We start from the raw sequence: 111823 nt of genomic DNA on the forward strand, positions 1-111823 counted from the left end.
CGACCACCGGCTGCGGCGCTTTGGTGTATGGGCGAGCCGCCAAATCAGCGGCGGAGGCAGGAGCGGCGAGTGTGATGAGGGCAACGGTGCCCACCAACATTTTCTTCATTTTTTCAAATCCAGTAACGCCCCAGCATGCAACCTATCATTGTTCGCCGAAGTGTCTGTCACCCGAGCGCCACATCGCCCGAGAAAATAGAAAGTTCTTCAACCGGACGTTGGCCGCCGCCGTCGCGGATAGTCATCAAGGATTGCCACGGGCCACGAGAAAATCTTCCGGTCGCCGAAGAGCGGCGACTTAATGACTGCGACCGGGCGGTTCTCACGTCCATGCGAGCCGCCAACCCTTACGGCGTGGAACGGTCAGTGTTGGCTCCCGTTACACCGGTCCAACCACAATGAGGGACTTCCACATGTTGAAGATCGCTCTTGCCTTGGCGGCATCCGCAGCCGCGCTGACAACTACTCCGCTTGCCGTTCCGGCCAACGCCCAAGGCTTCAAGATGGCCCCAGGCGTTGATGTTCAGATCGGACGGGACCGCGAGGACCGCTACTACAGGGACCGTGATTACAGGGACCGTGACCGGTACGACCGCGACACCACAGTTGGCGTCGGTCCAGGAGGCGTTACCGTCGGCCCAAGACAGCGCTGCCGCACAGAGACTGTCACGGTCGAACGTGATGGCCGCATGGTTACGCGCAGGGAGCGCCGCTGCGACTAATTCCGTCGTCCGAGTGAAAAGGGCGGAGTTATACCGGGCTGGCCTAGGGGCCACATCATGGTGCACGCCGCAAAAAGGCGGGCGAGCTTGCCGTTCGACCCCAGCCGTTGGCCGCGCCATGTGGCCAGGGGGGCGCAAAACTCCGTCTCGTTCTTAGCATTCAGCGGGACCGCTTTGGCAATTTCGAGAGTTTAGCCGGGTTGAATTGTGGTCTCGGCTTGATCGCTTCTGGCGCGGGCGTCTGTTGTTCGCTCAGAATGAGCGTTCCCTCAAGCACCACTCCCGGCACCTGATCCGTTGTGCCGACGTAGCGAGCTATCTTGCCGGGGCACGTTCCCTCAAGACGAAGCGTAAGGTCATCTGCGCCGAAGACCGTGGCATGTCCTTCGGTGTGTCTTTTGATCGTAACAATCGCGGTGAACCGGTCACCGTCTGTCTGGCAAGAGCCGCTGTACGTCATGATGCTATCACAACCCCAGATTTGCCCGTCCGCGACATGAGCGATACCGGTTCCATTGCCCAGCGGGGTTCTAAACCACGCACTGTATGTGCCGTCCTTCAACATGGGAGCAATCCTCCCCTTGCATTCGCAATGTGAATGATCGGACCATCAGCACTAATATTTGGTAAAATCCTGCGTTCGGACGATCCCGGTGCAGACGATGGTTAGGCCGGGTCCTTGGGGGTGAGTGGAGGCGTGCCGCCGTTTAGGAGTTGGGAAACGGCGGTGACCAGTTGGGCGGAGGCAAATGGCTTCTGTAAAAGAACGCTGTTTGGCACGCCTTGCGAGGACCACTCGTGACCGGCACCGGCGGTGATGTAGATGACGGGGAATGTCGGATCGATCTCTCGTGCCCGGCGGGCGGTGACCCAACCGTGCGTTCTGCCCCGCAGGCCGATATCCGTAACGAGTGCGCGGTAGTTTTCCGCGCGGCCCGTGAGCAGGGCGATCGCTTCCTCATCCGACGCCGCTATCGCCGGTTCAAAGCCGCCGTCACTCAGCGCATCCTCGATGATGTGCTGTATATCGGCATCGTCCTCGACAACCAAGATTACCGGCTTCTCTGCCAAGGCGCTCCCCCGCTCAGGCAAAACCGGTGAATACGCGCAGCGGTAGACAAGTTCCCGAAAAATCACCAAAGGGGCCGGGCTTCATTCACCCGGCGGAGCCAAGCGTCTTGGCGGCGCTCCGATCTCGCTACCGTAGACGCCCGGATCGAATTGCCAGCACAATTCGCGCTAGAACGCAGTTCGCACCGGGGCTGGCAATCTCAGCACGGAAACATAATTCATTCCGGTGGGCCGCAGAGCAATCTGCGGCCATTTTGCATTCTCACCCTTCGCAGCGGACGGAATTCCGCATTGGGCCGATGCGAACCCGCCCAGCGGTGCGCTGGCCGGGCTTTAAATTCCCAAATTGCGGGACTGGCGCTTGGTCAGGCGACGAGCCGCAGTCCGGTGTCCGGTTGCCGCAATGGTGCAGGCTCGGCGATAATCCGCCGCAGTTCGGCGGCCCACGCCTGCAGGACTTCCCGCTTCTCTTTCACCTCGCGATCCTCGGCGCGGACGTAGTGCTTGCCGGTGACGGGCGGGAGCTTGATGCCGTCCTCCGTCGTCACGCGATGATCCAAGCAAAGCGCAATCTTCGCCATCGGCTGACCGATCCGACGCGCCCAACTCGCCGCTGTCCGCCGCAGATCGTGTGGCGTGAACGGCCGCAGGCCGAGCAGTGCGCAGATGCCGGGCGTCCTGACCTTGCCCTTGCGCTTGTCGCCACGCAGCGCGTCAGCCATCGCTTTGCGGTGCATCGGCTTGTTGTCGAGGGGGCTGGCGAATACGAAATCCTTGTTGTTGCCCTTCAATGCCTCCCGGATGATCTCCATCGCGAGGCTCGGCAGCGGCTGTTGGATCATTCGCCGTTTCTTCACCCGCTTGAGTGGCACGTCGAGGCGCGGCTGCTCGCCGTCGAGGTCAATCAGTTCGTTGCGGTGCGCGCCGAGCAGTTCGGCCGAGCGCAGCATGGTGGCCAACTCGAACTTGAGTGCGAGCCGGGTCCTGCGGTCCCATGACGTCATCAGGTCGTCGCGGTCGAGGCCGTGCCAGAAAATCCTGATCTCGTCCTCGGTCAGCACGCGGGTGCGCGGATGCTCCGGGTCGAGCGGCTCAAGATCACTGCAAGGGTTGGCGGTGATGTACTCGCGCCGCAATGCCCACCGGAACATGCCCGACGCCGCCTTGCGCATGTGACGCGCGTTGCTGACCGACGCCTTGCCGCCGTGCCGACCCGCCACGATGTCGTCCGACAACGCCTGAATGTCGCCCCGGGTGACGTCGGCTGCGATCTTCCGGCCGAGCTTCGAGCCGATGAAGCGGCGCAAATGGCTCGCGGTGTTCTCCCAACTTTCCAGCCGGGGCCGCATCTCGCCGTCCGCCTTCCGGACTGGCGTCTTCATCCAGTCGATCCGCTCCTCGATGATCTCGTCGACGGACTTGCCCCGCTTCGCCTGCCGCTCTTTCCGGTCGCGGAAGGTTTCAGCGATCGCCGCAGCACCTGTGCCCCGCAGGCCATAGACCTTGCTCCGGGCATCATCGACGGTGAAGGTCTCGGGGTTATACACGCCGAGCCAGCCGGTGCGCTGCTTGCCGGTCTGCGGATCGGTGAACTTAATCGAGAAGGTCGCCACGCCCGCCGTGGTGATGCTGACATACAGGCCGGGGCATTTGCGATCGTAGAACTTGACCCGTTTGGGCACCCGCCTTTCGCAAAGGCGGTTGGTTAGGATGACGCTGCCGTTGCGGGCGCGCTTGCCAGCGGGGGCGGCGGTGATGGTAGTATCCATTTCGGTTTCGGCTCCTAAGGCTTGGGACCAAAGGGCTCGGCTTTGGGACTTTCAGTTTGTCGTGCGGACGCTGAAAGGCTTAGGGCCGGGCCCTAGATTTGACGAAACCCGCCGAAGCGCCCCGAAACAGGCTAGTCGAAAAAGGCTTGTTTCAAAGGGTTTTTGTAGTTTCGGCGTGTTTCACCGAATGCCAAAATATAGACGTGTGGTCCTGGCCGTCGTTGCTACGGTCAAGCCCTGGCGGATGCGGCATTGGCGTCAACCGGCGCGGTGTCGGCGACTTTCGCTGGGGTGAGGGAGGCCAGAAGGAACTCGGCTCCCGGGAGAGCACGGCATAAGCCGTCAAACCACTGCGCAGGGAAGGCCGTGTGTTGGGCTTCACCTGTATGCTGCTGTGCGGTCTTCTCTGCGTGTGCTTTTCGCGCAGCGGACCGCGGGTGCCGCCGGCACCCGGCCTTCCCTGCGCCCTCTTGGATTTCGAGGGGGGAGAGATCAAGCAAAGCTCGGGCGAAACGCGCCGCGAGGATGCGAAGGCGTGTCTGCAACGCAGATGCGAATTGGAGAGCGACGCCATTGCCCCTTGCTCCGTCATTGCGAGGAGCCCTTGCGACGAAGCAATCCAGAATCTTGCCGCGGAGGGATGCTGGATTGCTTCGCTTGCGCTCGCAATGACGAGCCTGTGGCACGCGCACGCACACACTCGCTGTCATCGCCCGGTCAAGTGTTCAGCCCTGGGACATGACCGACGGGTGTTCGGGGACATAGCCGACACATCATAGTGCAGGGATTTGGCGGTAAAGGAGGCCAAGTCGATGCCCTGGCGAGAGGTGTCGGTGATGGATCAGCGGCGGGAGTTCGTGCGGCTTGCGATGCAGGAGGGAGCGAACCGGCGGGAGCTCTGCCGGCGGTTCAATATCCATCCCGACACGGGCTACAAGTGGCTTGCACGATGGCAAGCGGATCAGAATGTCAACGACCGCTCGCGCCGACCGCATGCGAGCCCGGGACAGACCGATTGCGAGCTCGAGGCACGTATTCTCGCGGTGCGCGATGCCCATCCGGCATGGGGAGCTCGCAAGATAGCTCACTGCCTGGAGCGCAATGGTTTGCGTTCGCCAGCAGTCTCAACAGTTCATCAGATCTTGCGTCGGTCTGGCCGCATCAAGCCTCCGATCGGCGGCCCGATGGCAAGCCAGCGTTTCGAGATGCCGGCCCCCAATCTGTTGTGGCAGATGGACTTCAAAGGCTGGGTTCGGCTCGGCAATGATACCCAGTGCCATCCTCTGACGGTGGTGGATGACCACTCCCGCTATGATCTGTGTCTGCAGGCCTGTGCCGATCAACGCACAGATGCCGTGCGCAGCCGCCTGGAGAAGACCTTTCGCCACTACGGGCTCCCGGAGGCCTTCTTCGTCGACAATGGTTCGCCCTGGGGTGATCCTTCCGGCGAGCGATGGACACGGTTCTCGGTGTGGCTGCTCAAGCTTGGCGTCGCCGTCATCCGCAGCCGCCCATATCACCCGCAAAGCCGCGGCAAGAATGAACGATTCCACCGCACCCTCGCGGCTGAGGTGTTCGCACTGCGACAGTTCCGCGATCTCGCAGAGACGCAGCGTGCCTTCGACGCCTGGCGGGAAGTCTACAACTTCGAACGGCCACACGAGGCGCTCGGACAACAGGTCCCGGCCAGTCGATATCGGCCCAGCCAGCGACCAATGCCCGATCGATTGCCACAGGTCGAATACGACAGCCATGAGATCGTGCGCCGCGTCTCCACGACCAAGGCCTATGTCAGCTTCAAGGGACGTCTGTGGAAAGTGCCACAGGCCTTCCGTGGCGAGCGCCTCGCCATCCGCCCCTCGGCAAACGATGCGCAATACGGGATCTTCTTTGCCGCCCACCAAATCGCTATCATCGACTTGGCGAGCGGAGAAAGTGTCGGCTATGTCCCCGAACACCCGTCGGTCATGTCCCCGGGCTGAACACTTGACCGGGCGATCCAGTACTCCGAGACGGAAGTGATTGAACCGAGAGGCCGCGGCGTACTGGATTCCCCGCCTTCGCGGGGAATGACAGTGGCAGTTGGAGGACGACGGCAGTGCCCCTTGCTCCGTCATTGCGAGGAGCCCTTGCGACGAAGCAATCCAGAGTCTTGCCGCGGACTGATTCTGGATTGCTTCGCTGCGCTCGCAATGCCGATGTGGAGGCGGCGTGCGCCACACTGCGCTCTCGTGCCCCCGACGCAGCGCTGCGTCACCCTGGCGATGCGAAGCATCGTCCAGCGACGATGCGCTGCAGAGCCGGGGCCCATGTCGCTGCGTCGTACCGTGTGGCCCTGGATCCCGGCTCTGCGCCGCAACCGCTGCGCGTCCGGGACATGAGAGGGGCTCGGTGGTGCAGCAGGGTGGCGCCGACTCAGCCGAGCTGCCTCATCGTCAAACGGGGGCGCGCTGCCCGTGCTGTGAAATCGGAAGTTGTGGATCATCATCCCTGCGAGGGTATCTTGGTAGGACAATCCGTGTCTTCCACGCCACGATTGTTGTGTTCAAGCAACAGTGATTGGTGTTTTAACCCTCATCACCGGCCGTTCGCATCAGCGCCGCTTTTTGGCCACACCCGAACATGAATAAAATCACTCTAATGATTTAAGGGCAGCGGCAGTCTTCGACGGCGACGGGAAATCCCAAGGTCGATTCAAATCTTGGCTCTGATTTTTCGGGTCTGAAAGGGTTGACCGGGGAAACTGGTTTGCGATGAGCGCGAAGATTGACAAGCAGAGGCTGCCGAGCCGTCACGTGACGGAAGGCCCTGCGCGCGCGCCGCATCGGTCCTACTTCTACGCCATGGGTCTGACCACCGAGCAGATCCACCAGCCCTTCGTCGGCGTCGCCTCGTGCTGGAATGAGGCCGCCCCCTGCAACATCGCCCTGATGCGCCAGGCGCAGGCGGTGAAGAAGGGTGTGGCGTCGGCCGGCGGGACCCCCCGCGAATTCTGCACCATCACCGTCACCGACGGCATCGCCATGGGCCATGACGGCATGCGCTCCTCGCTGCCGTCGCGCGAATGCATCGCCGACTCGGTCGAGCTGACGGTCCGCGGTCACGCCTACGACGCCCTGGTCGGCCTGGCCGGCTGCGACAAGTCGCTGCCGGGCATGATGATGGCGATGGTCCGTCTCAACGTGCCGTCGATTTTCATTTACGGCGGCTCGATCCTGCCCGGCAATTTCCGCGGGCAACAGGTCACCGTGCAGGACATGTTCGAGGCAGTCGGCAAGCATTCGGTCGGCGCCATGTCGGACGAGGATCTCGACGAGATCGAGCGCGTGGCCTGCCCCTCGGCGGGCGCCTGCGGCGCGCAGTTCACCGCCAACACCATGGCGACCGTCTCCGAGGCGATCGGCCTTGCGCTGCCTTACTCGGCCGGTGCCCCCGCACCTTATGAAATCCGCGACGCCTTCTGCATGACCGCGGGCGAGAAGGTGATGGACCTGATCGCCTCCAACATCCGGCCGCGCGACATCGTCACCCGCAAGGCGTTGGAGAATGCCGCTGCCGTGGTCGCCGCATCCGGCGGCTCGACCAATGCTGCGCTGCACCTGCCGGCGATCGCGCACGAGGCGGGCATTAAGTTTGACTTATTCGACGTCGCCGAAATCTTCAAAAAGACACCATATATCGCTGATTTGAAGCCGGGCGGCCGTTATGTCGCCAAAGACATGTTTGAAGTAGGTGGCATACCGCTTCTGATGAAGACGCTGCTCGACAACGGCTTCCTGCACGGTGATTGCATTACCGTCACGGGCCGCACGATCGCCGAAAACCTCAAGAGCGTGAAGTGGAATCCGCACCAAGACGTGGTGCACCCGGCAGACAAACCCATCACCGTCACGGGCGGTGTGGTCGGTCTGAAGGGCAATTTGGCGCCAGAAGGTGCGATCGTGAAAGTCGCGGGAATGTCCAACCTCAGGTTTACCGGTCCGGCCAGGTGCTTTGACCGTGAGGAGGACGCTTTCGAGGCGGTTCAGAAGCGCACCTACCGCGAAGGCGAAGTCATCGTGATCCGCTACGAGGGGCCGAAGGGCGGCCCGGGCATGCGGGAGATGCTCCAGACCACCGCGGCGTTGACCGGCCAGGGCATGGGCGGCAAGATCGCGCTCATCACCGACGGCCGCTTCTCCGGCGCCACCCGCGGCTTCTGCATCGGCCATGTCGGGCCCGAGGCCGCAATTGGCGGCCCGATCGGGCTGCTCGAGGACGGCGACATCATCGAGATCGACGCCGTCGCCGGTACCCTTAACGTAAAATTGAGCGACCAGGAGCTCGCCCAGCGCAAGACCAAATGGGCGGCTCGCGCGACTAACCACACGTCGGGTGCGCTCTGGAAGTATGCTCAGCAGGTTGGACCAGCGCTCGGGGGGGCGGTGACCCATCCGGGCGGCGCGCACGAGAAACAGTGCTATGCGGACATCTAGGCGTGCGATAGTTGCGTTTATGTTGGGGGCTGCTGTGCTGGCCGCGCCGGCGCTCGCCTTCGACGGCGCGCCGGTCAACAAGGATGCGACCATCCCGGTCGTGACCACCTTGCCAGGGGCTGCGAATACGGTTCGCACCAGAGTTCCGCCGGCGGTCGCATCCCAGGAAACCTCGCTCAGCGCCCTGCAATATGCCGCCGAGGGCGGTCACCCCATCGCGCAGTGGAAGCTCGGCCGCATGTACGCCAATGGCGACGGCGTCGCCCAGGACGATCTGCGCGCCTTCGAATATTTCAGCCGCATCGCCAACGCGCATGCCGAGGACAGCCCCTCGGCGCCGCAAGCGCAGATCGTGGCCAACGCCTTCGTCGCGCTCGGCCGCTACTATCTCAGCGGCATCCCGAACTCGAAGATCAAGTCGGATCCGGAGCGGGCGCGGGAGATGTTCTCCTATGCCGCGTCCTATTTCGGCAACGCGGATGCGCAGTACGATCTGGCCCGCCTGTACCTGAAGACGCCGGACGCCTCGCGCGAGGATTTCCGTTATGGCGCGCGCTGGCTCGGCCTCGCCGCGCAGAAGGGCCAGCATCAGGCCCAGGCGCTACTCGGCCAGATGCTGTTCAACGGCGACCGCCTGCCGCGACAGGCCGCGCGCGGCCTGATGTGGCTGACGCTGGCCCGGGACAGCGCCGGGGCCGAGGAGACCTGGATCAAGGAAAGCTACAACCGCGCCTTCGCCAAGGCCTCCGACGACGACCGCGCCATGTGCCTGCAAATGCTGGAGCAGTGGGTGCAGGGCCGCCGTGAATAGCTCGGTCCCGTAGGGTGGGCAAAGCACAGCGTGCCCACCACCTGATCGGCGCTTACGCCGCTTCGAGATCGAGATCCGCCCACACCGGTACATGGTCCGACGGCTTCTCCCAGCCGCGCACATAGCTGTCGATACCGACATTGGCGAGCCGGTCACTGGCCTGCGGCGACAGCAGCAAATGGTCGATGCGCAGGCCTTGGTTCTTCTGCCAGGCCCCGGCCTGATAGTCCCAGAAGGTGTAGAGCCCTCCCTCATCCGTGACCGCCCGCAAGGCGTCGGTCAGGCCGATCCCGAGCAGGGACTGAAAGCTCTCCCGTGTCTCGGCCTTGAACAGGGCGTCCTCGGTCCAGGCGGCGGGATTGTACACGTCGCGCCCATGCGGGATGACGTTGAAATCGCCGGCGAGGATCAGCGGGACCTCCTCCTTGAGGCGCTCCTTCGAATACTCAAGAAGCCGCGACATCCATTTGAGCTTGTAGGGATATTTGTCGGTGCCGACCGGATTGCCGTTGGGCAGATAGAGGCAGGCAATGCGCAACACCCCCTGCTTGAGCGTCACCACGCCTTCGAGGAAGCGGGCATGCGCATCCTCGTCGTCGCCGGCGAGGCCCGACTTGGTCTCGTCGAACCGGAGCTTGGAGAGCAGGGCGACGCCGTTGAACGTCTTCTGCCCGTGCGTGACCACGTTGTAGCCGAGCGCCTCGATCTCCAGCCGCGGGAAGGCTTCGTCGACGCACTTGATCTCCTGAAGGCAGACGATGTCCGGCTGGCACTCCTTCAGCCAGGTCAGCAGCAGGTCGATGCGCTGCCTGACCGAGTTCACGTTCCAGGTGGCTACTCTGATGGGCATTGGAGGGCTCCAGGCGGGAGCCACCGTTAGAACAAAATGCAAACGCGCCCGTCAAGGCGGCCGCAGAATCTCCCACAAAATTAACCCGGCTTAAGCGCGCGTCGGGTCATTGATGCCCAAAAGGTTCCTCGGATGGGATGGCCGGACAAATCCATGAAGCGAACTGAGCCGCGCGATAGCGTGATGGGCGCGTTCCTGTACTGGCTCGGCGGCTTCGAGATCGAGGACGGCCTGACCGCCGATCTCAGCGAGCGGGCGCTGCGGCGCATCCGCGCCAAGCAGATCGACGCGGTGACGCGGCTGATCCCGGTGACGATGGCCGTGACCATGCTCAACGTCGCCATCGTGCTGATCCTGTTCTGGGGCAGGGGCTGGAACGATTTCCTCGCGATCTGGGGCATGGCGTTCGCCGCTACCGCCTTGTTTGCGGTGCGTTCGTGGCGGCGGTCGCATCGAAATCCACTGCAGGAGGCCTCAAGCCGCGCCGCGCGGCAGGTGCTGCGACAGGCGTTCTTCCTCGCCGCGATCTGGGGCATGCTGCCGCTGGCGCTGTTCAGCCGCATCGGACCAACCAGCCAGCTCATCCTGGCCTGCCTGATGGTCGGCATGATGTCGGGCGGAGCGTTCACGCTGTCGACCTTCCCTCGTGCCGGCCTCGTCTATCTCGCCACCATGACGATTGCCTGCGTCGGCGCGCTGCTCTTGTGCGGCACGGGGCCGTATCTGGTGACAGCGGTATTCCTGCTGCTGTTCGCATTCTTCATGGCGCGCAACATCGTCTCCCAGGGCAACCTCTTCCTCGGCAATCTCAAGGCCCAGCTCGAGCTCGAGCGTCAGACTGAAATCATCTCGCTGCTGCTGAAGGACTTTCAGGAGAACGCCAGCGACTGGCTGTGGCAGACCGACGCCGAGGGGCATCTGGTCGACGTGCCCCAGCGCTTCGCCGACGTCGCGCAGCTGCCGCTTCCGCTGCTGAAGGGATCGCACTTCGCCGACGTGCTCGACATGCTGTGCCCCGAGGACAAGAGCGCGGCCTACAACATTGTCGGCCTGATGGAGCAGGCCGAGCCGCTGCACGAGATGAATATCAAGGTCGTCGCCGGCGGGGAGGCGCGGCTGTGGTCGCTGACGGGTAAGCCGGCCTATGATCGCGACGGCCAGTTCCTCGGCTATCGCGGCTTCGGCCGCGACGTGACCGAGCGCTGGCGCGCGGAAAAGGCCGAGGCCGAGAGCCGCGCCAAGTCCGACTTCCTCGCGGTGATGAGCCACGAGATCCGCACGCCGATGAACGGCGTGCTCGGGCTCGCCAGCATGCTGCTGGAGACAAAACTCGATCCGGAGCAGCGCGAGGCCGTGACCACGATCCGCGAGTCCGGCGACAATCTCCAGCGCATCCTCAATGACATCCTCGATCTGTCCAAGCTCGAGGCCGGCCGCTTCGCGTTCGAGGCGATCGACTTTGCGCCGCAGGCGCTGGTCGAGACCGCCGCGACCGTGGGGCGCGCGAGTGCCAAGAGCAAGGGACTTGCGGTCAAGGTCGAACTCGATCCGAACCTGCCGCCGACGCTGCGCGGCGACGTCGCCCGCATCCGCCAGGTGCTGCTCAACCTCGTATCCAATGCGGTGAAGTTCACCGACGAAGGCGAGGTGACGATATCAGTCATCTGCCAGGCGCGGCGCGATCTGCTGGCGACCGTGGAATGGACCGTGACCGACAGCGGCATCGGCATCGCCCCGGAAAAGCTCGGGCTGCTGTTCAGCGACTTTGCCCAGGCCGATGCCTCGATCAGCCGCCGCTTCGGCGGCACTGGCCTCGGGCTTGCGATCTGCAGGCGCATCATCGAGCAGATGGGCGGCACCATCGGCGTCACCTCGACGCCGGGCGAGGGCTCGACCTTCCGCTTCACGCTGGTGCTGCCCTGGAGCCAGGCCCAAGTCTCCGATGCGACGGCTGAGCGCGATGAGGCAGAGGAGCTGAAAGCCCGCATCGCCGGCCTCGACCGGCCGCTGAAGGTGCTGGTCGCGGAGGACGATGCCGTCAACCGCATGGTCGTGAGCAAGATGCTGGGGGCCTTCGAGATCGAGCTGCGCGTCGTCACCGACGGCGGCGAAGCGGTCACAGCGGCCTCCGAAGTCGACTACGACGTCGTGCTGATGGACGTGCGCATGCCCGATATGGACGGCCTTGCCGCAACCCGCGCGATCCGCGCGCAAGGCGGCCGCTTCGAGGCCTTGCCGATCGTCGCGCTCACCGCCAACGCGTTCCCCGAAGATGTCAAGATCTGCCGCGAGGCGGGCATGTCGGATTTCCTCGCCAAGCCGCTGCGCAAGCCCGCGCTGGTCGCGGCCTTGCTACGAGCACTGGACGGCCAGGTCATGTCGGAGGACGCGCCGCTTCAGCCAGAGCTGATGCCGGTCGAGGTGGAGTGGACGGACGAGGAAAGGCAGATCACCGGCGCGTAAGCGCTCAGACCGAGAAGCTGGTCCCGCAGCCGCAGGACGCCGTCGCATTGGGATTGTTGACGCGGAACGAGGCGCCGATCAGATCGTCGACGAAATCGACCTGCGAGCCCTCCAGGAAGGGCTGCGAGGCAGAATCGACCAGCACCACCGCATTGTCCTGCTCGATCACGAGGTCGTCGTCGCTGCGGGCACGGTCAATGTCGAACTTGTACTGGAAACCGGAGCAGCCGCCGCCCTCGACCGAGATGCGCAGCATCGCGCCAGAACCTTCGCCCTTGAGGATCTCTCCAATCCGGCGCGCGGCCCGGTCGCTGATGGTCACGGCAGTCGTCATCACTCGTCTCCGATAGTCCCGCAGTCATACCCAATTCATTTGGTATCCTGCGCCTGACATAGTTAAGTGCCACCATACGCAGAATCAAATGGATAGGGACTAAATTCGCCGTGTCCGTCGGAATGGCAGCCCCTCGCGCGCCCTATGCCTGCGACCCCGATCGTAGCCGTGGCCGGCTAGTCGCCGAGCCGCCGAGCCGGACCCGCAGCCCGTTCCGGCGGGATTGCGACCGGGTGATCCATTCGACCGCGTTCCGCCGCCTGAAGTACAAGACCCAGGTGTTCGTGTTCCACGAGGGCGACCATTACCGCACCCGCCTGACCCATTCGCTGGAGGTGGCGCAGATCGCCCGGGCGCTGGCCCGGCAGCTCGGGCTGGACGAAGACCTCACCGAGACCCTGGCACTCGCCCACGATCTCGGGCATCCACCGTTCGGGCATGCCGGCGAGCGGGCCTTGGACGCCTGCCTGAAGGAATTCGGCGGCTTCGACCACAATGCCCAGACGCTCCGCGTCGTGACTTCGCTCGAGCACCGCTATCCCGAGTTCGACGGACTCAACCTGACCTGGGAATCGCTGGAGGGCATCGTCAAGCATAACGGCCCGCTGACCGACCGCGGCGGCGCCCCGATCGGGCGCTACCGCGAGCACGGCGTTCCCGTGGGGATTGCCGACTACGTCAAGACCTACGACCTCGAATTGTGGAGCTTTGCCTCGCTGGAAGCGCAGGTTGCCGCGATCGCCGACGACATCGCCTATGACGCTCACGACATCGATGATGGCCTGCGCGCCGGCCTGTTCCACCTCGACGATCTCAAGGTGATACCGCTGACCGCGGAGATCATCGCCGAGACCTCGGCGCAATATCCTGATCTCGAAGATGTCAGGCGCGGCGCAGAGCTGGTGCGCGAGCTGATCTCGCACCTGATCGGTGCGGTGTTCGCGGAGGCGCAGAAGAACCTTGCGGCGGTCAAGCCGCAATCGGCTCAGGACGTGCGCCAGCAGAGCCGGGCGCTGATCGCGTTCCCTGCCGAGGTCGCCGAGGAAGAGGCCGCCATCAAGCGCTTCCTGTATCAGCACATGTACCGCCACAAGCGGGTGATGCGGGTGATGGGGGAGGCGGAGCAGATCCTGTTCGAGCTGTTCGCAAAGTACCTGAAGGAGCCATCTGAACTGCCGCCGGAATGGCTGTTGGGGGCGGAGGCGGACAATGAGGGTGACCGGGCCCGCCGGATCGGCAATTTCATTGCCGGAATGACCGATCGTTTCGCCCTGACCGAGCACCAGCGGCTCTTTGACTCGACCCCGGATTTGCGTTAGGCGGCGGCCATGCCCGAAACATCCTCATCCCTGCACCTGTTCGCCGACGTGCTCGCGCGTGTGCACGCCGCCTGCCGTACGCTGGCCGTGGACGCCAACTGGCCTGAGGGCATCGATTTCTCGCGTGTGGTGGTTGAGCCGCCGCGCGATGCCTCCCATGGCGACATGGCGACCAACGCCGCCATGGTGCTTGCGAAAGAGGCAAAGGCAAAGCCCCGCGATCTCGCCGAGCAGATCGCCGAGCGGCTGCGCACGGATGCGCTGATCGCCAGGGTCGATGTCGCCGGCCCCGGCTTCATCAACCTGACGCTGAAGCCGGCTGCCTGGGCGGAGGCGCTGCGCACGGTGCTGCGCGAGGGCGCCGATTACGGTCGCGTCCGCGGCGGTTCCAAGGTCAATGTCGAATACGTCTCGGCCAATCCGACCGGGCCGATGCATGTCGGTCACTGTCGCGGCGCCGTGTTCGGCGACGCGTTGGCAAGCCTACTTCAGTTCGCGGGCCACGACGTCACGCGCGAATACTACATCAACGATGCCGGCGCCCAGGTCGACGTGCTCGCGCGCTCCGCCTTCCTCAGGTATCGCGAGGCGCTCGGCGAGGACATCGGCGCGATTCCGGAAGGACTCTATCCCGGTGACTACCTCAAGCCCGTCGGCGCGGCGCTGGCCAAGGAGCATGGCGACAAGCTCCACGGGGTGAGCGAGGCCGAGTGGCTGCCGACGGTGCGCGCCAAAGCGATCGCGATGATGATGGACGAGATCAAGGACGATCTCGCCGCCCTCAACATTCGCCACGACGTGTTCTTCTCCGAGCGCTCGCTGATCGAGAACGGCAACAACAAGGTTGCCGAGACCATCGATTTCCTACAGGCCAAAGGCGACATCTACGAGGGTCGCCTGCCGCCGCCAAAGGGCGCGCCGGTCGAGGATTGGGAAGACCGCGAGCAGCTGCTGTTCAAGGCGACCGCTTATGGCGACGACGTTGATCGACCGCTGATCAAGTCGGACAATTCTTACACCTACTTCGCCTCCGACATCGCCTACCACAAGAACAAGTACGACCGTGGTTTTGCGGAGATGATCGACGTCTGGGGCGCCGACCATGGCGGCTACATCAAGCGCATGCAGGCGGCGGTGAAGGCGACGACATCAGGCAAGGGCGCTCTCGACGTCAAGATCGTCCAGCTCGTGAAGTTGCTGCGCAATGGCGAGCCGGTGAAAATGTCGAAGCGGAGCGGGGACTTCATCACCTTGCGTGAGGTGGTGGATGAGGTCGGCCAGGACGCCGTCCGCTTCATGATGCTCTATCGCAAGAACGATGCGGTGCTCGATTTCGACCTCGCCAAGGTCATGGAGCAGTCGCGCGACAACCCGGTGTTCTACGTCCAGTATGGTCACGCCCGCGGTCACTCGATCTTCCGCAACGCGCGGGCCGAGGTATTCTCGGAACTGCCCCGGGATACCGCCGAGCGGATCGCCTGGCTGAGTGAGTCGGCCATGGAACGGCTGTCAGACCCGGTCGAACTCGATCTTCTCAAGCGCCTCGCAATTTATCCGCGGGTGATGGAAGCTGCCGCCGCGGCGCACGAGCCGCACCGAATTGCCTTTTATCTCTATGATTTAGCCAGCGAATTTCATGCGCTTTGGACGAAAGGGCGCGATTTGCCCTATTTACGCTTCATTATCAATAATGATGCAGATCTTACAAAAGCGCGACTGGCCATGGTCCAGGGCGTCGTCTCTGTCCTGGCATCGGGCCTCGCCATCCTCGGCGTCCATGCCCCGGACGAGATGCGGTAGTTTGGGGCGAACTACCTAATGGGAATTCGGGGGTAACCGGCAGAAGCCGGATCGCTTAGACTTGGTTGAAAGCCTTGTGGGTCGAAAGCCGTGCCTTGGTCGAGGGGCGCGCGGCTTTCCCGAAGGGACGCATCATCACGATGGCCGAACGATATCAGGACAGACCGTTTCCCTCCGATGACTATGGTCGCGGTAGCGATCAGCATGGGAAGGCGGAAAATGATCCCTTGGCCGAGCTCGCCCGTCTGATCGGACAGACCGATCCGTTCGCAGCGCAGTCGCGGCCGACTGTGCGCCCGAAAGCGGCGCCTGCCCAGAGCTATCGGGAAGATGACTATCGCCAGGACGATGATCAGCAGGACTATGCCGAGCAACCTGCGCCGCCGCCCGGGCCGCCCTCATGGATGCGGCGCGCCAACGTGCAGCCGCAGCCGGCACCCGCGCCGGAGCCTGACTATCCCGTCTCCGTAAACCCGGTTCATCCGTTGCATCGCTATTCGGCCCAGCCGACTGCGCCTGCCCCAGAGCCGGATTTTCATCAGCCGCAGACCCATCAGGATCACGCTTATCAAGCTCAAGCGTATCAGGATCAGGCCTATCAGCAGCACGGACAGGCTTATCAGGAGCAGGCCTATCAGGAGCCGTACGCGCAACCCGATCCGTCGCGCTACGATGATGCGCTCTATGGCCGGCTCGAGGCAGGCGAGCAGGACTATCAGCGCGATCCGGCCTATCCCGACGATCCCTACGCGTACCAGAACGACTATCCCGAGACCGAACTTGACGAGCCGAAGAAGCGGCGCGGCGGCATGATGACGGTCGCGGCGATCCTGGCGCTTGCCGTGGTCGGGACTGGCGCTGCCTTTGCCTACAAGACCTATGTGGGCTCGCCCCGCAGCGGCGAACCGCCGATCATCAAGGCCGATAACTCGCCGACCAAGATCGTGCCGGCGCCGACGGACTCCACGGCCAAGGTCCCGGATCGCATGGTTAGCGGTGACGGCACCGAGAAGATCGTGCCGCGCGAGGAGGCGCCTGTCGACGTCAACGCCAGGGCGGGTGGGCCCCGTTTGGTGTTCCCACCGCTGAACCAGAATGCGAACCCGCCGTCGGTGGCGAGTGTGTCGCCATCGATGGTGCCGCCGCCGAGCGCAGGGCCGACTCCGAGCAACGGCACACTGCCGAACAATTCGCCGCGTTCGATCAGGACGGTGGCCGTGAAAGGCGATCAGACCGATAGCGCCACACCGCAATCCGCCGCTGCGAAGCCGGCAGCTGCGCCAAAGCCTGTTGTCGCGCCGCCTGCACCAATCGCGTCGCGCAATCCGCCGACCTCGGCCAATGCCAGCGCCAACCAGCCGATGTCGCTCGCGCCGCAATCGGGACCGACGGCCGAGCCTCCGCAGCGGATGGCTGCGACCAATCCGACGCAACTCGCCCCCACCAGCAGCGGCGGCTACATCGTGCAGGTCTCCTCGCAGCAGAGCGAGGACAGCGCCGCCGCATCCTATCGGGTGCTTCAGAGCAAGTATGGCAGCGTGCTCGGATCGCGCTCGCCAGTGATCAAGCGCGTCGACCTCACCGACAAGGGCAAGGGCATCGTCTACCGCGCCTTCGCCGGTCCCTATGGTTCGGCAGAGGAGGCGACGCAGGCATGCAACAGCCTCAAGTCCGCAGGCCTGTCTGCCTGCTTCGTCCAGAGGAATTAACGGCCGTTTTCTTGACCCCCTCGCAGGGCAGGGTTAATCGGCCGTTATGAGCACGCGGGCCTTCATTACCGGCGTATCCGGAACGGAACTGACCGCCGCCGAGCGGGAGTTTATCCGTGCCGAACGCCCATGGGGCTTCATCCTGTTCAAGCGCAATGTCGCGACACCGGCGCAAGTTGCTGCATTGGTTGCGGAATTGCGGACGGTTGCGAATGCTGCCGAGGCACCGGTCCTGATTGATCAAGAGGGTGGGCGGGTGCAGCGGCTGGGGCCGCCGCACTGGCCGGTCTATCCGCCGGGGGCCGTATTCGCGACTTTGTACGACACTGATTCGGTGCTCGGGCTCACTGCGGCGCGCCTGAGCGCCCGCCTGATCGCGGCCGATCTCGCCGATCTCGGCATTACCGTGGATTGCCTGCCGCTCGCTGACGTGCCGGTGCCGGGTGCCGATGCCGTCATCGGCAACCGGGCCTACGGCACGGAGCCGGGCAAGGTCGCGGCGATTGCCTGTGCGATCACCGAAGGCCTGGAGCAGGGCGGCGTGTTGCCGGTCCTCAAGCACATCCCTGGTCATGGCCGGGCCACCGCCGACACCCATTTCAAGCTGCCGACGGTCGATACGCCCCGGGACGAGCTGGAGCGGACCGATTTCGCCGCGTTCAAGCCGCTTTCGGACCTGCCGATGGCCATGACTGCACATGTTGTGTTTAGCGCGGTCGACCCCGCCCATCCGGCGACGACATCTGCGACAATGATTGCTGACGTGATTCGCGGCGCAATCGGGTTCCAGGGTTTGTTAATGAGTGATGACGTGTCGATGAACGCGCTGTCGGGGAATATCGCCGAGCGGACCCGCGCTATCTTTGCGGCCGGTTGCGACGTGGCCCTGCATTGCAACGGCAACATCGAGGAGATGCGCGACGTCGCCGCTCAGACGCCCGAACTGTCTGGCAGGGCACTGGAGCGGGCGAAAGCCGCGCTCGCCGCACGCAAGCCGCCGCAGCCGTTCGACCGGGCGGCCACACGCGCGGAACTGGACGCATTGATCGCACGGGCAAACACGGCATCGGCATGACCGCAGAAATCCTATCGTTCGAAACCGGGCGGCCCGCAGAGCTCGCCGAGGGCGAGCCGGCGTTGGTCGTGGACGTCGAGGGCTATGAGGGCCCGCTCGACCTGTTGCTCGCGCTGGCACGGCAGCAGAAGGTCGACCTTGCCAAGATTTCGATCCTGGCGCTGGCGGACCAGTATCTCCACTTCATCGAAGCTGCGCGGAAGATCCGGCTGGAGCTCGCTGCTGATTATCTCGTGATGGCGGCCTGGCTCGCCTTCCTGAAGTCGCGCCTGCTGCTGCCGGAGCCGCCGAGTGCGGAAGGCCCAAGCGCCGAGCAGATGGCGACTGCGCTCGCCAACCGGCTGCGCCGGCTGGAGGCCATTCGTGAAGCCGCCAATCGGCTGATGAACAGGCCGCAATTGCAGCGCGACATCTTCCCGCGCGGCGAGCCCGAGCAGATCGCCGAGATCAAGCATCCGAAATACACGGCGACGCTGTACGACCTGCTCACCGCCTATGCTGCTCAGCGCCAGTCGCGCGTGCTGGCGAGCGTGCATCTGGCCAAGCGCACGGTGTGGTCGCTCGCCGAGGCGCGCGCCACGCTGGAGCGGCTTGTCGGCAGCATCAGTGAACAGGACGACTGGGGCGTTCTCGACGACTTCCTGATCCGGCACGTCGCCGATCCGACGCAGCGCGCGACGGTGTTCGCCTCTAGCTTTGCCGCCGCGCTCGAACTGGTGCGCGAAGGCCAGCTCGAGCTGAACCAGAAAGAGGCGTTTGCGCCCATCTATTTCCGGAAGGGGCGTCCTAAACCGGTTCCGGACGCAGCTCCTGCGCCCGATGCGCCGGTCGGTTAAGTGCAAGAAGGAGAATCTGCCATGGCAAGCCTGGCTGAAGTGCGGGTAGAAGAGGCCGAGCCGATGGACAATGAATCCCAGGCACGTCCCGAGGAATTGCGGCTGCTGGAAGCGCTGCTGTTCGCTTCGAGTGAACCGCTGGATACCGCGACGCTGGCCAAGCGGATGCCGGATGGCGTCGACGTCAAGGCGGCGCTCGAGCAGCTCCAGGCCGATTATGCCTCGCGCGGCGTGAACCTCGTGCGCGTCGCCAACAAATGGACCTTCCGCACCGCCGGCGATCTCGCCTGGCTGATGACGCGGGAGAGTACCGAGACCCGCCGCCTGTCGCGTGCCGCGATCGAGGTGCTGGCGATCATCGCCTATCACCAGCCGGTGACGCGCGCCGAGATCGAGGAGATCCGCGGCGTCGTCACCTCGAAGGGCACACTGGACGTGCTGCTGGAGACCGGCTGGATCAAGCCGCGCGGACGCCGCAAGACGCCCGGGCGCCCATTGACCTTCGGAACCACCGAGGACTTCCTGTCGCAGTTCACCCTGGAACAGCTCGGCGACCTGCCGGGCCTCGAAGAGCTGAAGGGCACGGGCCTGTTGGATTCGCGCCTGCCGACCGGATTCACCGTGCCGACGCCATCGGATGACCCGGCGCTGCGTGAAGACGAGGATCCGTTGGAACCGGGCGAAGACCTCGATCTGGCGCTGGCGCCCGCGGTCGAGCCCGAGGCGCCGGAAGGCGGCAATGAGGGTGGCAGCGAAGGCGGCACTGAAGAGTGACGCCGGTCCGTTCACGGGCCCCTGCGACCAGTTAACACTAGCAAGATTGCGTAGTGCCAACAGCGAATTGGCGCTGCCTTGGTCCTTGTTTTTGAGACCCGCCAAGCCTAGGTTTCGGTAAAGATCGGCCGGGTCCCCGGCCATGCGCGTTTGGAGGGTTGCAGGATGGGTTCACTCAGCATTTGGCACTGGATCTTGGTGATCGCAGTGGTCCTGCTGCTGTTCGGCCGCGGCAAGATTTCGGATCTGATGGGCGACGTGGCGCAGGGCATCAAGGCGTTCAAGAAGGGCATGCAGGACGACGACAAGCCCGCTGAAAAGCCCGAGCCGAACAAGTCCATCGAGCACAACAACGCCGCGCCGACCGCGGCACGGTCCGACGTCGGCAGCAAGGCCGTCTGAGCCAGAGAGCATGCGAGACGCGGGTAGCCCCGATCCTGCGCGCGAGGGATTGGGCCGGTTGCGGCTGGCGTGAACGGAAGACCTCATGTTCGACATCGGCTGGAGTGAACTGGTCCTCATCGGGGTCGTGGCCCTCATCGCCATCGGCCCGAAGGAGCTGCCGGGCGTGCTGCGCATGGTCGGACAGTGGATGGGCAAGGCCCGCAAGATGGCCGCCGAATTCCAGGGCCAGTTCCAGGAAGCGATGCGCGAGGCTGAGATGGCCGACCTCAAGAAGAGCTTTGACGAGGTCAAGGAAGCCGCGACCGGCTTCAATCCGCTGACCTCGCTTCAGAAGGACGTCAGCGACGCGCTCCGCGTCGATGCGCTCGACAAGCCGGCCGAGACGCCAGCCGCCAGCGCCGCCGAACCGTCGGCGACTTCAAGCGAAGCACCGGCGACTTCGAGCGAAGCGCTGGCGACTTCAAGTGAAGCGCCGGTAACGCCAACGACGCCGGAAGCGCCGACCCCCGCGACCTTCATGGAAGCCGAGGCGCATGCGGCAGCGAACGAGCCGCTCGCGATCACCCGTGAGGTCGAGCAGGCCCACGTCACGCAAGACACCGCGCCATCCGAAGCGATCAAGGACGTCAAAGCGTCATGACCGACGCCGATATCGAGGCCAGCAAAGCCCCCTTGATGGACCATTTGATCGAGCTGCGGTCGCGGCTGATCAAGGCACTGCTCGGCTTTGGCGTCGCCTTCATCTTCTGCTTCTTCTTCGCCAAGCAGATCTACAACGTGCTGGTCTGGCCGTTCGTGTGGGTCGCGGGTCCTGAGAATTCCAAGTTCATCTACACGGCGCTGCTGGAATATTTCATCACCCAGCTCAAGCTCGCGCTGTTCGGCGCCGGCTTCATCTCGTTCCCGATCGTCGCGACGCAAATCTACAAGTTCGTGGCGCCCGGTCTCTACAAGCACGAGAAGCAGGCCTTCCTGCCGTACCTGGTCGCGACCCCGTTCTTCTTCGTGCTGGGCGCGGCGCTGGTTTATTTCGTCGTGCTGCCGATGCTGGTCCGCTTCTCGCTCGGCATGCAGCAGGCCGGCAGCGACGAGACCGCGCAGATCCAGCTCTTGCCCAAGGTCGGCGAATATCTGTCGCTGATGATGTCGCTGATCTTCGCCTTCGGCATCGCCTTCCAGCTTCCGGTGATCCTGACGCTGCTCGGGCGGATCGGCATCATCACATCGAAGATGCTGCGCGAGAAGCGCCGCTATTTCATCGTCATCGCCTTCGTCATCGCGGCCGTGCTGACGCCGCCTGACGTGCTCAGCCAGTGCTCCCTGGCGATTCCCTTGCTGGCGCTCTACGAGGGTTCGATCATCGCGGTGGCGATGGTGGAGAAGAAGGCGGCGGCCTCGCAGGCCACCGGTACCGACGTGTCGACGCCGGCCAAGCCTGCGGAGTAGAGGGCGGGCCAAATCCTCAGTGTCATTCCCCGCGAAGGCGGGGAATGAAGTACGCCGGGGCCTATCGGGGAATCACGGACGTCTCTGGAATACTGGATCATCCGCCTTCGCGGATGATGACAGCCGTGCTAGGAGACGCGCTAATGTAAACGGGCAACGTTCGATGTTGCATGTTTACGCGCTGCCCCAGGACCACAGCCATGCACGACATCAAATCGATCCGCGACAATCCGCAAGCCTTCGACGCCGGCCTCGCGCGGCGCGGCCTGAAGCCGATGTCGGCCTCGCTGCTCGCGATCGACGAGAAGCGGCGTGCGGCGATTCTGGCCTCCGAGCAGGCGCAGGCGCGGCGCAATGCGGCATCGAAAGAAATCGGCGATGCCAAGAAGGCCAAGGACGAGGCACGCGCCGCCAAGCTGATGGCCGAGGTCGCCGAACTCAAGACCACGATGCCGCAGCTCGAAGCTGCCGCGAAGGCCGCCGACGAGGAGTTGACGAAAGAGCTGTCCGCGATCCCGAACATTCCGTTCGACGAAGTGCCCAACGGCGTCGACGAGCACGGTAATGTGCAGCACCACGTGTTCGGCAACAAGCGCAACTACAGCTTTGCGCCGAAGTTGCATGACGATCTCGGCACCGCGCTCGGCTACATGGATTTCGAGGCGGCGGCAAAGCTCTCCGGTGCTCGCTTTGTCGTGCTGAAGAAGGGGCTGGCGCGGCTCGAGCGCGCCATCGGTCAGTTCATGCTCGACCTGCACACCACCGAGCACGGCTACACCGAAATCAATCCGCCGCTGCTCGTACGCAACGAGGTGATGTTCGGTACGGGGCAACTGCCGAAATTCGAGGACGACCAGTTCTGGGCGATCAAGGGCGAACTGCTGGCTGCGCCCGACCATGAGCGGCTGAAGACCGAGCGCCTCGGTCTGATCCCGACCGCAGAAGTGTCGCTCACCAACCTCGCACGCGAATCCATTCTCGACGAGAAGCAATTGCCGATGCGCCTTACCGCGCTGACGCCGTGTTTCCGCGCCGAGGCCGGCGCCGCGGGCCGCGACACCCGCGGCATGATCCGTCAGCACCAGTTCACCAAGGTCGAGCTGGTCTCGATCACGACGCCAGAAGCGAGCAAGGACGAGCTGGAGCGGATGCTGTCCTGCGCCGAGCAGGTGCTTCAGAAGCTCGACCTGCACTACCGCGTGATGACGCTCTGCGCAGGGGATATGGGTTTCTCGTCGCAAAAAACCTACGACATCGAGGTCTGGATGCCCGGGCAGGGTGACGGCGGCATGTTCCGGGAGATCTCGAGCTGCTCGATCTGCGGCGACTTTCAGGCGCGGCGCATGGATGCGCGCTCGCGCGGGCCGGACGGCAAGCCGCGCTTCGTGCACACGCTGAACGGCTCCGGCACCGCGGTCGGCCGCGCGCTGATCGCGGTGATGGAGACCTACCAGCAGGAGGACGGCTCGATCGCGGTCCCCAGCGTGCTCCAGCCCTATATGGGCGGGCTGAAGGTGATCGCGCGCGAGTAGGGTTGCGAAGATCAGGCGGCAGGCTATCCTGCCGGCCCCTCAACGCGAACCCACCATTCATGGCCTTGCACCGCGACATCTTCTGGGTCGGCCGACAATGGGCGGTGACGGGTGCCGGCATCCAGGCCGTCGATCAGCGCCTGCGCGGCGTGCTCGACATCGAGATCGCGCGGCTCTGGGACGACGATCTCGTGCGGAGTAGGCGGGCGAAGCCCGGAGTCAATGCAGCGGATTTCGACAAGGCGCTGACGGTCGCGCGCGAACGCTTCCCGCAGGCGCCTGTGTCCGACCCGTTCGTCGCGCAGCTGGAGGCACTCGGCGTGATCGAAAATCCTGTCGAGAGCCCGGTCGTGCCGGCGATGCAGCTGCATGCCGAGGGTCGGCTGGCGCGCTTCCTGCCGCAATGGCGCATCCGCCGGTAGTAGGATCCAGGCCGGGAACCTGGCCGCCGCGACCGAATCGGCCGGTTTGCCTGATTGGGCAGAGCCGGATAAGACGGCTCAGACCCGCTTTCTGGAATCGACCTTTCGCATGCGTATTCTCTGCACCAATGACGACGGCATCCACGCCCCCGGCCTCAAGGTCGTGGAGGAGATCGCGCGCGCCTTGTCCGACGACGTCTGGGTGGTGGCGCCGGAGCTCGACCAGTCCGGCGTGTCGCATTCGCTGTCGCTGAACGATCCGTTGCGCCTGCGCGAGGTCGGCCCGCGGCACTTCGCCGTGCGCGGCACGCCGACCGACTGCGTCATCATGGGCGCGCGCCACATCCTCGGGCCCAAGCTGCCTGATGTCGTGCTGTCCGGCGTCAACAAGGGGCGCAACGTCGCCGAGGACGTGGTTTATTCCGGCACCATCGCTGGCGCGCTGGAAGGCACCATCCTGGGGCTGCCGTCGTTCGCGCTGTCGCAGGAGTTCAGCGTCGAGACCCGCGAGCGGCCGCCGTGGGACACCGCGCGCAAGTTTGGGCCTGACATCCTGCGCAAGGTGATCGCCGCCGGCGTCCCGAAAGACACGGTGATCAACATCAACTTCCCGTCGTGTGCGCCGGAGGATGTGCTCGGCATCCGCGTCACGCGCCAAGGCAAGCGCAATCTCGGCTTCCTCAGGATCGACGAGCGCAGGGACGGCCGCGGCAATCCCTATTTCTGGATCGGGTTCGAGCGCACGGCGATGATGGACACGCCCACCGACGGCACCGATCTCGCGGCGCTTCGCGAGCGCTATGTCTCGGTGACGCCGCTCAGGCTCGACCGCACCAATGAAGCGTTTTCAGAAGAATTGAGCGCGACGCTGAAGTAGCGCCTAGAGCATTATCGGTTCTGATTGAATCAGAGCCGAAGCTTTGTTTTGACGCGTTTTCTTCACGCGAACCGGTATCCACTTCGCTCGGAAACGCTCTAGCCGCTGCGAAGCGCGGCTTCGATGGTCTTGCCGAGTGCGTCGAGCTGGAACGGCTTCTGGAGCGCCGGCCGATCGCGGTACTGTTCGGGCAGGCCGGAGGAGCCGTAGCCGGTGGCGAAGATGAAGGGGCAGCCTTTCGCCCTGATAACATCGGCCACCGGCGAGATGACCTTGCCGTTGACGTTGACGTCGAGAATGGCGATGTCGAACTCGGTCGCCTGGGCGAGCCGCATGGCCTCGGTGATGTCGCCGGCCTCGGCAGCGACCTTGTAGCCGAGCTCTTCGAGCATGTCCGCAACCATCATTCTGATCATCACCTCGTCTTCGACGAGGAATACAGAGCGGCCGGAAAGCCCCGTCGCGGTCATGGTCGAGTCCTTGCCCATTCCCAAAAACGTTCGCAGATAACATGAATCGACGCAATGCGCGTTTTGACGAACGGCTGCCTGAAAATGGCGATCACGACTGGCCTGTTGCACGCCAATCTGTGCTCAAATATCCAGCCGAATGGTATCATGGGTTCCCGACCAAGGAACAAGATTCTCGCGCCCGGGTTGGCGACTTAACGGGCCTGACAACACAGCATTGGCAGCAATGACCTCGCATCAACCCCCGCCCGAAAAGATGATGTTTCAGCTCACGCTGAGGCGCCGGGGCATTAGCGATCAGGCCGTGCTGCGGACGATGGAGGAGGTGCCGCGCGAGCTGTTCGTCGACGACGCCAACCGCGACGGCGCCTATCGCGACAGTGCGCTGCCGATCGCCTGCGGGCAGACCATCAGCCAGCCCTTCGTCGTCGCCTACATGACCGAGCAGCTCCAGCTCCAGAAGCGGCACCGCGTGCTCGAGATCGGCACCGGCTCCGGTTATCAGGCCGCCGTGCTGTCGCGGCTCGCAGGGCAGGTGCTCACGGTCGAGCGCTACCGCATGCTCGCGGACACCGCACGCGCCAGGCTCGAAGAGCTCGGCTGCCACAATGTCGAGGTGATGCTGGGCGATGGCCTCAATCTGCCAGCCAATATCGGCCCGTTCGACCGCATCATCGTCACCGCCGCGATGGAGCAGATTCCAGAGAACCTGATCGAACGGCTCGAGATCGGGGGCATCCTGATCGCACCGGTCGGCCCGCATCAGGGCGTGCAGACGCTGACCCGCCTCAACCGCACCGAGGCGGGGATCGAGCGCAAGGAACTCGTCGATGTCCGCTTCGTGCCGGCGCTGCCTGGCGTGGCGCGGGAGCTGTAGAATTCCGGATTGGCTGTGCCGCCAACATCTTATTGGGAGGGTTAAGCCGTTATTTACTCGGCGCGTGTTTACTTAAAACACTAGTTCTGTTGCGTACGAGTGAGTAACCATGTCCGCTGTCGCCGAGTTGCTTTACTCGCGCCGCGTGCCGCAAGTCGCGGTGCTGGCGCTGATCTCCTTCAGTTTTGCGGGGTGCAGCGCCGACATGTCGTCGCGACTGTCCCAGTCGAATTTCTCCAATCCCTTCGCCTCGGAATCCACCGGTTCGGTGCAGCAGGCGCCACCGCCGCAGCGTGAGCTGCCGCAATATGCGCGGCCGCAGACGCAGCCTGGTTCCTATCAGTCCCAGCCCCTGCCTCCGCCCGCGGTGTCCACCCCGCAATCCTATCCCGTTGCCTCTGGCGGCGGAGTGTCCGGTGGTGGGCGCGGCGTCGGCTCCTACGCGCCCCCGGCGCAGCCGCACCTCGAGACCACGGCGACCGTACCGCCGCGCTCGGTTGCTGCAGCCCAGCCAGCCGGCGGCACCAAGATCATCGTCGGCACCAGCGACACGCTCGACGTGCTCGCCAAGCGCTATCATGTCACGCCGCAGGCGATCCTAGCCGCCAACGGCTACAAGGGCCCGCGCACGCTCTCGCCCGGCCAGCAGCTCATCATCCCGCATCCTGCCACGGCCGCTGCGCCCGTGCCGGCGATGGCTCCCGTCGCGGCTGTGCCTGCGGCGAAGCCGGTTGCAGCCGTCGCTGCGCCGCCGAGCACGCACTTCGTCAACCGTGGCGACACGCTCGCCAGCATCGCGCGCAAGAACCACATCTCGGCGGCCGAGCTGGCCCGTGCCAATGGCCTCGCCCCCTCAGCCAAGCTCAAGCTCGGCACTAAGCTGACCGTGCCCGGTGCCAAGACCGCCGCCGTCGCGGTGCCGGTTGCTCCGGCTCCGGTCGCGGCTGCTCCGGTTGTGGGAACGCTCCAGCCCGTGGCGGCCGCTCCGGCGCCTGCTACCAAGATGGCCGCTGCTGCCGCGCCGGTGCAGAGCGCGCGTCTGGCCCAAGCCACGGCCAATGTCGAAGAGAAGCCCGCCGAGACGCCGGCGAAGGCCGCGGAGGCCACTGGCGCGCTGCCGACCTTCCGCTGGCCGGTGCGCGGCAAGGTGGTCACGAGCTACGGCGCCAAGACCAACGGCAAGTCCAATGACGGCATCAATCTCGCGGTGCCCGAGGGGACGCCGGTCAAGGCGGCTGAAGACGGCGTCGTCGCCTATTCCGGCAACGAGCTGAAAGGTTACGGCAATCTGGTCCTGGTTCGGCACTCCAACGGCTACGTCACCGCATATGCCCATGCGAGTGAGCTGTTGGTGAAGCGCGGCGATACTATCAAGCGCGGTCAGGTCATTGCCAAGTCGGGTCAATCCGGGGAAGTGGCGTCGCCGCAGCTCCACTTCGAGATCCGTAAGGGATCGAGCCCGGTTGACCCGCTTCAATTCCTGAACGGAGCGTGAGGCGGACGCTTCAGCCGGGTTCACACCGCGCGCTCACTGTCATCGTCCGCGAAGGCGGACGATCCAGTATTCCAGAGACAGCAATTGTTCAGCCGATAGGCCGCGGCGTACTGGATTCCCCGCCTGCGCGGGGAATGACAGGTGTAGGTGAGGCGAAAGTGTCCGCTACATCATCGTCAGCTTCACACCCAGCCGTCCCGCCAGCTCCTGCACGAACTGCCAGGCGACGCGGCCTGAGCGGGAGCCGCGCGTGGTCGACCATTCCAGCGCCTCGCGCTCCAGCGCCTCGTCGTCGATCTTGATGCCGAAATGGCTGCAATAGCCGCGCACCATGGCGAGATACTCGTCCTGGCTGCAGCGGTGGAAGCCGAGCCAGAGGCCGAAGCGATCCGACAGTGAGACCTTCTCCTCGACCGCTTCGCCGGGATTGATCGCGGTCGAACGCTCGTTCTCGATCATCTCGCGCGCGAGCAGATGGCGGCGGTTGGAGGTGGCGTAGAGGATGACGTTCTCGGGCCGGCCTTCGATGCCGCCTTCGAGCACGGCCTTGAGCGACTTGTAGGACGCATCATTGCCGTCGAAGGAGAGATCGTCGCAGAACACGATGAAGCGGAAGGAGGAGGCGCGCAAGCACTCCATCAGCGCGGGCAGGCTTTCGATGTCCTCGCGATGGATCTCGATCAGCTTCAGCTTGTCGGTCGGGTTGCGCTCCGCGTTGAGGCTGGCATGCGCCGCCTTCACCAGCGATGACTTGCCCATGCCACGCGCGCCCCAGAGCAGGGCGTTGTTGGCGGGCAGGCCATTGGCGAAGCGCTCGGTGTTCTCCATTAGGATGTCGCGCATCCGGTCGACGCCCTTCAGTAGGAATAGCTCGACGCGGCTGACCCGCGGCACTGCCGCAAGGCGGCCGTCCGGGTGCCAGACGAACGCGTCGGCCCGTTCGAACGACTCGGATTCGAGGGTCGGGTTGCTCTGGGCCGAGAGGTGCGCTGCAATGGTCTCCAGCGCGCGGACGATGCGCTCCTGGGAGGGATCGACCGGGTCTGCCTTAACGGCGCCCTTGGGACGTTTTGCCGCGACGCCGGCGGGCTTCTTGGCAGGGGTATTGGGGCCTTTGCCGGCCGGGCTTTTGCTGGGTTTTTTGGGCATGTCCGAAGTTCCTGAGAACGCAGCCTTATCGGGCCTGAGGACGCGCCGCAAGGTGGGCCAAAAGGGCGGTCTGGCAGCGTTGCAATTGGGGCAATGGCCGCTATAGTCCGCGCGAATTTGACCGAACCGGTCGCCTTTGAGGGCCTGACCGGCTTTCCCCCGTTGTCACGAGGATCGTCCGAATGCTGATTACCCCTGCGTATGCCCAGGCCGCGGGCGCCGGCGACACCAACAGCATGTTGATGTCGCTGCTGCCGTTCGCCCTGATCTTTGTGATCATGTACTTCCTGATTCTGCGTCCGCAGCAGAAGAAGGTCCGCGATCATGCCGACCTCGTGAAGAACATCCGCCGCGGCGACACGGTGGTGACTTCGGGCGGCCTCGTCGGCAAGGTCACCAAGGTCGTCGACGACGACCAGATCGAGTTCGAGATATCCGACGGTGTGCGCGTGCGGCAGATGCGCCAGATGATCTCAGGCGTGCGCGCCAAGGGCGAACCGGCCAAAGAATCCAAGGAAAGCGCCAAGGACGACACCGCGGCGAAGTGAGTGCTCCCCCGCGAGTCACTATAAGTCTCCTGCAAGTCTCCTGATCTGACAGGTCTAGTCGATGTTGTATTTCACGCGGTGGAGGGCGCTCGGGATTATCCTGACGGCGCTGATCGTGTGCCTCTGCGCGGTCCCCAACTTCTTCCCCGAGGCGCAGGTCAAGACCTGGCCGGCCTGGGCGCAGCGCCGGCTCGTGCTCGGCCTCGACCTGCAGGGCGGATCCTATCTGCTGCTTGAGGTCGATTCCGCCTATGTGAGGAAGGAGAGGCTCGACCAGATCCGCGACGACGTTCGCCGGACGCTGCGCGATGCCAAGATCGGTTTCACCGGTGGCGTTACCGTGCGCAACGACGCGGTCGAAGTTCGCATCAGCAAGGAATCCGATGCGCAGGCCGCACTCGCCAAGCTGCGCGAGCTGTCGCAGCCGCTGGGCGGCCTCATGGGATCCGGCGGTCAGCGCGACCTTGAAGTCACCGATGCCGGTGGCGGTGTGATCCGCCTGAGCATCCCGCAGGCCGCGATGCTCGACCGCATGCGCAAGACCATCGAGCAGTCGATCCAGATCGTCGAACGCCGCGTCAACGAGCTCGGCACCGTCGAGCCCGTGATTCAGCGCCAGGGCAACGACCGCATCCTGGTGCAGGTCCCCGGCCTCCAGGACCCGACGCGCCTGAAGGAACTCCTGGGCAAGACCGCGAAGATGGAATTCCGCATGGTCGATACCTCCGTGCCGCCGGATCAGGCTCAGCAGGGCAGGTTGCCGCCGGAATCCGAACTCTTGATGAGCGCCTCGCCGCCGCCGACGCCTTACGTGGTCAAGAAGCAGGTGCTGGTTGCCGGCGGCGATCTGACCGATGCCCAGGCGAGCTTCGACCAGCGCACGGGTGAGCCGGTCGTCAGCTTCAAGTTCAATACGTCGGGCGCGCGCAAATTCTCGCAGGCGACGCAAGAGAATGTGGGACTGCCGTTCGCGATCGTGCTCGACAACAAGGTGATCTCGGCGCCCGTCATCCGCGAGCCGATCACCGGCGGCCAAGGCCAGATCTCCGGGAATTTCACCGTGCAATCGGCCAACGATCTCGCGATCCTCCTGCGCGCCGGCGCGCTGCCGGCGCCGCTCACGGTGGTCGAGGAACGCACCGTCGGTCCGGGTCTCGGCCAGGATTCGATCGAGAAGGGCGAGCTTGCGGCCTATGTCGGCTCGATCCTCGTCATCGTGTTCATGCTCGCGACCTACCGGCTGTTCGGCGTGTTCGCGAACGTCGCGGTGGCGATCAACGTCGCGATGATCTTCGGCCTGTTGTCGCTGCTCAACGCCACGCTGACGCTGCCCGGCATCGCCGGCATCGTGCTCACCGTTGGCATCGCGGTCGATTCCAACGTGCTGATCTACGAGCGCATCCGCGAGGAGCTGCGCGGCGGCCGGAACGCGATCTCGGCGATCGACGCCGGCTTCAAGCGGGCGCTGGCGACGATCCTCGATTCCAACATCACCACCTTCATTGCTGCCGCCGTGCTGTTCTACATCGGCACCGGCCCGGTGCGCGGCTTTGCCGTGACGCTCGGCATCGGCATCATCACCACGGTGTTCACCGCCTTCACCCTGACGCGGCTGATCGTCGCCGGGTGGGTGCGGTGGAAGCGGCCGCAGAGCGTGCCGATCTAGGAGCCTGATCGTGACTCACACCGTTCTCATCGGGCTCGGCGTCCTCATCGCCATTCTCACCGTGGTCGCGGCCCTCGGCCTCTTGCCGTCGCTGCGTATCGTCCCGGACAATACGCATTTCGACTTCACGCGCTTTCGCCGCATCAGCTTCCCGATCTCGGCGGCGCTGTCGATCGTCGCGATCACGCTGTTCTTCACCCACGGGCTGAATTTCGGCATCGACTTCCGCGGCGGCACCTTGCTCGAGGTGCAGGCCAAGTCCGGCACCGCGGACATCGCGGCGATGCGCACGACGCTGGATTCCCTGCGACTCGGCGAAGTCCAGCTCCAGCAGTTCGGTGGTCCCGCTGACGTCCTGATCCGCGTTGCGGAGCAGCCCGGCGGCGACGCCGCGCAGCAGGAGGCCGTGCAGAAGGTCCGCGCTGCGCTCGGCGATTCCGTCGAATATCGCCGTGTCGAGGTGGTCGGCCCGCGCGTCTCCGGTGAGCTCTTGGCCTACGGCATGCTCGGCCTGATGCTCGCGATCGTGGCGATCCTGATCTATCTCTGGTTCCGCTTCGAATGGCAGTTCGCGCTCGGCGCCATGATCGCCAACGTGCACGACATCGTGCTCACGATCGGCTTCATGTCGATCAGCCAGGTCGATTTCGACCTGACCAGCATCGCCGCGCTGCTGACGATTCTCGGCTATTCGCTCAACGACACCGTCGTCATCTACGACCGTATCCGCGAAATGCTGCGGCGCTACAAAAAGATGCCGATGCCGCAGCTGCTCAACGAGTCCATCAACTCGACGCTGTCGCGCTCCATCATCACCCACGTCACGGTGACGCTGGCACTGCTCGCGCTGCTGCTGTTCGGCGGACACGCCATCCACAGCTTCACCGCAGTGATGATGTTCGGCGTGGTGCTGGTCGGCACCTACACCTCGATCTTCATCGCGGCGCCGATCCTGATCTATCTCGGCGTCGGCGAGCATCGCGAAGATGCGCCGGATACGGCTACGCCGGCGAAGAAAAACAAGGCATGATCCGAACCGCATACCCCCGCATGCGTTTGCGGGGGTAGTAAGCTCATTCGGACCTGGCTCATGGCTGGCGACCCCAACGCACCCCATTTCCCGCGCTCGGCGCCGATCGAAGCCTATGGCAAGGGCGGCTTCGCCTTCGCTGGCATGTCGCATCGAGGATCGTTGCTGTGCCTTCCCGACGCGATCTGGGCCTGGGACGTGACGGACCCCACCAAGATCGACCGCTACTCGCTCGATCGCGTGTTCACGGCCGCCAACAGCATCGACACGCTTCTGGTCGGCACTGGAACCGGGGTTTGGCTTCCGCCGCCGGAACTGCGCCAGGCCTTGAAGGCGGTGAGAGTAGTGCTGGACACGATGCAGACCGGCCCCGCCGTGCGCACCTACAACATCATGATCGGCGAGCGACGCCGCGTCGCGGCCGCGCTGATCGCGGTGCCATGAGCAGCACCGCGCCGCCATCCGATTCGGCTACCTTTTGCGCCGATCTCGTGCGCAGCCACGACTTTCCGCGTTACGTCGCGACGCTGTTCGTACCCGCCGCAGAGCGTCGCGCGCTGCTGGCGCTCTATGCCTTCAATGCAGAGATCGTGCGCGTTCGCGACCAGGTGAGCCAGCCCTTGCCCGGCGAGATTCGCCTGCAATGGTGGACCGACATGCTGTCAGGCCATGTCCATGGCAGCGCCGAGGGCAATCCGGTGGCGGCGGAGCTGCTCCGCGCGATCCGCGATTACGACCTGCCGGTCGAGCCGCTGTCCCTGCTCGCCGACGAGCACCAGTTCGATCTCTACAACGATCCGATGCCGACCATGGCGGCACTGGAAGGCTATCTGGCGGCCACCTCATCGGCGTTGTTTGCCCTTGCAGCCCGGATCATGGCGCCGCCGTCGGAGGCGGCCGAGCATCTCGCCCGTCATGCTGGGCTTGCCCAGGGAATCGTCCAGGTCGTGGCCAACCTGCCGCGTGATGCGGCGCACCGGCAATTGTTCCTGCCGCAGCAAGTGCTGGCGAGCCACAACTGCAATATGGAGGATGTGTTCGCCGGCAAGGAGACGCCGAGCCTGCGCGCCGTACTGGACCAGCTCGCGGGCGAAGCGCGGCAGCATCTGACCACGGCCTCCTCGCTGCTGCCGCAGGTGCCGCCATCCGTGCGGCCTGCGTTTCTGCTGCTGAGCCAGACCCGGGCCGATCTGAAGCGCCTGTCGAAACCTGGCCGCAATCCGTTCGCGCCGCAGCCGGCCTCGCGGCTGCGCACGCTGTGGACGCTGTGGCGGGCTTCACGCTCCAGGGAATTTACCAAATAGGGGTCGGCTTATCGCCTGAGGCGGCCAAATGCTCTATGCTGGCCTATGGCCGACTTGTCCCAAAGCGCGACCTCCGATCTCGGCGACTTCCCGGTCGCACCAAGCGACATCCATGCGGCCGCCGAGACCATCCGGGGTGCCGTCGTCGAAACGCCTTGTAGCTACAGCCGGACGCTGAGCAGCATCTGCGGTTGCGACATCTGGCTGAAATTCGAGAACCTCCAGTTCACCTCCTCGTTCAAGGAACGCGGCGCCCTCAATAGGCTGACCGCGCTGACGCCGGAGGAGCGTGCGCGCGGCGTCATCGCGATGTCGGCGGGTAACCACGCACAGGGCGTCGCCTATCACGCGAGAAGGCTCAACATTCCCGCCACCATCGTCATGCCGGTCGGCACGCCCATGGTGAAGATCGAGAATACCAGGCATCACGGCGCGGAGGTGGTGGTTACGGGCGCGACGCTGGAGGAGGCGGCCGCGTTCGCGCGGAGCCACGGTGAGGCTCGCGGCATGATCTTCGTCCATCCCTATGACGATCCGCTGGTGATCGCCGGGCAGGGTACCGTCGGACTGGAGATGCTGAAGGCGGTGCCGGAGCTCGATACGTTGGTCGTCCCGATCGGCGGCGGCGGGCTGATCAGCGGCATCGCCATTGCCGCCAAGTCGATCAAACCGTCGCTACGGATGCTCGGCGTCGAGGCCTGGCTCTATCCCTCGATGTACAATGCCATCCATGACGGGAATCTGCCGGCGCGCGGTGACACGCTCGCCGAAGGCATCGCGGTCAAATCGCCCGGCAAGATCACCACCGAAATCGTCCGCCGCCTCGTCGATGACATCGCGCTCGTGAACGAAGCCGAGCTCGAGCGTGCGGTTGCGACCCTGATCTCGATCGAGAAGACGGTGGTCGAGGGCGCCGGTGCCGCCGGCCTTGCCGCGCTGATGTCCGATCCATCTCGCTTCGCCGGCCAGAAAGTGGGCCTGGTGCTGAGCGGCGGCAACATCGATACGAGACTGATCGCCTCGGTCCTGACCCGCGAGCTGGCACGCGAGGGGCGACTGACCCAACTCTCGCTCGATATTCCTGACCGCCCCGGGCAATTGGCCGCGGTCGCGGCGCTTTTGGCCGAAGCCGGCGCCAACATCATCGAGGTCTCGCACCAGCGGACCTTCTCCGACCTGCCGGCCAAGGCGACGCTGCTGCAACTGGTCATCGAGACCCGCGACAGCGCCCATCTCGACGAGGTGATGGCAAGGCTCAGTGCATCCGGTTTGACGGCGCGCTGCACGTGAGCGCGTCCTATCGCGGTGTTAAACCCGCGAGGTGACCGATCAGCCGATCGATCTCGGCTTCCGTATTGTAGTAGTGCGGCGAGGCGCGCACGACTGGCGGTAGCGCGCGAAGTTCTGCGTCGATGCGGGTGCTCGACGGATCCGAAGCGCCGATGGTGATGCCCGCCGCAGCGGCACCGCTGACAATGGCGTTCGCGTCATATCCGTCCACCGTGAAGCTGACGATCGCGCCCGGCGCGCGGCCGAGGTCGCGTATTTGGATTCCGCGAATGGAGGCGAGGCCGCTGCGAAGGCGGTCCGCAAGCAAGCGGCAGCGCTGCTCAATAGGACCAAGGCCGATCGCGAGGGCATAATCGACGGCAGCCCCCAATCCAAGCCGGGCGGCGTAGTTGTTCTCCCAAGTCTCGAAACGGCGCGCATCATCGCGGAGCTGATACTCATCGCGCGAGACCCAGGGCGCGGCGAAATGGTCGATCATCGGCGGCTCGAGCCGCTGCAGCATCGCTCGGCGGACGTAGAGAAAGCCGGTACCGCGCGGCCCGCGCAGGAATTTGCGCCCCGTGGCGGACAGCATGTCACAGCCGATGGTTTCGACATCGACCACCATCTGGCCGACCGCCTGGCAGGCATCGAGCAAGTAGGGAATGCCGTGCGCTCGCGCGATCCTGCCGATCGCCGCCGCGGGATTGACCAGCCCGCCATTGGTCGGAACCCAGGTGATGGCGATGAGCTTCACGCGGTCATCGATCATGCGTTCGAGCGCAGCGACATCGAGTTCGCCCGTCGAGTCGCTCGGCACGACGTCGATGATCGCGCCTGTACGCTTGGCCACCTGAAGAAACGCGACATAGTTGGCGGCGTACTCTGCCTCGGCGGTCAGGATGCGATCGCCCTGGGCAAACGGAAGCGAATAAAACGCCATCTGCCAGGCAACCGTCGCGTTCTCCATGAGGGCAATCTCGTCGGGCGCGGCATTCAGTAGCCGCGCCACCGAACCGTAGACCGTGTCGAGCCGGACGGACTCGCGATCAGCGGCGGCATAACCTCCGATCTCGCTTTCGAAGTCGATGTGTCGCTTCATCGCTGTGGCAACGGGCGTTGGCATGAGGGCAGCACCCGCATTGTGGAGATACGCAAGCCGGGAGGCGGCAGGTGTGTCGGTGCGTATCCGGTCGATGTCGATCAAGTGTGAGCCTCTGCGTTAGGGTTCCCTGAGTTTGACACACTGACGCACGCGAGCAAGATCGGACAATGGATGCCGCGGCTGGAGCATGCCGATTCGGATGCTATGATGATAGAGGGCGTGATTTGGTGGTGATTTGAAAGGACCCGCGATGGCGAAGAACACGATTTGCCTCTGGTACGACAAGGACGCCGAGGCGGCGGCCCGCTTCTACGCCGAGACGTTCCCCGATAGCTTCGTAAGTGCCGTTCACCGCGCGCCCAGCGATTACCCGTCCGGCAAGGCCGGCGATGTGCTGACGGTCGAATTCACCGTGGCTGGCGTTGCTTGTCTCGGACTTAACGGCGGGCCCATGTTCAAACACAATGAGGCCTTCTCGTTTCAGATCGCTACCGACGATCAGGAGGAGACAGACCGTTATTGGAGCGCCATCGTCGGCAATGGCGGGCAGGAAAGCGCCTGCGGTTGGTGCAAGGACAGATGGGGCGTTTCCTGGCAGATCACGCCGCGCGTATTGATCGAGGCGCTGGCGGCCGGCGGCCCTGAAGCCAAGCGCGCCTTCGACGCAATGATGGGGATGACCAAGATCGACGTGGCCGCGATCGAGGCGGCGCGGCGCGGCTGAAATTGTCAGGCCTCAGATGCAGAGGCTGAGCAGCTTGATGTGGCAGCCGCTGGATTTGGGCTTGCTCGCGGGCACGGCCTCGCGCTTCACGGCAACCAGCGGCTCCTTGTCCTTCTTTCTCTTGCCCTTCGGCTCATAGTCGCCGGCGATCACCATCGCCCAATAGGTGCGCTTGCCGCTGGCATTCTTGGCGCTCGCGATGCCGACGCGGGAGGCGTTGTGCAGCAACAGGTTCTTGCGGTGTCCGGAGGAGTCGATCCACTGTCCCAGGGTCTTCTCGAAATTGTCGTAGCCGTAGGCGATGTTCTCGGCGGCACGGCCCGCGCCGGCTGGCGCCACACGGCGGGTGAACGGGCCGAGTGCGTCGTGGCTGAGATCGTCCTTGGCCGCCATCGCGCGGGCCTGGTCCATGGCGATGCGGTCAAGGGTTGAATCGCGGACGACACGGACTTCGCCGTGCTTGAGGCGGAAGCTCGAGATCAGCTCGGCGGGGGACTCGGCCATTGCCGGTGTGATGGCCAAAAGCAAGCCGGCGATCAGGCCGCCAACCACACGATGCATCATCGTCCCCCGAATGCCCATAACCCGCCAAGCCCGAATGATCCGACGCTTCTCTATCGCCAATGTGGACGCTTCAAGGCGCGTCAGGCCCTAGCTCGTTGGCAGATCCGCCTCGAAATTGAAGCGATCGCGCAGGTTCTTGCGCTGCTCGAGGATGTCCTTGAGGAAGGCGCGATCCTGATCGTTCTTCATCATCGGCTCGATCAGGTCGAGCTGGTTCATGGCGACCAGTTGCAGGATCTCGGTGCGCGGTTTGCCGCTGGTGTCGCGGGGCAGGGCGTGGACGACCTGGATGTGCTCCGGCGGCTTCGGACCCTTGGCGGCCGCAAGCTCGTTGCGCAGCTCGCCTTCGAGCACGGCCCGGTCCGCTTCGACGAAGGCATATAGACCGACGCCGGAGCGGCGGTCCGCAAAGGCGACGATGGCGGTGTCGCGCACGGCCGGGTTCTTGCGGATCAGTGCCGCCAGCACCGGCGCGTCGTTGACGAGCCGGCGGCCGCCACCCTCGCGATCAGTGAAGTTGAACAGGCCGCGGGTGATGGCGCGATAGACCTTCTTGCCGGTGACAAGCCACAGGCTCGCGGCAAACGATTTTTTCGCGAGGATTTTCCGCTCGCGCGGCGTCAGTGCGTCCGGCGCATAGGAGCGCTTGTGCTTGAGCAGATGCCGGAGGTCTTCATAGGCGAGGATGCGGTAGAGCTGGCCGCGCCGTGCAAAGCAGGCGGCGAGCTGGAAGTCGGTGACGTAGGCGCGGCCGTCGCGGCCGACCAGCCAGTTCTGCTCCTTGGCGAGATCGTTGTGGCAGATGCCGGCGCGGCGAAGCCGCCGCAGCGCGGCCTTGGCCGAGCGGAAATAAGCGAGGTCGCCGTGCGGCTTGGCCAGATGCAGCGCGACGCCATCAACGAAGCCGCGCACGAGCGCGCGGCGTCCAGCCCACAGCAGCTTCGGACCGACGTTGAGGCCTTTGGCGAGCGCCAGCGCGCGCTTCTCGCGGGCGAACAGGTGGCGTGCCAGCAGGAAAGACCACCACGGCACCTCGTCGAGCCGGCGCAGCACCGCGTCGACCTCGCCGTTCTCGCTGCGGAAGCGGCCGCGCTCGACGGTTGAGAACACGTCGCGCTTGAGCAGCACGCCCTCGGTCCAGCGCGCCGAGAGTGCCGCGGCGTCGTCTTGGGGGAGGCTCATCGAAAACTCACGCCGCGGCGGCAATGCGCAGGTGATCGGCGATCCAGCGATCGAGATCGGCGAGCGCGCGTGCGCTCATCGCCTGCTTCTTGGCCACCGTCTTCTCGTTGCCGCGCAGCCGCGTGCCGTCGGGCTTCTTGGTCGGCACGGTCGCGAGCGGCGGGAATAGGCCGAAATTGATGTTCATCGGCTGGAACGAGCGCGAGCCGGGCTCGATGGTTTCGATATGGCCGCCGGTGATGTGGCCGAGCAGCGATCCCAGCGCCGTCGTGCCCGGCGGACTCGCGAGCGTCTCGCCGCGCGCATCGGCGGCCGCATAGAGGCCGGCGATCAGGCCGACGCTGGCGGATTCCACATAGCCTTCGCAGCCCGTCATTTGGCCAGCAAAGCGCAGCCGCGGCTGCGCGCACAGGCGCAACTGGCCATCGAGCAGTTTTGGCGAATTGAGGAAGGTGTTGCGATGCAGGCCGCCGAGGCGGGCGAATTCGGCCTTCTCCAATCCCGGAATGGTGCGGAAGATGCGCTGCTGCTCGCCGTATTTCAGCTTCGTCTGGAAGCCGACGATGTTGTAGAGCGTGCCGAGCTTGTTGTCCTGGCGCAGCTGCACGATCGCGTAAGGCTTTGTGGTCGGATCGTTCGGATTGGTGAGGCCGACCGGCTTCATCGGACCGTGGCGCAGCGTCTCGAGGCCGCGTTCCGCCATGACCTCGATCGGCAGGCAACCGTCGAAATAGGGCGTGTTGGTCTCCCACGCCTTGAACTCGGTCTTCTCGCCGGCGATCAGTGCCGCGACGAACCCATCATACTGCTCCTTCGTCATCGGGCAGTTGATGTAGTCGGCGCCGTTGCCGCCAGGACCGACCTTGTCGTAGCGCGACTGGAACCAGGCCACCGACATGTCGATGGACTCGCGATGCACGATCGGCGCGATCGCATCGAAGAAGGCGAGCGCATTCTCGTCCGTCAGCTCGCCGATGGCATCAGCCAGCGGCGCAGAGGTGAGGGGGCCGGTCGCAACGATGACGTTGCTCCAGTCGGCCGGCGGCAGGCCAGCGACCTCGCCGCGGGCGATCTCGATCAGGGGATGGTCGTTCAGCGCCTTGGTGACGGCCGCGGAGAAGCCGTCGCGGTCGACGGCCAGGGCGCCGCCGGCGGGTACCTGGTTGGCATCGGCGGCGCGCATGATTAGCGAGTCGAGCCGGCGCATCTCCGCATGCAGCAGGCCGACGGCGTTGTTGGCGGCGTCGTCCGAGCGAAACGAATTGGAGCAGACGAGCTCGGCGAGCCCGTCGGTGCGGTGCGCCTCGGTCATGCGGGTCGGCCGCATTTCGTGCAGCACCACGGCCACGCCGGATTTGGCCACCTGCCAGGCGGCTTCGGAACCGGCAAGGCCGGCGCCGATCACGTGCACGATGTTGGATTGGGGTCCTGTCATGGGGCGGACAGGTAGCGCTTTTCGGCGTCCAGTGGAATCGCCGAGATCGAGTTTTCTGCCACCAGATACGACAACGCCCGCACGAGGCGGGCGCTATCGGTTCGTCCGGTGAAGGGCTGAACGATATCAGCCCTGATACTGGCCGGCGGCAACGCGCGGGATGTCCGAGCGATCAAGGCCGATATCGGCCAGTTCGCGATCGCTGAGCTGGGACAGCTCGGCAACATTGCGCTGATAATCCCGGAAAGCCTGGATCATGCGGATGAGCGAGAGCAGCATTGATAGTCTCCTGTAGTTCGATTCAGCCCTTGCCCGGGCCTCATCGTTGAAATGAATATAGGTGAGAGTGGTGCAGTGCGAAAGTTCCGATGTTGCGACGCAGCTAGGCGAGGAACGCATAGCACTGGTAACGGGCGATTAACCCGACGGCATTCCCGCTCAGGCCGCGGGCAAGACAAGCAATTTGGTGCCATAAATTCCCGTGAATTCACGGGGTTATCGTGGATCATGCAGTTTAATACATTATGGAGTTCCACGAACCCGCAAGGAATTCATCCAGCGTCTGGACCCAAGTTAGATATGCACGAATCGCATGCACGACTTGGCATAAAAATGAATATTAATTCATAATAAGATCTGCCGATTCGCTTCGGAAATCGGCTGAACGGCAAAAACGAGGGGTCTTAAGGCGCGCGGGCGAGCTGGGTGGCGAAATAGGCGACGGTCTTGGAATAGACCTCGCTCTTGTTCCACTGCTGGAGCACCGCGAAGTTCGGACCGCCCGGCTGCCAATCCTTGCCGCGCTGCCAGCCATAGCCGGCGAGATAATTGGCAGTGGAGGCCAGCACATCCGGCGCGTTGTGCAGGAGATCGCGCTTGCCGTTGCCGTCGAAATCGACCGCGTATTTCATCCAGGATGACGGCATGAACTGGGTTTGGCCAAGCTCGCCGGCCCAGGCGCCCTTCATGTCGGCGGGTGCGAGATCGCCGCGCTGGACGATGCGCAATGCGTCCATCAGCTCGCCGCGAAACTGCTCGGCGCGCCGACAGTCATAGGCCAGTGTCGCCAGTGAACGGATGGTGGCGAACTTGCCGGTGTTGACGCCGAAATCGGTCTCGAGCCCCCAGATCGCGACCAGCACCTCGCCGGGGACGCCATAGGCCTGCTCGATGCGCGACAGCACCGAGCCATATTGCTTCATCATGTTGGAGCCGCGCTGCAGGCGCGGCGGCACCATGCGGCCGGAAAACTCCTCGAAGGTCTGGGTGAAGACCTTTTGCGACCGGTCGCGGTTGAGCACGCCCTGATCGAGCGTCACACCGGCGAGCCCCGATGCAATGGCTTGTTGCGAGATGCCCTTGGCCGCAGCGTCGGTTTTGAAATCCGCAAGCCAGGCGTCGAAATTGCCCGAGCCGCAGGCAACAGCGGCGAGCGCTGGCTGGACTGACAGGATGGACGCGGAGAGGGCGAGGGCTGCAAGAGCGAGACGAGAAATCGTCGTGGTCATCAGATGAAATGGATTCCGTGAAGTGATCTGACCGGCGAGCATAATCTCGGTTGTAACCGCGGCCAAAGCAAGGCTGTGACAGCGCGACCCTGCCCGAGCCGGGCAGGATCGCATGTCACGATATCGTCAGGCGTCCGTGTTGTTCCTCCAGGGGAAGAGGTTGGCGGGGAAGTCGGCGGCCGGCTTGCGCGGACGATGCGGCGGAGGCGGCACTGGACGTGCACCTGGATCGGACACGATCACCTTGCGGTAGAGGTGCCAGGTGGCATGGCCGAGCAGGGGGATCACCACGGCGAGGCCGAGGAACGCCGGGATCGTGCCGAGCGCCAGCAGCACCGCCACGATCAGGCCCCAGGCCGCCATCGGCGCCGGGTTCTTTGCGACGACGCGCAGCGAGGTGACTATCGCCTCGAACGCACCGGCATGGCGGTCCAGCATCAAGGGGAACGACACGGCACTGATGCAGAGCGCGGCGAGCGCGAACAGGAAGCCGGTGCCGCAGCCGACCACGATTAGCCACCAGCCCTGCTGCGTCGTCAGCACGCGTGTGATGAAATCTGAGATACCGGTCACGCCCTCATAGCCGAACGCCGCAACATAGATCGCCTGTGCGGTCGCGACCCAGGTCACGAACAGAGCGAGCAGCAACGTGCCTAGGCCGAGCATCGCACCGAAGGAGGGCGAGCGGAGCACCTCCATGGCGTCCCAGGCGGTGGCCTCTTCATGGCGTTCGCGCCGGCTGGAAAGCTCGTAGAGACCGAGCGCGGCGAAGGGCCCGATCAACGCGAAGCCGGCGGCCAGCGGAAACAGCAGCGGCAGCACCGAATAGCCCATCACCACGCGGGCGAGCACGAGGCCGAGCACCGGATAGATCACGCAGAGGATGATGGCGTGGCTCGGAACGGCCTTGAAGTCCTCCCAGCCGCGCTTCAGCGCGTCGTGCAGGTCGGACAGTTGGATGGTTCGGATCACCGGTCCGGCCGCTTCCGCGGTCCGGGCCATGCTGGGGACATTGCCCTGGTAGAGTGTGGCCATGGTCGGTTGCTCCCTTGCCATGTGGTCGATCTCGCGCCGGCAACGGCGCAAGTGGTCGCCTTCTTTGAACGATCGCGATTCCGACCAGACGCGAATTCCGGATGGCATCGCGAGCTGAACGGTAAGCGTACTCCCAATTCCGAGTCCTGTCCCTCACGCCTGGAGCGAATTTCGATGACGCAGTGCAAACCTCGCCGATGTCATTCGGTCGTCATTTCGCCGCAGATAAGCTGATGCTGCGTGCTGCTTCGCAGAACTTCGCGGGCGTAACGCACGAACATCGTCTATAGTGCCACTCAAGGCCCTTCCAACGGATCCTTTTCGGGGAGCAGACATGAGCATTTTCGGGAAAATCATGAGCGCGATCTTCGGCAGCCATCCGGCTGCTGTCGCGCCTGGCGGCAGCGCGCCCGCAGGGGCCGCGCCGGGCACATCGGCGCCGGCTGCCGCGCCCATGGCAGCCGTCGACGTCGCCGCGATCGTCGATAAGGCGGTGGCTGCGCACAAGGGCGAGAAGCTGGAATGGCGCACCTCCATCGTCGATCTCATGAAGGCGCTCGACATCGATTCCAGCCTTGCTGCGCGCAAGGATCTCGCCAAGGAGCTGGGCTACACCGGCGATATGAACGACTCGGCGAGCATGAACGTCTGGCTGCACAAGCAGGTGATGTCCAAGCTTGCCGCCAATGGCGGCAAGCTGCCGCCTGAGATCAAGCACTGACCGATCGCTCGGTCGTAGCGCAAGGGCCCGCGATCTCGCGGGCCCTTTTGCGTTCAGGCGAGGAGATCCGCATCTTCCGGATGCCTGTCGAGATAGTCGACGACGAAGCCGCAGCCCGCGATCACCTTCTTGCCGTCGCGGCGGATCAAGTCCAGCGCGCCCTTGACCAGTTCGGACCCGATACCGCGGCCGCGCAGGGCGCGCGGCGTTTCGGTATGGGTGATGATCACGGCCGACGGCGTCAGCCGGTAATTGGCGAAGGCGATGCCGCCGCCGACATCGAGCTCGAAGCGGCTCCTGTCCTTGTTGTCGCGTACCGAAGCCGCCATGCGGGATCCTTCCGAAGTGCAGATTGCGTCCTGATCTAGGAGGCTGAGCCCGCCCTTGCCAAGGTGAGACCAAGGGAGATTGCCGCAGGGGAGATATCCGCAAACGCGCGTCCCTGCGGCCGCAGTGCAGTATGGAAGTCTCGCTCTGCGAGCATGACGCAGCGACCGCAAATAATCCCCGATATTGCCCTTGCAAGGTCCGCGACGGTTCCCACGTCCTTGAGAGGACATACGCCCGAATGCGGCCGGCAGGGTCGCTAGACATTCGGAGTGTCATGATTGCCAGCCGCAGACGTATGCCTCTTGTAGGAGGGTACGATGTCGGATTTTGGTTTCTTGGGTACTCATCGAACTTGGGAAGACTGGTGCGGGATGCTGCTCGGCGCGCTGATCGTGGCTTCGCCGTGGTTTCCCATCCAGGATCAGCCGGTCACCGGACACGAAACGATGATCCTGAATGCCGTCGCGGTCGGTCTGGTCGTGTTTGGCATCAGCCAGCTCGAATATGTTGCCTTGCAGCGCTGGCAAGAGGTGACGACGATCCTGGTCGGGCTGTGGCTCATCGCCTCGCCTTACGTGATCGGCTATTCCGGTGAAGGCTTTCTCCGCATCTACCACACGAGCCTCGGTGCGGTGGTGGTGCTGCTCGGCGTACTGCAGTTGTGGCAGGACTGGGATCTGAATGACCAGGACATGCTCAGGCACGGACAATAGGCCGTAGATATCGGCAGGCCCGCCGGCCGCGGGTGGCGGGCCTGTGTCCTTAGCGCCGAGATCTGAGTAGCCTGGCGCCGCTCGATCCGCGACTGCGGTTCGGTTCAATCGGCGGCTTTGGCGAGCCTGGAATCTTCGGGCTGCGGCTGCAGGCGGAGGCAACCCTGACAGATGACCAGGGAGCGACTGACCCTGGCGTCCTGCTCGGCGTCGGTGCCGTCCTGCGCCTGCCACCATTCCTTCGAAGAGGTCTGAAGTTCGCCGTGCGATCGGTCGTGCTCGGATCGGGCTGCGGTGCGCGCAGGTCCGGACGCTGCGTGCGGCCGGTTGGGATCTTCGCCGGCGCCGTCCCAGGCATAGCGCGCGGGCTTGAAGGCGGGATCTGGGGCCAGATGCGCTGGCGGGGCCACGGCACATCCGGCAAGCGCCAGCGTAAGCAGGAGGACGGCGGGCGCTTTGACCATGATGTGACACTCTGAACGCAAGAACTGAGCGAGGTTGCGCCGGTCATGTTTAAAATTCCCTGAACGATTGCGTCCGCGCCGGCGACAGAGGCGTACGCGCTATCTGATCCTCCTGCTCGTTCTCTTCGCTTCCGCCGCGCGCGCCGAAGGCACAAGACCCTTCAATCCGTCCGACTATCCGCCCGGCGTGCAGAAGGCGCTGCGCTACACCAATGAGGAATGCGACAGCCAGGACGGTGGCACCGTGACCTTCGCGCCGGACACGGTGCGCAAGATCGACCTGACCGGCGACGGCCGTGACGACTACATCGTCGATTTCAGCGGCACCAAATGCGGCGAGCGCGAGACCATCTATTGCGGAACCGGCGGCTGCACCATGAACATCCTGGTGGCGTTGCCGGGTGGGGATGTGCGTCTCGTCTTCGACGGTCGTGTCCGCAGCTACGAGATCAAGCCGAAATCGACCAGGCACGGCGCTTCGCGCGTCATCCGCTTCGATCTGCATGGCAGCTATTGCGGCGGCTTTGGTGCGCAGACCTGTGTGAAGGAGAGGGCCATCACGACGAAGCCGTTCGCATTCAGGGAGCCGTAGGGCAGGTACGCGGCCGGCGGCCTTGCAGGGGCGCTGGCGATGGCGATAAATGGGCTGCAATGAGCGGGCAGCTAACGTCCTGTCCGCGCTTGAAGAGGAAGCCCGATGCAGCCCCTGCGCATGTCCCGCCGCGTCATGAATCTCGCCTACATGCTGACCCAGAATACGCGGCGGCATGGATCGCGAGCTGGCTTTGTCTGGGGTGACAAGTCCTGGACCTGGCGCGAGATCGATGCACAGGTCTCGGCGCTGGCGGCCGCGCTCGCCGCACGCGGCATCGCGAAGGGCGACCGCATCCTCGTCCATTCCAAGAATGGCGACGAGATGTTCTTTTCGATGTTCGCCGCGTTCCGGCTCGGTGCGGTCTGGGTCCCCACCAATTTCCGCCTGATGCCGGATGAGGTCAGCTATCTCGCGCAGGCCTCCGGTGCCAAGGCGTTTCTGTGCCACATCGATTTTCCCGAGCACGCTGCGGCGGTGAAGGGCGGCGCACTGGAATTCACCTGGAGCATCGAAGGCAAGGCTGCGTTCGGCGAGCGCTCGGTGGCTGACGCGGTCGCCTCGCAAACCGGTGCTGCCGTGGAGAACGTCGCGGTCGAGCACGACGATCCCTGCTGGTTCTTCTTCACCTCTGGCACCACCGGCCGCTCCAAGGCCGCCGTGCTGACCCACGGCCAGATGGGATTCGTCGTCACCAATCATCTCGCCGATCTGACGCCCGGCACGACGGAGCAGGATGCCTCGCTGGTGGTGGCGCCGTTGTCGCACGGTGCCGGCGTGCATCAGCTGATGCAGACCGCGCGCGGCGCACGCACCGTGCTGCTGCCGACCGAAAAGTTCGACATCAATGAGGCGTTCCGCCTGATCGAGGCGCATCGCGTCAGCAATCTCTTCACGGTGCCGACGATCCTGAAGATGATGGTCGAGCATCCCGCCGCCGACAAATACGATCATTCCTCGCTGCGCCAGGTCATCTATGCCGGCGCGCCGATGTATCGCGAGGACCAGAAGGCGGCGCTGAAGAAGCTCGGCAAGGTGATCGTGCAGTATTTTGGCCTTGGCGAGGTCACCGGCAACATCACCGTGCTGCCGGCCGCGCTGCACGATCCCGAGGACGGCCCGCATGCGAAGATCGGCACGTGCGGCTTCGAGCGCACCGGCATGCAGGTCTCGATTCAGGACGACGACGGCCGCGAGCTTGCCGCCAACCAGAGCGGCGAGATCTGCGTGATCGGGCCCGCGGTGTTCGCCGGCTACTACGACAACCCTGAAGCCAATGCGAAGGCGTTTCGCAACGGCTGGTTCCGCACTGGTGATCTCGGTCACATGGACGAGGAGGGTTTTGTCTACATCACGGGACGGGCTTCCGACATGTACATCTCCGGCGGCTCCAACATTTATCCGCGCGAGATCGAGGAGAAGATCTTGACGCATCCGGCCGTCGGCGAGGTTGCCGTGCTCGGCGTGCCCGATGCGACCTGGGGTGAGGTCGGCGTTGCCGTCTGCGTCGCGCGCGAGGGCGCGACGCCGGTGAGTGAAGCGGAGATGGCGGCGTTCCTCGCGCCGAAGGTGCCGCGCTACAAGATGCCGAAGCGCTTCTTCTTCTGGGAGGCGCTGCCGAAATCCGGCTACGGCAAGATTCCAAAGCGCATGGTGCGTGATGAGCTCGAGGCGCGAGGCCTGCTCGATCTCGACAAGACGAAGGCAGGCTGAGCGGGCGTCATGCGCAGCATCAAGCAGCCGGGCGCACCTGGCGCAGAACGCATCCAATGGGTGGAGGCGAGGGGACGCGCCTTCGCGTTCACGCTTGAAGCCGGCCTGCCGCTGCTGGAAGCCGCGCGCCGCGGTTTTGCCGCGGAGGGTTTTGCCGGCGGCGTGCTCAATTTTGGTGCTGGCGCGCTGGGGCCGTTCGCCTATGTGATGCCGGCGCTGTCGAAGACTGGCGAGAACGCTGCGTTCTACAGCGATACGTTCCGGCCAAAGGGCGTGACGCGCACGAAGCTCGGCAGCATGACGCTGGGCATGCGTGACGGCGCGCCGTTCTTTCATTGCCACGGGCTGTGGACCGAGGCCGATGGCCGCGCCAGCGGCGGCCACATGCTGCCGGACGAGACTGTTGTCGCCGAGCCGTTTGCCGTCGAAGCGTTCGGTCTCGATGGTGCGATGTTCACGGCCGAGCCTGATCTGGAGACCAATTTCAAGCTGTTCGGACCGGTGGCGGCGGCGAGCACCGGTGCGCAGGCGACGAGCCGAGCGTTTGCGATGCGGCTGCGGCCGAACCAGGATTTTGCCGGTTGCCTCGAAGCATTCTGTCGCGCGCACGGCATTGCCCGCGCCAAGCTCCACGGCGGCGTCGGCTCGACCATCGGCGCGCGCTTCACCCATGGCGGCGCGACCGAACCGTTCGCCACTGAGCTGGCAATAACGTCCGGCGTGATCGAGGCCGGTTCGTCCGGCGCGCTCGAAGCCGCACTCGACGTCGCCCTGATCGACTACACCGGCGGCCTCGCCGAGGGCCGCCTGGTGCGCGGCGACAATCCCGTGCTGATGACCATGGAGCTGGTGCTGGTGCCCATGGGCTAATCCTTGGGCTAAGGGACGACCGAAGCTTGCGACCTTCCGCAGATGCCACTTCCATGCAGTTTGCGTTCCTGATATGTTCCTTCGAAGGTTTCGGCGGGGACGGAGCGGGGCGGGGGCATGAGCCGGACACGACGTCGACAGACCACACTGCGCGCGCCCTATCTCAGGCGTGTCTGGCTCGATCGCTCGCGGGTCGAGGACTGGGAGGCTTATCCGTTCTGTCTTCCCGTCTTCAGGGATGAGTTCGATCACAGCTTCGAGTCCGCGGTCACGATCATCGTCGGCGAGAACGGGACCGGGAAGTCGACCATTCTCGAAGGCATCGCGGGGATGGCCGGCTTTGCTAGCACCGGCGGCCGCAAGGGCTTTCAGGAGATCGACGGCGGCGGCATCGAAATCACTGGCGAAGAGCTGTCGTCTGCCTTGCGGGCCGCGTGGGTCCCGAAGGTGACCGACGGCTGGTTCTTCCGGGCCGAGACATTCTTTTCGGTTGCGCGCTATCTCGACCGCTCGGCCGTGAGCGCCGCGCAAGCCATGGAGGGCGTGTTTGGTGCAAGCGTTCAGGAGGCGCCAGACTATCTCTCCTTTTCCCATGGCGAGGGCTTTCTGGTCTTCTTCGAGGAGCGCTGCCAGAAGCAGGGCATCTACATCTTCGACGAGCCGGAATCGGCGCTGTCGCCGGCGCGCCAGATGGACTTCCTCAAGCTCCTGCATCGCATGGATCTCTCCGGCAATTGCCAGGTGATCATGGCGACCCATGCGCCTCTGCTGATGGCCTATCCCAATGCGCAGCTGCTGCGGCTGGGAAAATATGGCCTGGAGCCTGTTACGGTGGAGCAGACCGATCATTATCGGGTGATGCGCGAATTCTGCGACGATCCGCGCGGATTCGTGGAGGCGACGCTGGGGAGTGATTGAGGGATGTGGCAGACACCGTCCTCTCCGTCGTCATTGCGAGGAGCGCTTGCGACGAAGCAATCCAGAGTCTCTCCACGGTGGCAGTCTGGATTGCTTCGCGGAGCCTGTCATCGGGCCGCGCTTCGCGCGGACCCGTTGGCTCGCAATGACGGGGTGGAAGGCAACAGCGCACCTACTCTCGTGTCCCGGACAAGCTGCAACGCGTGAGCGTTGCGGCGCGGAGCCGGGCCCCAGGAGGCCGCGCGGTGCGCTGCTGCATGGGGCCCCGGCTCTGCAGCGCATCGCCAAGGGGGGCGCTGCGCTGCGTCCGGGGCACGAGAGACGAATCCATCTCGCATTCCTATCCAGATCTCACACACGGTTTCCCGTTCTCGCGGCACATCTGCCCGAGCTTTGCTTCGATCATCGCCCTCGAAGATGCCGAGGGCGCAGGGAAGGCCGGGCGCCGGCTGGCACCCGCGGTCCGCTGTGCGCAAATACGCTGGAAACAAATGCACAGCGGCATACAGGGCAGCCTGGACATCCTGGCCTTCCCTGCGCAGTGGTTTTACGGCTTATGTCGTGATCTCCCCGGGGAGCGATGCACTATTGCCCCCGTCGCCTTGCGGATGACTGATGTTGCGGGCCCGGTCGGGCCGCATGCATCACCGCAACACTTGGCGCACAGACCCCGGGCGCCAGGACCACACGATTTTGCCGTACGCAGGCTGCACCCGTCGTGTGCGCGCGGCGTTTGCTCACGGAGTGACCCGCCCTGCAAACCGACCCGCGCGCGGCACTGCCCGCGTCCACCACATCCCATCCCGCGTTCGTGACGATCGCGATCCGCCCCTCGGCCCGGGTTGGGGTGACCGAAACATGCGATAATTCCGAATTCGAGTAAAGCGAATTGTTTTGATCTGGACGCATTGACCCTGGCCTCGTGTGTTTTGCCCGTCGGGCAACGCAAGGGATGGTGTGGATACGGGCACCGACCCTTGCCACAGCCGCGCCACGAACAGGTCTCCCCATGGTCCAAATATGCGTTACGATGATCTCAGCGCGCCTCAAGTCGCGCAGATTGATGAATGAGGAAACGGTATGAGGATGACGATGGGAACGGCGATCGCCGGGGTGGCGGCGCTGGCGGTGGTGGGGACGGCTCTGACGGCGGCTTTTGAGCCGGTCTCGGCCCATGGGCCGACCCGGCAGAAGGTGCGGGAATCGATCGAGATCAGCGCGCCACCGGCCAAGGTCTGGGCCGCGATCGGCAATTTCCAGGACATGGGCTGGCTCCCGCCCGTCACCAAGACCGAGGGCCAGAAGGGCAACGAGATCGGCGCGACGCGGACGCTGACCCTGACGGGCGGCCCGACGGTCGAGGAGGAACTCTACAAATACGAGCCCGAGATGCTGAGCTATTCGTACCGGATCACCAAGGTCGATGTGAAGGTGCTGCCAGTGACCAATTACTCCTCGACCTTGACGGTGTCGCCCGCGCCTGATGGCAAGGCGAAGCTCGAATGGGCCGGCGCGTTCTATCGTGGTTATCCCAACAACGATCCGCCACCGGAGCTGAGCGACGAGGCCGCGGTGAAGGCGGTGAGCGGGCTGTACAAGGCCGGGCTCGAGGCGCTCAAGAAGAAGATCGAGAGCGGTAGCTGATCGTGCGAGCGCTGGTCCTGGCGGCCTTGGCCGCCAGCCTTTGCGGTGCCAGTCTCGGTATAGCGGGGCCTGGCAGCGCGTCCGCCGAAGAGGCGTTCGTCACCAACCAGCTCAGCGACGATCTGATGGTCGTGGACCTCGCCACTGCGCGCAGCGTTGCGACCATCCCGATCGGCGGCAAGCCGGCGGGCGTCGGCGTCAGCGCGGACGGGCGTTTTGCCTATGTGACGAGCCCGGACGCCAAGGCGGTGACGGTGGTGGACGCGGCCGCGCGGCAGGTTGCGGGGCGGATCGAGGTCGGCGGCGGGCCGCTCGGCATTGCCGTCGCGCCCGATGGCCGCACCGTCTATGTCGCCGACTGGTATGCCGCCGCGGTGCGGGCGATCGATACGGCCTCGCGCAGCGTCACGGCCAGCATCGTGGTCGGCGCTTCGCCATCGGGCCTTGCGGTGACGCCGGACGGCAAGCTGCTGCTCTCGGCCGACCGCGACGACGACAGCGTCTCGGTGGTGGACACCGCGACGCGTCAGCGCAAAGCAATGATCAAGGTCGGCACGCGTCCGTTCGGCGTCACCATCGATGCCGATGGCAAGCGCGCCTACACCGCCAATGTCGGCTCCGACGATGTCTCCGTGATCGACATCGCCGAAGGCCGCGAGATCGGCCGCGTGCCGGTCGGGATGCGGCCCTATGCGGTGGCGTTGACGCAGGGGCGCGGCTTCGTCACCGATCAGTATGGCGGCACCGTCAGCGTGTTCGATCTGGCGACGCTGAAGCCAATCAAGCGCATCAATGTCGGCGACTATCCCGAAGGCATTGCCGCCACCGCCGACGGCAAGCGCATCATCGTCGCGTGCTGGGAGAGCAACGTGCTCGATATCATCGATGCGGTCGAGCTGAAGGTGATCGGCGAGATCAAGACCGGCGACGGCCCGCGCGCGTTCGGGGCGTTTTTGCGGAGGACGGAGTAGGGGATTGCGTAGGGTGGGTTAGCCGGACCACGCGCGAGATGTCTCAACGAGTCACAGTGGAAGGCGTAACCCACCAAGCCGCGAGCAACGGAGGATCGGGAGACGCACAGCGGTGGGTTACGCCGAGCAGATGCGCTACGCGCATCTGCAGGGCTAACCCACCCTACGGATTCCGCGATCCGAGCACACCGCTTCCGCAATGTCGTCCATCCGCTCAAATACGTGGTCTGGCCCCAGCGCCCGCAGCGCCGCCGGTGCCGCATAGCCCCAGCACACCGCGCCACAGGCAATGCCGACGGACCGCGCCGCCTCGATGTCACGGACTTCGTCGCCGATCGCGATGACCTGGCTCAGCTCGACGCCGGCGCACCTGACAACCCGGCGGAATTTCGCGGGCTTACCGAACAACGACGCGGCACAGTCAAAATGCGAAAACAGCGCCGCGGCCTCGCCAAGCTTCTCACGCGCATTGGCCTCGCTGTCGGAGGTCACCAGCGCCAGCTGCACGTCACCTTCAGCCAGCGTCCGCAGCATCGCCTCGACACCGGCGAACAGCGAAATCTCCGCCGTTGCCTCCGCCTTCAACCGCCGCGCATGCCGCGCGATCGCCGGCAGCTTCCACAAGGGCACCTCGAGCCGGGCGACAATCTCGCGGCTCGACGCATGCCGCAGCTCTTCGATGTCCTCATCCGCGACGCGGCGGAAGCCGAAGCGGTCGGCGATGTCGTTGATGGTGCGCAGGAACCACGGAAAGCTGTCGGCCAGCGTGCCGTCGAGGTCGAAGATGGCGAGGGCGTAGGGCATTGTGGGTTCTGGAGTTCGCTGACAGGCAAGATGTGACGTGCTATTATTCGGCAAGATTTCGAGGACAGCCATGCGGCACGAGCGGATTGAAATCAACCCGGCGGTCATGGACGGCAAGCCCGTGATCCGCGGGACGCGTGTGCCGGTCGAACTGGTGTTGCGCGAGCTGGGTGCCGGTATGACCACTGAGGCCATCATCGCGGAGCACCCGCGGCTTACGCCTGATGATATCCGGGCGGCCAAGGCGTTCGCAGCCGACTATTTGGCTGACGAAGACATCATTTATCGCTGAACCGTGCTGGCTCGCGGACGAGTGCGTCACGGTCTCTTTGGTTCGAGAACTGCGCGGCGCCGGTCACGACGTGCTTTACGTCGCCAAATTTGCTGCCAGTCTGAGCGACGTGGAGGTCATCGTGCTGGCGTCGCGGGAAGGGCGTCTTCTCCCCACAGCTGACAACCATTTCGGCGAGCTTGTGTTTCGTCGCGGCCAAGCCGTTCCAGGTCTTATCCTGTTGCGCATCGATCCGGAGAATGGGCCGCTGGTACGGAAGCGGCTGCTGGAGGCCGTCGACAAGTTCGGCCAAGGGCTCTTCGGCCGCTATGTCGTGATTGATGAGGTTCGTTTTCGATCCCGTCCACTGTAGTGCCGCACCGGGAGTGAGTCACCGCAATTTGCGGACATGAACATTGATATCGATATCGATGTTGCTGACGCAAGTCTGAGTGGTCCGATGTGAGCCGCCCTCGTGCCAATGGCCGTCGCGCGCTCGGGCACCGCTGACATTGGCCAGCTTCAGGCAGCGCCATTGCGGCAACGGCCCGCTGCTTTCGCCAGAAAACTGCCAAGCGAGCACAGTTTCTTCACCGCGTTTGTTGGTGCCGATGATATGCGGACAGAGCTCGCGGTATCGCCCCTCGTAGACGCAGGTCACCTGCTGTTCCACAAGGATGGCGTTGCGGAAGAGCGTGTAGGTTTGGTTAGGCATCGCTTCCTCCAGATCGATCATCTGGTCTTGTCGAATACTTAAATTTAGAGGTAGGGGATTGGAAGGGAAGCCATGCCGATCGATGACGTCCAGCTCAGCAAGTTTCTGAGCCTCGTCCGGCACCATAAGCCTGATGTGATCGGGCTTGTGCTGGATTCGCAGGGATGGGCCGGTATCGACGACCCACTCGTCAAGGCGAATGCCGCTGGCACGAAGTTTGGCCGTGAGGATCTGCTGCGCATCGTCGCAGAGAGCGACAAAAAGCGATTTTCTCTGTCACCAGATGCCGACCGCATTCGTGCTGCGGGGCAGCGCCATGGAAAGCCTCATATCTTCAAGGTCGATGCTGCCGTCATGCACGCGCGCGGTTTCAAGTTTTGTCGCGCTGACAATGGAGTATGGCTAACCGATACCGTCCCACCAGAGTACCTGGTGCCGGTTACGAACGAATAACGCGAAGAGGTAGCGGAGCTGGCTTCACTCCGCCGCCTCGCTTGTCCTCCCGCGCTTCGGCTTGCGCGCCTTCTTCAGCACCGGTTCCAGGAACTTGCCTGTATAGCTCCGCGGCGCTTTCGCAATGTCTTCCGGTGGGCCCCAGGCGACGATCTCGCCGCCGCCGTCGCCGCCTTCGGGGCCGAGGTCGATGACCCAGTCGGCGGTCTTGATGACTTCGAGGTTGTGCTCGATGACGACGACGGTGTTGCCCTGCGCGACCAGCTCGTGCAGCACCTCCAGCAGCTTCTTGACGTCGTGGAAGTGCAGGCCGGTGGTCGGCTCGTCCAGGATGTAGAGCGTGCGGCCGGTGGCGCGCTTGGACAGCTCTTTTGCCAGTTTGACGCGTTGCGCTTCGCCGCCCGAGAGCGTTGTCGCCTGCTGGCCGACGTGAATGTAATCGAGGCCGACGCGGTGCAGGGTCTGAAAAGTCTCGCGCACGCGCGGCACCGCCTTGAAGAACTCGGCGGCTTCCTCGACGGTCATGTCGAGCACGTCGGCGATGCTCTTGCCCTTGAACAGGACCTCCAGCGTCTCGCGGTTGTAGCGCTTGCCCTTGCAGACGTCGCAGGTGACGTAGACATCGGGCAGGAAGTGCATCTCGATCTTGATGACGCCGTCGCCCTGGCAGGCCTCGCAGCGGCCGCCCTTGACGTTGAAGGAGAAGCGGCCGGGCTCGTAGCCACGCGCCTTGGCTTCGGGAAGACCCGCGAACCATTCGCGGATCGGCGTGAAGGCGCCGGTATAGGTCGCGGGATTGGAGCGCGGGGTGCGGCCGATCGGCGACTGGTCGATATCGATGATCTTGTCGATGTGCTCCAGGCCCTCGATGCGATCGTGCGGCGCGGCGCCCTCGCTGGCGTTGTTCAGCTTGCGGGCAATGGCGCGGTAGAGCGTGTCGATCAGCAGCGTCGACTTGCCGCCGCCGGAGACGCCGGTGACGCAGGTGAACAGGCCGAGCGGAATCTCCGCCGTGACGTTCTTGAGGTTATTGCCGCGCGCGTTCACCACCTTGATGGTGCGGCGATGGTTCGGCGGACGCCGCTCCGGGACCTCGACCTCGAGCTCGCCGGTGAGATACTTGCCAGTGAGCGATTTCGGGTTGCGCATGATGTCGGCGGGGGTGCCTTCGGCGACGATGTTGCCGCCATGCATGCCGGCGCCGGGACCGATGTCGAGCACGTAGTCGGCAAGCCGGATGGCATCCTCGTCATGCTCGACCACGACCACGGTGTTGCCGAGGTCGCGCAGCCGCTTCAGCGTATCGAGCAGGCGGGCGTTGTCGCGCTGGTGCAGGCCGATCGAGGGCTCGTCCAGCACGTAGAGCACGCCCGTGAGGCCCGAGCCGATCTGCGAGGCCAGCCGAATGCGCTGGCTCTCGCCGCCGGACAGCGTGCCCGAGGAGCGGGACAGGGTCAGATAGTTGAGGCCGACGTCGAGCAGGAAGGTGAGGCGCTCGCGGATCTCCTTCAGGATGCGGCCGGCGATCTCGTTCTGCTGCTTGTTGAGCGCCTCCGGCACGCTCGCGAACCATTCGCCGGCCTTCTTCACCGACAGCTCCGAGATCTCGCCGATATGCTTGCCGCCGACCTTGACGCAAAGCGCCTCGGGCTTCAGGCGGAAGCCATTACAGCCCTCGCAGGGCACGTCGTGGAAGTACTTCGCCAGCTCCTCGCGGGCCCACTCGCTTTCCGTCTCGCGATAGCGGCGGTTGATGTTGGTGATGACACCCTCGAACGGTTTCTTGGTGTCGTAGGAGCGCACGCCGTCCTCGTAGGAGAACTTGATCTCGTCCTCGCCCGAGCCGTAGAGGATCGCGTTCTGCGTCTTCTTCGGCAGGTCCTTCCACTTGGTGTCGAGCGTGAACTTGTAGTGCTTGCCGAGCGCGGTCAGCGTCTGCACGTAATAGGGCGATGACGATTTGGCCCAGGGCGCGATCGCGCCCTTGCGCAGCGTTAGATCCTTCTCGGGGATGACGAGATCCTCATCGACATGCTGCTCGACGCCGAGGCCGCCGCAGGCGGGACAGGCACCGTAGGGATTGTTGAACGAAAACAGTCTGGGCTCGATCTCGGGGATGGTGAAGCCGGAGACCGGGCAGGCGAACTTTTCCGAGAACAGGATGCGCTCGGGCCCGCTCTTGTCGTGGATTTTCGCGGTTTTCTTTTTCTCTTTCTCTTCCGCAGGCGCGGCTGCGGGCGCGTCGGCGAACTCGACGACGGCGAGGCCTTCGGCGAGCTTTAGCGCGGTCTCAAAACTCTCGGCGAGGCGCTGGCCGATGTCGGCGCGCACCACGATGCGGTCGACCACGACGTCGATGTCGTGTGGGAATTTCTTGTCGAGCGTCGGCGCTTCCGCCAGCTCGTAGAAGCTGCCGTCGATCTTGACGCGCTGAAAGCCCTTCTTGAGCCATTCGGCCAGCTCTTTGCGGTACTCGCCCTTGCGGCCGCGCACGACCGGAGCGAGCAGATAGAGGCGGGTGCCTTCCGGCAGCGCCAGCACGCGGTCGACCATCTGCGAGACGGTCTGGCTCTCGATCGGCAGGCCCGTGGCCGGTGAATAGGGCACGCCGACGCGCGCCCAGAGCAGGCGCATATAGTCGTAGATCTCGGTGACGGTGCCGACGGTGGAGCGCGGGTTCTTCGAGGTCGTCTTCTGCTCGATCGAGATGGCCGGCGATAGCCCGTCGATCTGGTCGACGTCAGGCTTTTGCATCATCTCCAGGAATTGGCGCGCATAGGCCGACAGCGATTCGACGTAGCGGCGCTGGCCCTCGGCATAGATGGTGTCGAAGGCGAGCGAGGATTTGCCGGAGCCTGACAGGCCCGTGAACACCACCAGCTTGTCGCGGGGAATCTCGACGTCGATGTTCTTGAGGTTGTGCTCGCGCGCGCCACGGATCGTAATTGCGCGCAGGCTCGAGCCCGCGTTCTGTTGTTGGCGCTTGGCCTTGATCACTTCGTCCATCCCGGTGGTCCTCAAGGAATCCAAAGACGCGCGATCGCGCCAATGCAAAAGGCGCGCTTCGCCCGGAACCGGGATCGGCGCCGCTGGGTATGGCAGCGAACGTAGGAAGAACGGGCGCGGATTTCCAGTGGCCTTTGCGAATCGTCAACGGATTGTTGGCGCGCTGGCGGCATCTGGCAGCAGGAGCGGCGGAACTGCGGGGAACGGCTCTACAAACAAAAAGGCCGGCGCGAGGCCGGCCTCTCGTGACGATGTGACGTCGGTCGCGAAGATCAGTACTTCAGATCAGTACTTGGCGACGACCGGGCCGCCGAAGTGATAGTTCACGCCAACCTGCACGGTGTGGAAGTTGATCGTGCCGGACGCCAGCGGAGTGCCGAGGTTGGAGAAGTAGTTCTCGCTGCCGAGGCTGCGATAGAGGTACTCGCCCTTGACCGACCACTGCGGAGCGAAGAACGCTTCGACGCCCGCACCGACGGTCCAGCCGGAGTGCCACTTGCTGTCGGAGACGCTCACGCCCAGCGCGCTGAGGGTGATCTTGTTGTCGATCCAGGCGTAACCACCGGTCCCGTAGAACAGGAAGTTATTGACGGCCCAGCCGATACGGCCACGCACTGTGCCCAGCGCATCGGTCTTGGAAGCCACGGTGATGCCAAGCGCGGTCGCCGAAGCGTTGACGTCAGCCCAGGCGCCATCCGCCTCGATGCCGAACACGACGTTGCCGGTCTGCCAGTTGTAGCCGGCGGTGCCGCCGACGAAGCCGCCCTGCATCTTCGGGTCGGTCGAAGTAGCTTCCCAAGCGCCGCCGCCGACGACACCGAGATAGAAGCCGGTCCAGTTGTAAACAGCAACCGGAGCGATCGGCGCCTTGGTGTAGGGGCGGGCTGCGAGATCAGCGGCCGAAGCCGGAGCAGCGAGAGCGAACAAACAGGCCGAAGCCAACAAAACCTTCTTCATCTTCAATCTAATCCCAGTCCCAGTTTCTGTTGTTGCCTTCCATGCCGGAAGGGCAGCGGACTCAACGGCCCAACTAATGCCGTGCTTACACCACTAAAGCCGCAAGTTGTGTCTCCGAAAAGCCACAACAGCCCCCAAAACGTGGCAAGTGCCGACCTATTGTTCCGGAGAGCACGCAAGCAAAAGGCCGGCGCGAGGCCGGCCTTCAATCTCTCAGTGATATCAGGTAGATATCAGTATTTTGCGATGAGCGGACCGCCCCAACGGTAGTTCACGCGGATCAAGCCGATATCGACATCCTGGCTGATGCGCTCGGAGCGTGTGACGACACCGAGCGGGGCAGTGACAAAATTGCCGGACCCGGTGAAGTTGATCGTGCGGTTGCCGAGGAAGATGTGATCGTACTCGAAGCCGACCGACCAGTTCGGCGCGAATCCGAACTCGATGCCCGCACCCACCGTGCCGCCCCAACGGGTCTCGTTGGCCCGGTCGAACTCGAGGCCTGTCGCCAAATCGTAGGTCCGATAGCGATCACCGACAACGGCGCCGCCGCCCTTCACGTAGAGCAGCACGTTGTTCCAGGCGTAGCCGACCTGGCCGGTGATCAAACCGAACGAGTCGATCTTCGAGCGGTTGCGAAGGGCGAACAGCGCGCTGACATTGTCGCCAGAAAAGTCGGCCCAGTTGCCCTGGCCCTCGACGCCGAACACCCAATTGGCCGACTGCCAGCGATAGCCAACCTGGCCACCGACCGTGCCGCCCGTCGCGTTGTGGCAGCCTTCGCCGACCAGAGTGCCGGTCACAGGCGTCACGAAGTCCCAGCACTTGTGGCTGGTGCCGCCGCCGCCGTTGATACCGATGTAGAAGCCGCTCCAGTCGTAGATGGCGGCGACCATCGGCGGCGGAGCTTTGGTGAAGGGACGCGCAGCGAGATCTGCCGCACTTGCAGGAGCCGACAGGCCCAACGCGATTGCACCGATTGCACCATACAGAAGCTTATTCATTGCAGTCTCCCCAGTTTCGTCCGCTTCTCGAACTCCCCGAAGCGGTTGATCAGGCGCGACGCCCATATGAACTAAGTCCGGCTCAACCGTAGCCTAGGGAGTGGGCAATGTCCGTCTCCGAAATGCCACACTCGCAAACCGATTGAACCAAGTGCAACTTGATGAATGTTAAGTAGTTTTTACCGTCTCTCGGGAACCCAAAAAGTTCCATCCGGAGGCTGCCTTTTTCATCGCCAATCGTGACCGGACTCGGCCCGATATCCGCCCGATCGCCACAAAGAACAAATCTGGAACGAAGCGGATGGCGATGCTATATGTGGGGATAACCTTGGGGGTGATGGGCTGAGCGGCGTCCGTAAGCGTATAGGTCGCCTCAACAGGGCGGCGGAGGAACGCGGGGAGCGGACTTTCGCCTTTGAAATTCAGTGGCATTGGAGTGGAGAGCGGCGATGGCGGGAAGCGTCAACAAGGTCATTCTGGTTGGAAATCTCGGCAAGGATCCCGAAATCCGCCGCACCCAGGACGGGCGGCCGATCGCGAATTTGAGCATCGCCACCTCGGATACCTGGCGCGACAAGAATACCGGCGAGCGCAAGGAAAAGACCGAGTGGCATCGCGTCGTGATCTTCAATGAAGGGTTGTGCAAGGTCGCCGAGCAGTACCTGAAGAAGGGCGCCAAGGTCTACATCGAGGGCGCGCTCCAGACCCGCAAATGGACCGACCAGAGCGGCGTCGAGAAATACTCGACCGAGGTCGTGCTCCAGGGCTTCAACTCGACGCTGACGATGCTCGACGGCCGCGGTGGCGGCGGAGGAGGCGGCAGCTTCGGTGATGAGCCGGGCGGCGATTTCGGCTCCTCCGGTCCCGTCAGCAGCGCACCGCGCCGTCCTGTTGCCGCCGGCGGCGGTCGCAACAGCGACATGGATGACGATATCCCGTTCTGAGAACACGGATCGCGCGGCCAAGGCGCATCGCCTGATCGCGCCGCGCCGGGTGTGTCGTGTCAGCAATTCCTACTAATCGGCGGGGCGGGCTCGGATTTTCCGGGCCCGCTTCATGTTCGACGTGAGCTCGGACTTCACATGGGCAAACCGTCTGACAGGGGCCCGCTCGCGGCGCGGTTTTCCAGGCGCGTGAGGTCATTTTGGAGGGGCGATTCCGGGCCTCTCGGAAGCAGCGCTCAGAAGGGCTTAAGTTGTTGGAAAAATAGGCGGAAAAATCGCTTGCCAGGGCCCTCGCGAGGGTGGTTATCCGGCCCCCGATGCGCTATATGATTCCCAGATAAAACCTCACCGGATTTCCCCTTGGCTGACGACGATAACAAGCCCGGCGACCAGCCGGCGCAACCCTCGGACATTCGCCCCGTCTCCATCCTCGACGAGATGAAGAAGTCCTATCTCGATTACGCCATGAGCGTGATCGTGTCGCGCGCGCTGCCCGATGCGCGCGACGGCCTGAAGCCGGTGCATCGCCGCATCCTGTTCTCGATGAACGAGGAAGGCTACACGCCGGACAAGAAGCACAAGAAGTCGGCCGGTATCGTCGGCGACGTCATGGGCCAATACCATCCGCATGGCGACCAGGCGATCTACGACGCGCTGGTGCGCATGGCCCAGCCTTTCTCGATGCGCGAACTGCTGGTGGACGGGCAGGGCAATTTCGGCTCGGTCGACGGCGATCCGCCGGCGGCGATGCGCTACACCGAGTCGCGCCTGACCAAGATCGCGCTGAAGCTGCTCGACGACATCGACAACGAGACCGTCGACTTCCAGGACAATTACGACGGCTCGACCAAGGAACCGGTGGTCCTGCCGGCGCGGTTCCCGAACCTGCTGGTCAACGGCGCCGGCGGCATCGCGGTCGGCATGGCCACCAACATCCCGCCGCACAATCTCGGCGAGGTCATTGATGCCTGCCTGGCGTTGATCGACAATCCGTCGCTGACCATCGACGAGCTCAACAACATCATCCCGGGCCCGGATTTTCCGACCGGCGGCATCATCCTGGGCCGCCAGGGCATCCGCAGCGCCTACCATCTCGGCCGCGGCTCCATCGTGATGCGCGGCAAGGTCACGTTCGAGACGATCCGCAAGGAGCGCGAGGCGATCGTCATCACCGAGATCCCGTATCAGGTGAACAAGGCGACGATGGTCGAGCGCATCGCCGAGCTCTACAAGGAAAAGAAGATCGAGGGCATCTCCGATCTGCGTGACGAGTCCGACCGCGAGGGCTATCGCGTCGTCATCGAGCTCAAGCGCGATGCCGTGCCCGACGTGGTGCTGAATCAGCTCTACAAGTTCACGCCGCTGCAGACGAGTTTCGGCGTCAACGCCGTCGCGCTCGATTCCGGCCGTCCGCAGACGATGAACCTAAAGGATATGCTGACGATCTTCGTCGGCTTCCGCGAGCAGGTCGTCACGCGCCGGACCAAGTACAAGCTGCGCAAGGCGCGCGAGCGCGCGCATGAGCAGGTCGGCCTCGCCATCGCGGTCGCCAACATCGACGAGATCATCAAGGTCATCCGCACTTCGCCGACGCCGGCGGCTGCGCGCGACACCCTGATGACGCGCGACTGGCCGGCGCGCGACGTCGAGGACATCATCACGCTGATCGACGATCCGCGCCACCGCATCAACGCAGACGGCACCATCCGCCTGTCGCTGGATCAGGCCAAGGCCATCCTGGAACTGCGCCTGGCACGTCTCACTGCACTCGGCCGCGACGAGATCGGCGACGAGCTGTCAAAACTCGCCGGCGAGATCGGCGACTATCTCGATATCCTGCGCTCGCGCGCCCGCATTCTCGAGATTATCAAGACCGAGCTCGCCGAGGTGAAGGCCGAGTTCGCCACGCCGCGCCGCACCGTGATCATGGAGCAGGAAGGCGAGGTCGAGGACGAGGACCTGATCCAGCGCGAGGACATGGTCGTCACCGTCTCCCACGCCGGCTACGTCAAGCGCGTGCCGCTGTCGGCCTACCGAGCGCAGCGCCGCGGCGGCAAGGGCCGCGCCGGCATGCAGACCCGCGACGAGGATTTCGTCAGCCGCCTGTTCGTGGCCTCCACGCACACGCCGGTGCTGTTCTTCTCCTCGCGCGGCCAGGTCTACAAGGAAAAGGTCTGGCGCTTGCCGATGGCTGCGCCGAACGCGCGCGGCAAGGCGCTGATCAACATCCTGCCGCTGGAGCAGGGCGAGCGCATCACCACCATCATGCCGCTGCCCGAGGATGAGTCGACCTGGGGCAACCTCGACGTGATGTTCGCCACGACAGGCGGCAACGTGCGGCGCAACAAGCTGTCCGACTTCGTCGACGTCCGCCGTTCCGGCATCATCGCGATGAAGCTCGACGACAACGAGGCGATCGTCGACGTGCAGATCTGCACCGAGCGCGACGACGTGCTGCTGACCGCTGCCGGCGGCCAGTGCATCCGCTTCCCCGTCACCGACGTGCGCGTGTTCACCGGGCGCACCTCGATGGGCGTGCGCGGCGTCGCGCTTGGCGAGGGCGACAAGGTGATTTCGCTGGCGATCCTGCGCCATGTCGAGACCACCTCGGACGAGCGCTCGGCCTACCTGAAGATGCGCCGTGCGGTCGCCGGCGAAGCTGCGACTGAGGAGACCGCCGCGGACGGCGAGGCCGAGGAGGCCTCCGGCAGCTTCCAGCTGGCCCAGGAGCGCTACGCCGAGATGTCGGCGCAGGAGCAGGTCGTGCTCACCGTGTCGGTCAACGGCTATGGCAAGCGCACCTCGTCCTACGAGTACCGCACCACGGGCCGCGGCGGCAAAGGTATCGTCGCCATGAGCGTCAACAACCGCAACGGCAACCTCGTGGCCTCATTCCCGGTGGAAGATGCCGACCAGATCATGCTGGTCACCGACAAGGGCCAGCTGATCCGCTGCCCGGTCGAAGGCATCCGCATCGCCGGCCGCTCGACGCAGGGCGTGATCGTGTTCGACACGGCCGAGGACGAGCACGTCGTCTCGGTCGAGCACATCACGGAAGAGGCCGAGAGCGGTAATGGAGAGAACGGCAACGGCGGTGGAGCCTAGCGCATGATCCGGAAAAGCGCGCAGCGGTTTTCCGAAAAGATCATGCTCAAACAATAAGCGCGATGACGATTCATCCTGATCTCATCGCGCTTTTCGCTGGCCCGGGAGCTGACGAAGCTGTATCGCAACGCAGGTTGGAGATGAATTCTCCGATCTGAGCGATGGCCGCATGGGCTTCCGGCAGCACCGGAACGAAGAGCTGGAAGACGTGCGGCATGCGCGGCCAGACCTCCAGGCGGCTCCGCGGATCACCTTGTTTCAGCTTGTCGGCCATGCGGACCGCGTCATCCCGCAGGATCTCGTCGCTGCCGACATGGATCAGCACCGGCGGAAGGCCGAACGCATCGCCATAGAGCGGCGAGGCATGGGGGTTATACGGGTCGGCGCCTGCCAGATAGCAACGCACGAATTCCGGAACATCGTGCACGTTCAACATCGGATCTGAGGCGGCATTCTCGATCAACGAGGGCGCGGTGAGCGCGAGATCGGTCCAGGGTGACATGGCAACGGCGGCGGCAGGAAGCGGCTTGCGTTCGTCACGCAGCCTCATGAGAAGGCACAGGGCCAATCCTCCACCGGCTGAATCACCCATCACGAAGAGTTCGCCTGGATCGCCTGTCTCGCCGGCGAGCCAGAGAAAACCCGCTACGGCGTCGTCCAGTGCGGCCGGAAACGGATGTTCAGGTGCGAGACGATATTCAAGGGCCCAGACCGTCGATTTGGTCACATTGGCAATGCGCCAGGTGAAATGCCGGTAGTAGATCGGCGCGCCCGAGACATAGGCGCCGCCATGAAGATATAGCACGTTGCGTCCCGGGTGCGACGCCGGGGTGGCGATCCGGTGTAGTCCGAGGTGACTGGCCTGCACGACGCTTGTCTTTGTGCTGCGTGGCGGACGAGGCACCCATCGCTCCATGCGATGCATGTTGGCCCGCCACGTCCCGACATCGAATGGCTGACGGTGCCGTTTCAGGAACATGCGGATGCCGAGACGCAGCATTTCCGCGCGCAAGCTCATGGTGCTTCCTCTTGCTTCATTCGCTTGGGTCTTACGGCCTGAATGCGGCCGCCTTTGGCAGGTGCAGCCGCTCGGGTTCGCCGGATCCGGTGTCGACCAGCAGGCCATCCTCGATCTCGACGATGCGATCCGCAAAGGGAATGACCCGCGGATCATGCGTCACGACGAGCACGGCGCGCTCGCGCTGATGGGCTGCATCGGCGAGAATCCGCATGATGCTTCGCCCGTTATTGCCGTCGAGCGCGGCAGTTGGCTCGTCGGCGAGAATGACCGAGGGATTGGCGACAAAGGCTCGCGCGATCGCGACCCTCTGCTGCTCACCGCCGCTGAGCTCGCCCGGCAAGGTATCGGCCTTCTGCTCCAGACCAACCAGGTTCAGTGCTTCCTGCGCCCGTTTCCTGGCCTTGCGTCCACGCTCATGACGGATGTCGAGGGCGAGTTGCACGTTCTGTGCAGCGGTGAGCGTCGGAAACAGATGATAGGACTGGAACACAAAGCCGATATGGTCGCGCCTGATTCTGGCCAGTCCCTCCTTGTCGACGCCCGACGTGGGCGTACCGCACACGGTGAGCGCGCCCGAACTTGGTGCCAGCATGCATCCGAGCACGAGCAGCAGCGTCGTCTTGCCGCTGCCCGACGGCCCCATCAGCAGTGTGAACTCGCCGCGTCGCAGCGTGAGGTCGATCCCGCGCAGCGCCTTCACCTCGCCCGCGCCACGCCCAAGCGTTTTCTTGATCGCGGTGGCCTCAATGATGATTTCGTTCATCGCATGAATACCGTTGCTGGATCGATCCGCACCACACGCACGATTGCGCCGATCGCCGACGCTACGCACATCACGACCGTCAGCACGAACAGGGCTGCAATCAGCCACGGCGTGATGACGATGGGCAACGCGCTCTTGGCAGTCATCTCCACAACGACAGCGCCGATCGCGGTCGCAATGATGAAGCCGATGATCGCGTTGAGGAGCGCCTGATAGATGATGACCCTGTAGATATATCCATTCGACGAACCCATTGCCCGCAGGGTGGCGAATTCACTGAGGTGATCCTTGGTGCTCGAATAGAGTGTTTGCGCGACGATGACGGTGCCGACGATTACTCCCAGCAATGCGCCGGCAAACAGCGCAGCGCCGGCGCCGGTCCCGAACAGCCAGAACGAGCGGCTACGGCTGCGGAATTCATCCGTCGTAAGCACCTCGTGTTCACCAACCTGAGCTCGAACGGCCTTAAGAACCGTGTCGCGGTCGGCGTCGGGCTTGAGGCGAACCAGGAGGTTGCTGGCGCGATCGGGAAAGGCTCCGGTGTAGGTGCGAGCGTTTTTCAGGTCGACGAAGACATAGGGCGTCGTGGTGAATGAGCGGATGCCATCGGTCAAGGCCACGACCTTCACGCGGCGGCCGCGGATCTCGGCCGTTGATCCGATTTTTGAGACGCCGAGGCGATCGTAGTAGGAGCGGTCGACGACCACGGCTCCATTTTGCGACAGCGCGCGAACGTCACCCTCGACCACGTTCCATGGTCTCAGGCTTCCATCACGCAAATCGGCGCCGACAACAAAGATGGGTGTCAACTCGCCGCTCTCGAGGCGCCAGTCCGAGAAGCCGATGACTAGCGGGACCACCGAGGCGACGCCATCGACGGATGCGACCTTGTCGCGCAGCTTCGCATCCAGCAGCGAAGGATCCTCAAAGCATTTCGCTCCCTTCGGCAGCACCCAGAGATCGGCTGACGTATGGTCGATCATCGTTGTCACCATGCGACCGAAGCCCAGGAACAGGCCCATCTGGATCATCACCAGGACGACCGAAAATACGATGCCTACGAGTGTCGCGGCAAAACGCAGGCGATCGTGGAAGAGATTGCGGGCCGCGAGCGTCGGGACCAGTGACATGGACGTTCCGTCATCGAGGTTGATCTGAGATAGCGCCCTTGCCCGGGAGTCCGGAATGCCGGTGCACCAGCAGTCTGACGCCTGCGGCGAGGAATCCGCTCGCGGCCCAGCTCAGAGCCAGTGCCACGATGAGGACGAACGCGGCTTTGGCGACGGCATTCAGTCTCGTGCCGAGCAGCGCATATTGCAGCCACAGCACGAACGGGTAATGCGTGAGGTAAATGCCGTAGGCATTGGTCGAAAGACTATCGGCGAGCGCCGAGCGGCGACGCAACAATGCCAGCGAACTGGCCACGAAAGCGATCACGCCTGTTGCGCATGCAGGGGGAAAGGCGAAAGCCGCGGCGAGACGGTATGCGGGCGGGCTGGCATTCCAATCCGGCATCGTCAGCGAGGTCAGCCCGCCCCACAGTGCAAAGCAGGCACATGCTGCGGCAACCCAGGTGGGCCAGTGGCGCGCGAGTGGGCCGTCGATGCGGAAGATACTGCGATCACAGCCGTAGCTGCCGATGGCAAATCCCGCGGAGAAATAGAGGAGATAGTGCAGCGGGCGGCTTAGCTGGAAAGACAATAGGCCGAAAAATGTCCATTCCCAGGGCGTAAAGATCATCGCAAGCGGGACATAGGCCAGTGCCGACAGAATTGTGAGGCCTGCAAAGAACAGCAGCGGACGATCGTCGCACCGGGCGACGATCAGGCTCGCAGCCCGTGGCCATGATGGCATCAGTTCATGCAGTGCAGCGGCCAGGCCGCTGAGCAACAGAAGCTGCCACAAGAACCATTGCGGGCCCGCGGGCCACATCGGCAAAGCGCGCCAGTGCTGCCAAAATGCCGCAGGCGATGGGTCGGTCGCGGTCGTCAGATATGAGGAGTAGTACGCCACCGGACTGAGAAGGGCGACCGCCAGGACGAAGGGCAATCCAATTCGCCACCACCGCTCCGCGAGATAGGCGGCAGCGCCCTTGCGGATGAGGCCGTGCGGGGTGAACAGGCCCGCCAAAAGGAACATCAGGGACATCAAGCTGACGTCCTGCCATGCGCAGAACAGGTCCAGCCCGAACCAGCGCTCGCGGTCGATGATCGGAAACGCGATCCACCGATAGGGCGGCGCGTCGAAGGCGAACGGATGCGGCGGCTGAGAGGCGAGGTAGGGAAGGGCCGAATGGAAGGCGACCACGATCAGGATGACGACAGCGCGCAAGTTGCTGAATGTGACGTTGGCGCCAGGGTTCATGGGGAGCACCGGCCCAGGATTGATCTCGCCGGAACCAACCGAAGGCGATCCACCTGGTTCCAATTCGCCGGGCAGCGGACGCTGTTTTGCTGAAGCCAACGCCTCCAGCGCCCGGCGCGCCGGCATGCTCGTCAGCGCGGGTCTTGTCGCAGCCAGTGCCGGTGGGGCATCGCTGCGCGCATTCTCGCCACGCGATGCGCGCAGCGCGTCGGCTAAATCTCGAGCTCCGTGCCGAACTCGACGACCTGCTTGGTCGGCACGCCGAAGAACGCGGCGGAGCGTTCTGCGTTGCGCTGGAGGAAGGCGAACACGCCTTCGCGCCAGACCCACATGCCCGGGATGTCCTCGCTCGGGATAATGGTCTCGCGGCCGACGTAGTAGGTAATGTCGGAGAGGTCGATGCCGGGCAGCTTGCCCTGGCGGCAAGTAAGCTTCAGTCCCTCATAGATCGTGGGGTTCTGCATGAAGCCATAATGCAGGATCACGCGGGTGATGCCGGGGATGATGTCGATGATCTCGGCGCGTTCGTCGTCGGGAATGTGCGGAGACTCCTCGATCAGCACGGTGACCAGCAGCACGCGTTCGTGCAGCACGCGGTTGTGCTTGACGAACTGGGTCAACGCCAGCGGCACGCCGCGCTGCGCGGAGGCCAGGAACACGGCGGTCCCGGGCAGCCTGGCGCGGCATTTGTTGATGGCCGTCTCGATCAGGTCCTCCTCGGGCTGGCGCAGCCGCGCGCGGGCCGCCTCGACCAGCTTCACGCCGGCGCGCCAAGTCAGCATCAGGAACGCGACGAGGCCGGCGAGCAGCAGCGGAAACCAGCCGCCCTCGAACAACTTGATCGAATTGGCCGAGAAGAAGATCACGTCGATCACGAAGAAGGCGCCGTTCACGGCAACCACAAGCCAGGGCGAATAGCCCCATTGGATCGCCACCAGAGCTGCGAGCAGCGTGGTGATCGCCATCAGCAGCGACACCGCGATGCCGTAGGCGCCGGCGAGCGCGTCGGACGTGCCGAAGCTCAGGACCGCTCCCAGCGTCGCGGCGGCGAGCAGCCAATTCACCAGCGGCACATAGATCTGTCCGATCGCAGCGCTCGTGGTGTGACGGATCAGCATGCGCGGCAGGAAGCCGAGCTGGATCGATTGCTGGGTCAGCGAGAACACGCCGGAGATGATCGCCTGCGAAGCGATCACGGTGGCGACCGCCGAGAAGGCGACGAGCGGATAGTGCAGGGCGTCGGGGCAGAGCTGGAAGAACGGATTCTCGATCATGGCGGGATCGGTGATCAAGAGCGCGGCCTGGCCGAAATAGTTCAGCACCAGCGCGGGCAGGCACACCGCGAACCAGGCGAGCCGGATCGGGAACCGGCCGAAATGCCCCATGTCGGCATACATGGCTTCGCCCCCGGTCACCGCCAGGAAGGCCGCGCCGAGAATTCCGAAGGAGACATGGAAATCCTGGTGGATCAGGAAGTCGAAGGCATAGAACGGGCTCAGCGCCGCCAGCACCGCAGGAGCCTTGACGATGCCGTGGATGCCAAGCGCGGCCAGCACGACGAACCAGGTCAGCATCACCGGGCCGAAGATGCGGCCGATGAAGCCGGTGCCCTGCTTCTGCATCATGAACAGGCCGATCAGGATGGCGATGGTCACGGGTACGACGACGGGCGCAAGCGAGGGGGCGTCGACCTTGAGGCCTTCGATGGCGCTGAGCACGGAGATCGCGGGTGTGATCGCGCCGTCGCCGTAGAGCAAGGCGGCGCCGACGAGGCCGACGACCAGCAGATGCGCCCGCCAGGTGCCGGGCTGGGCGTTGCGGGCATGCAGCAGCGCCAGCAGCGCGACGATGCCGCCTTCGCCGCGGTTGTCCGCGCGCAGGATCAGCAGCGCGTATTTCAGCGAGATGATCAGCAGCAGCGCCCAGAGGATCAGCGAGGCAACCCCCAGGACAGCATCGTGACTTAATGTGCCGCCATGGGCAGCCGCCTTGGCGGCTTCCTTCAGGGCATAGAGGGGGCTGGTGCCGATATCGCCATAGACCACCCCGAGGGCGCCCATGGTCATGGCAAGCGGCAGCGGATCGGGATGGTGGCCGGAGGCGAGTGCGGGCGTACTGGACAATGGCGACCCCCGATGGAAACGCGCCCGGCGGGCCATTCCGACGGGCGCGAGCGTCATGCAGTCTGCGACGAGACGTCGCAAATATCCATGGGGTTGTGTTGGGTCTATAGCGGACTAGCTGACGCGAAGCTGACAGATCCGACTACGGGGTCCGATCGGCGGTCACGAGGCGTGCCTCACGGACATCGGCCTTGGTGCCGGCGCGGCGCAGGCACGAGGCTTCGAAGTTCGGCCAGGCCTGCTGCGAGCAGTCCTTGCCGATGCTGCGGATGTCGAGCCGGTCGCTCTTGGCCAGCGGCTGCGGCACGCTGGCTTCGACCGTCGGGGCGAAGCCGGGCAGCAGGGTGAGGGCGGCAGCAACACATGCAGAGATGGCAATCGCCGAAAGAGCCTTGATCATTGACAGTCCCCTGTGATGCGGCCGCTGCGCCTTGTGTGCGGCCCGTCATTCGTTGGCTGGATAAGTAACCATGGCCAGTTTCCAGACGTCTTCGCCGGAGCGGGAAATGGTTTCGTTGCTGCGCCGTTTGTTTCGTGGCCGCCCCCAGGACGAAACAATTCGGGGGATTCCGACATGGTTTTGCGGAAAAACCGCCAGGGAACCCGCCCGGCTTGCCGGCCCGGGCCGGGCGCGGTAGGAGGAGGTCATGCCGCGCATCGCCTTCTATCCCGGTTCCTTCGACCCCATCACCAACGGCCATCTGGACGTGGTCCGGCACAGCGTTTCGCTGTGCGACAGGCTGGTTGTCGCGATCGGGGTCCACCCCGGCAAGAAGCCGCTGTTCTCGACCGAGGAGCGGCTGAAGATGCTGCACGACGTCTGCGGGCCGGTGGCGGCCCAGGCCGGTTGCGTGTTCGAAGCGGTGACCTTTGACGATCTGTCGGTCACCTCGGCGCGCAAGCACGGCGCGACCATCATGATCCGGGGCCTGCGCGACGGCAGCGACCTCGATTACGAGATGCAGCTTGCCGGCATGAACGAGGCCATGGCGCCGGAGGTGCATACGGTCTTCCTGCCGGCCTCTCCCATGGTTCGCCCGATCACCGCCACTTTGGTGCGCCAGATCGCCGGCATGGGCGGAGACGTCTCGGCCTTCGTCCCGCCGCTGGTTGCGGCACAGCTCAAGGCAAAATTCGCCTGATAACGGCGCGCTTCCTCTCTCATCTGACCGGAGTTGTCATGATCCGAATTCTCGCAGTTCTTGCCGCGCTCGTGTTCGCGGTGCCGGCGGCGGCGCAGCAATTGCCGGCGAACCTCGACAAGGCCAACGCCATCGTCATCGACAGCACCAAGGGCCGCATCGTCATCAAGCTCAGGACCGACATCGCGCCCCAGCACGCCGAGCGCATCAAGCAGCTTGCGCGTGAGGGCTTCTACAACAACGTGCCGTTTCACCGCGTGATGGACGGCTTCATGGCGCAGACCGGCGACGGCCAGAACGGCAACGGCACCGGCGGCTCGAAATATCCGAACCTGAAGCAGGAATTCTCCAAGGTGCACTTTGCACGCGGCATCGTCGGGATGGCGCGGCGCGGTGACAGCGTCGACAGCGCCAACTCGCAGTTCTTCATCATGTTCGCCGACGGCGGCAGCCTCGATAACCAGTACACGGTGATTGGCGAGGTCGTGCAGGGCATGGACGTCGTCGACAAGCTGAAGAAGGCACCGCCCGGCTCGGCCGGCGGCACCGTCACCGATCCCGACAAGATGGTGAAGGTGCAAGTCGCATCCGACATCAAGTAGGAGAGGACGATGGCGCGCCGCGGTGGCAAGCTTGTGCTGGTTGCCGCGATGCTGCTGCTCGGCATCCCCAGTGCGGCCGCCGAAAACGCGCAGGTCAACACCATCCAGGACATTTTCCGGCATCTGCGCACCTGCTGGAAGCCGCCGCCGCCGGCCAAGGCGCGCCCCCTCGACATTACCGTCGTCGTGAGCTTTAACCGGGCCGGAAACATTCTGGGCCATCCGCGGATTAGCTACGAATCCGCGGAGGCCTCCGACAATGACCGGCTGCAATACCGGATCGCAGTGATGGAAACGTTGCAACGCTGCACGCCGGTGCCATTTACCGATGCAATGGCTGGCGCTGCTGCGGGGCGTCCATTCGCGATCCAGTTCCGCACCCGGAAGACTTCACCCCCAACGCAAGAGAGACGAGCATGAGCGTCACCGAAAACACCCTGATCCTCGAGACCACGCAGGGCCCCGTCACCATCGAGATGCGGCCTGATCTGGCGCCCGGTCATGTCGCGCGCATCAAGGAGCTGGTCCGCGAGGGCTTTTACGACGGCATCGTATTCCATCGCGTGATCGACGGCTTCATGGCGCAGACCGGCTGCCCGCAGGGCACCGGCACCGGCGGCTCCGGCAAGAAGCTGAAGGCCGAGTTCAACAAGGAGCCGCATGTGCGCGGCACCGCCTCGATGGCGCGCGCCGCCAACCCCGACTCCGGCGACAGCCAGTTCTTCATCTGCTTCGACGACGCCCGCTTCCTCGACAACCAGTACACGGTGTGGGGCAAGGTCACCGAGGGCATGGAGAACGTCGACAAGATCAAGCGCGGCGAGCCCGTGCAGAACCCCGACAAGATCGTCAAGGCGCGGATGGCGGCGGATAAGGAGTAAGCGGATTTGTCGGTGTCATGCCCCGCGCAGGCGGGGCATCCAGTAATCACCAGCGGCGATTGCGGCTACGATCGGAGTACTGGATCGCCCGCCTGCGCGGGCGATGACAAGTTCTGAGACATGCGCACCGACCTCTTCGATTTCGACCTGCCGCCCGAGCGCATCGCGTTGCGCCCGGCGAGCCCGCGCGACTCCGCGAAGATGCTGGTCGTCGAGAATGGCGCGTTGCGCGATCAGACCATTTCCGACCTGCCGCAATGGCTGAAGCCAGGCGACCAGCTCGTCGTCAACGACACCAAGGTGATCGCGGCGCAGCTGAGGGGCCGTCGCATCGGGCGTGAGACCGAGCCGAGGATCGAGGCGACACTGATCAAGCGCCTCGACGGCTCGCGCTGGCAGGCGTTGGTGAAGCCGGCGAAGAAGCTCACAGCCGGCGACCGCATCCGCTTTGGCAATGAAGGCAAGGTCTGCCTGCTCGGCCATCTCGACGCCGAGGTCGAAGCCAAGGGCAGTGAAGGCGAGGTGACGCTATCGTTCTCGTTCCACGGGCCCGCGCTCGACCAGGCCATCGCCGATCTCGGCAGCCCGCCGCTGCCGCCCTATATCGCCTCCAAGCGCACGCCAGACGACCAGGATCTCGCCGACTACCAGACTATGTTCGCGGCGAACGAAGGCGCCGTCGCTGCGCCGACGGCTGGGCTGCATTTCACCCCGGCGCTGGAGCGGGCGCTGCGCGACCACGGCGTCGGCATCAACCGGCTCACGCTGCATGTCGGGGCAGGGACCTTCCTGCCGGTCAAGGTGGACGATACCGAAGGCCACAAGATGCACCCCGAGTGGGGCACGATCTCGGCCGAGACGGCAGAGCGGCTCAACACCGCGCGCAAGAACGGCGGCCGCATCGTCGCCGTCGGCACCACGTCACTGCGGCTGCTGGAAAGCGCCGCCGCGGAGGACGGCAGCATCCAGCCGTTTGCGGCGGACACGTCGATCTTCATCACCCCCGGCTATCGCTTCCGCGCGGTCGATATCCTGCTGACCAATTTCCATTTGCCGCGGTCGACGCTGTTTATGCTGGTGTCGGCGTTCTCGGGCCTGGAGACGATGAAGCGAGCGTATGCGCACGCCATCGCGACTGGCTACCGGTTTTATTCGTACGGGGATGCATGCTTGTTGTTTCGGGCAGAGCCGTAGCGGTAGGGTGGGCAAAGCGAAGCGTGCCCACCATCTTTCCTGATTGCGCGAGGGAAGTGGTGGGCACGGCGCCTGCGCGCCTTTGCCCACCCTACGATACCGGTTACGCCATCACCCGCTGCGGCAAGAGCTCGGCGATCTGCACCGCGTTGAGTGCCGCGCCCTTGAGGAGCTGATCCGCCGCCACGAACATCGAGATCGAATGGCCGCTGGCGTCGCTGAGATCCTTGCGGATGCGGCCGACCAGGACGTCGTCCTGGCCCGAAGCATCGATTGGCATCGGGAAGTAGTTCTTGGCGCGGTCGTCGACGACCTTGACGCCGGGCGCCTGCGCCATGATGGCGCGGACCTGGTCCTCGGTGATCGGCTTCTCGCATTCGAAGGTGATGGCCTCGCAATGAGCGCGCAGCACCGGCACGCGCACGCAGGTGACACCGACTGCAATGGTTTCGTCCTCGAAAATCTTGCGGGTCTCCTTGATGACCTTGGTCTCTTCGTCGTTGTAGCCGGTGTCAGGGTCGACCGCCGTGTTGTGGTTGAAGAGGTTGAAGGCGTAGGGGTGCGGCATCACCTTGGGCGTATAGACCTGCCCATTGAGATTGGCGCGGGTGGATTCGACCAGCTCCTCCATCGCCGCAGCCCCGGCGCCGCTGGCCGCCTGGTAGGTCGCGATGATGACGCGCTTGATGCGGTTCTTCTGGTGGATCGGCCACAGCGGCACCAGCGCGGTGATCGCGGCGCAGTTCGGGTTGGCGATGATGCCCTTGTGATCGCGGATGCGGTTCGCGTTGATCTCGGGGATCACCAGCGGCACGTTCGGGTCCATGCGGAAGGCGGAAGAGTTGTCGACCACGACCGCGCCGGCCTTGACCGCGATCGGTGCGAACTTCTTGGAGATGCTGCCGCCGGCGGAGAACAGGGCGATGTCGACGCCCTCGAAGGAACGCTCGGTCAATTCCTCGATGACGACCTGTTGCCCGCGGAACGACACCGTCCTGCCGGCCGAGCGGGCGCTGGCCAGCGCCTTGAGCTTACCGACGCGAAAGCCGCGCTTGTCCATGGTGGCGATGAATTCGGCGCCCACCGCACCGGTGACGCCGACAATCGCGACGACGGGATCGTTACTCACTTTGTCCTCCATTTGCATTGAGAATTTAGACAACAAAAAAGCCCCGGACCATCGAGGGCGGGGCTTCGGTAGAGCTGATGCGTTTAAGTCGACGACCTACGCGCGCACGCCTCCCCGGGCCCCTGAGGCCGTGGTGGTTTTGGTCGTGCGTTTGGTGGTCGTGAACATGGCGGCGACTTATGCGGGAGAGTCTTGCAGCCGTCAATGGCTTTTCGCCCCGGTCGATGCCGGGGCCTGTCGCTATTTGGCCCGTGCGCCCGGCGGCTCCAGGATGACTTCCTTGAGGTCGTCGCCACTGATCACGACAATCGCGAAATTGAGCCGGCCGCGTTCGCGCACCAGCCCGCCGCTGATCGCCTTGCCAGAGGCCGCGCGTTCGGCGACGCGCACGGCATCCGCGAGGCGGTGCCTGATCGCACCGAGCGCTGCGAGGTTGCTGCGGTCCTCAAGGTCGAGCTCGGCCAGGGGGAGGGCGGCTTCGCCGCCGACGAGCTCGCCGGTCGAAGCATTGATGGTGTGGCGCCAGATCCGGTCGTTGTGCAGGGTCTTCACCCGGTAGACCGGGACGCCCGAAGCTCCATCGAAACTCACATCCGCCGTCGTGGCGCCGGCGTGCCGGCCTTCCGCGATTGCCATGGCCTGGCTGATCGAGATCGACGAGCTGCGGAAGCGCTCAATCTCGCGGCTGACCGCCTGGCGGTCCGCTTCGGCATCACCATCTGTGTCGCTGTGAAGCGCGGTCGGCGTGCCCGCGGTCACAATCGCCTGTGCCGGTGCGGCGAGGAGCAGCGCGGGCAAGGCGATCGCAAGCAGTTGCGAGGTCCATCGTTTGGCTGTCGTCATGCTCGAAACCCTCGGCCAGCGAATGTGCCGGATGATGGTAAAGAATTCGCGGCCGACCTTGGGCATCGGTCGGCCGCGGAACGCCGCATCGGGCTGTACCCGGCACGACGATCGAAGCGGGACGGACCTCTTTGGGGCTGGTGAAAAAAGCGGTCCGCCTCACCTTGTAACTAAACCATACCGTATCGTTTTATTTTGGTCAAATGGCGAGGCCGTGTTTCCCCGGGGATAGATCGCGCGCTCACGGAATTGTCAGCGGGACGGGCGCCGCTGCGTGCTCTTTGCGGCGCTCTGGATGCGGTCGGCAGGTCCCAGAGCGCCGGCCAGGAACAGCTTGATCGCCGCCCGCATCCGCTTTTCCGCGGCCTTCATCTCCAGCGCCGTTCCGAACGTCGCCATGCGGTGGGTGTGACCGACGACGACGTCGAGAAACACCTCGGCTGCAATGGTGGTGTCTTCGACATCGAGTGCGCCTTGTTCCACCAGGTGGTCGAAGAAGCGCGCCGTGGTGGCGACGGCCTTGAGCCAGCCTTCCTCCTTGCCGAGTTTGGCGACGTCAGGGAAGTTGATGGCCTGTGACGTCATCATGCGGCTGAAGGCGACGGCGTCGGGACCGCAGGTGAATGTGAGCATCTCGCGTCCGATCTCGACCAGACGCTGCTCCACCGAGATGTTCGCGGCGCTGGAGAGCTGCGTCTCCGCGGCCGCCGATAGCGGCGCAAGCCAGCGCGCGATCTCGCGCCTCAGCACGGCCGCAAACAGGCCGCGCTTGTCGCCATAGCGGGAATAAACGGTGGGCTTGCTCACCCGGGCCGCTTCCGCGACGGCGTCGAGCGAGGTTGCATCGAAGCCGCGATCCAGGAACAGGCGGGTAGCGACCTCGATCAGCCGCTGGTCGCGCTCGATCGCGGCGGTTTTCGTCGGCCGGCCGCCGCGCGATTTCGGCACCTCGCGCCGTGGCGCGGCGGTTCTTGTCTTGGTCGCAGTCAATCCCATGCCCAATGATTCCTGCGCGGTCGTGATATCAGTCATTCGCTCTATATCGCGCAGGAGCGGGGGCGTCATCGCGAATCTGGCCGAATTGGCCGTATCGTCAACGGTTTCCGTATGGCCTCGTTCCGTCACGAGGAATCACGGAAGCGTCGATGTCCAGGCCTGGCCGGACGCCGCCTTGTCATATCCGTACTGATACAGCGCCCGCATATAGGCAGTATCGAACCCTTCCGAGGGCGCCGTCGGATAGTCGCGCGCGATGTAGGAGAGATGGAAGCCCAGGCGGTTGCGCTTGGCGAAATCATAGGTCGAGAAGATGATCGAGCGCGTCTGCGACTGAGTGATCGACGACAGGCTGCGCGAGGCGACGTCGATGGTGCTGTTGGAGACCAGCTCGAAATTGCGTTCGATCTTCTTGTTGACGAGGATGTAGATGTCCATCTTCGCGTTGCCCGGCAGGCGGCTGCCCTGGAAGAGCAGGGCTTCCGGCAGCGTCAGCACCGGCGCCGTCACGCCGCCATCGACATGCATCTCCTGAAACCTGCGGCCCTGGCCTTCGGCGTCGATCATGATCGGCGGAAACACCAGGGGAATGCTGGCGGAAGCCGCCATCACGTCGCGAAACAGTTTTAGCGCCTCGGGTGTTCCGACCGCGGCGATCTTGCCCATGTCCCAGATCGCGGTCCGCTGGGTGTCGAGATCGGTCGTCACCACCAATAGCTTCCGGCCCTTGGCATTTTCGCGCGCGACTTGCGCCATGATCTCGGGCCCGACATAGCGGGCGACGAGCTCGCGCAGCCGCGTGTTGCCGAACAGGCCGGATCCGAACAGCACCCGCATGATGCTGGGATCGTTCAGCAGACTCTCCGCGATGCCGCTGGTGTAGACCTCCTTCAGCGTGTCGTCATATTGCGAGCCGAGGAACGCAAACGGCGCGATCAGGCCGCCGGTGCTGACGCCCGAGACGACCGAGAAGGTGGGACGGGTTCTGGCTGCGGTCCAGCCGTTCAGCACGCCGACGCCATAGGCGCCGTCGGCACCGCCGCCGGATAGCGCCAGATAGGTTTTGGTCGCGGTGTCCTTCTCGAAGCTGAATTTCGTGACGGGCTCATCGGCGTAGCGCCGGAGGCCATCGATATCGAGCACACGCGATGTGCTGGCTTCGGCGGCCGTATAGGGCGTGCGGGGCAGGGACGTGCAGGCACCGAGCGCCAGGTTGCACGTCAGGACCAGGACTCCGGCCAGGCGGGCGCCTATCCGCCTTATCCAGCCCTGCGAGAGGCCGGGAATATCGGTCGAACTTGAAGGGAGGGGCATCGTCGGTGGCTGGCGATCACGCTTATACCGCCGCCGGCAAATTTGCCGCGGCAATCTCGTCCAGCCCCCAAGATAAAACTACACTGTATCGTTTTGTTTAACAAGGACAGGGCACCAATATCCGCTCCAATTGTGTCCCAGTCTGAGGCACAAGCCAGCCTTGGCGTGGTTCGCGCGGGTTGATCGGCCTTCTCCGACACGCAATAAGCACCGCCATGAATCCCGACAATGATCTTCCAAATCACTTTGAATTGCTCGCCACCGATGGCGCCGCGCGCACCGGGCGCCTGACCACGCCGCATGGCGTGGTCAGGACGCCGGCGTTCATGCCGGTCGGCACCGCGGGCGCCATGAAGGGCATGCACTGGCGCGAGGTGCGCGACGCCGGCGCCGATATCGTGCTCGGCAACACCTACCATCTGATGCTGCGCCCCGGGGCCGAGCGGATTGCGGCGCTTGGTGGCTTGCAGACATTCACCGGTTGGAACGGGCCGATGCTGACGGATTCCGGCGGCTTCCAGGTGATGTCGCTGGCGGATCTGCGCAAAGTCAGCGAGCACGCCGTCACCTTCCGCTCGCATATCGACGGCGCTAAGGTCGAGCTGTCGCCGGAGCGCTCGATCGAGGTGCAGCGCTTCCTCGGCTCCGATATCGCCATGCAGATGGACGAATGCGTGCGGCTGCCGGCTGAGCGTGACGACATCGAGCGGGCGATGCGCCTGTCGCTGCGCTGGGCCGAGCGCAGCAAGCGGGCCTTCACGAGCGCGCCCGCCGGTTACATGCTGTTCGGCATCGTGCAGGGTGGCGACGTACCGCAGCTTCGCCATGCCAGCGCGCAAGGGCTGGTCGAGATCGGCTTCCACGGCTATGCGATCGGCGGCCTTGCCGTCGGCGAGCCGCAGGCGGTGATGCTGGCGATGATTGACGAGACCGCACCATTGCTGCCGAGAGAGCGGCCGCGTTACCTCATGGGCGTCGGCACGCCCGACGACATCCTCGAGGCAGTCAAGCGCGGCATCGACATGTTCGATTGCGTGATGCCAACCCGCAATGGCCGTCACGGCGTCGCCTTCACGCGCTTCGGCCAGGTCAATTTGCGCAACGCGCGCCACGCCGACGATCCGCGTCCGCTCGATGAAGAGAGCTCATGGCCGTCGACGCGGAGCTGCGCGCGCGCCTATCTGCATCATCTCGTCAAGGCGGGCGAGACGCTGGGGGCGATGCTGCTGTCCGAGATCAATGTCGCCTATTACCAATCCCTGATGCAGGGCATCAGGGACGCGGTCGCACAGGGAAGGTTCGAGGAGTTCTATCAGCGTACGCGCGAGGACTGGACGAGGGGCGACATAGCCCCGCGCTAGATATTAATTGCAGACGAAGCGCTGCTTGACGGCATGCTTGGTCACGAAGCCATAGCCGCAATTGTCACAGGTCCAGAGATAGCTGATCACGTGGTCGGAGATGTAGGCAGATGCTTCGGCGGCGACCATGGAGTCGGCGCAGACCGGACAGGTAGGCAACTCGCTGCAACGCGGATAGCGGTTCAGCGCGACGGTCGACAACACTTCAGCAACTGCCGACATCGTGGTGACCTCCCTGCTTTGAGACCTAAGTCTAACATAAGCAGAATCAGTTGACGAGGTCGCAACACAAATGCGTTGGTTTTCTGATATTTGCAGCTCATGCGATTTTGCGATGCAGCGTATTTAACATGTGCCGCATTGTCGCTTGCGTGTCGCTGCAAGCTGTCCGTAACTGCGCGAGACTGTGAAAGCGCAGATTGTTGCCACAGGGAGTTCATCATGGACGCGTCGTCCAAGACGGGTGCAGCGCACCAACCCGGCCGCGGCCGGATCTATGACTCGATCGTCGAGGCTTTTGGCGACACGCCGATCGTGCGGTTGCAACGACTGCCCGGCATGCACGGCGTGAACGCGACCATTTTGGCAAAACTTGAATATTTCAATCCGGCCGCGAGCGTGAAGGACCGCATCGGTGCGGCCATGATCATCGCCATGGAGAAGGCGGGCATCATTAAGCCCGACACCGTGCTGATCGAGCCGACCTCCGGCAATACCGGAATCGCGCTTGCCTTCGTCGCGGCCTCGCGCGGCTACCGGCTCAAACTGGTGATGCCGGAGTCGATGTCGATCGAGCGGCGCAAGATGTTGGCCTTTCTCGGTGCGGAACTGGTGCTGACGCCGGCAGCCCAAGGCATGAACGGCGCCATTGCCGCTGCGGAAGAACTGTTGAAGACGACGCCGAACTCGGTGATGCCGCAGCAGTTCAAGAATCTCGCCAACCCCGAGGTGCACCGCCGCACCACGGCGGAAGAGATCTGGAATGACACGGCCGGCAACATCGATGTCTTCGTCGCCGGTGTCGGCACCGGAGGCACCATCACAGGTGTCGGCCAGGTGCTGAAGCCGCGCAAACCTTCCTTGCGGGTGGTGGCGGTCGAGCCGGAGGAGAGCCCGGTGCTCTCAGGCGGCCAGCACACCCCGCACAAGATCCAGGGCATCGGCGCCGGCTTCGTTCCCGACATCCTCGATCGCTCCGTGATCGACGAGATCGTGAAGATCAATTCGACGACGGCAATCGAGGCCTCGCGCGCGCTGGCGCGGCATGAGGGCATTCCGGGCGGCATCTCTTCGGGCGCCGCGATCGCGGCGGCACTCCAGATCGGCAAGCGGCCAGAAGCTGCGGGAAAAACCATCCTGGCGGTGGTGCCGTCCTTCTCCGAGCGGTATCTTTCCACGGCTCTATTTGAGGGAATCTAGGACATGGCGGATCAACCGAGGCGGCCGCGTACGCTGGGCGATGCCAGAACGGAAGCCGAGGCGGCATTCAAGAAGGTGACGGCCAAGGTCGCCGTGGCGCCGCCCAAGCAAACCGCCGTTCCCGGCGTCAAGGAGCAGGTCACGCTGCGTATCGACCAGGACGTGCTGGAGTTCTTCCAGGAGGGCGGGCCGGGCTGGCAGGATCGTATCAACGAGGCGCTGCGGAAGGCTGCGGGGAAGTCGTAGCCAACGTCGTCATTGCGAGCCAACGGGTCCGCGCGAAGCGCGGCCCGATGACAGGCTCCGCGACGCGATCCAGAATCTTTCCACGGTGACAGCCCTGGATTGCTTCGTCGCAAGGGCTCCTCGCAATGACGGAGCATGCTGCGACACCGTCGTACCAAAGAAAAAGCCCGGCGCGAGCCGGGCTTTTGTTTTGAAGCTGCAGTCCTGCCTCAGCGGCGGAACATGCCGCCCATCATACCGCCGACGACGCCACCCACGAAGGCTGCGCCGGCAGCATCGCCGGGGCTGCTACGCTGGGGAGCCGGTGCCGGCGCGCTGCTGGGTGGCGGGGCACTGGCGCGCCGAGCCGCTTTCTGGCTGTTATCGCTGGCGGTCGGCGGTGCGGCTACGATCTCCGAGAGCAGGGCCTTGTGCTGGTGCTTATTGAGGTAGCCGGACGAAGGATAGCCGCGCGCTGCTTGCCAGCGCTTGAGCACGGCGCGGGTCTCGTCGCTGAACACGCCGGTCTGCTTGGTGTCGAAGCCGAGGCCGGTGAGGCGACGCTGCACGTCGCGGCGCTGGTTCTTGTCGAGGCCGATCTGGTCTTCGGTGAGCTGAGTGGCCTCGTCGGTAAAGGTCGCGGGATCGATACCAGCGTTGAGCGTGCGGGTCGCGGTCGAGGGGCCGCTCTTGATCGCGGCAAGGCGTGCCAGCGCCAGCGCCTTGAACTGACCGTTCGGATAGGCGGCGAGATAGGCGTTAAGCTCTTCCGGCTTGTTGGACTCCTTCACCGAGCGCCAATATTCGAGCTCGACACCGTCCGAGCCGCCGCCGGTTGCCGCCGGCACGGTGCCGGCCGCGGTCGGCGCCGCGTTGGCAACTTGCGTTGCCGGGGCCTGGTTGAGGTAGACTGAGCCGGTCAGGTTGGTGTGGCCCCACGGCAGTTGGCCCTTGCGGGTCTCTTCATTGACCTGGGCGCGCACCGACGTCATCGCCTGCTGAATCTCGACGCCGGGCTTGGTGATGTTGTCGATCAGCGCACGGGTGAACGGGCTGTTGTTGCCCTCCTGGCCGTCGAGCGCGGTCTGGCCAGGGCCGGTGGCGAACGCGATCAGCGTGCCTTCGCCGGACTTCATCTCGGCGAGACCGCTTTGGACGTTGACGCTGCGGGTCGCCGAGTTCGACTTGATCTTGGCGGCGAACGGATTGTCGCGGCAGGCATCGAGGAAGACGAGCTTGACCTTGGCGTCGCCCATGGTCTGCTCGAGCGTCAGGTCGATGTTGATGGCGGCCCCTAGCTTGACGTCCATCTCCGACTTGATGTCGGCGTCGACAGGCAGGAGATAGTTGGTGCCGCTGACGGCAATGCCGTGGCCGGCATAATAGAACAGCGCGATGTCGGAGCCCTGCGCCTTGCGGCCGAAATCGAGCAGCTTCTCCGTCATCTGGTCGCGGCTGAGATTGGACCCTTCGATCACCTCGAAGCCGACATTGCGCAGCGTCGCCGCCATCGCCTTGGCGTCGATCGGCGGGTTCGGCAATTGCGCGACGTTCTTGTAGGAGCCGTTGCCGACGACAAAGGCGACGCGGCGGTCAGCCTTCGCAGCACTGATCGACAGTGCCATGCACATCAGCGAAGCGAGGAGGGTGAGATAGCGCATTCTGAAATCCCCCAGAATCGAATTGCAGGCAGCAACAAATTAGCAACGAACCTACACGAAGTGCCCGACTTCGCGCCACCAAAACGGCGGTCCGCTGCGTTCAACCCGCTGCTGTGTGGCCGAATGTGCACGATGGAATCCTTCTCCAACGTGATCCAAATCACACGGCCACTTCGTTTTTGTCGCGCGAGGCGGCGCGAGGTTCACCGCGCGCGGGCTGGAACCACTGATGGCGGCCTTAAATTGAGGAGATTGCCGCACAGGATCAGCGCCGCGCCCAGTACGGTCAAGGTGTCGAGACGCTCCGAATACAACAGCCAGCCGACGGTTGCCGTGAGCGGAACCCGCAGGAAGTCCATCGGCACCACGATGGTCGCATCCGCGTATCGGAGCGCGCTGGCGAGGCAGTAGTGCGAAAATGTGCCGCAGACCCCGATGACGAAGAGCCAACCCCACATGGAGGCCGACGGCCAAGTCCAGACGTAGAGCGTAGGTAGCAGGCCGACGACCATCTGTACGATGATCATCCAGAACAGGATCGACAATGCGCTTTCGGTCCGGGTCAGCGATTTCGCCAATATCATGGAGATGCTGAAGCCAATCGCGGCCCCAAGCGCGATCAGCTGGCCCGGATTGATCTCGCCGGTGGCGGGCCGCACGATCATGACCACGCCGACGATGCCGAGTACGACGGCGGCGATCTTCCAGACGGTCATGCGCTCGGACAGGAAAGTTGCGGCCAGCAGTGCCGTCCAGATCGGCATGGTGAATTCGATTGCGACGACCTGGCCGATCCCGATCAGCGCCAGCGCGTAGAACCAGCCGAGCTGCGCGAAATAGTGGACTCCGTTGCGCGCGAGGTGCTGCGGCAGGCGTTTGGTCGCGATGGCCTTGAAGCCGCCGGTGCGGTAGATGATCGGCAGAAGCAGAAACAACCCGATCACAGATCGCACTTCCATGATTTGGAAGACGTTTAGCTCGCTCGTGGTCTCGCGGCCGGCAACCGCCATGACCAGCATCAGCGCTAGCCAGCCGGCCATCCAAAGTGCAGCCATCGATTTGGACGGTGTCGCGGTCATAGGTGTGAGTGCGGGAAATCGTACGTGAGGGGAAAGCCGGTATCAGCGACATCGCTGCCGTTTGCAACGGTCAAATCTGCGGATGCAGCGATGCAGCTCGGTGTGCTAAGGCGTCAGCGAACAACGAGAAAATCGGGAGGTCTTCGCTCATGCGCATCTTGCAGCCGGCCGAGTGGAAAAAACCGCGCGGCTTTTCCCATGGCGTGGTGGTCGACGGGCCGGGGCGTTGGGTGGTGCTGGCCGGGCAGACCGGCGGCGACGAGAGCGGCAACTACGCGCCCGACATGGCGGCGCAAGTTGCGACCGCGCTGAAGCGGATCATCAAGCTTCTGGGCGAGGCCGGCGCGGGCCCCGAGCACATCGTCCGCCTGACCTGGTACCTGACCAGCCGCAGCGAGTATGAGGCCGCCGGGGCCGGCATCGGCGCGGCCTGGAAGGAAACGCTGGGACGCAATTTCCCGCCCTCGACGCTGCTCTACATCGGCGGTCTCGTGGACGAGCGGGCCAAGGTCGAGATCGAGGTCACGGCGTTCGTGCCGAATGCATAAAAAAGACCCGGCGAGGTCGCCGGGTCGATGGTCTTGAAACTGATCTGGCTCAGCGCGTCATCGAGATGTTGGCGCCGCGGAATTGGCTGTCGGCGCGCAGCGTGACGGTCTGCTTGTTGCCGATCGTCCTCAACGCGATATTGGCGTTGAAGCCGGCGGCGGAGGCGACCACCTCGAAATTTCCGCCACCGCCGCGGCCCTGGAGCGAGCCGCTAATATTGCGGCTGGCCTCGGACCAGTTGCCGGTGATGGCGCTGCCCTCTGCCTTGACGCTGGCCCCGAGATTGAACTTGTAGGCGTCGCTGGCGCAGGTCAGCGACATTTCCATGGTCGGACCGATCGGGGCGTATTTGGCCCGGCACCGGATCCGCTCGGTCGAGCCGTCATCGAGGATGACAGTACCGCCGCCGCTCCAGCTGCCTGCCATCGGGGCAAACGGGCCGGCCTGGGCTTTGCTTTCAGTGTGGGCGATAGCCGCCGCAAACAAAACGGCGGCCGCGATCAGCAGCCGCCGGCCTTTAGCGCGAGCCTCAGTTGGTTTATTGGCGCGATGCTTCCCACCGCCCGCTGCACGGTATGCCTGCAGATGCTCCATTCCACTTCCCCGATCCGGCGTTGCCGTTGAGTTGACCGTTGGCATATGCACCATTGATCGAAACTTTCACAAGTCCCTCACGGCCGATGGTGCCGGAAACGTTAGCGCCGGGCGCGGTGATCTTGCCGTCGGCAACCGTCAGCATGGAGCTTGCGGTGGGTTCGCAGGAGCCGCTCTTGGTCACGATCGTGACCTGCCAATTGCCGTCATAGGGACCCTGGGCGAAGGCGGGAGCGGCGAGGGTGCCGGCGAAAACTGAGGCGGCACAGAACACCGCAATGCGACCAAAACGCATGAATTCCGTCCTTGAACTTGTCTGATATGCTGACGTTTATTCGGACGAAATGTGACGGAAATTTGTTGCAATGCCAAATCGAAAATTGTTCCTGTGGGAACAATGGTTTATTTGGGTTCTTGGCTCCGATTTTCGAAGCAGAATCAACGCGGGCTCACGTTAAGGGTAAACGTCAGGAGAGACTCGGTGCCGAGGTCGCGAACTGCTCGTCCTGAACTTTGGCCGGCAGCGCCTTGTGAACCTTGATGTAGTCGATCACGTCGGCCAGCAGCTTGAGGCCGAGAGGCGCCAACGCGCGCTCCCAGAGCTCCCGCGCCGTCTCGCCCTTTTTTACGAAGCACCAGTCCTGGGCGGCGATGGCGCCCGCGTCCATGCGGTCGGCGAGGTGGTAGATCGTGCCGCCGGCGACGGGATCGCCTTCCTTGATGGTCCATTCTACGGCCGCCTTGCCGCGGTGACGCGGCAATAGCGAAGGGTGATAGCCGATCCCGCCATACTTGGCGGCGGCGAGCGCGTCCTTGCCGATCCGGGCGTGGCTATGCGCCGTGATGATCAGCTCCGTATCGGGGCCAATCTCGGAGGCCACCACCAGCTTTGGATTGGCCTGGACCCCCACCTCGATGCCGGCCGCCCTGGCGGCCGCGGCGAGGCGATCCTCGGCATCGGCCACCACGACCCGCACGATCGAGACGCTGTGCTCCCGGAGCATGTTCAGGGTGGTCACGCCGAAATGGCGGGAGCCGACGAGGGTAATGCGCATGGGTGTCCGATCTGTCTCGCAGCTGCGTCATCCCCCGATATCACGTCCGGACGTCCTGTCACCACCCGCGCTGCGTTTGCGCGGGTTATCAACAATGCACAGCGCATCACGAAATCATCTGATGGTAATACGTTCTCAACCAGCCTGGCGTATCGACGAATCCGTCGCGGATTTGTATTGCGTACCGCGACCTGAGAATGTCCCGCCGGCGTGGGTGCGCCGCGCGGGCCTTTTTGGCCGGGACCGATTTCATGCCCAGCGCGATTGAGCAGATCGTCGACACCTATGTCCGACTGAAGAACCGGCGTGGCCTCGACGAGCTGATGATGCACCGGCAGCGGCTCGCCGTCGATCTGAAGAGCAGGTCGGGCTATGATTTCAGCCTGCCCATCGGCCAGATCGACGAGGAGATCGCGATCATCGAGGCAGGCCTCAGCCGGCTGAAGGCCGAAAGCGCGGGTCTCGGTCCATCTTCTCCTGTCTGAACCGTTCAGTCGCGCCTGCCACCGTCAATGACCGTGAACAGCGGCCGCGCCGGGGTCGGCTCGACCAGGAGCTCTTCCACCAGTGCGGTTGCCGCATCGACATATTTGCGCGTCGGCTGGTCGAGCGGACGCTTGGCCTCGTCGTCGAGCGCGACTTTCGCGGCCTCGACCAGCTTGCGCATGCGCGCCGCGTGATCATCGCCTGCCGTCAGCGTCGCGCGTGCCAGCGAGCGCAGCACGAACAGCTCGCCCTCGAGGCGGAGCAGACGGTCGTTGAGCCTGGTGAGGACGGCGTTGAGGTCGGCCATGGCTGATGTTCGGCGCGGAGGATCCGCCCTGATCTAGCGGCGATCGGTGAACGGAGTCCAAACGCCTGCGGCGCAATTGGGCGGATTTTCCGGCGATCTCGCCGATGTGACCGGTTGTGACGCGCAGATGAATGGTGCGAGCAGGTTCTGCTGACCACATGATCGGCGGGGACGTCAGGAGCCCGTGCCATGCGCTCTGTCTTGGCTTTACTTGTTCTGATGTCAGCGTGCGCCTCGGCTGCCGCAGCGCCGAGGCATTACGCGCGTCCGCGGCACCATGTCGTGGTCCGCCCCGACACGCGCGCGGTCGTGCCGCCCGGCTGGTACAGGTTTCCCGGTCATCCGCCGATCCCGCCGTCGGAGAACAGGAATCTCGATCCCTCCAATTTCGGCGGCGGCTGATCGCGGCTCACAATGCGGTCGATGGGCGAGGGGATACCCGGCTTTCGCTGGGCAACGACGGCGAGCGAACCGATGCCTCGGCCCTACCATCCAACGCCCGCCCAGCGCCGTCCGAACACGGGCGGCTTGGTCTTCACCGCTTCCCAGCCGAAGAAGTGATGCTTGCCGGACCAGCTATGCACCACACTGCTACAGATGCTGCACTTGAAGCTGCCGGAATGCGCTTCGGCATGTTCCTCCCTTGTCGCGGTGTAGCTCATGCTGCAACCCGGGCAGGTGAATTCTTCGATCGTCCAGATGCTGTTGGCCATTGCACAGAATGTTTTTTGGGGACCTCAACCCACGGTAGCCACGGGCCTTTGCAGCGGCGTAAACCGGGCCGGAGAAATCCACTTAACGGGCGTTAGCCAAGCCAGGCCGCAAGTCCCGGTCAATGCGCATCTGCACGCGCCTGATGGCGAGCAGCGGGAGCTTGCCTTGCACCCGCCCGGAGCGGACCCTGTCGCCGATCGCATAGGCATAGCGCCAGTAGCCCGGCGCGGCATTCCGCTTCAGCGAATAGTGGACGCCGCGGTGAATCCCCGCATGTGCATCAAGGTCTCTGGGTTCGGCCGTCATCGTCCTCAAAATGCCGATTGGTCCGATGCGTTCCTAGTCGGCGGATCTTGCGGGAACCGGTCGCCTTGACGCCCGGCTTGTTGCTGGCAATAACGGCTAGGCCTCGCAAGCGCCGGAAGTTGCGTTCATGTCGCAAGGAAAGCTGTAGCCGTGAAAAGTCTCCGTCAGCTCTTGACGGGTGAGGATATCATCCAGCTCGTGATCCGGCTCGGCCTGCTCGGCCTGCTGATCATCTGGACCTTCCTGATCATCCGCCCCTTCGTGCCGATCCTGGCCTGGAGCGGCGTGCTCGCGGTCGCGTTCTATCCGGCCTTCAGCTGGGTCGCCAAAATCCTCGGCGGCCGGCCGAAGACCGCGGCAGCGATCCTGACCCTGATCACGCTTGGCATCGTCATCGGTCCTGCGACCTGGCTCGGCCTCAGCGCCGTCGACGGTGTGCGAGAGCTGGCGCACCAGCTTAGCACCGGCGACCTCGCGCTGCAGTCGGCACCGGAGCAGCTCAAATCGTGGCCAGTGGTCGGCCCCTGGCTCTATGATCTCTGGGACCAGGCCTACACCAATATCCGCGCGGTGCTGCGCGAGGTGGCGCCGTATCTTCAGCCGCTGGCGGGACCGCTGCTGTCGCTCGCGGGCGATGCCGGTCTCGGAACGGTCCAGTTCCTGCTGTCCGTGTTCGTCGCCGGCTTCCTGTTTCCGCACGGGCCGCGGCTGGTTGCGGCCGGCCGCAGCTTCCTGTTCCGGATCGTGCCCGAGCAGAGCGAGCATTTCCTGGAGCTTGCGGGCGCGACCATCCGCGCCGTGGCGCAAGGCGTGATCGGCGTCGCGGTGGTGCAGGCGCTGCTCGCCGGCTTCGGCTTCAAGCTCGCGGCCGTGCCGAGCGCGGGCCTTCTCGCCTTCATCGTGCTGCTGCTCTCGATCGTGCAGATCGGTGCCTTCCTCGTGCTGCTGCCGGTGATCATCTGGATCTGGACCGCCAAGGACGTGACCACAGCGCTGTTGCTCACCGTGTTTCTCGTCCTGGTCGGCTTCATCGACACCATGCTGAAGCCGCTCGTCATGGGGCGCGGCCTGACCACGCCGAACATCGTGATCTTCGTCGGCGTGATCGGCGGCACGCTCGCCCATGGCATCGTCGGCCTGTTCATTGGGCCAATCATCCTGTCGGTGGCCTGGGAGATGATGATGGCCTGGATCAGGACGGAGGACCGGCCGAAGGTGAGCGAGGGCTGATCTCGCGCCTCGACGGCGCGCTCGGTCCGCCATGTCGCACCAGGAGCGCGCGGCTCCGTGGCCTGCGATCAAAATGCGCCCCGAACTTGTCTGTTCGACTAGACAAGTTACGATCTGGACGATTCTGGTCTTGACCTACGGCAGTAATGGCGAAGTCTTCCAAACTGGTTGCCGCGAGACGCGGCAAGGTATTGTTGGTCAGACGCCGGTCGGACGGCCTCTGGATGTTCCCAGGCGGCCGCAAGCGAGCGCGTGAGTCCGCGAAGGACTGCCTGCGGCGGGAGATCAAGGAAGAGCTGCCCAAGCTGAAGCTCGGCCGGATCAGCCTCTGGAAGGAAGTGAAGGCGAGGAACAAGCGCTCCGGCCGCAAGATGAGCGATGCGATCTTCATCTCTAAGGGCGCCAAGGGCAGGCTGGCAATCGGCGACAAGAAGGAGATCGACCGCGCCGCCTGGCAGAAGCCCCGCGGCATCCGCCTGACGCCGACCTCGCGCTACATCCGCGACCGCCTGTTTCCACGAAAGCCGCGGCGGTGAGCTAATCCTTTCGCCCGCCGATCGCGTCCGCCCGGCGAATGACCTCGACCGGGCCGTGCGCGGATCCGGCGCAGCGGGCCTGACGACCTTGGCCTCGCGCTGCTCCTTGCGGGCCGTGCGCGCATTGCGCATCGCGCGTTTGGTGAAGGGGTGTTGGGAATCCTCTGCGAAGAACAGCACCACTTCGCAGCTCGGACATTGCCTGGAATAGCCGTCCTGCAACCGGCCGGCGCGATCGCGAAACACGCCCTTGCAGCGCATGCACGGAATCTGGACGAAACTTATGAGAGAAATCCTAGCGCGCGGCGCGTGGGCGCTCGAACCGGAAGGATGCGGTACCCAGTTCCGGCAGGTCGGACCATCAGTGCGCCGACAGCGCCGGCAGACATCTGGCCGACTTTCTTGGAACGACTTCGCTCGGCGCGCGTAGATTCTAGGCTCACGGCCCATCCCCAACCCCAAAAGCCCCCGGGCCGCGAGAAAACCTTCCCCACAAAGGTTGGCGACCTCAGCGCCTTCGCACTGAGGTCGTTTTGGCGCAAATCGTGTGAACCAGTTCACAAACGCTCGGCGAGATCGCTGCTATGAAGACGTCATTGCTTAACCGCTTCATTTTAAACGAACGCCCCAGCGTGGCTCCAAGCGCTGGGGCTTTTTCGTGCCTGCCAGTGAGTAGAGCGTTTCGATTGTATTGACTTTCGCGTCGAGAGCATGGACCGCATTTCACGCGTCGGAACGGAGCCAGTTCCGATCTGCTGGGCGATCAACGGCCAAACTGCCGGGATCGCGATGGCGTCCCGGACGTTGCCCACGAGCGTGCGTTCGCCGGGCAAATCCCATATGCATGGCGCCGAGCAGCCGAATCAGGATGAGAGCGGCTCGCGTTCAGTTGCCGGCGGTTTACGACCAGAGACGGATTCAAGTGAGGCTTTCCAAAAACGCGCGGGCCACCAAGAAGTCGCCCAAGAAGAGCAAGGGGTCGCAGCGCGCAACGATCTCATCTTCGTCGCCCCTCGGAATGATGGCTCTCCATCTGCTTGCACAATGGAAGCAGTCCGGACGCAGCGGTCTGGTTTTTCTTGCCGAGAGTGAGAACAGGGCCGAGCGGCTGGGCAGTGTCATTCACGCGTTCGACCCTTCCTGCGAGGTCTTGGTGTTTCCGCGATTGAACACCTTGCCGTTCGATCAGCTGGAGCCATCCCACGAACTCGCGGGGCGCCGAGCCTCGGTCCTGAGACGCCTCGCAAGATCCAAGAAGCCGCTCTTTCTCGTTTCGACGGCGGAAGCCGTGATGGAGCGCCTGCCGCCGCCTGCGAGCCTGTCGCGCCTGAGCCTGAGCTTGAAGGTGGGCGGCGCGTTCTCCGAGCGGGACCTCGAGGCGCGCCTCGAAGCTCTCGGATATGATCTCGACGACGAGCCGGACTATCCGGGCGGGGCGCTGTTTCATGGCCAGACCTTCGAGATATTTCCTGCAGGCGCGCTGGGGCCGTTCCGGATCGAGCATTCGGATCGCGCGATAAGACGGATCGTGGCGTTCGATCCGAAAGAGCACGACATCATCTTCGAGACCAGCGAGCTTCTGGTCGATCCCATGTCCGAGCGGCTTGCCTTTGCCGGCAAACGCGGCAAGCGCGCGAGCCTGTTCGATTATTGCGGGCGCGCCAAATGGATCGCCGATGCAGGCGTGCCGTTGCACGCCGACGCGTGGCTGAGCACGATCGAGGAAGCCGCGCCCCGTGCCGAGCGGGAGCGCGAATATCTCGGGCGGGCTGACTGGAAACGGCTCGCCAAGGGCATGAAGACGTTGCCGCGGACGGCGCCGCTCCAGACCACGCCGGAATTTTCGAAGCTGACATCCGCAAGGAAGGCGCTCCGGGCCTTCGTCGAGGAGACGCGGCGGGCCGGTTCGCGCCTGATCCTCGTCGCAGCGCAGGAGGATGATCTGCGCGTGATGGAGCGGATGAGCGGCGTCAGGGCGCAGCGCTGCGAAGACTGGGACGAGGTGACGAGCGGGCGGAACGGCGAGACGGCGCTGCTGGCCGATCTCGATGCGGGCTTCGTTCTGCCGGGGAAAAAGCCTCTTGCCATCGTCACGGCGTCCGACGTGCTCGGCAGCCGGGCGCATCATCCTCAGCCGATGGCGCGCGCCTGGAGTGCGGCTTTCGATCATGCCGACGTGCCCGAGCAGGGCACGGTGGTCGTCCATCTCCAGCGCGGCCTTGGCGTGCTCGACGGCTTGCAGACGGTGAACACCGGCGGCGGCGCGCTGCGGGAGATGATCCGCCTGAAGTTCGCAGGCGACAACGCGGTGCTGGTGCCGCCGCCCGATCTCGCTTTGATGTGGCCTTACTCAGCCGAACTCGGCAAGCTCGCGCTCGACAAGGCGGACGGCAGCACATGGTGGGCACGCCGCACCTCAGCCGAACGCGAAATCCAGATCGCGGGCAAGGTTCTGGCCAAGCACATCAGCCAGCGCCGGCGGCGGCGCGCCGAAAAGCTGGTTCCGCCGGGATCGGCCTACGAGAAGTTCGTGGCGCGCTTCCCTTATTTCACGACGAGCGACCAGGCCAAGGCGATCGCCGACGTGCTGGATGATCTCGCGTCCGGTCACCCCATGGACCGGGTGATCTGCGGCGACGTCGGCTTTGGCAAGACCGAGGTGGCGCTGCGCGCGGCGGCCGCCGTGGTGCTGTCGGGCAAGCAGGTGGCGGTCGCGGTGCCGACGACGGTCTTGGCACGGCAGCATGTCGCAACGTTTCAGAAGCGCTTCGCTCCGTTCGGCATCGAGGTGGGCAACCTGTCGCGGGCAACATCCGGCGCGGAGCTGCGCGAGACCAAGGAGGGATTGCGCAGCGGCTGGATCAAGGTCGTGATCGGCACGCAGGCGCTCACCGGCAAGGACGTCAAGTTCGACGATCTCGGCCTCGTCATCATTGACGAGGAGCAGCATTTTGGCGCGGCCGAAAAGGCCAAGCTCTCCGGGCTCGCCAAGAACGTCCACGTGCTGATGATGAGCGCGACGCCGATCCCGCGGACGCTCGCCGCCGGCCTTGCCGGCTTCCGCGATCTCAGCGTGATCGCTTCACCGCCGGTGCACCGGCTTCCAGTCGCAACCCGGATCGCACCGCTGTCGGACGCCGCCATCGCCTCCGCGCTGCTGCGCGAACAGCGGCGGCACGGCCAGAGTTTTCTGATCTGTCCGCGCATCCAGGATCTCGATCCCATGCTGGCGCGGGTGCAGGCGGTGGCTCCCGACCTGCGCATCGTTTGTCTGCACGGCAGACTGGCGGCCGACGAAATCGACGACCGCATGATGAATTTCGTCGAGGGTAGGGCCGACGTCCTGCTCGCGACCAACATCGTGGAGAGCGGCCTCGACATTCCCCGTGCCAACACCATCGTGGTCTGTTGGCCCGAAAAGTTCGGCCTCGCCCAGCTGCACCAGCTCCGCGGGCGGGTCGGCCGTGGCGGCATCCGCGCCTTCGCCCATCTGCTGACCGAGACGGAGTCCGGGCAGTCCGAGAAGCGGCTGGCGGTGCTCGAGGAGTTCAGCCGACCCGGCGCCGGCTTTGCCATCAGCGAGCGCGATCTCGATCTCAGAGGCGCGGGAGACCTGTTCTCGGAGCAGCAATCCGGCCACGTCCAGGTGTTCGGGCCCGTGCTCTACAGTCACCTCTTGAAAATGGCCTCGGAGAAGGTCGACGAGGGCCGGGCCGCAGTGTGGGTGCCAGACCTCAATCTGCCGGTCGGGGACATGCTGCCCGATACCTATGTGCAGTCCGAGCCCGTGCGGCTCGAACTCTATGCGCGTGCAGCACGATGCAATGACGAGGACGACCTCGACGACCTCGAGGAAGAAACCTCCCGCCGCTTCGGCCCGTTGCCGAAAGTGGCGCGCGACTTCTTCGCCGCAGCCTGGCTCAGGATCGAATGCAAGCGTAGGGGCATCATCCGCCTCGACGTCGGCCCCGGAGCGGTCGCCGCGACGTTCCTGCCGGGACGCTTGCGGAAGTCGCGGGGCAAGTCGCTGCAACGCGACGGCGATCGCGTCGTCTATCACAGCCCAATGCGAGATGCGCCGTTTGAGCGGGTGGAGGAGTTGTTCGAGCTGCTGGATGAGGGGTAGGGCGCTCGCGCCTTCGTCAGCAGCTTGACGTCATTTCCAACGCGGATCACGCGTCCGCGCAGACCAGATCAGCGCGCCGCGAGCCGCACGAGCTGGCGACAAGGTGCTGGACGCCAACGCGCAGGTCGAGCGACGAACAACTGTGTCGCCCAGACGCGTTCCGAGCCCGACAGGGCCAGGTTTGTAGTCCGCGAGCGAAGCGGCGAAGAGACACGATCGGCGCAATGGATCATCTCGCCCCGGTCCCGTTTCGCCATGGGGCCAAATTGGCTGCGCACAACAGTTGAATCTGTCTCAGCGGAGTCTGGAATCCGCCTAACCGGTCGGCCACTGCGGATTGATTGGTGAAGGAGTTTGGTACCCGAGCTCATCTCTCGATTGAGCGACTAGCCAAAAACGTAAAAACAACCCCATGCACAGTAGCTAAGTGCTGCTGATACAATGTCTTCTGCATTGGTCGCGAAATCCGGTTGACGCGTCGGGCAAAACAGTGGCATTCTGCCATTCTTCGGAAAATCCGCTGCGGAGAAAACTGCTGCTGGTCATGGGGTGAGGGGCTTAACCCCCGTAATTGGCCGGAGTCGCTGAGCCCGTCAGCCGGCCAGGCCGCTAACGTGGAATTAATCCAAAAAGCCCACAATTTTAGACAGTTGTGTATGGGTGCTGCGTAAAGGAGTCGTCGTGAGGACGTTCCAGGGCGGCTTCCTTTTGCTCGCTCATTGGGGTCAATGCACGTGACCACGACTTTCGAAACGGAAGGCTTCGCCGAAGAGCTCGACCCTGCAGCACTTGCAGCCGCCGCAGCAGCACACGAACCCGCAGCCGCGGAAGCTCCAGTGCCGATCAAGCGGTCCAGCCGGAAATCGGTCCTGGCCCTGTCCGTGTGTGCCTTGGCCATCAATGGCTCGGCGGCGATCTATACGTTGCCGTCTGGTTTTCCGTTGTTGAATGTCGGCAACTTGGCTGAACTGCTTCCGCGCCAAAAGGCTTCCGCGCCAAAACCGGATCCGGTCGTCGCTGCCTTGAAGGACATTCAGTCGGCCCAGCAGCGACAGACTGCCTTGCTGAAGGAGAACAATGATTCAGCGCAGCAGAATGCAGCTCTGCTGCAGCAGGATTCATTGGTGCTGCTTTCCCTGCGACAGAGCATCACGGATGAACGGGTCGACGTGAGGAAGATATCTTCGCAGCTGTCGACGCTGATCGCGAAGGTCGACACGCTGCAAAGTGCATTGATGTCGGACGTCACGTCCTCCATTCGAAGGGCGCAAGCTCGCTATGGACTGTCCGCAGCGATGCGCAAACGGATCGCTCGGGAATCGAAACCTGTGGGGCCCGTTTCGGTTGGAGGAGCGCCGCTGAGCATGCCCGCTACAGGTTCAGCCCCGGAAAGCTGAAGGCACGTCAAGCGGATCATTTGGGGCCATCTCCGCGCGAACCTAGTAAGCGAACGGGCCTATGCTCGTGCGCTGGCGACTGATCGCCGCCGGCATCAAGTCCATGACCGCATGCCTCATGGACGGTCAGGAGGACCGGTCCCGGTCTTCCGCTCAAGCATCGCCATTTCAACTTGGTCCAGCCAGGACTGTGAGGTGGCTCGCAAGCCGGTCGAACAGTTCGCGCTTGGCGGGTTCGGTTGCCAGATCGCGGATCAGGCGCATTTGGCCGCATCTTTCCGGAGTTTCTCGAGCTGGGCCGGATAGTCCTTCATTTGCAGTGACTCCGTTCCCCGTAATGGAACGGTACAGGCAATGTACGAAAGCGAACAGACGTGATTGCCGCTTTTTCCTAGTGTTCGGTGGGCTTTGGCCTTCCCCAAAGGTCCAAAGCACCTCCAGCGGCCCCGGCCTCGACCCACCCAAAAGCCCCCACGGCCGGGGCCGTCACCACCGTGCAGCACTTTCAATAGGAACCGTCGCCTCGCCACCGCATTTGTTGATTGCATAATTGTCCCGGTTGTCCGGTCGGGTCTTAGGGTGTCGTGGGGGCGTTTAATGGGCGCTTGTGATCGCACCGCTGTTCTGAAGCAGCGTGTCGACGAGCTTGTTTCCGGGCTTTCCGAGTTAGAAAATTTGCGATCCCGCGTGATCGCAGCCGAGCACATGCAACAGGGGCATAGCGTGGACCGCAAACCGGCCGCAGCAACTCGCCTGAGTGCTAAACCCAAATCATCATCGGCAAAACCCGATCGCCCAAAGAAGCGCATGGCGCGGCCGCCCGGCGTCGAGCAATGACGTCGGACGCTGGCTTCCGGCAATGCCGATGCCGGTCAGACATAGGCAAGCCGACATCAGCATTCCAGCGCGGCCGAGACGAAATGGCTCATGCGCGCCTACCAGCGTCTGAAACTACGACGAGAGCGAACACGAGTTGCCGGAAAATACAGATGTGTTGATCTGAAGCCTGTTTCCACGTCCAGTCACATGGGGCCAAAGGCGCTTACGAGCCCGATGGTGATCGGGACCAGCGCAACGATTGTCCATAGGGCAGGCGAACTGGAGGACAGGCCGGCGAAAAAGATCAAGACACCGAAGCCGACGAGAGCCACCGAGATGGCGTATGCGAGCGCTTTTTCCATCGTTTGATCCACGAGGAACACTGGATGGATTGCGCCTGTAGGATTCCCTGCCGGTCGAAACGTTCCTATGCCGAATATCCGGCTCAAGCGGTGGATTGGCACCTTTGAACCGTTGACCCGTCGCGATCCACGCGCCGCCTCGACACGCGCAATTCTGCGCCAAGCGGAGTGAGCCATGGCTGCATCTGCGACGGAGCATCACGGACGCGCGGGTCGACGTGAAGAATTCGGCTCGCCTGTTGGGCGATTAAGGGAAGCCTCCTGCTGGCCAAGCTCTATGGCGTACTGATGCCGGAAGAGCTGCGCTATGGGCAGTGGAGGCTCGCTGGTTCACGCCGGCGGGCCTCTGTGCTACAATCCACAAGCGATCGGGAGCCGCCACCATCGCGTCGATCGCCGACAATTGAGCTGGCTATCGACAAACGTAAGTACCCTGGCGCCGTGGTGCCGAGCGTCCGCCACTTTTGCATTACTGGCTCCGGCGCGAAGCATCCCGATCTTTTCCTTGCAATGATTAGATCATCCTTCATGTAGGGAGTTGTTTAATGATTAGGCTGATTTCAATTGCTTCCCTCACTCTGGCTCTGACCACCGGCGCTGGACAGGCGCAGCAGAGCACGCCTCGCGGAGGCTCCCCCCCAAGTTTGGAAAGATGCAAGCAGCTCGCTAGCGAACGTGGTTTCTCGAGTGCGGGTGGGATCATGAAAGGACAAGGTCGCGCAAAGCGAGAGTTTGTGATCAATTGCATGCGCGGAAAGCAAATCTAGGCAAATCGAACGGGACATCTTCGGACGGTTGGCCGGTTCACGCTGGCGGCTGTCCCACTCGTCCTAAAACATGACGCTGCCGGGCTCGAAATACATGTCCCGGCAGCGTTTCATTCTCAAACTGAGCACTGAAATCCCAGTTGGTTTCGACTGTGCAACGACCATGCCACAGGTGTGTGACACGGCCCGCCAGCTACGGGCGGGCCTTTGTTCTGGTCCATCGTATAGTTCTCATGCGCGGTCGGCTGCCGTCCGTATCTAACCCTCAGTGTCCTAACTTGATTTTGGGAGTGTCCTAATTCATTCTCAGTACTGACAACATTCACAAGCTCTGTTCACGCACGACGATTGGGGAGGGGCACTCCAGGACTGTGACCCTTCGCCCGCGATGATGTCATGAAAGGCATGCAAGCCCACTTAGAACTACTTCGCGGGCAGATCGCAGAATGCGAGCGCATGCAGAAGGCCGCAAAGAGTCAGCTCCAGCGCAACGTGTTCGCAACGCTGCTCGCGCGCTACAGGGCCATCGCGGTCGAACTGGAAGAAGCGATAGCAAAGATGCCTCCTCCAAACACTTTCCGAGATCGCACCAAGCAAGCGCGGCAAGCTGCCAAAGAGTACGGCGACGACCAAAGGAAGCTAGCCAAGAAGCTCCGCCGCAAGATGAATTAAGGTCGCCTCAGTTGGCGGCCTCACTCTTTATCCTCGGTCCAAGATCCTCGGTCCAAGTCTGTTCGCCGCACTCGCACTTGAACATGCGAACCGCTCCAAATTACGGTGACAGCACTGTCACCGTAATATGGTCGCAAGTGCTTCCACAGTATCGCGCTCATTGGGCATCGCGGATCCGGATGCCTGGCTCGCCGCGGACAAAGAACTGAATACGCGAGATCCTACGCTGGAGCCATTGCGCAAGCTGCTTGTGCCGGCTTTCGGTATACGAGGCAACGACCGCAGCGACAACGTTCGCTACCAAGACCGCCGGGATAAAGACCAGCCATCCGGCGTCCTTCCAGAGCAGGAAGGCCGGATACATCAGGGTGTGATGAATGAGGTAGAGGGTGAAGGAATAGCCGGCGAAAAACCGGATGATCTTTGCAGGCCACGGAGAGGCGGCGATCCGTCCTGCCTGCGTTGCCACGACGACCCCTAGAACAAAGAGTACGAGCAGGGGGTAGGTTACGGGCTTGTATTCGAGATATGCGCGGGTCGTCGCCACATAGGCGACGATCGAGCCGACGGCCAGCACGGCGCCAAGCGTCCTGCTTTGCAAGGCAACGGACCTCAGGACGACATAACTGTAAGCGCCTGCCAGCCACAGGGCAAAAAGCGATCGACCGAGACCGTTGTCCTCTTGAAGAGCCCCAAACATGTAGTGGAGGGGGATCTGACCGAAAATGACGGCTATCGGTATCAGCACAGTCGCCCGGGCAGGCGTCGCCCCAATGAAAAACGGCGCGCCAACGAACAGATAGATGTGCCACTCGATCACCAGTGTCCAGAGCGGGCTGGCAGAACCAATGATCGGCCATCGCAGCAGGCTCAGGTGCTCAAGCGGACCGCGGTAGGTTTCGATCATCAGCAAATTGGCGAGAAAGATCGTCGGACTTCGACTACCCTCCAGGACGCGATCGCCAATGAGCCAAATGGTCCCCGTGTCGACGAGGACCACAAGCAGAAGGCATGGCACAAGGGCAGAGTAGATGCGGGCGGCTCTATCAATGAAGAACTGCAAGAAAGTGTAGCTGGGGTTTCTCGATTTCTCGAGCAGCGTATAACTAATCAGGAATCCAGAAAGCACGAAGAACAGTAACACGCCAACATTCTGGGGCAGAGGGAGCCCGGACTGGCGGAGTTCTGGCAGGAAGAACGAGATGCCATGACCGATGCAGACCATCTGGGCTGCGATGGCGCGCAGTGCATCCAGGGCTAACGACGTGTCGTTCTTTGATCCATCCAACGTAAACTGACTACAGCTCAATTCTTGTCTCTCGCGATCAGTTCAGATGCATATGGCGTCAATCTCGACGATTAGTTGAACTATTGCAATATGTGTCTATGTGTTTCCAAGTTCTGCGCCGGCGCAGTCGGCTTGGGCAGCAGAATGATTGGAACTGGCAAGTGAGCACGCTGCCCCAGTTCAATCGTGATGGCTTGGTCTCCGTCACGAACAGAATCGTCGAGCGAGCCCGAGATCGCCGCAAGCCGATGGTCGATTTGCCAGCACAATGCCCACGAGCTTTGCTGGTTGGCCATTCGCGACGTTATTGGAGCTGATTGGTGAGCGCGCTGGGGCTCGAACTTACGGTGACAGAACTTACGGTGACAGTGCACTTAACAAGGGGCACCCGTTCTGTGGCACATTAGGTGCACTGTCACCGTAATGGGCCTGACCTCAGCTCTGCGGCTACCGCATTCGCCGCAGACGAAACGCGGCTCGATATCAGACAAGTGAACATCGTCAGGCCAACGATCGGCGTTCAGAGCCACGTGATGGCTGCAATGACCGCTCAAGATCACCTTCGGCCAGATGCGCGAGATGGGCTTGCGCGGAGTCCTGGTCTACTGCGGCCGGCCGTCGGCGTGCGTAGGAGTGTGGCGGCGTGCAGGGCGAGGCATGCCGCGATCAAAGCGGCATTGTAAGTAGCTCGCAAATTATCAATCCCTTAGGGCTCATCCGTCGCGCGAGCGACTGCGCGTCGTGGGTGGGGAAAAGCTCCGAGGGGCGGCGGTTCTATATGGAGGGGCCAACGGATCCGCAGGGCTCACGGGTTATGAGCACGTGCCCGTGCCGCCAATTTTTGAGCACGTGCCCGTTCCAACATTGATGGTGCTTTTGAGCGAAGCCAATCGAGGCCATGATAATTAAGGCCACGACGACACACACGGCTACGAGGTTATGCGTCATTGTTGCCACTCCACGGTAAACTGTGACTGGCTACTCGGGCATCATACTGAGCGGTGGCGGCAGATCAAAAAGCAAAATCCACCGCGTGAAGGCCTCACGGGTGGTGGTCAGATCGGCGCCGTGTCCGGTAATAGGGGAATACGTCAGGAAGCCGACGGGACAGGCGCCGGCGGTTCACCCTGGCCGCTGCATTTAGGAGCGACCGCTCGCTATAGCTGCCACCCCCACAAACACGACGACCAGAACGACCCAGCCCACCGTCGACACCGCATCCATAACCAGCCCCTCTGCCAACCCAGGGCAGGATGGAATTGGCGGGCTCGCGGTGTCGTTGAGTCAAATTGACTCACCCGCGCTGAGCGCAGCAGTCGATTTGCCAACACAGTGCCCGCAGAGCCCCTTTTAGGTAGGCTCGTATTTCGGGCTACGTATTTGATTTGGCTTGGTGAGCGCGCTGGGGCTCGAACCCAGGACCCCGTGATTAAAAGAAAGAGTGTCAGACGCTTTTCTATAATGATTTCAACGAAGGCGGTTGACAATCTAAGGCCTGTCTAAGTCTCCAACAGGGCCCAAAAGAGGGGGGTTGTAAACCGCTAAACCGACGATCCGCAACAACTTTGCCTTCCACCATCTCGCGATCGACCTTGTCGGTGCGGGCCTTCGAGAAGGCGGCCGGCGAGATCGATGGCGAGGAGGCAGGGCTACTCAACGCGGCGCGGCTCAACACCTTCTTCTTCGTCTCGGACTACGTGCTCGTCCGCGGCGTGGCGGAGGCGTTAGGCGAGGCGGATGTCAACGAGGCCCACCGCAAGCTGCTCGGCGAGATGGCGCCTACCGCGAACGACCTGTGGGAGTTCGCATTCGGTTTCGCCGTGACCTGCCACTGCATTTTCATCCAGCGGCAGTTAGAGTCTTGAGGTTTTGTACGCCAAGTGGCGCGGATGGAGCAACGGACGATCGGCGGAGCTGGTCGGGGTTGCGCAGCCGATCGTCCGTTGCGGTGAGGTGGGCGGCGTAGGCCGCGGGGGTCAGGTATTTCAGCGACGAGTGGGGACGCTGGAGATTGTAGTCGGCGACCCAGTTGGCGATCTTGGCGCGGGCGTCATCGAGATCAAAGAACAGGGTCTCGTTGAGTAGCTCATCGCGCATCCGGCCATTGAAACTCTCGACGAAGCCGTTCTGCATCGGCTTTCCCGGTGCGATGAAGTGCCAATCGATGGCTGCGTCCTTGCACCAGGCGAGCATGGCGTTGCAGGTGAACTCGGTGCCATGGTCGGACACAATCATTCCTGGCTTGCCGCGTCGCTCGACGATTGCCGTCAGTTCGCGGGCCACGCGCTGCCCCGAGATCGACGTCTCCGGAATGGCGCCCAGGCATTCTTTGGTGACGTCGTCGACGATGTTGAGGATGCGGAAGCGTCGGCCATTGGCGAACTGGTCGTGGACGAAGTCCAGCGACCAGCGCGCGTTGGGCCTCGCCTCGACCAGGATCGGGGCGCGGGTCCCCACGGCCTTGCGGCGAGCCCGCCGCTTGCGGACGGTGAGCCCTTCCTCGCGATAAAGCCGGTAGATCCGGTTGATCCCCGAGGGCTCGCCCTCCCGCCGCAGCAGGACGAACAACCGGCGATAGCCGAAACGCCGCCGCTCGTTGGCGAGATCGTGCAATCGGCCACGCAGAACTGCGTCCGGCGGGCGGCTGGAGCGATAGCGGATCATCTTCCGATCCGCCTCCACGATCGAGCAGGCCCGCCGTTCCGACAGGCTCATGACGGCCTGCAGATGCGCGACCGCAGCGCGCTTGGCGGCGGGCCCTACCATTTTTTTGAAAGGAGCTCGCGAAGTGCGGCCGCATCGAGCATCTGCTCGGCCAGAAGCTTCTTCAGCTTCGCGTTCTCCTCTTCCAAGGCCCTCAGCCGCTTCGCTTCGGAAACGTCCATGCCGCCGAATTTGGCCTTCCAATTGTAGATCGTCGCCTCGGAAACACCGTGCTTGCGAGCCAGGTCGGCTGTCTTCGCCCCAGCCTCATGCTCCTTCAATACCGCGATAATCTGCTCTTCCGTGAACCTTGCTCGCTTCATCTGTCCGTCCTTCTTCGGGCCGGACTCTAACTCCTTCTGGAGGAAATACGCAGTGGCAGGTCAGCCGCGGCACGTCGGCTCTGAACTAGGATGACGGAGGTGGCGCAGGTCTCCCATGCGCCGGAACGAGGCGCGGATCGATGACGTCACCAAGATGATTGTGCCGCGCGGTGAGCACGAAGGGAAATGGCGCAGCAATGATCGGCAGTTCACCGATACACAGCGCGAGATTGACGAGATCAAGAAAGCTTATTCGGACCTGTACTCACCGCGCGATGCGCTAACCAATCTGCAAAGGAGATTGGAAGGTGTCGAGCGCCGGCTTGCGCTGGCCCAGCAACAGGCACAGGAAGCGCAGCGCCCTCGCTGATTTGGCACCGCACGATTTAGAGAAATGGCGGAGAAATTAGAGGCCGCGATAAAGGTAAAGGCGGATACCGAGGAGCCGATTGTTCCGGACTAATGCGGAAGAAGTCTGACCTTACCGACCTTACAAGGCTGTCCTGACGCTACCGAGCTATTTGCAAATGCTCTTTGGAGCGCGGCTGGAGCTGCTCTAGGCGCGTTTCAAGCGTGTTCTTTCTGTTGAGCAGGATTCTCGCCAGCTTCGCGTCGACGTCTTTTCGCAATGACCACAACTGGTCGGCGGATAATGATTGCAACTGGTATTTTTGATCCATCATCGCCTCCACGACCGGAAGATACCGCGTGGAGCAAAAACTAACACGCACATCATTAGTTCCAACGAGGGAACCAATGATCCTTTTTGTTTGATTGACGTCGGACAACCCTTCTGACCAATTCTGGCTTCCGCCGGGGTGCGGTACCGAACTTTCTTTGTTCGGCCTTGAGCACGCGAGATCGAAGGTTTTCCAGTTCGGAAAGCTGACAAACAAGCGCAGCGAGATGTTGGCGCAAAACAGCCGCGCGATCAACGAGCACAGGGTGGCGCCGAGACACAGAGTATTAAAGGCCGGAACCATTGAGCTCGGCGGGGGTGCGATCGACTGCACCGTGTGCAATCTCTCCGCTTCCGGCGCCGCGCTGGACGTTGTCAGCCCAGTTGGTATCCCGGAGCGCTTCAACTTGATTGTCCCTGCCGATGGCTCCAGAAGCCATGCCGGGTGGTGTGGCGCAAGGAGAAGCGGATCGGGATTGCTTTCATAATTCCCTGACCGAGCAGCGAAGCGCTATTTTGCGGCGCTCCCGATGCGTGAGGAGCTGCCCGCCAGAGCTGAAATCTGTGCAGTCACCGCAAAAATCAGATCATCGAGAATTCGGTTAGACGCCCTCAAGCGTGATCAGCATGTCCATATCACTCGTGCTCTCTTTGCGTAGCTTTATGAGTGGCTGATATTCAGACGAGTTGTACCAGGCGTCGAGCGATTGCTTGTCGGGGAATTCGATGATGACAACGCGGTCCGGCTCCCAGTGGCCGCCTTCGAGGAATTGATGCGCGCTGCCCTTGGTCAGATACCGCCCGCCATATTTATCAATCATCGGCCCAACCTTGACCCGGTACTCCTCAAATACGGCGGGCTCGGTGATGACATGCTCAGCGATCAAGTAAGCCTTCGGCATGGCCGCTCTCCCGCATGGTTTCCGGGCCAGAAGTCTATCACGGATCGATCCGCCAATCGCGAATGCGCAAGAGCTTTCTAAAGGTACTTTGGGCCGCGCTATCCGGCGCGGGTACGCGGGACCGCCTGCCTCTAGCGTATTTCGCGCACGCGGTTTTGCGTTTTGCTTCGACGTAAAGGGCGAGCCAAAAGCATGGGTTTTGGCGCTGTCTCTACTTTGAGACAGTCGCAGGCACGACTTTGCCGCGTCATCATTGGCACAGTGAGGCTGTGGCCGCGCGTTTGTTGGGTCAACGTTCTAAAAAAATGCTCTCGAAATTGCGCGTCAGAAATTCTGGAGCTTCGTCTAGCGTATAACTTTTTGGTACAAAAGCTGGCGGCAATTGATACTTGAACAGTTTTTCTTTCGACTTATACCGAACGCGCTTATCCAGAAGATGCTTTCCGAGAGGATGAATAGTTTGCTCAAGAATATTAGAATTTACGCGCCGCGCGTCGTGTTGTCCTGACGTCATGTTCTCCTGCCGCCAGGCTGCGCCTTGACGGCCCCGCGCACGGCGCGAGGATCAGGCAGGTCGGGACGCCGTCTCCTCCGTGCTGACGCACGCGAAGGCGCGTCCCTTGTTGAGGACCGCCCAGGCGATCCGGGCGAGCTTGTTGGCGAGCGCAATCGCCAGCACGTTGTGGTGTAATCGCTTTTGGCGGCTTTGATCCAGGAGTCGAGGCCATAGCGCTCCCAACACCTTACCTCGACCAGCACAACCCACGCGGCTTGCACGAACAGCGCGCGCAGGTAGCGATTGCCGCGCCGTGATATACTGCCGAGGATCGTACGGTCGCCGGTCGATATCTGCTTCGGCACCAGTCCGAGCCAGGCGCCGAAGTCGCGGCCTTTCGAGAACACCTCTCCAGTGCCGATCGCGGCCACCATTGCGCTCGAGATGATCGGGCCAATGCCAGGCACCGTCATCAGTCGCTGGCAGGCCTGATCTTGACGGGCTAGTGTTTCGATCTCGCTAGATAGACCCTCGATACGCTCATCCAGCCGACGCCAATCTTCCGCCAGAGCCTCGATGATGCGCAACATGCGAGGCGAGAGCACATCGTGCGAGTTGCCAAGATACCCGGCAACTCGAACCGCAGGGAATGCAGGCCTTGCCGCACGGCGATGCCCCGCTCCAGCAGGAACGCACGGATCTGATTGATGGCGCCGGTACGCTGACCGACCAATCGATCGCGGACGCGGTGCAGTGCCTGAAGATCGAGCTGATCGGCGGTCTTGGTCGCGACGAACTTCATGGTCGGGCGTTGGACAGCCTCGGCGATGGCTTCCGCATCTCGGAAGTCATTCTTCTGTCCCTTCGAATACGGGCGCACGTATTTCGCCGGCATCAGGCGGGCGTCGTGGCCAAGCATTTGGAGCTTGCGGCTGAGATGATGCGCGCCGACGCAGGCTTCCATACCGATCAAGCACGGCGGCAGATTGGCAAGTCGCGCCTCGACCTGGCCAAGCGACCATTTCGGCCGCAGCACGATCGCACCACGGTGATCCTGCCCTACGACATGGAACGAGTTCTTGCCGATATCGATGCCGATCACGGCGATCGCTGCGTTGACTTTCTGAGACATGGCGTGCTCCTTGTCTTGAGCGCCCCTTGCCAGCTTCTCGTGCTGGCAGGGCCGGAGCACGGCCAGACCATCCCATTAGCTGAACTTTCAGAGGCTAGATTTGAGGTCTTCGAACCGTGACGCTCTCGCCGATCTCGAAGCTCATCAAATCCTCGCCGACCTCCAGCGGCCCTTCATAGATCTCTCGGGTTGCCGCGATCAGCGCTTCGATGGTCGGGGCCATTACGGTCTGACTGGCGAGCATGACGAGGTGAGTGAAGGCGGCGAGCTTCGGCCGTGTCTGCGCAAACACGCGTCCGGCCTCCTGCGGTGAGGTGTGATGATTGATGATGCGCCGAATGTCGGCCTGGCCCAGCAGTTCCGGCGGAGCCATCGCAACCTCGTGCACCAGCAGATCGGCGCCCTGACCGTAGCGGAGCAAGTTCATGTTGTAACGAGTGTCGCCGGAGATCACCGCGACCCGGCCTTGATACTCGATGTGAAAGCCATAGGCCGGCTTGATCGCGTCACCATGATCGACGGTGAAGGCGATGACGCGCAGGTCGCCGGCCTGATAGACGACACCGTCCTCACCAAATTCTTCCACCTTGACTGCGACATGCTCGCGGGCGAGCCTTTCGTCCTCGATGCGAATCTCGATATCGTGCGCATAGGCTGCTTCCAGATGATGCATGAGCCTCGCTGTGCCGACCGGGCCGATCACGTTGAACGGTCGCCGACGGTTGCCGAAATGCGAGCTTAGCCATCCCGTCAGCCAGAGATCTGGAATGCCGACCGTGTGATCGGAGTGAAAATGCGTGAGCAACAGCGCATCTATCCGGCCGATCGGAATGCCGAGCTGAAACAATCGCATGGCGGCGCCTCGGCCGGCATCGATCAGCACAGTGTGACTGCCCGCTTCGATCAGCGTGCTGGGGCCAAAACGATCAGGACGTGGGATTGGTGTCCCCGTCCCGAGGAGCGTCACGCGAAAATCTGATGTCACTGTTACTGGACCTTGATGCCGGCGTCGGCGATGACCTTGTGCCAGTGCGAAACCTGATCGCCGACCAGCCGGCCGAATTGCTCGGGCGTGCCGCCCGCCGGTTCGGCGCCGATCTTTGCAAGCGCCTCGCGCGCTGACGGCTTCTCCAGCGCCTTGTTGATGGCAGCGTTGAGCCGCGCGACCGTTTCCTTCGGCGTGCCATGCTTGACTGCGAAGCCGGTCCAGTCCTCGACCACCAGTGAAGGATAGCCGGCTTCAACGATGGTCGGCACATCAGGAAGAAGCGGCACACGCTTCGGTCCGGTCACCGCAAGCGCCCGCAGCTTACCGGTCTTGATCAGGTCGACGACCGGCAACATGGTGATAAACATGAAGGTGCTTTCACCCTCTGAATCATCCAACTAAGAGGCACTAGCGATGCGCGCAGCATTTTACACACGGCAGGGTCCGGCGCACGAGGTCCTGCAGAAAGCTAATGATCGATGATTGCTGGGCAGCTCTGGTCGAAAACGCTTCTCGCACGTTCGGGGAATTCACGACAGTCGAGCAACGTCCTGTACTACAGTTTTTCCGACGCACTGGCTTCGATGTCAGGGACGCAAATTCAAACATGGCGTTCCCACTCGAATTTGAAGTCGTTGTAACGGTCGAGCAGCTGGAACAGGCCGAAATTGATCGAGCCCATGTTGAGCGAGGCGACTTCCGGCTTGAATCGGACCGCGGGCTGCACCCGCTCCTCGACCTTCATATAGGGGCTGCCGCCGGTGGTGAGATTGATCACCGCGTCGCATCGCTGCTTGAGGCGAGGCAGGAACCTGGCGAAGCCTTCCGGGGTCTGATCGGGCTTGCCGGAGTCGGGATCACGCGCATGCAGATGCAGGATGGCGGCTCCCGCCTCGCTGGCGGCGACCGCCTCGTCGACGATCTGATCCGGCGTGATCGGCAAATGTGGCGACATCGAAGGGGTGTGGATCGCCCCGGTGATGGCGCAGGTGATGATGACTTTCGATGTCATGGCGTGTTGTTCGCTTTGGTTGGCACGATCGGCACGAGCAGGTGTGACGGGCAGGCTGGGCCTCCGTGCAAAGTCACCTTGCCGCCGAAGATGGACACCGGCCGATCGCGGGGATCGTCGTGCAGGAAGGGTCCGCAGCCGCGCATCTCGTTGCGGATATTGCAAAGGCGGGCCGACGGGCCGGAATACTCGTAATCCTTACCGCGCACGGTGAGGGCGAGCCGGTAACCCGCCGGCACGACGATCGAGGTCGGCCAGATCTCGATGTCGAGCTCGTAGATGCGGCCGGGCTGAAGAGGCTCGATCTCGTCATGCGGATGATACGGCCGATATACCGTCGATTGCCGCGGATCGAGCTTGCGATGCGAGGCGCGCAGCCAGCCTTGCGCAATCGGCGTGTGCGGATCGAGCGCGCCCTGGAATACCACCTCTTTCATGTCGGGCGAGAATAGCCGCAGGACCAGGAACAGGTCGGCGTCGCTGGTCTCAGAAGAGACGAACAGCTTTGCCGCAAGCGGTCCGGTGATCTCCAGCTCGCGATCCTGCGCCGAAAGCAGGAATGTGGCGCCGTCGCCCAGTCCGGCGTAGCTGTGGCTTGCCCGCAGCTCGGGTTGATAGGGGAGCAGGACCAAGTTGCTGCAATCGAGGAACAGCTTCCGCCACTCGGCGCGCGCGATCGGCCATTGCTGTTCGCTGCGCGGCTCGAACCGATCGACGTGGCGCACCCAGAGCTTGACGGGCGGCTCCTTGTCCCATCCGTTGGCTTCGCCCTTGAGGAAATGGTCGAAGAAGCGCTTTTGGACGTCCACGCCGTAGTTCGTGTAGAACTCGGTCCAGTGCTCGCGCCCGTGGACTTCCAGCCATTTGTGCTTGGACCCAGCGCGAAGGAATCCCTCGATATTGCCGCGCAGGTGCAACCCATTGCCGCCCCAATTTGCTGCGGACAGTAAGGGCACATCGATCTGGTCCCACTGCGCGGACCGCTCCTGGTAGAACGGACCCCAGAGCGGACGGGAATAGACGTCTTCACCGAGATCGCTACAGCGTGCCGCGAGTTCATCAGCGTCCAGCGTCTCCGGACCGCAGACCAGATCGCCGGTGACGACGCTGCGCGGACCGCGGCGACCGAGGCCATGCTGGACCGACGTGACCTGCTGGCGGTACCAGTTGGCGAGGAACGTGCAATAAATGCCGCCGTGATGGCTGACGTCGCGATAGAAATCGGCCGCGCCTTCCCAGACGCAGATCGCCGAGAGATGAGGCGGGCGCAGCGACGCCACCTGCCATTGGTTCATGCCGTAATAGGAAATGCCGTTGAGGCCGATCTTGCCGCTCGACCAGGGCTGGGCCGCGGCCCACTCGATGCAGGCGTAGAAGTCGCGGCTCTCGCGGCCTGACCAGGGCTCGATGTGACCGGGCGACCGACCCGCCCCGCGTCCGTCGACCCGCACGCAGGCGTAGCCATCCGGCACCCAGCGTTCGGGATCGACGACTTCCCAGTTTTGATAGAGGCCGCTCGATCCATGCGTTACCTCCGGGAATTGCTCGACCATCTGCTGCCACGCCGAGGGATAGCCCTGCTGAAACGACAGGCCCTTGGCGTAAGGGCCGTAGCTCATGATAACAGGGCAGGCGGTGCTGCCCGGCGGGCGAAACACATCTGCCCGCAGCACGACCCCGTCATTCATCGCGATCGGCACGTCCCATTCGAGGATCATACCGTCCCGCCGCTCAACCCGGTGAGGATCGGCTGCATCCGGCTGCTCCATCAGCGACATCTCTTCACTCTCTCGCATTCGATTGTCCTTTTCGGTCTATTGCGGCAGCGCGTCGTCCCTAGTCTCGCGGCCGATGGTGACCGCGAGTAGGCTGAGCAGCGCAAAGCAGGTCATCACGCCGGCCGCCTTGCTGAAATTTCCGCCGAACGGCGCGACCAGCAGGCCCGCGACGAGCGGTCCGAAGCTCGTGATGATGCGTCCGGTCCCGTTGCAGAACGACAGCGCGGTGGCGCGGACGTGCGTCGGGAAGAGCTCCGGTACGTAGATGGCGTGGCCGGAGAACACGCCCCAGACGAAGTAGCCGAACAGCGGCAGCAGGTAGGGATAGAGGGTGGGATGGTCGAGCCCGAAGTAGAGGTAGAGACCGACGACCAGCGTTCCGAGGTTATAGAAGGCGATGGTGGCGCGGCGGCCGATCCGGTCCGCAATGAAGCCGAAAGTCGCGTAACCGAGGATGCCGCCAATGCTCCAGAGCTGCATATTGTGGCTGACGATCACGATCGACTCGGCGCCGCTGATCGCTTCCTTCTCCAGCATCAGCGTCTGGATCGTGGGCAGCCAGATCAGGCTGGTCCAGATCGATAGCAGCGTGCCGAGGCAGAACATCAGCCCGACGATGGTGTTGAAGATCAGCTTGTGGCCAAAGAGCTGCATCGGAACGAACCGAAGAAATTCGCGATCCTGATCCGACACGCCGGCTCCGGCGAGCCTGGCGCGCGAGCGCCGCGCCTGCACCGCGGCAAACGACTCCGGTTCGGCCACGCCCCGGCGGAGCAGGAACAGCAGCAGTGCCGGCGCGATGCCTGCCGCGAACACGTAGCGCCAGCCGAGAGGCGCGAGCAGGCCGTACACGGATGCCCCGAGCAGGCTGCCGAACGCGCCGCCGGTCATCATGATCCCGGTAACCTTGGCGCGGTGCGGCCCGCTGAGCGCCTCCGCGAGCAGCGGGATTCCAACGATGATCTCAGCGCCTGCGCCGACGCCGGCAAGAAAGCGGAAGACGCCGAGCTGCAGCGGCGTCTGTGCGATGCCCTGCAGCCCAGTGAACAGGCTGAAGATCAGGATGCTGATAGCCAATGTCCTGAGACGGCCGACATAATCAGCCACGACCCCGAACACGAAGCCGCCAATGGCCCAGCCCAACAGGCCGACCATGCTGAGCAGACCGCCGATCCGGCCAAGCTCGGCAAGACCAGCCTGGCTGCCGAGCAGTTCCGATAGCGCCGGACGCAGCACGAATGAGAACAGCCCGAAATCGGTGGAATCGAGAATCCAGCCAAGCCACACCACTGCAAAGATGCGCCATTGATACGGGGTGATCTCGCGGACCCAGTCCAGCGGGCGCGCATCTACCGTGGTGGTCTCAGCTGCCGAAGGCTGCTTCATTGCCGGTCTCCCCTGTCGGACGAATTTCTTGACGTCGTCTCGAGCGAGGGGATAGCGGTCCGCGCTTTGCCGCAGGAAATACTATCTCGGCATGACGGTCATAACGCGATGCTGCTCATGGCCAGTCAGGGCAGGAGCTTCGCCAGCGCCCAGTCGCCGGAAGCGATCTGGGAGGCGATGGTCTCGCGCAGGGTCGCCTTGAGCTGCTTTCCGGCCGTCGACAGAGGCTGTTCGCGCGACTGGACAAACGCCCATGAGACGTCGAGGTGACGGATCGGCGCGAGGCTGACGCGGCCGTCGCGGAGAAAGCGGTAGGCCGAGCAGAACGGCAGGGTGGCGAAGCCAAGCCCAGCTTCGACCGCGAGCATGATCAGGGTTGGCGAGTTTCCCTCGAACGCAATATCGAGCGGGAATTTCCGCTCGGCCATTGCAGTTTCAAGGATCAGCCGAAGGCTATTCGGTCGTCCCGGGACGATCAGCAACTTCGTCGCAACGTCGTCGAGTGCAACCGGTGCAGCCGGATCCAGGCGTGCGGATCTGGGGCCGATCAGGCACAGTGGCTCTTGCAGGAAGACGGTGCTCTCGAGCGTTGCCAGCGGCTCGACATTGGTCACGACCGCGAGGTCGGCCTTCCCGAGTTGAACCATCGACCACGCATTCAAGACGCCACTGATACCCTCGATGACGCGCAGCAGCACGCCGGGGTGGCGCTCCCGATACCGGGCGATCGACGGCATCGTCACGAGTTCAAGCATCGACGGCGGCATCGCCACTGTCACCTCGCCGCTCGGCTCGTTGAAGTCGTCGCGCACCTCCTGCCGCACCCGATCAACGTGTTGCAGAAGGCCAACGGCGCGATCGCGCAGCAGCATGCCAGCACTGGTCAAGGCAACGCCGCGATCGGAGCGCTGAAACAACGCAACGCCGAGTTCTTCCTCAAGCTGGCGGATATGGCGGGACAGCGCAGGCTGGGCGATGTGCAGCAACGTCGCTGCGCGCGTCACGCTTCCAAGCTCGGCGATCTGGAGAAAAAAGCGAAGCTGCTTTATGTTCATGATCGAGAAGGCGTGTCACTGTCCTATCATCGGCCAATCGCGGACGGAGGCCGGGAGTTGCCGGTACGCCTGTCCTTGGCTCTGCCGTTGGCGCAAGAGACCTCACAGCTTCGGCGTTTCATTCGAGAATGTCTACTTCTTATGACCGGAAACGCGCCAACATTGGCCCTTGGTCTCGCCGTTCAAGAAGCGAAAGGTGTCGGCTTGGGCTCATCGGCGCGCGCCATCCCGCATTGCTCAGGCGTTGGCGCCGCTCGCAATCGGGCTGTTTATCGCCCCCCTTGGAAGGGCGTCGTCATTGTGACGGCGGCCCTCAGTTTGAGCGCGTTGCTCGCGCTGCTGCTCCAGGCGCGCGCCCAGGTGATCGATATTGAGCGCTCTGCCAAATTGAAGCAGCCGGCCTCCCGATCGGAACGGCAGATCATCTACGGGGCAGGCTGCGACTTGGCGGAGAGCCGACCATGCCTGACTAAAGGCATGCGGACGTCGAGAACGAACAGCGGCTCAGTCCATACCGCCCTTGAGCAGGACCTAGAGTGCGCCGGGATGGTCACCCCCGCTAGACCAGATCGCCAGCTGCCATGCGCGGACAGGCTGTGCCATCCTGCTTTGGCGAGCTTCATATACTCAGGCCGCCCCCCGCAAGAGGCGGCTCAATCCAACAGCGCCATTGAACGTGACGCGGTTTCTATTTTGGCGGCGACGGTACATGGGCCAACGACCGGACCAGCGCGCCTCTGAGCTCTGACGGTATTTGAACATACGCTCAACCAGGGCGGTAACGGCGGTCTTGACCACGCAGGCAGCGCTGATCAGTCGATCGACTCCGATCAGTCGCGAAATCGCCGAGAGTGCGAACGGCCCAAATTTTTCTGTGAATTCAAGACCGGAAAATTGCGGCGGGTATACCGTCGGCATTTGTCCGTCAGACTTGAAGATTTGTGCTTGTAGATCAACGACGAAACGTCGTCCTAAATGATAGAGTGGGCGTAGTGCCGTTTAGTAGCTTCGCGCAGTTTAGCGTACTCTGGTCGAGCTGTTCTCGGCTCCTCTGGCTGAGTTTCTGATCGGATCACTGCGCCTAGGTTATCCCGGCAGAAGTTAGTAATCTATCCGTCTTTGCCGAATGGGTACTGCAGCGTACTTTGTCGTACAGAAGGGCGGGGCACCCGGAGCTCAGCTTCGAACCGACAGTCGGGCTAGAGCGAACCGTATCTTCACGAAGGTGCTCGCTTCTCACTCCTCGACCGGATAGGTCCAGATCCTGCGACCCGGGGCGATTTGCTCGAGCCAATTCTCGGCAGTCTGCTCCGAGGTGAACAGTCTGGCCCAGCCGGGATTGCCAATGTCTCTGGACTTCTCATCAGTCAGGTAGATCCAGATTGATGCCAGCCGTTGCCGACCTTCGATCTCGTACTCCCACGCAACTCCCTCAGTATCATGCTGGTCGAACCATTGCCCAGCCACCTCGGCGGACGCGAACACCTTAATCCATTGGGGATCGCCGGGGTGTCGCTGCATTCCCTGGACGTAGTCATTGAGATGAACCCATGACGTTTTCGAGATCCTCCATGTTCATGGAGGGCAGGCCGCTGGCCACGACCGCATTTAGGCAGCCGGCGCATCTGTGTTCCTTTTTCTGCTGGCCCAGTGATGTACATGGACGGCGAGCAGTGCAAGTCCCATTCCGTTCCCGGGCATAGAGGGACGACGATCTCGTTGAACTGGAGCACCAAGGTTTTGCAGACGAGGCCGATCTTGAACCGCGCTACGCTTCCTTTCAGCGCGGAGGCCATCT

General features: G+C 63.5%; 110 protein-coding genes and 5 pseudogenes (1 of these 115 cut by a window edge). 59 read left to right on the forward strand and 56 right to left on the reverse strand.

What is annotated here, in order from left to right:
* The 4 genes and pseudogenes from XH85_RS22925 to XH85_RS22940 form a co-directional block, all read right to left on the reverse strand.
* Positions 1-109 (reverse strand): annotated as a pseudogene (locus XH85_RS22925) (outer membrane protein); it reaches 646 nt to the left of the window's first position.
* Between the two features lie 773 nt (positions 110-882).
* Positions 883-1287, reverse strand: a complete 405-nt coding sequence (locus tag XH85_RS22930) for a hypothetical protein (protein WP_128933591.1) — start codon at positions 1285-1287, stop codon at positions 883-885.
* 101 nt (positions 1288-1388) lie between these two features.
* Positions 1389-1793: a response regulator gene (locus XH85_RS22935; RefSeq protein ID WP_128933592.1), complete on the reverse strand. Its 405-nt coding sequence runs from the start codon at positions 1791-1793 to the stop codon at positions 1389-1391.
* A 365-nt stretch (positions 1794-2158) separates the two neighbouring features.
* A complete protein-coding gene (locus XH85_RS22940; RefSeq protein ID WP_164940822.1) occupies positions 2159-3562 on the reverse strand; it encodes a tyrosine-type recombinase/integrase in 1404 nt (467 codons plus the stop codon).
* Between the two features lie 812 nt (positions 3563-4374).
* Here XH85_RS22940 and XH85_RS22950 point away from each other — a divergent pair.
* The 3 genes from XH85_RS22950 (at position 4375) to XH85_RS22965 (ending at position 8848) form a co-directional block, all read left to right on the forward strand.
* A complete protein-coding gene (locus XH85_RS22950) occupies positions 4375-5544 on the forward strand; it encodes an IS481 family transposase (protein ID WP_128933593.1) in 1170 nt (389 codons plus the stop codon).
* Between the two features lie 771 nt (positions 5545-6315).
* Positions 6316-8037: a dihydroxy-acid dehydratase gene (gene ilvD / locus XH85_RS22960; RefSeq protein WP_128933595.1), complete on the forward strand. Its 1722-nt coding sequence runs from the start codon at positions 6316-6318 to the stop codon at positions 8035-8037.
* Positions 8024-8848: a tetratricopeptide repeat protein gene (locus XH85_RS22965; protein WP_128933596.1), complete on the forward strand. Its 825-nt coding sequence runs from the start codon at positions 8024-8026 to the stop codon at positions 8846-8848. The genes ilvD and XH85_RS22965 overlap by 14 nt, the downstream gene beginning before the upstream one ends.
* A 52-nt stretch (positions 8849-8900) precedes the next feature.
* On the opposite strand, the gene xth is transcribed toward XH85_RS22965, so the two are convergent.
* Positions 8901-9698: an exodeoxyribonuclease III gene (gene xth, locus XH85_RS22970; RefSeq protein WP_128933597.1), complete on the reverse strand. Its 798-nt coding sequence runs from the start codon at positions 9696-9698 to the stop codon at positions 8901-8903.
* 132 nt (positions 9699-9830) lie between these two features.
* Here xth and XH85_RS22975 point away from each other — a divergent pair, with 132 nt between their 5' ends.
* A complete protein-coding gene (locus XH85_RS22975) occupies positions 9831-12161 on the forward strand; it encodes a hybrid sensor histidine kinase/response regulator (RefSeq protein ID WP_128933598.1) in 2331 nt (776 codons plus the stop codon).
* 4 nt (positions 12162-12165) lie between these two features.
* Here XH85_RS22975 and erpA read toward each other — a convergent pair whose 3' ends face one another.
* Positions 12166-12495, reverse strand: coding sequence for an iron-sulfur cluster insertion protein ErpA (gene erpA, locus XH85_RS22980; protein WP_128933599.1), 330 nt, complete (start codon positions 12493-12495; stop codon positions 12166-12168).
* A gap of 110 nt (positions 12496-12605) precedes the next feature.
* On the opposite strand from erpA, the gene XH85_RS22985 reads away from it, so the two are divergent.
* From XH85_RS22985 to surE, 12 genes are all read left to right on the forward strand, one after another.
* Positions 12606-13814, forward strand: a complete 1209-nt coding sequence (locus XH85_RS22985; RefSeq protein WP_128933600.1) for a deoxyguanosinetriphosphate triphosphohydrolase — start codon at positions 12606-12608, stop codon at positions 13812-13814.
* A 9-nt stretch (positions 13815-13823) separates the two neighbouring features.
* Positions 13824-15614: an arginine--tRNA ligase gene (argS, locus tag XH85_RS22990; protein WP_164940358.1), complete on the forward strand. Its 1791-nt coding sequence runs from the start codon at positions 13824-13826 to the stop codon at positions 15612-15614.
* A gap of 140 nt (positions 15615-15754) precedes the next feature.
* A complete protein-coding gene (locus tag XH85_RS23000) occupies positions 15755-17323 on the forward strand; it encodes an SPOR domain-containing protein (protein ID WP_128933602.1) in 1569 nt (522 codons plus the stop codon).
* A 46-nt stretch (positions 17324-17369) separates the two neighbouring features.
* Positions 17370-18398 carry a beta-N-acetylhexosaminidase gene (gene nagZ, locus XH85_RS23005; RefSeq protein ID WP_128933603.1) on the forward strand — a complete coding sequence of 343 codons (1029 nt, stop codon included), beginning with the start codon at positions 17370-17372 and terminating at the stop codon, positions 18396-18398.
* A complete protein-coding gene (locus tag XH85_RS23010; protein ID WP_128933604.1) occupies positions 18395-19234 on the forward strand; it encodes a segregation and condensation protein A in 840 nt (279 codons plus the stop codon). Before nagZ ends, XH85_RS23010 begins: the two co-directional genes overlap by 4 nt.
* 21 nt (positions 19235-19255) lie before the next feature.
* Positions 19256-20008, forward strand: coding sequence for an SMC-Scp complex subunit ScpB (gene scpB, locus XH85_RS23015; RefSeq protein WP_164934908.1), 753 nt, complete (start codon positions 19256-19258; stop codon positions 20006-20008).
* Positions 20009-20173: 165 nt separating this feature from the next.
* Positions 20174-20410: a twin-arginine translocase TatA/TatE family subunit gene (locus XH85_RS23020; RefSeq protein ID WP_091885538.1), complete on the forward strand. Its 237-nt coding sequence runs from the start codon at positions 20174-20176 to the stop codon at positions 20408-20410.
* Positions 20411-20495: 85 nt separating this feature from the next.
* Entirely contained in the window at positions 20496-21053 is a 558-nt protein-coding gene (tatB, locus tag XH85_RS23025) for a Sec-independent protein translocase protein TatB (RefSeq protein ID WP_128933606.1), read from the forward strand.
* Entirely contained in the window at positions 21050-21859 is an 810-nt protein-coding gene (tatC, locus tag XH85_RS23030; RefSeq protein ID WP_091885532.1) for a twin-arginine translocase subunit TatC, read from the forward strand. Before tatB ends, tatC begins: the two co-directional genes overlap by 4 nt.
* A 200-nt stretch (positions 21860-22059) precedes the next feature.
* Positions 22060-23391 (forward strand): serine--tRNA ligase, encoded by a 1332-nt coding sequence (gene serS, locus XH85_RS23035; protein WP_128933607.1) that lies wholly within the window; start codon positions 22060-22062, stop codon positions 23389-23391.
* A 59-nt stretch (positions 23392-23450) separates the two neighbouring features.
* On the forward strand, positions 23451-23813 hold the full coding sequence (locus XH85_RS23040) for a hypothetical protein (protein ID WP_091885518.1): 363 nt from the start codon (positions 23451-23453) through the stop codon (positions 23811-23813).
* A gap of 109 nt (positions 23814-23922) precedes the next feature.
* Positions 23923-24690, forward strand: a complete 768-nt coding sequence (gene surE / locus XH85_RS23045) for a 5'/3'-nucleotidase SurE (protein ID WP_128933608.1) — start codon at positions 23923-23925, stop codon at positions 24688-24690.
* A gap of 98 nt (positions 24691-24788) precedes the next feature.
* Here the strand turns inward: surE and XH85_RS23050 are convergent, their stop codons facing one another.
* Positions 24789-25160: a response regulator gene (locus XH85_RS23050; RefSeq protein WP_091886060.1), complete on the reverse strand. Its 372-nt coding sequence runs from the start codon at positions 25158-25160 to the stop codon at positions 24789-24791.
* A 41-nt stretch (positions 25161-25201) separates the two neighbouring features.
* On the opposite strand from XH85_RS23050, the gene XH85_RS23055 reads away from it, so the two are divergent.
* From XH85_RS23055 to XH85_RS23065, 3 genes are all read left to right on the forward strand, one after another.
* Entirely contained in the window at positions 25202-25390 is a 189-nt protein-coding gene (locus XH85_RS23055; RefSeq protein ID WP_128933609.1) for a hypothetical protein, read from the forward strand.
* The gene (locus XH85_RS23060) at positions 25387-26037 is read left to right on the forward strand and encodes a protein-L-isoaspartate(D-aspartate) O-methyltransferase (protein WP_128933610.1); all 651 of its coding nucleotides are present in this window, start codon (positions 25387-25389) and stop codon (positions 26035-26037) included. Before XH85_RS23055 ends, XH85_RS23060 begins: the two co-directional genes overlap by 4 nt.
* A 109-nt stretch (positions 26038-26146) precedes the next feature.
* Positions 26147-27532, forward strand: a complete 1386-nt coding sequence (locus XH85_RS23065; protein ID WP_128933611.1) for a LysM peptidoglycan-binding domain-containing M23 family metallopeptidase — start codon at positions 26147-26149, stop codon at positions 27530-27532.
* A gap of 165 nt (positions 27533-27697) precedes the next feature.
* Here the strand turns inward: XH85_RS23065 and XH85_RS23070 are convergent, their stop codons facing one another.
* Positions 27698-28681 carry an ATP-binding protein gene (locus XH85_RS23070; protein ID WP_128933612.1) on the reverse strand — a complete coding sequence of 328 codons (984 nt, stop codon included), beginning with the start codon at positions 28679-28681 and terminating at the stop codon, positions 27698-27700.
* Positions 28682-28863: 182 nt separating this feature from the next.
* On the opposite strand from XH85_RS23070, the gene yajC reads away from it, so the two are divergent.
* The 6 genes from yajC (at position 28864) to XH85_RS23100 (ending at position 34519) form a co-directional block, all read left to right on the forward strand.
* Entirely contained in the window at positions 28864-29229 is a 366-nt protein-coding gene (gene yajC / locus XH85_RS23075) for a preprotein translocase subunit YajC (RefSeq protein ID WP_128933613.1), read from the forward strand.
* A 61-nt stretch (positions 29230-29290) separates the two neighbouring features.
* Positions 29291-30895, forward strand: coding sequence for a protein translocase subunit SecD (gene secD / locus XH85_RS23080; RefSeq protein WP_091885500.1), 1605 nt, complete (start codon positions 29291-29293; stop codon positions 30893-30895).
* 10 nt (positions 30896-30905) lie between these two features.
* Positions 30906-31925: a protein translocase subunit SecF gene (gene secF / locus XH85_RS23085; RefSeq protein WP_128933614.1), complete on the forward strand. Its 1020-nt coding sequence runs from the start codon at positions 30906-30908 to the stop codon at positions 31923-31925.
* 60 nt (positions 31926-31985) lie between these two features.
* Positions 31986-32369 (forward strand): Mth938-like domain-containing protein, encoded by a 384-nt coding sequence (locus XH85_RS23090; protein ID WP_091885494.1) that lies wholly within the window; start codon positions 31986-31988, stop codon positions 32367-32369.
* Positions 32366-33229 (forward strand): phytoene/squalene synthase family protein, encoded by an 864-nt coding sequence (locus XH85_RS23095; protein ID WP_128933615.1) that lies wholly within the window; start codon positions 32366-32368, stop codon positions 33227-33229. The genes XH85_RS23090 and XH85_RS23095 overlap by 4 nt, the downstream gene beginning before the upstream one ends.
* Positions 33230-33274: 45 nt before the next feature.
* On the forward strand, positions 33275-34519 hold the full coding sequence (locus XH85_RS23100; protein ID WP_091885488.1) for a threonine ammonia-lyase: 1245 nt from the start codon (positions 33275-33277) through the stop codon (positions 34517-34519).
* A 7-nt stretch (positions 34520-34526) separates the two neighbouring features.
* Here XH85_RS23100 and XH85_RS23105 read toward each other — a convergent pair whose 3' ends face one another.
* Complete coding sequence (locus tag XH85_RS23105; RefSeq protein WP_128933616.1) at positions 34527-35705, reverse strand: aminotransferase class V-fold PLP-dependent enzyme; 1179 nt, start codon at positions 35703-35705, stop codon at positions 34527-34529.
* 148 nt (positions 35706-35853) lie between these two features.
* Here XH85_RS23105 and XH85_RS23110 point away from each other — a divergent pair, with 148 nt between their 5' ends.
* Positions 35854-36327, forward strand: coding sequence for a VOC family protein (locus XH85_RS23110; protein WP_128933617.1), 474 nt, complete (start codon positions 35854-35856; stop codon positions 36325-36327).
* A 12-nt stretch (positions 36328-36339) separates the two neighbouring features.
* On the opposite strand, the gene XH85_RS23115 is transcribed toward XH85_RS23110, so the two are convergent.
* From XH85_RS23115 to XH85_RS23140, 6 genes are all read right to left on the reverse strand, one after another.
* A complete protein-coding gene (locus tag XH85_RS23115; RefSeq protein WP_164940360.1) occupies positions 36340-36888 on the reverse strand; it encodes a CAP domain-containing protein in 549 nt (182 codons plus the stop codon).
* 90 nt (positions 36889-36978) lie between these two features.
* Entirely contained in the window at positions 36979-38073 is a 1095-nt protein-coding gene (locus XH85_RS23120; RefSeq protein WP_164940357.1) for a serine/threonine protein kinase, read from the reverse strand.
* Between the two features lie 7 nt (positions 38074-38080).
* On the reverse strand, positions 38081-39508 hold the full coding sequence (gene trmFO, locus XH85_RS23125) for a methylenetetrahydrofolate--tRNA-(uracil(54)-C(5))-methyltransferase (FADH(2)-oxidizing) TrmFO (RefSeq protein WP_128933620.1): 1428 nt from the start codon (positions 39506-39508) through the stop codon (positions 38081-38083).
* A 126-nt stretch (positions 39509-39634) separates the two neighbouring features.
* Positions 39635-39787, reverse strand: a complete 153-nt coding sequence (locus tag XH85_RS23130; protein ID WP_007590701.1) for a DUF1127 domain-containing protein — start codon at positions 39785-39787, stop codon at positions 39635-39637.
* A 404-nt stretch (positions 39788-40191) separates the two neighbouring features.
* Positions 40192-41016 (reverse strand): lytic murein transglycosylase, encoded by an 825-nt coding sequence (locus XH85_RS23135; RefSeq protein ID WP_091885472.1) that lies wholly within the window; start codon positions 41014-41016, stop codon positions 40192-40194.
* Between the two features lie 126 nt (positions 41017-41142).
* Positions 41143-42051, reverse strand: coding sequence for a DUF2189 domain-containing protein (locus tag XH85_RS23140; protein WP_164940356.1), 909 nt, complete (start codon positions 42049-42051; stop codon positions 41143-41145).
* Between the two features lie 334 nt (positions 42052-42385).
* Between XH85_RS23140 and XH85_RS23145 the strand changes: the two genes are divergently transcribed.
* Positions 42386-42772 (forward strand): DUF3597 domain-containing protein, encoded by a 387-nt coding sequence (locus tag XH85_RS23145; protein WP_164934912.1) that lies wholly within the window; start codon positions 42386-42388, stop codon positions 42770-42772.
* A gap of 53 nt (positions 42773-42825) precedes the next feature.
* Here the strand turns inward: XH85_RS23145 and XH85_RS23150 are convergent, their stop codons facing one another.
* Complete coding sequence (locus tag XH85_RS23150; RefSeq protein WP_128933623.1) at positions 42826-43101, reverse strand: GNAT family N-acetyltransferase; 276 nt, start codon at positions 43099-43101, stop codon at positions 42826-42828.
* A gap of 318 nt (positions 43102-43419) precedes the next feature.
* Between XH85_RS23150 and XH85_RS23155 the strand changes: the two genes are divergently transcribed.
* Positions 43420-43815, forward strand: coding sequence for an SPW repeat domain-containing protein (locus XH85_RS23155; protein WP_128933624.1), 396 nt, complete (start codon positions 43420-43422; stop codon positions 43813-43815).
* A gap of 104 nt (positions 43816-43919) precedes the next feature.
* Here the strand turns inward: XH85_RS23155 and XH85_RS23160 are convergent, their stop codons facing one another.
* Positions 43920-44279 carry a hypothetical protein gene (locus XH85_RS23160; protein WP_128933625.1) on the reverse strand — a complete coding sequence of 120 codons (360 nt, stop codon included), beginning with the start codon at positions 44277-44279 and terminating at the stop codon, positions 43920-43922.
* Positions 44280-44346: 67 nt separating this feature from the next.
* On the opposite strand from XH85_RS23160, the gene XH85_RS23165 reads away from it, so the two are divergent.
* From XH85_RS23165 to XH85_RS23200, 6 genes are all read left to right on the forward strand, one after another.
* A complete protein-coding gene (locus XH85_RS23165; protein ID WP_128933626.1) occupies positions 44347-44871 on the forward strand; it encodes a hypothetical protein in 525 nt (174 codons plus the stop codon).
* 105 nt (positions 44872-44976) lie between these two features.
* Positions 44977-46584 (forward strand): acyl-CoA synthetase, encoded by a 1608-nt coding sequence (locus tag XH85_RS23170; protein ID WP_128933627.1) that lies wholly within the window; start codon positions 44977-44979, stop codon positions 46582-46584.
* Positions 46585-46593: 9 nt separating this feature from the next.
* Positions 46594-47454 carry a PCC domain-containing protein gene (locus XH85_RS23175; protein WP_128933628.1) on the forward strand — a complete coding sequence of 287 codons (861 nt, stop codon included), beginning with the start codon at positions 46594-46596 and terminating at the stop codon, positions 47452-47454.
* 117 nt (positions 47455-47571) lie between these two features.
* Positions 47572-48372: an AAA family ATPase gene (locus XH85_RS23180; protein ID WP_128933629.1), complete on the forward strand. Its 801-nt coding sequence runs from the start codon at positions 47572-47574 to the stop codon at positions 48370-48372.
* Between the two features lie 1080 nt (positions 48373-49452).
* Positions 49453-50016, forward strand: coding sequence for an SRPBCC family protein (locus XH85_RS23195; RefSeq protein ID WP_128933631.1), 564 nt, complete (start codon positions 49453-49455; stop codon positions 50014-50016).
* Positions 50017-50018: 2 nt separating this feature from the next.
* The gene (locus XH85_RS23200) at positions 50019-50987 is read left to right on the forward strand and encodes a YVTN family beta-propeller repeat protein (RefSeq protein ID WP_128933632.1); all 969 of its coding nucleotides are present in this window, start codon (positions 50019-50021) and stop codon (positions 50985-50987) included.
* A 153-nt stretch (positions 50988-51140) separates the two neighbouring features.
* On the opposite strand, the gene XH85_RS23205 is transcribed toward XH85_RS23200, so the two are convergent.
* Positions 51141-51791, reverse strand: a complete 651-nt coding sequence (locus XH85_RS23205) for an HAD-IA family hydrolase (protein WP_128933633.1) — start codon at positions 51789-51791, stop codon at positions 51141-51143.
* Positions 51792-51861: 70 nt separating this feature from the next.
* Between XH85_RS23205 and XH85_RS23210 the strand changes: the two genes are divergently transcribed.
* Together XH85_RS23210 and XH85_RS23215 are read left to right on the forward strand one after the other, a co-directional pair.
* The gene (locus XH85_RS23210) at positions 51862-52083 is read left to right on the forward strand and encodes a DUF433 domain-containing protein (protein ID WP_128933634.1); all 222 of its coding nucleotides are present in this window, start codon (positions 51862-51864) and stop codon (positions 52081-52083) included.
* Positions 52076-52435 carry a DUF5615 family PIN-like protein gene (locus tag XH85_RS23215; RefSeq protein WP_128937390.1) on the forward strand — a complete coding sequence of 120 codons (360 nt, stop codon included), beginning with the start codon at positions 52076-52078 and terminating at the stop codon, positions 52433-52435. The genes XH85_RS23210 and XH85_RS23215 overlap by 8 nt, the downstream gene beginning before the upstream one ends.
* A gap of 18 nt (positions 52436-52453) precedes the next feature.
* Here XH85_RS23215 and XH85_RS23220 read toward each other — a convergent pair whose 3' ends face one another.
* Positions 52454-52798: a hypothetical protein gene (locus XH85_RS23220; protein ID WP_128933635.1), complete on the reverse strand. Its 345-nt coding sequence runs from the start codon at positions 52796-52798 to the stop codon at positions 52454-52456.
* A gap of 51 nt (positions 52799-52849) precedes the next feature.
* Here XH85_RS23220 and XH85_RS23225 point away from each other — a divergent pair, with 51 nt between their 5' ends.
* A complete protein-coding gene (locus XH85_RS23225) occupies positions 52850-53230 on the forward strand; it encodes an RNA 2'-phosphotransferase (RefSeq protein WP_128933636.1) in 381 nt (126 codons plus the stop codon).
* Positions 53231-53254: 24 nt separating this feature from the next.
* Here the strand turns inward: XH85_RS23225 and uvrA are convergent, their stop codons facing one another.
* The 3 genes from uvrA to XH85_RS23240 form a co-directional block, all read right to left on the reverse strand.
* On the reverse strand, positions 53255-56236 hold the full coding sequence (gene uvrA, locus XH85_RS23230; protein WP_128933637.1) for an excinuclease ABC subunit UvrA: 2982 nt from the start codon (positions 56234-56236) through the stop codon (positions 53255-53257).
* A 285-nt stretch (positions 56237-56521) separates the two neighbouring features.
* Positions 56522-57193 (reverse strand): outer membrane protein, encoded by a 672-nt coding sequence (locus XH85_RS23235; RefSeq protein WP_091897853.1) that lies wholly within the window; start codon positions 57191-57193, stop codon positions 56522-56524.
* A 233-nt stretch (positions 57194-57426) separates the two neighbouring features.
* Positions 57427-58197: an outer membrane protein gene (locus XH85_RS23240; RefSeq protein WP_128933638.1), complete on the reverse strand. Its 771-nt coding sequence runs from the start codon at positions 58195-58197 to the stop codon at positions 57427-57429.
* A gap of 449 nt (positions 58198-58646) precedes the next feature.
* Between XH85_RS23240 and XH85_RS23245 the strand changes: the two genes are divergently transcribed.
* Both XH85_RS23245 and gyrA read left to right on the forward strand, forming a co-directional pair.
* Positions 58647-59141, forward strand: coding sequence for a single-stranded DNA-binding protein (locus tag XH85_RS23245; protein ID WP_091897737.1), 495 nt, complete (start codon positions 58647-58649; stop codon positions 59139-59141).
* A 360-nt stretch (positions 59142-59501) separates the two neighbouring features.
* On the forward strand, positions 59502-62246 hold the full coding sequence (gene gyrA / locus XH85_RS23250) for a DNA gyrase subunit A (RefSeq protein ID WP_128933639.1): 2745 nt from the start codon (positions 59502-59504) through the stop codon (positions 62244-62246).
* A gap of 70 nt (positions 62247-62316) precedes the next feature.
* On the opposite strand, the gene XH85_RS23255 is transcribed toward gyrA, so the two are convergent.
* The 6 genes from XH85_RS23255 to XH85_RS23280 all read right to left on the reverse strand — a co-directional run bounded on the left by XH85_RS23255 (position 62317) and on the right by XH85_RS23280 (position 68917).
* Complete coding sequence (locus XH85_RS23255; RefSeq protein ID WP_164940354.1) at positions 62317-63264, reverse strand: alpha/beta hydrolase; 948 nt, start codon at positions 63262-63264, stop codon at positions 62317-62319.
* Between the two features lie 31 nt (positions 63265-63295).
* Positions 63296-64030: an ABC transporter ATP-binding protein gene (locus tag XH85_RS23260; protein ID WP_128933641.1), complete on the reverse strand. Its 735-nt coding sequence runs from the start codon at positions 64028-64030 to the stop codon at positions 63296-63298.
* The gene (locus tag XH85_RS23265) at positions 64027-65160 is read right to left on the reverse strand and encodes an ABC transporter permease (protein WP_128933642.1); all 1134 of its coding nucleotides are present in this window, start codon (positions 65158-65160) and stop codon (positions 64027-64029) included. Before XH85_RS23265 ends, XH85_RS23260 begins: the two co-directional genes overlap by 4 nt.
* Positions 65161-65170: 10 nt before the next feature.
* On the reverse strand, positions 65171-66520 hold the full coding sequence (locus tag XH85_RS23270; RefSeq protein ID WP_128933643.1) for an acyltransferase family protein: 1350 nt from the start codon (positions 66518-66520) through the stop codon (positions 65171-65173).
* 86 nt (positions 66521-66606) lie between these two features.
* Positions 66607-68460 (reverse strand): potassium transporter Kup, encoded by a 1854-nt coding sequence (locus tag XH85_RS23275; protein ID WP_128937391.1) that lies wholly within the window; start codon positions 68458-68460, stop codon positions 66607-66609.
* Between the two features lie 199 nt (positions 68461-68659).
* Positions 68660-68917, reverse strand: a complete 258-nt coding sequence (locus tag XH85_RS23280) for a hypothetical protein (protein WP_128933644.1) — start codon at positions 68915-68917, stop codon at positions 68660-68662.
* Between the two features lie 247 nt (positions 68918-69164).
* Here XH85_RS23280 and coaD point away from each other — a divergent pair, with 247 nt between their 5' ends.
* The 5 genes from coaD (at position 69165) to queA (ending at position 72336) form a co-directional block, all read left to right on the forward strand.
* On the forward strand, positions 69165-69659 hold the full coding sequence (gene coaD / locus XH85_RS23285; RefSeq protein ID WP_091897761.1) for a pantetheine-phosphate adenylyltransferase: 495 nt from the start codon (positions 69165-69167) through the stop codon (positions 69657-69659).
* A gap of 38 nt (positions 69660-69697) precedes the next feature.
* Positions 69698-70261 carry a peptidylprolyl isomerase gene (locus XH85_RS23290; RefSeq protein ID WP_128933645.1) on the forward strand — a complete coding sequence of 188 codons (564 nt, stop codon included), beginning with the start codon at positions 69698-69700 and terminating at the stop codon, positions 70259-70261.
* A 9-nt stretch (positions 70262-70270) separates the two neighbouring features.
* On the forward strand, positions 70271-70681 hold the full coding sequence (locus XH85_RS23295; protein WP_128933646.1) for a hypothetical protein: 411 nt from the start codon (positions 70271-70273) through the stop codon (positions 70679-70681).
* A complete protein-coding gene (locus XH85_RS23300) occupies positions 70678-71142 on the forward strand; it encodes a peptidylprolyl isomerase (protein WP_008563933.1) in 465 nt (154 codons plus the stop codon). Before XH85_RS23295 ends, XH85_RS23300 begins: the two co-directional genes overlap by 4 nt.
* Before the next feature lie 120 nt (positions 71143-71262).
* Positions 71263-72336: a tRNA preQ1(34) S-adenosylmethionine ribosyltransferase-isomerase QueA gene (gene queA / locus XH85_RS23305; protein ID WP_128933647.1), complete on the forward strand. Its 1074-nt coding sequence runs from the start codon at positions 71263-71265 to the stop codon at positions 72334-72336.
* A 103-nt stretch (positions 72337-72439) separates the two neighbouring features.
* Here the strand turns inward: queA and XH85_RS23310 are convergent, their stop codons facing one another.
* The 4 genes from XH85_RS23310 to XH85_RS23325 all read right to left on the reverse strand — a co-directional run bounded on the left by XH85_RS23310 (position 72440) and on the right by XH85_RS23325 (position 76618).
* Entirely contained in the window at positions 72440-73477 is a 1038-nt protein-coding gene (locus XH85_RS23310; RefSeq protein WP_128933648.1) for an aspartate-semialdehyde dehydrogenase, read from the reverse strand.
* Between the two features lie 228 nt (positions 73478-73705).
* Entirely contained in the window at positions 73706-74308 is a 603-nt protein-coding gene (locus XH85_RS23315) for a PepSY domain-containing protein (RefSeq protein WP_164939742.1), read from the reverse strand.
* 252 nt (positions 74309-74560) lie between these two features.
* Positions 74561-75304 carry a TetR/AcrR family transcriptional regulator gene (locus XH85_RS23320; RefSeq protein WP_128937392.1) on the reverse strand — a complete coding sequence of 248 codons (744 nt, stop codon included), beginning with the start codon at positions 75302-75304 and terminating at the stop codon, positions 74561-74563.
* Between the two features lie 135 nt (positions 75305-75439).
* The gene (locus tag XH85_RS23325) at positions 75440-76618 is read right to left on the reverse strand and encodes a patatin-like phospholipase family protein (protein ID WP_128933650.1); all 1179 of its coding nucleotides are present in this window, start codon (positions 76616-76618) and stop codon (positions 75440-75442) included.
* A 215-nt stretch (positions 76619-76833) separates the two neighbouring features.
* On the opposite strand from XH85_RS23325, the gene tgt reads away from it, so the two are divergent.
* Positions 76834-77979, forward strand: coding sequence for a tRNA guanosine(34) transglycosylase Tgt (gene tgt, locus XH85_RS23330; protein ID WP_128933651.1), 1146 nt, complete (start codon positions 76834-76836; stop codon positions 77977-77979).
* A gap of 3 nt (positions 77980-77982) precedes the next feature.
* Here the strand turns inward: tgt and XH85_RS23335 are convergent, their stop codons facing one another.
* Positions 77983-78201, reverse strand: coding sequence for a hypothetical protein (locus tag XH85_RS23335; RefSeq protein WP_128933652.1), 219 nt, complete (start codon positions 78199-78201; stop codon positions 77983-77985).
* Positions 78202-78420: 219 nt separating this feature from the next.
* Here XH85_RS23335 and cysK point away from each other — a divergent pair, with 219 nt between their 5' ends.
* Positions 78421-79398 (forward strand): cysteine synthase A, encoded by a 978-nt coding sequence (cysK, locus tag XH85_RS23340; protein ID WP_091897794.1) that lies wholly within the window; start codon positions 78421-78423, stop codon positions 79396-79398.
* Positions 79399-79401: 3 nt separating this feature from the next.
* Positions 79402-79644, forward strand: a complete 243-nt coding sequence (locus XH85_RS23345) for a BrnA antitoxin family protein (RefSeq protein WP_128933653.1) — start codon at positions 79402-79404, stop codon at positions 79642-79644.
* A gap of 209 nt (positions 79645-79853) precedes the next feature.
* On the opposite strand, the gene XH85_RS23350 is transcribed toward XH85_RS23345, so the two are convergent.
* Both XH85_RS23350 and XH85_RS23355 read right to left on the reverse strand, forming a co-directional pair.
* Positions 79854-81284 (reverse strand): caspase family protein, encoded by a 1431-nt coding sequence (locus XH85_RS23350; protein ID WP_128933654.1) that lies wholly within the window; start codon positions 81282-81284, stop codon positions 79854-79856.
* A gap of 203 nt (positions 81285-81487) precedes the next feature.
* Entirely contained in the window at positions 81488-82363 is an 876-nt protein-coding gene (locus XH85_RS23355; protein ID WP_128933655.1) for a DMT family transporter, read from the reverse strand.
* A gap of 149 nt (positions 82364-82512) precedes the next feature.
* Between XH85_RS23355 and XH85_RS23360 the strand changes: the two genes are divergently transcribed.
* Entirely contained in the window at positions 82513-82911 is a 399-nt protein-coding gene (locus tag XH85_RS23360; RefSeq protein WP_128933656.1) for a RidA family protein, read from the forward strand.
* 49 nt (positions 82912-82960) lie between these two features.
* Here XH85_RS23360 and XH85_RS23365 read toward each other — a convergent pair whose 3' ends face one another.
* From XH85_RS23365 to XH85_RS23375, 3 genes are all read right to left on the reverse strand, one after another.
* Complete coding sequence (locus XH85_RS23365; RefSeq protein WP_164940353.1) at positions 82961-83506, reverse strand: hypothetical protein; 546 nt, start codon at positions 83504-83506, stop codon at positions 82961-82963.
* The gene (locus tag XH85_RS23370) at positions 83451-83801 is read right to left on the reverse strand and encodes a hypothetical protein (protein WP_091897812.1); all 351 of its coding nucleotides are present in this window, start codon (positions 83799-83801) and stop codon (positions 83451-83453) included. Before XH85_RS23370 ends, XH85_RS23365 begins: the two co-directional genes overlap by 56 nt.
* A gap of 172 nt (positions 83802-83973) precedes the next feature.
* A complete protein-coding gene (locus XH85_RS23375; protein ID WP_128933658.1) occupies positions 83974-84561 on the reverse strand; it encodes a formyltransferase family protein in 588 nt (195 codons plus the stop codon).
* A gap of 251 nt (positions 84562-84812) precedes the next feature.
* On the opposite strand from XH85_RS23375, the gene XH85_RS23380 reads away from it, so the two are divergent.
* On the forward strand, positions 84813-85046 hold the full coding sequence (locus XH85_RS23380; protein ID WP_128933659.1) for a hypothetical protein: 234 nt from the start codon (positions 84813-84815) through the stop codon (positions 85044-85046).
* Between the two features lie 5 nt (positions 85047-85051).
* Here XH85_RS23380 and XH85_RS23385 read toward each other — a convergent pair whose 3' ends face one another.
* Positions 85052-85354, reverse strand: coding sequence for a hypothetical protein (locus XH85_RS23385; protein WP_128933660.1), 303 nt, complete (start codon positions 85352-85354; stop codon positions 85052-85054).
* Between the two features lie 189 nt (positions 85355-85543).
* Here XH85_RS23385 and XH85_RS23390 point away from each other — a divergent pair, with 189 nt between their 5' ends.
* Positions 85544-85756 (forward strand): hypothetical protein, encoded by a 213-nt coding sequence (locus XH85_RS23390; RefSeq protein WP_128933661.1) that lies wholly within the window; start codon positions 85544-85546, stop codon positions 85754-85756.
* Positions 85757-85839: 83 nt separating this feature from the next.
* Here the strand turns inward: XH85_RS23390 and XH85_RS23395 are convergent, their stop codons facing one another.
* Both XH85_RS23395 and XH85_RS23400 read right to left on the reverse strand, forming a co-directional pair.
* Positions 85840-86067, reverse strand: a complete 228-nt coding sequence (locus XH85_RS23395; RefSeq protein ID WP_128933662.1) for a hypothetical protein — start codon at positions 86065-86067, stop codon at positions 85840-85842.
* A gap of 82 nt (positions 86068-86149) precedes the next feature.
* Positions 86150-86374 (reverse strand): hypothetical protein, encoded by a 225-nt coding sequence (locus tag XH85_RS23400; RefSeq protein WP_128933663.1) that lies wholly within the window; start codon positions 86372-86374, stop codon positions 86150-86152.
* Between the two features lie 150 nt (positions 86375-86524).
* Between XH85_RS23400 and XH85_RS23405 the strand changes: the two genes are divergently transcribed.
* From XH85_RS23405 to XH85_RS23430, 5 genes are all read left to right on the forward strand, one after another.
* Positions 86525-87604: an AI-2E family transporter gene (locus XH85_RS23405; RefSeq protein ID WP_128933664.1), complete on the forward strand. Its 1080-nt coding sequence runs from the start codon at positions 86525-86527 to the stop codon at positions 87602-87604.
* A 146-nt stretch (positions 87605-87750) separates the two neighbouring features.
* Positions 87751-88140: an NUDIX hydrolase gene (locus XH85_RS23410; RefSeq protein ID WP_128933665.1), complete on the forward strand. Its 390-nt coding sequence runs from the start codon at positions 87751-87753 to the stop codon at positions 88138-88140.
* Between the two features lie 1018 nt (positions 88141-89158).
* Positions 89159-92266: a DEAD/DEAH box helicase gene (locus tag XH85_RS23420; protein WP_164940352.1), complete on the forward strand. Its 3108-nt coding sequence runs from the start codon at positions 89159-89161 to the stop codon at positions 92264-92266.
* A 728-nt stretch (positions 92267-92994) separates the two neighbouring features.
* Positions 92995-93663, forward strand: coding sequence for a hypothetical protein (locus tag XH85_RS23425; protein ID WP_164940351.1), 669 nt, complete (start codon positions 92995-92997; stop codon positions 93661-93663).
* Between the two features lie 597 nt (positions 93664-94260).
* Positions 94261-94500 carry a hypothetical protein gene (locus XH85_RS23430; RefSeq protein ID WP_128933668.1) on the forward strand — a complete coding sequence of 80 codons (240 nt, stop codon included), beginning with the start codon at positions 94261-94263 and terminating at the stop codon, positions 94498-94500.
* A gap of 185 nt (positions 94501-94685) precedes the next feature.
* Here XH85_RS23430 and XH85_RS45285 read toward each other — a convergent pair whose 3' ends face one another.
* Positions 94686-94844, reverse strand: a complete 159-nt coding sequence (locus tag XH85_RS45285) for a hypothetical protein (protein WP_164934919.1) — start codon at positions 94842-94844, stop codon at positions 94686-94688.
* 1163 nt (positions 94845-96007) lie between these two features.
* Between XH85_RS45285 and XH85_RS23435 the strand changes: the two genes are divergently transcribed.
* Positions 96008-96283, forward strand: coding sequence for a hypothetical protein (locus XH85_RS23435; protein ID WP_128933669.1), 276 nt, complete (start codon positions 96008-96010; stop codon positions 96281-96283).
* 157 nt (positions 96284-96440) lie between these two features.
* Here the strand turns inward: XH85_RS23435 and XH85_RS23440 are convergent, their stop codons facing one another.
* On the reverse strand, positions 96441-97592 hold the full coding sequence (locus XH85_RS23440) for an acyltransferase family protein (protein ID WP_128933670.1): 1152 nt from the start codon (positions 97590-97592) through the stop codon (positions 96441-96443).
* Positions 97593-99163: 1571 nt separating this feature from the next.
* Here XH85_RS23440 and XH85_RS23445 point away from each other — a divergent pair.
* Complete coding sequence (locus XH85_RS23445) at positions 99164-99436, forward strand: hypothetical protein (protein ID WP_128933671.1); 273 nt, start codon at positions 99164-99166, stop codon at positions 99434-99436.
* Here XH85_RS23445 and XH85_RS23450 read toward each other — a convergent pair.
* A protein-coding gene (locus XH85_RS23450; RefSeq protein ID WP_128933672.1) for an IS3 family transposase occupies positions 99411-100597 on the reverse strand; the annotation gives its coding sequence in 2 pieces (ribosomal slippage) (positions 99411-100345 and positions 100345-100597; 1188 coding nt in all). The genes XH85_RS23445 and XH85_RS23450 overlap by 26 nt on opposite strands.
* Positions 100598-100712: 115 nt before the next feature.
* Here XH85_RS23450 and XH85_RS23455 point away from each other — a divergent pair.
* Positions 100713-100967 (forward strand): hypothetical protein, encoded by a 255-nt coding sequence (locus tag XH85_RS23455; protein ID WP_128933673.1) that lies wholly within the window; start codon positions 100713-100715, stop codon positions 100965-100967.
* 139 nt (positions 100968-101106) lie between these two features.
* On the opposite strand, the gene XH85_RS46820 is transcribed toward XH85_RS23455, so the two are convergent.
* The gene (locus XH85_RS46820; protein ID WP_128933674.1) at positions 101107-101385 is read right to left on the reverse strand and encodes a hypothetical protein; all 279 of its coding nucleotides are present in this window, start codon (positions 101383-101385) and stop codon (positions 101107-101109) included.
* A gap of 118 nt (positions 101386-101503) precedes the next feature.
* On the opposite strand from XH85_RS46820, the pseudogene XH85_RS46825 reads away from it, so the two are divergent.
* Positions 101504-101772, forward strand: a pseudogene (locus tag XH85_RS46825) (PilZ domain-containing protein).
* A 106-nt stretch (positions 101773-101878) separates the two neighbouring features.
* On the opposite strand, the gene XH85_RS23470 reads toward XH85_RS46825, so the two are convergent.
* The 11 genes and pseudogenes from XH85_RS23470 to XH85_RS23515 all read right to left on the reverse strand — a co-directional run bounded on the left by XH85_RS23470 (position 101879) and on the right by XH85_RS23515 (position 111546).
* Entirely contained in the window at positions 101879-102178 is a 300-nt protein-coding gene (locus XH85_RS23470) for a DUF1330 domain-containing protein (protein WP_128933675.1), read from the reverse strand.
* A gap of 565 nt (positions 102179-102743) precedes the next feature.
* Positions 102744-103806 (reverse strand): annotated as a pseudogene (locus XH85_RS23475) (IS110 family RNA-guided transposase).
* Between the two features lie 94 nt (positions 103807-103900).
* Positions 103901-104791 carry an MBL fold metallo-hydrolase gene (locus XH85_RS23480; protein WP_338025545.1) on the reverse strand — a complete coding sequence of 297 codons (891 nt, stop codon included), beginning with the start codon at positions 104789-104791 and terminating at the stop codon, positions 103901-103903.
* Positions 104792-104793: 2 nt separating this feature from the next.
* Complete coding sequence (locus tag XH85_RS23485) at positions 104794-105162, reverse strand: Bug family tripartite tricarboxylate transporter substrate binding protein (protein WP_128933677.1); 369 nt, start codon at positions 105160-105162, stop codon at positions 104794-104796.
* A gap of 242 nt (positions 105163-105404) precedes the next feature.
* Positions 105405-105806: pseudogene (locus tag XH85_RS23490) on the reverse strand (beta-keto acid cleavage family enzyme); the annotation flags it as partial.
* The gene (locus XH85_RS23495) at positions 105803-107602 is read right to left on the reverse strand and encodes a CocE/NonD family hydrolase (RefSeq protein WP_245473370.1); all 1800 of its coding nucleotides are present in this window, start codon (positions 107600-107602) and stop codon (positions 105803-105805) included. The pseudogene XH85_RS23490 and the gene XH85_RS23495, both read right to left, overlap by 4 nt.
* Before the next feature lie 18 nt (positions 107603-107620).
* The gene (locus XH85_RS23500; RefSeq protein WP_128933679.1) at positions 107621-108970 is read right to left on the reverse strand and encodes an MFS transporter; all 1350 of its coding nucleotides are present in this window, start codon (positions 108968-108970) and stop codon (positions 107621-107623) included.
* Between the two features lie 125 nt (positions 108971-109095).
* Complete coding sequence (locus XH85_RS23505) at positions 109096-109842, reverse strand: LysR substrate-binding domain-containing protein (RefSeq protein WP_245473371.1); 747 nt, start codon at positions 109840-109842, stop codon at positions 109096-109098.
* Positions 109843-109902: 60 nt separating this feature from the next.
* A pseudogene (locus XH85_RS48095) lies at positions 109903-110025 on the reverse strand (LysR family transcriptional regulator); the annotation flags it as partial.
* A gap of 627 nt (positions 110026-110652) precedes the next feature.
* Entirely contained in the window at positions 110653-110943 is a 291-nt protein-coding gene (locus XH85_RS48100) for a hypothetical protein (RefSeq protein WP_128933681.1), read from the reverse strand.
* A gap of 318 nt (positions 110944-111261) precedes the next feature.
* Positions 111262-111546 (reverse strand): hypothetical protein, encoded by a 285-nt coding sequence (locus XH85_RS23515; protein WP_128933682.1) that lies wholly within the window; start codon positions 111544-111546, stop codon positions 111262-111264.
* Positions 111547-111823: the final 277 nt, after the last annotated feature.

Origin of the sequence: Bradyrhizobium zhanjiangense (genome assembly GCF_004114935.1) — a bacterium.
GTDB classification, from domain to species: Bacteria; Pseudomonadota; Alphaproteobacteria; order Rhizobiales; family Xanthobacteraceae; genus Bradyrhizobium; species Bradyrhizobium zhanjiangense.

Excerpts from the sequence above, each read along its gene's own strand:
- XH85_RS22930 (WP_128933591.1), bottom strand. The coding sequence starts at position 1,287 with ATGTTGAAGGACGGCACATACAGTGCGTGGTTTAGAACCCCGCTGGGC.
- XH85_RS22940 (WP_164940822.1), bottom strand. The coding sequence starts at position 3,562 with ATGGATACTACCATCACCGCCGCCCCCGCTGGCAAGCGCGCCCGCAAC.
- XH85_RS22950 (WP_128933593.1), top strand. The coding sequence starts at position 4,375 with ATGCCCTGGCGAGAGGTGTCGGTGATGGATCAGCGGCGGGAGTTCGTG.
- ilvD (WP_128933595.1), top strand. The coding sequence starts at position 6,316 with ATGAGCGCGAAGATTGACAAGCAGAGGCTGCCGAGCCGTCACGTGACG.
- XH85_RS22965 (WP_128933596.1), top strand. The coding sequence starts at position 8,024 with ATGCGGACATCTAGGCGTGCGATAGTTGCGTTTATGTTGGGGGCTGCT.
- xth (WP_128933597.1), bottom strand. The coding sequence starts at position 9,698 with ATGCCCATCAGAGTAGCCACCTGGAACGTGAACTCGGTCAGGCAGCGC.
- XH85_RS22975 (WP_128933598.1), top strand. The coding sequence starts at position 9,831 with ATGGGATGGCCGGACAAATCCATGAAGCGAACTGAGCCGCGCGATAGC.
- erpA (WP_128933599.1), bottom strand. The coding sequence starts at position 12,495 with ATGACGACTGCCGTGACCATCAGCGACCGGGCCGCGCGCCGGATTGGA.
- argS (WP_164940358.1), top strand. The coding sequence starts at position 13,824 with ATGCCCGAAACATCCTCATCCCTGCACCTGTTCGCCGACGTGCTCGCG.
- XH85_RS23000 (WP_128933602.1), top strand. The coding sequence starts at position 15,755 with ATGGCCGAACGATATCAGGACAGACCGTTTCCCTCCGATGACTATGGT.
- nagZ (WP_128933603.1), top strand. The coding sequence starts at position 17,370 with ATGAGCACGCGGGCCTTCATTACCGGCGTATCCGGAACGGAACTGACC.
- XH85_RS23010 (WP_128933604.1), top strand. The coding sequence starts at position 18,395 with ATGACCGCAGAAATCCTATCGTTCGAAACCGGGCGGCCCGCAGAGCTC.
- scpB (WP_164934908.1), top strand. The coding sequence starts at position 19,256 with ATGGCAAGCCTGGCTGAAGTGCGGGTAGAAGAGGCCGAGCCGATGGAC.
- XH85_RS23020 (WP_091885538.1), top strand. The coding sequence starts at position 20,174 with ATGGGTTCACTCAGCATTTGGCACTGGATCTTGGTGATCGCAGTGGTC.
- tatB (WP_128933606.1), top strand. The coding sequence starts at position 20,496 with ATGTTCGACATCGGCTGGAGTGAACTGGTCCTCATCGGGGTCGTGGCC.
- tatC (WP_091885532.1), top strand. The coding sequence starts at position 21,050 with ATGACCGACGCCGATATCGAGGCCAGCAAAGCCCCCTTGATGGACCAT.
- serS (WP_128933607.1), top strand. The coding sequence starts at position 22,060 with ATGCACGACATCAAATCGATCCGCGACAATCCGCAAGCCTTCGACGCC.
- XH85_RS23040 (WP_091885518.1), top strand. The coding sequence starts at position 23,451 with ATGGCCTTGCACCGCGACATCTTCTGGGTCGGCCGACAATGGGCGGTG.
- surE (WP_128933608.1), top strand. The coding sequence starts at position 23,923 with ATGCGTATTCTCTGCACCAATGACGACGGCATCCACGCCCCCGGCCTC.
- XH85_RS23050 (WP_091886060.1), bottom strand. The coding sequence starts at position 25,160 with ATGACCGCGACGGGGCTTTCCGGCCGCTCTGTATTCCTCGTCGAAGAC.
- XH85_RS23055 (WP_128933609.1), top strand. The coding sequence starts at position 25,202 with ATGAATCGACGCAATGCGCGTTTTGACGAACGGCTGCCTGAAAATGGC.
- XH85_RS23060 (WP_128933610.1), top strand. The coding sequence starts at position 25,387 with ATGACCTCGCATCAACCCCCGCCCGAAAAGATGATGTTTCAGCTCACG.
- XH85_RS23065 (WP_128933611.1), top strand. The coding sequence starts at position 26,147 with ATGTCCGCTGTCGCCGAGTTGCTTTACTCGCGCCGCGTGCCGCAAGTC.
- XH85_RS23070 (WP_128933612.1), bottom strand. The coding sequence starts at position 28,681 with ATGCCCAAAAAACCCAGCAAAAGCCCGGCCGGCAAAGGCCCCAATACC.
- yajC (WP_128933613.1), top strand. The coding sequence starts at position 28,864 with ATGCTGATTACCCCTGCGTATGCCCAGGCCGCGGGCGCCGGCGACACC.
- secD (WP_091885500.1), top strand. The coding sequence starts at position 29,291 with ATGTTGTATTTCACGCGGTGGAGGGCGCTCGGGATTATCCTGACGGCG.
- XH85_RS23090 (WP_091885494.1), top strand. The coding sequence starts at position 31,986 with ATGGCTGGCGACCCCAACGCACCCCATTTCCCGCGCTCGGCGCCGATC.
- XH85_RS23095 (WP_128933615.1), top strand. The coding sequence starts at position 32,366 with ATGAGCAGCACCGCGCCGCCATCCGATTCGGCTACCTTTTGCGCCGAT.
- XH85_RS23100 (WP_091885488.1), top strand. The coding sequence starts at position 33,275 with ATGGCCGACTTGTCCCAAAGCGCGACCTCCGATCTCGGCGACTTCCCG.
- XH85_RS23110 (WP_128933617.1), top strand. The coding sequence starts at position 35,854 with ATGGCGAAGAACACGATTTGCCTCTGGTACGACAAGGACGCCGAGGCG.
- XH85_RS23115 (WP_164940360.1), bottom strand. The coding sequence starts at position 36,888 with ATGCATCGTGTGGTTGGCGGCCTGATCGCCGGCTTGCTTTTGGCCATC.
- XH85_RS23120 (WP_164940357.1), bottom strand. The coding sequence starts at position 38,073 with ATGAGCCTCCCCCAAGACGACGCCGCGGCACTCTCGGCGCGCTGGACC.
- trmFO (WP_128933620.1), bottom strand. The coding sequence starts at position 39,508 with ATGACAGGACCCCAATCCAACATCGTGCACGTGATCGGCGCCGGCCTT.
- XH85_RS23130 (WP_007590701.1), bottom strand. The coding sequence starts at position 39,787 with ATGCTGCTCTCGCTCATCCGCATGATCCAGGCTTTCCGGGATTATCAG.
- XH85_RS23135 (WP_091885472.1), bottom strand. The coding sequence starts at position 41,016 with ATGACCACGACGATTTCTCGTCTCGCTCTTGCAGCCCTCGCCCTCTCC.
- XH85_RS23140 (WP_164940356.1), bottom strand. The coding sequence starts at position 42,051 with ATGGCCACACTCTACCAGGGCAATGTCCCCAGCATGGCCCGGACCGCG.
- XH85_RS23145 (WP_164934912.1), top strand. The coding sequence starts at position 42,386 with ATGAGCATTTTCGGGAAAATCATGAGCGCGATCTTCGGCAGCCATCCG.
- XH85_RS23150 (WP_128933623.1), bottom strand. The coding sequence starts at position 43,101 with ATGGCGGCTTCGGTACGCGACAACAAGGACAGGAGCCGCTTCGAGCTC.
- XH85_RS23155 (WP_128933624.1), top strand. The coding sequence starts at position 43,420 with ATGTCGGATTTTGGTTTCTTGGGTACTCATCGAACTTGGGAAGACTGG.
- XH85_RS23160 (WP_128933625.1), bottom strand. The coding sequence starts at position 44,279 with ATGGTCAAAGCGCCCGCCGTCCTCCTGCTTACGCTGGCGCTTGCCGGA.
- XH85_RS23170 (WP_128933627.1), top strand. The coding sequence starts at position 44,977 with ATGCAGCCCCTGCGCATGTCCCGCCGCGTCATGAATCTCGCCTACATG.
- XH85_RS23175 (WP_128933628.1), top strand. The coding sequence starts at position 46,594 with ATGCGCAGCATCAAGCAGCCGGGCGCACCTGGCGCAGAACGCATCCAA.
- XH85_RS23180 (WP_128933629.1), top strand. The coding sequence starts at position 47,572 with ATGAGCCGGACACGACGTCGACAGACCACACTGCGCGCGCCCTATCTC.
- XH85_RS23195 (WP_128933631.1), top strand. The coding sequence starts at position 49,453 with ATGAGGATGACGATGGGAACGGCGATCGCCGGGGTGGCGGCGCTGGCG.
- XH85_RS23205 (WP_128933633.1), bottom strand. The coding sequence starts at position 51,791 with ATGCCCTACGCCCTCGCCATCTTCGACCTCGACGGCACGCTGGCCGAC.
- XH85_RS23210 (WP_128933634.1), top strand. The coding sequence starts at position 51,862 with ATGCGGCACGAGCGGATTGAAATCAACCCGGCGGTCATGGACGGCAAG.
- XH85_RS23220 (WP_128933635.1), bottom strand. The coding sequence starts at position 52,798 with ATGATCGATCTGGAGGAAGCGATGCCTAACCAAACCTACACGCTCTTC.
- XH85_RS23225 (WP_128933636.1), top strand. The coding sequence starts at position 52,850 with ATGCCGATCGATGACGTCCAGCTCAGCAAGTTTCTGAGCCTCGTCCGG.
- uvrA (WP_128933637.1), bottom strand. The coding sequence starts at position 56,236 with ATGGACGAAGTGATCAAGGCCAAGCGCCAACAACAGAACGCGGGCTCG.
- XH85_RS23235 (WP_091897853.1), bottom strand. The coding sequence starts at position 57,193 with ATGAAGAAGGTTTTGTTGGCTTCGGCCTGTTTGTTCGCTCTCGCTGCT.
- XH85_RS23240 (WP_128933638.1), bottom strand. The coding sequence starts at position 58,197 with ATGAATAAGCTTCTGTATGGTGCAATCGGTGCAATCGCGTTGGGCCTG.
- XH85_RS23245 (WP_091897737.1), top strand. The coding sequence starts at position 58,647 with ATGGCGGGAAGCGTCAACAAGGTCATTCTGGTTGGAAATCTCGGCAAG.
- XH85_RS23255 (WP_164940354.1), bottom strand. The coding sequence starts at position 63,264 with ATGAGCTTGCGCGCGGAAATGCTGCGTCTCGGCATCCGCATGTTCCTG.
- XH85_RS23260 (WP_128933641.1), bottom strand. The coding sequence starts at position 64,030 with ATGAACGAAATCATCATTGAGGCCACCGCGATCAAGAAAACGCTTGGG.
- XH85_RS23265 (WP_128933642.1), bottom strand. The coding sequence starts at position 65,160 with ATGTCACTGGTCCCGACGCTCGCGGCCCGCAATCTCTTCCACGATCGC.
- XH85_RS23270 (WP_128933643.1), bottom strand. The coding sequence starts at position 66,520 with ATGCCGGCGCGCCGGGCGCTGGAGGCGTTGGCTTCAGCAAAACAGCGT.
- XH85_RS23275 (WP_128937391.1), bottom strand. The coding sequence starts at position 68,460 with ATGACCATGGGCGCCCTCGGGGTGGTCTATGGCGATATCGGCACCAGC.
- XH85_RS23280 (WP_128933644.1), bottom strand. The coding sequence starts at position 68,917 with ATGATCAAGGCTCTTTCGGCGATTGCCATCTCTGCATGTGTTGCTGCC.
- coaD (WP_091897761.1), top strand. The coding sequence starts at position 69,165 with ATGCCGCGCATCGCCTTCTATCCCGGTTCCTTCGACCCCATCACCAAC.
- XH85_RS23290 (WP_128933645.1), top strand. The coding sequence starts at position 69,698 with ATGATCCGAATTCTCGCAGTTCTTGCCGCGCTCGTGTTCGCGGTGCCG.
- XH85_RS23295 (WP_128933646.1), top strand. The coding sequence starts at position 70,271 with ATGGCGCGCCGCGGTGGCAAGCTTGTGCTGGTTGCCGCGATGCTGCTG.
- XH85_RS23300 (WP_008563933.1), top strand. The coding sequence starts at position 70,678 with ATGAGCGTCACCGAAAACACCCTGATCCTCGAGACCACGCAGGGCCCC.
- queA (WP_128933647.1), top strand. The coding sequence starts at position 71,263 with ATGCGCACCGACCTCTTCGATTTCGACCTGCCGCCCGAGCGCATCGCG.
- XH85_RS23310 (WP_128933648.1), bottom strand. The coding sequence starts at position 73,477 with ATGGAGGACAAAGTGAGTAACGATCCCGTCGTCGCGATTGTCGGCGTC.
- XH85_RS23315 (WP_164939742.1), bottom strand. The coding sequence starts at position 74,308 with ATGACGACAGCCAAACGATGGACCTCGCAACTGCTTGCGATCGCCTTG.
- XH85_RS23320 (WP_128937392.1), bottom strand. The coding sequence starts at position 75,304 with ATGGGATTGACTGCGACCAAGACAAGAACCGCCGCGCCACGGCGCGAG.
- XH85_RS23325 (WP_128933650.1), bottom strand. The coding sequence starts at position 76,618 with ATGCCCCTCCCTTCAAGTTCGACCGATATTCCCGGCCTCTCGCAGGGC.
- tgt (WP_128933651.1), top strand. The coding sequence starts at position 76,834 with ATGAATCCCGACAATGATCTTCCAAATCACTTTGAATTGCTCGCCACC.
- XH85_RS23335 (WP_128933652.1), bottom strand. The coding sequence starts at position 78,201 with ATGTCGGCAGTTGCTGAAGTGTTGTCGACCGTCGCGCTGAACCGCTAT.
- cysK (WP_091897794.1), top strand. The coding sequence starts at position 78,421 with ATGGACGCGTCGTCCAAGACGGGTGCAGCGCACCAACCCGGCCGCGGC.
- XH85_RS23345 (WP_128933653.1), top strand. The coding sequence starts at position 79,402 with ATGGCGGATCAACCGAGGCGGCCGCGTACGCTGGGCGATGCCAGAACG.
- XH85_RS23350 (WP_128933654.1), bottom strand. The coding sequence starts at position 81,284 with ATGCGCTATCTCACCCTCCTCGCTTCGCTGATGTGCATGGCACTGTCG.
- XH85_RS23355 (WP_128933655.1), bottom strand. The coding sequence starts at position 82,363 with ATGACCGCGACACCGTCCAAATCGATGGCTGCACTTTGGATGGCCGGC.
- XH85_RS23360 (WP_128933656.1), top strand. The coding sequence starts at position 82,513 with ATGCGCATCTTGCAGCCGGCCGAGTGGAAAAAACCGCGCGGCTTTTCC.
- XH85_RS23365 (WP_164940353.1), bottom strand. The coding sequence starts at position 83,506 with ATGGAGCATCTGCAGGCATACCGTGCAGCGGGCGGTGGGAAGCATCGC.
- XH85_RS23370 (WP_091897812.1), bottom strand. The coding sequence starts at position 83,801 with ATGCGTTTTGGTCGCATTGCGGTGTTCTGTGCCGCCTCAGTTTTCGCC.
- XH85_RS23375 (WP_128933658.1), bottom strand. The coding sequence starts at position 84,561 with ATGCGCATTACCCTCGTCGGCTCCCGCCATTTCGGCGTGACCACCCTG.
- XH85_RS23380 (WP_128933659.1), top strand. The coding sequence starts at position 84,813 with ATGCCCAGCGCGATTGAGCAGATCGTCGACACCTATGTCCGACTGAAG.
- XH85_RS23385 (WP_128933660.1), bottom strand. The coding sequence starts at position 85,354 with ATGGCCGACCTCAACGCCGTCCTCACCAGGCTCAACGACCGTCTGCTC.
- XH85_RS23390 (WP_128933661.1), top strand. The coding sequence starts at position 85,544 with ATGCGCTCTGTCTTGGCTTTACTTGTTCTGATGTCAGCGTGCGCCTCG.
- XH85_RS23395 (WP_128933662.1), bottom strand. The coding sequence starts at position 86,067 with ATGGCCAACAGCATCTGGACGATCGAAGAATTCACCTGCCCGGGTTGC.
- XH85_RS23400 (WP_128933663.1), bottom strand. The coding sequence starts at position 86,374 with ATGACGGCCGAACCCAGAGACCTTGATGCACATGCGGGGATTCACCGC.
- XH85_RS23410 (WP_128933665.1), top strand. The coding sequence starts at position 87,751 with ATGGCGAAGTCTTCCAAACTGGTTGCCGCGAGACGCGGCAAGGTATTG.
- XH85_RS23420 (WP_164940352.1), top strand. The coding sequence starts at position 89,159 with ATGATGGCTCTCCATCTGCTTGCACAATGGAAGCAGTCCGGACGCAGC.
- XH85_RS23425 (WP_164940351.1), top strand. The coding sequence starts at position 92,995 with ATGCACGTGACCACGACTTTCGAAACGGAAGGCTTCGCCGAAGAGCTC.
- XH85_RS23430 (WP_128933668.1), top strand. The coding sequence starts at position 94,261 with ATGGGCGCTTGTGATCGCACCGCTGTTCTGAAGCAGCGTGTCGACGAG.
- XH85_RS45285 (WP_164934919.1), bottom strand. The coding sequence starts at position 94,844 with ATGGAAAAAGCGCTCGCATACGCCATCTCGGTGGCTCTCGTCGGCTTC.
- XH85_RS23435 (WP_128933669.1), top strand. The coding sequence starts at position 96,008 with ATGAAAGGCATGCAAGCCCACTTAGAACTACTTCGCGGGCAGATCGCA.
- XH85_RS23455 (WP_128933673.1), top strand. The coding sequence starts at position 100,713 with ATGCGCCGGAACGAGGCGCGGATCGATGACGTCACCAAGATGATTGTG.
- XH85_RS23470 (WP_128933675.1), bottom strand. The coding sequence starts at position 102,178 with ATGCCGAAGGCTTACTTGATCGCTGAGCATGTCATCACCGAGCCCGCC.
- XH85_RS23485 (WP_128933677.1), bottom strand. The coding sequence starts at position 105,162 with ATGTTTATCACCATGTTGCCGGTCGTCGACCTGATCAAGACCGGTAAG.
- XH85_RS23495 (WP_245473370.1), bottom strand. The coding sequence starts at position 107,602 with ATGCGAGAGAGTGAAGAGATGTCGCTGATGGAGCAGCCGGATGCAGCC.
- XH85_RS23500 (WP_128933679.1), bottom strand. The coding sequence starts at position 108,970 with ATGAAGCAGCCTTCGGCAGCTGAGACCACCACGGTAGATGCGCGCCCG.
- XH85_RS23505 (WP_245473371.1), bottom strand. The coding sequence starts at position 109,842 with ATGCTGCTGCGCGATCGCGCCGTTGGCCTTCTGCAACACGTTGATCGG.
- XH85_RS48100 (WP_128933681.1), bottom strand. The coding sequence starts at position 110,943 with ATGCCGACGGTATACCCGCCGCAATTTTCCGGTCTTGAATTCACAGAA.
- XH85_RS23515 (WP_128933682.1), bottom strand. The coding sequence starts at position 111,546 with ATGCAGCGACACCCCGGCGATCCCCAATGGATTAAGGTGTTCGCGTCC.